Origin of the sequence: Pseudomonas sp. Au-Pse12, assembly GCF_021341665.1 — a bacterium.
GTDB lineage: Bacteria > Pseudomonadota > Gammaproteobacteria > Pseudomonadales > Pseudomonadaceae > Aquipseudomonas.
The window spans coordinates 282,340-392,786 of sequence record NZ_JAJTTH010000002.1; the positions used below are offsets into that span (position 1 = coordinate 282,340).

Annotated in this window: 115 protein-coding genes, 2 tRNA genes and 1 pseudogene (2 of these 118 only partly in view); 49 read left to right on the forward strand and 69 right to left on the reverse strand. The window is 62.2% G+C overall.

Features of this window, described 5'->3' with window-relative positions; all coding sequences use genetic code 11:
* On the forward strand, positions 1-1,121 hold the final stretch of the coding sequence (locus LXM55_RS05850) for a putative bifunctional diguanylate cyclase/phosphodiesterase (RefSeq protein WP_233319505.1). Its footprint begins 1,159 nt before the window's first position; only the last 1,121 of its 2,280 coding nucleotides appear in the window; the start codon falls outside the window, past its left edge; its stop codon occupies positions 1,119-1,121.
* Here LXM55_RS05850 and LXM55_RS05855 read toward each other — a convergent pair.
* Positions 1,012-1,908, reverse strand: coding sequence for an NAD(P)-dependent oxidoreductase (locus tag LXM55_RS05855; protein WP_233319506.1), 897 nt, complete (start codon positions 1,906-1,908; stop codon positions 1,012-1,014). The two genes, LXM55_RS05850 and LXM55_RS05855, sit on opposite strands and share 110 nt — an antisense overlap.
* Before the next feature lie 197 nt (positions 1,909-2,105).
* On the opposite strand from LXM55_RS05855, the gene LXM55_RS05860 reads away from it, so the two are divergent.
* Positions 2,106-4,286, forward strand: coding sequence for a hypothetical protein (locus tag LXM55_RS05860; protein ID WP_233319508.1), 2,181 nt, complete (start codon positions 2,106-2,108; stop codon positions 4,284-4,286).
* A gap of 254 nt (positions 4,287-4,540) precedes the next feature.
* Here the strand turns inward: LXM55_RS05860 and LXM55_RS05865 are convergent, their stop codons facing one another.
* Positions 4,541-4,846: a DUF2288 domain-containing protein gene (locus LXM55_RS05865; protein ID WP_233319511.1), complete on the reverse strand. Its 306-nt coding sequence runs from the start codon at positions 4,844-4,846 to the stop codon at positions 4,541-4,543.
* A 339-nt stretch (positions 4,847-5,185) separates the two neighbouring features.
* Between LXM55_RS05865 and LXM55_RS05870 the strand changes: the two genes are divergently transcribed.
* The 9 genes from LXM55_RS05870 (at position 5,186) to LXM55_RS05910 (ending at position 12,844) form a co-directional block, all read left to right on the forward strand.
* On the forward strand, positions 5,186-6,313 hold the full coding sequence (locus LXM55_RS05870) for a branched-chain amino acid ABC transporter substrate-binding protein (protein WP_233319513.1): 1,128 nt from the start codon (positions 5,186-5,188) through the stop codon (positions 6,311-6,313).
* Between the two features lie 230 nt (positions 6,314-6,543).
* The gene (livH, locus tag LXM55_RS05875) at positions 6,544-7,467 is read left to right on the forward strand and encodes a high-affinity branched-chain amino acid ABC transporter permease LivH (protein WP_025127777.1); all 924 of its coding nucleotides are present in this window, start codon (positions 6,544-6,546) and stop codon (positions 7,465-7,467) included.
* Positions 7,464-8,720 (forward strand): high-affinity branched-chain amino acid ABC transporter permease LivM, encoded by a 1,257-nt coding sequence (locus LXM55_RS05880; RefSeq protein WP_233319514.1) that lies wholly within the window; start codon positions 7,464-7,466, stop codon positions 8,718-8,720. The genes livH and LXM55_RS05880 overlap by 4 nt, the downstream gene beginning before the upstream one ends.
* Positions 8,717-9,484, forward strand: coding sequence for a high-affinity branched-chain amino acid ABC transporter ATP-binding protein LivG (gene livG, locus LXM55_RS05885; protein ID WP_060837861.1), 768 nt, complete (start codon positions 8,717-8,719; stop codon positions 9,482-9,484). The genes LXM55_RS05880 and livG overlap by 4 nt, the downstream gene beginning before the upstream one ends.
* A complete protein-coding gene (locus LXM55_RS05890) occupies positions 9,485-10,186 on the forward strand; it encodes an ABC transporter ATP-binding protein (protein WP_233319516.1) in 702 nt (233 codons plus the stop codon).
* A gap of 163 nt (positions 10,187-10,349) precedes the next feature.
* Entirely contained in the window at positions 10,350-10,652 is a 303-nt protein-coding gene (locus LXM55_RS05895; RefSeq protein ID WP_233319519.1) for a BufA1 family periplasmic bufferin-type metallophore, read from the forward strand.
* 22 nt (positions 10,653-10,674) lie between these two features.
* Entirely contained in the window at positions 10,675-11,568 is an 894-nt protein-coding gene (gene bufB, locus LXM55_RS05900; RefSeq protein WP_442799740.1) for an MNIO family bufferin maturase, read from the forward strand.
* Entirely contained in the window at positions 11,565-12,335 is a 771-nt protein-coding gene (locus LXM55_RS05905) for an HvfC/BufC N-terminal domain-containing protein (RefSeq protein WP_233319524.1), read from the forward strand. The genes bufB and LXM55_RS05905 overlap by 4 nt, the downstream gene beginning before the upstream one ends.
* A 2-nt stretch (positions 12,336-12,337) precedes the next feature.
* On the forward strand, positions 12,338-12,844 hold the full coding sequence (locus LXM55_RS05910) for a DoxX family protein (RefSeq protein ID WP_233319526.1): 507 nt from the start codon (positions 12,338-12,340) through the stop codon (positions 12,842-12,844).
* Between the two features lie 12 nt (positions 12,845-12,856).
* Here LXM55_RS05910 and LXM55_RS05915 read toward each other — a convergent pair whose 3' ends face one another.
* Positions 12,857-13,765, reverse strand: coding sequence for a LysR family transcriptional regulator (locus LXM55_RS05915; RefSeq protein WP_233319528.1), 909 nt, complete (start codon positions 13,763-13,765; stop codon positions 12,857-12,859).
* 104 nt (positions 13,766-13,869) lie between these two features.
* Here LXM55_RS05915 and LXM55_RS05920 point away from each other — a divergent pair, with 104 nt between their 5' ends.
* The 3 genes from LXM55_RS05920 to LXM55_RS05930 all read left to right on the forward strand — a co-directional run bounded on the left by LXM55_RS05920 (position 13,870) and on the right by LXM55_RS05930 (position 16,971).
* A complete protein-coding gene (locus LXM55_RS05920) occupies positions 13,870-14,469 on the forward strand; it encodes a short chain dehydrogenase (protein ID WP_233319530.1) in 600 nt (199 codons plus the stop codon).
* 97 nt (positions 14,470-14,566) lie between these two features.
* The gene (locus tag LXM55_RS05925) at positions 14,567-15,244 is read left to right on the forward strand and encodes a COG3650 family protein (protein WP_233319951.1); all 678 of its coding nucleotides are present in this window, start codon (positions 14,567-14,569) and stop codon (positions 15,242-15,244) included.
* A gap of 113 nt (positions 15,245-15,357) precedes the next feature.
* Positions 15,358-16,971 (forward strand): NAD(P)/FAD-dependent oxidoreductase, encoded by a 1,614-nt coding sequence (locus LXM55_RS05930; RefSeq protein WP_233319531.1) that lies wholly within the window; start codon positions 15,358-15,360, stop codon positions 16,969-16,971.
* Positions 16,972-17,041: 70 nt separating this feature from the next.
* Here LXM55_RS05930 and LXM55_RS05935 read toward each other — a convergent pair whose 3' ends face one another.
* Complete coding sequence (locus LXM55_RS05935) at positions 17,042-18,136, reverse strand: PLP-dependent cysteine synthase family protein (protein ID WP_233319534.1); 1,095 nt, start codon at positions 18,134-18,136, stop codon at positions 17,042-17,044.
* Between the two features lie 322 nt (positions 18,137-18,458).
* On the opposite strand from LXM55_RS05935, the gene nhaA reads away from it, so the two are divergent.
* A complete protein-coding gene (gene nhaA / locus LXM55_RS05940) occupies positions 18,459-19,646 on the forward strand; it encodes a Na+/H+ antiporter NhaA (RefSeq protein ID WP_233319536.1) in 1,188 nt (395 codons plus the stop codon).
* Between the two features lie 78 nt (positions 19,647-19,724).
* On the opposite strand, the gene LXM55_RS05945 is transcribed toward nhaA, so the two are convergent.
* Positions 19,725-20,189 (reverse strand): glycine zipper 2TM domain-containing protein, encoded by a 465-nt coding sequence (locus LXM55_RS05945; RefSeq protein WP_233319537.1) that lies wholly within the window; start codon positions 20,187-20,189, stop codon positions 19,725-19,727.
* Between the two features lie 174 nt (positions 20,190-20,363).
* Here LXM55_RS05945 and LXM55_RS05950 point away from each other — a divergent pair, with 174 nt between their 5' ends.
* Positions 20,364-20,600: a hypothetical protein gene (locus LXM55_RS05950; protein WP_233319539.1), complete on the forward strand. Its 237-nt coding sequence runs from the start codon at positions 20,364-20,366 to the stop codon at positions 20,598-20,600.
* Between the two features lie 12 nt (positions 20,601-20,612).
* Here the strand turns inward: LXM55_RS05950 and pdxH are convergent, their stop codons facing one another.
* The 5 genes from pdxH to dinG form a co-directional block, all read right to left on the reverse strand.
* A complete protein-coding gene (gene pdxH / locus LXM55_RS05955) occupies positions 20,613-21,260 on the reverse strand; it encodes a pyridoxamine 5'-phosphate oxidase (RefSeq protein ID WP_233319542.1) in 648 nt (215 codons plus the stop codon).
* Positions 21,261-21,283: 23 nt separating this feature from the next.
* A complete protein-coding gene (locus LXM55_RS05960) occupies positions 21,284-22,555 on the reverse strand; it encodes an OmpA family protein (RefSeq protein WP_233319544.1) in 1,272 nt (423 codons plus the stop codon).
* A 140-nt stretch (positions 22,556-22,695) separates the two neighbouring features.
* Positions 22,696-23,841 carry a serine hydrolase domain-containing protein gene (locus tag LXM55_RS05965; RefSeq protein ID WP_233319546.1) on the reverse strand — a complete coding sequence of 382 codons (1,146 nt, stop codon included), beginning with the start codon at positions 23,839-23,841 and terminating at the stop codon, positions 22,696-22,698.
* A gap of 162 nt (positions 23,842-24,003) precedes the next feature.
* The gene (locus LXM55_RS05970) at positions 24,004-26,394 is read right to left on the reverse strand and encodes a beta-galactosidase (RefSeq protein ID WP_233319548.1); all 2,391 of its coding nucleotides are present in this window, start codon (positions 26,392-26,394) and stop codon (positions 24,004-24,006) included.
* Positions 26,395-26,487: 93 nt separating this feature from the next.
* Positions 26,488-28,632 carry an ATP-dependent DNA helicase DinG gene (dinG, locus tag LXM55_RS05975; protein WP_015634399.1) on the reverse strand — a complete coding sequence of 715 codons (2,145 nt, stop codon included), beginning with the start codon at positions 28,630-28,632 and terminating at the stop codon, positions 26,488-26,490.
* A 99-nt stretch (positions 28,633-28,731) separates the two neighbouring features.
* Here dinG and LXM55_RS05980 point away from each other — a divergent pair, with 99 nt between their 5' ends.
* Complete coding sequence (locus LXM55_RS05980) at positions 28,732-29,196, forward strand: CopD family protein (RefSeq protein ID WP_233319550.1); 465 nt, start codon at positions 28,732-28,734, stop codon at positions 29,194-29,196.
* 57 nt (positions 29,197-29,253) lie between these two features.
* Here the strand turns inward: LXM55_RS05980 and LXM55_RS05985 are convergent, their stop codons facing one another.
* The 3 genes from LXM55_RS05985 to LXM55_RS05995 form a co-directional block, all read right to left on the reverse strand.
* Positions 29,254-30,012 (reverse strand): collagen-like protein, encoded by a 759-nt coding sequence (locus LXM55_RS05985; RefSeq protein WP_233319552.1) that lies wholly within the window; start codon positions 30,010-30,012, stop codon positions 29,254-29,256.
* The gene (locus LXM55_RS05990) at positions 30,005-30,286 is read right to left on the reverse strand and encodes a DUF1145 domain-containing protein (protein ID WP_233319554.1); all 282 of its coding nucleotides are present in this window, start codon (positions 30,284-30,286) and stop codon (positions 30,005-30,007) included. The genes LXM55_RS05985 and LXM55_RS05990 overlap by 8 nt, the downstream gene beginning before the upstream one ends.
* Positions 30,287-30,534: 248 nt before the next feature.
* Positions 30,535-31,224, reverse strand: a complete 690-nt coding sequence (locus LXM55_RS05995) for an OmpA family protein (protein ID WP_092320203.1) — start codon at positions 31,222-31,224, stop codon at positions 30,535-30,537.
* Positions 31,225-31,414: 190 nt separating this feature from the next.
* Here LXM55_RS05995 and LXM55_RS06000 point away from each other — a divergent pair, with 190 nt between their 5' ends.
* The 4 genes from LXM55_RS06000 to LXM55_RS06015 are packed head-to-tail and all read left to right on the forward strand — an operon-like array spanning position 31,415 to position 33,141.
* Entirely contained in the window at positions 31,415-31,912 is a 498-nt protein-coding gene (locus LXM55_RS06000; protein WP_233319556.1) for a DUF6231 family protein, read from the forward strand.
* A 4-nt stretch (positions 31,913-31,916) separates the two neighbouring features.
* Entirely contained in the window at positions 31,917-32,393 is a 477-nt protein-coding gene (locus LXM55_RS06005; protein ID WP_047335846.1) for a YchJ family protein, read from the forward strand.
* 55 nt (positions 32,394-32,448) lie between these two features.
* Positions 32,449-32,934, forward strand: a complete 486-nt coding sequence (locus LXM55_RS06010) for an LEA type 2 family protein (RefSeq protein ID WP_233319558.1) — start codon at positions 32,449-32,451, stop codon at positions 32,932-32,934.
* A gap of 6 nt (positions 32,935-32,940) precedes the next feature.
* On the forward strand, positions 32,941-33,141 hold the full coding sequence (locus LXM55_RS06015; RefSeq protein ID WP_007923047.1) for an SEC-C metal-binding domain-containing protein: 201 nt from the start codon (positions 32,941-32,943) through the stop codon (positions 33,139-33,141).
* 36 nt (positions 33,142-33,177) lie between these two features.
* On the opposite strand, the gene LXM55_RS06020 is transcribed toward LXM55_RS06015, so the two are convergent.
* Positions 33,178-33,753, reverse strand: coding sequence for a cysteine hydrolase family protein (locus LXM55_RS06020; RefSeq protein ID WP_233319560.1), 576 nt, complete (start codon positions 33,751-33,753; stop codon positions 33,178-33,180).
* A gap of 141 nt (positions 33,754-33,894) precedes the next feature.
* On the opposite strand from LXM55_RS06020, the gene LXM55_RS06025 reads away from it, so the two are divergent.
* The 7 genes from LXM55_RS06025 (at position 33,895) to LXM55_RS06055 (ending at position 41,654) form a co-directional block, all read left to right on the forward strand.
* The gene (locus LXM55_RS06025; RefSeq protein WP_233319562.1) at positions 33,895-34,536 is read left to right on the forward strand and encodes a glutathione binding-like protein; all 642 of its coding nucleotides are present in this window, start codon (positions 33,895-33,897) and stop codon (positions 34,534-34,536) included.
* A 157-nt stretch (positions 34,537-34,693) separates the two neighbouring features.
* On the forward strand, positions 34,694-37,123 hold the full coding sequence (locus LXM55_RS06030) for a penicillin acylase family protein (RefSeq protein WP_233319564.1): 2,430 nt from the start codon (positions 34,694-34,696) through the stop codon (positions 37,121-37,123).
* Positions 37,124-37,457: 334 nt separating this feature from the next.
* A complete protein-coding gene (locus tag LXM55_RS06035; RefSeq protein ID WP_233319566.1) occupies positions 37,458-38,240 on the forward strand; it encodes a transporter substrate-binding domain-containing protein in 783 nt (260 codons plus the stop codon).
* Between the two features lie 56 nt (positions 38,241-38,296).
* Positions 38,297-39,025 (forward strand): ABC transporter permease, encoded by a 729-nt coding sequence (locus LXM55_RS06040; protein WP_233319568.1) that lies wholly within the window; start codon positions 38,297-38,299, stop codon positions 39,023-39,025.
* Positions 39,022-39,732 carry an ABC transporter permease gene (locus tag LXM55_RS06045; RefSeq protein ID WP_233319569.1) on the forward strand — a complete coding sequence of 237 codons (711 nt, stop codon included), beginning with the start codon at positions 39,022-39,024 and terminating at the stop codon, positions 39,730-39,732. Before LXM55_RS06040 ends, LXM55_RS06045 begins: the two co-directional genes overlap by 4 nt.
* 24 nt (positions 39,733-39,756) lie before the next feature.
* Positions 39,757-40,875, forward strand: a complete 1,119-nt coding sequence (locus LXM55_RS06050) for a succinylglutamate desuccinylase/aspartoacylase family protein (protein ID WP_233319570.1) — start codon at positions 39,757-39,759, stop codon at positions 40,873-40,875.
* A 14-nt stretch (positions 40,876-40,889) separates the two neighbouring features.
* Entirely contained in the window at positions 40,890-41,654 is a 765-nt protein-coding gene (locus tag LXM55_RS06055) for an ABC transporter ATP-binding protein (protein ID WP_233319572.1), read from the forward strand.
* A gap of 54 nt (positions 41,655-41,708) precedes the next feature.
* Here the strand turns inward: LXM55_RS06055 and LXM55_RS06060 are convergent, their stop codons facing one another.
* Together LXM55_RS06060 and dcd are read right to left on the reverse strand one after the other, a co-directional pair.
* Positions 41,709-41,921, reverse strand: coding sequence for a hypothetical protein (locus LXM55_RS06060; protein ID WP_233319573.1), 213 nt, complete (start codon positions 41,919-41,921; stop codon positions 41,709-41,711).
* Positions 41,922-42,027: 106 nt separating this feature from the next.
* Positions 42,028-42,594, reverse strand: coding sequence for a dCTP deaminase (dcd, locus tag LXM55_RS06065; RefSeq protein ID WP_016965530.1), 567 nt, complete (start codon positions 42,592-42,594; stop codon positions 42,028-42,030).
* 351 nt (positions 42,595-42,945) lie between these two features.
* On the opposite strand from dcd, the gene LXM55_RS06070 reads away from it, so the two are divergent.
* A complete protein-coding gene (locus LXM55_RS06070) occupies positions 42,946-43,155 on the forward strand; it encodes a cold-shock protein (protein ID WP_002554837.1) in 210 nt (69 codons plus the stop codon).
* 97 nt (positions 43,156-43,252) lie between these two features.
* Here LXM55_RS06070 and LXM55_RS06075 read toward each other — a convergent pair whose 3' ends face one another.
* Entirely contained in the window at positions 43,253-44,260 is a 1,008-nt protein-coding gene (locus tag LXM55_RS06075; RefSeq protein ID WP_233319575.1) for a DUF481 domain-containing protein, read from the reverse strand.
* 161 nt (positions 44,261-44,421) lie between these two features.
* Here LXM55_RS06075 and LXM55_RS06080 point away from each other — a divergent pair, with 161 nt between their 5' ends.
* From LXM55_RS06080 to LXM55_RS06095, 4 genes are all read left to right on the forward strand, one after another.
* Entirely contained in the window at positions 44,422-44,775 is a 354-nt protein-coding gene (locus LXM55_RS06080) for an MGMT family protein (RefSeq protein WP_233319577.1), read from the forward strand.
* A 42-nt stretch (positions 44,776-44,817) separates the two neighbouring features.
* Complete coding sequence (locus LXM55_RS06085) at positions 44,818-46,383, forward strand: AmpG family muropeptide MFS transporter (protein WP_233319578.1); 1,566 nt, start codon at positions 44,818-44,820, stop codon at positions 46,381-46,383.
* Positions 46,384-46,512: 129 nt separating this feature from the next.
* The gene (locus LXM55_RS06090; protein WP_233319579.1) at positions 46,513-48,228 is read left to right on the forward strand and encodes a proline--tRNA ligase; all 1,716 of its coding nucleotides are present in this window, start codon (positions 46,513-46,515) and stop codon (positions 48,226-48,228) included.
* A 17-nt stretch (positions 48,229-48,245) separates the two neighbouring features.
* On the forward strand, positions 48,246-49,199 hold the full coding sequence (locus LXM55_RS06095; protein WP_233319580.1) for a hypothetical protein: 954 nt from the start codon (positions 48,246-48,248) through the stop codon (positions 49,197-49,199).
* A gap of 65 nt (positions 49,200-49,264) precedes the next feature.
* Here the strand turns inward: LXM55_RS06095 and dinB are convergent, their stop codons facing one another.
* Positions 49,265-50,332: a DNA polymerase IV gene (gene dinB, locus LXM55_RS06100; protein ID WP_233319581.1), complete on the reverse strand. Its 1,068-nt coding sequence runs from the start codon at positions 50,330-50,332 to the stop codon at positions 49,265-49,267.
* A gap of 296 nt (positions 50,333-50,628) precedes the next feature.
* Between dinB and LXM55_RS06105 the strand changes: the two genes are divergently transcribed.
* From LXM55_RS06105 to LXM55_RS06125, 5 genes are all read left to right on the forward strand, one after another.
* Positions 50,629-50,705, forward strand: a tRNA-Met gene (locus tag LXM55_RS06105).
* Between the two features lie 193 nt (positions 50,706-50,898).
* Positions 50,899-50,975, forward strand: a tRNA-Met gene (locus tag LXM55_RS06110).
* Between the two features lie 278 nt (positions 50,976-51,253).
* Positions 51,254-53,902 carry a bifunctional lysylphosphatidylglycerol flippase/synthetase MprF gene (gene mprF, locus LXM55_RS06115; protein ID WP_442799741.1) on the forward strand — a complete coding sequence of 883 codons (2,649 nt, stop codon included), beginning with the start codon at positions 51,254-51,256 and terminating at the stop codon, positions 53,900-53,902.
* A complete protein-coding gene (locus LXM55_RS06120; protein WP_233319583.1) occupies positions 53,902-55,200 on the forward strand; it encodes a virulence factor family protein in 1,299 nt (432 codons plus the stop codon). Before mprF ends, LXM55_RS06120 begins: the two co-directional genes overlap by 1 nt.
* A 438-nt stretch (positions 55,201-55,638) precedes the next feature.
* Complete coding sequence (locus tag LXM55_RS06125) at positions 55,639-55,914, forward strand: DUF3077 domain-containing protein (protein WP_233319584.1); 276 nt, start codon at positions 55,639-55,641, stop codon at positions 55,912-55,914.
* A 155-nt stretch (positions 55,915-56,069) separates the two neighbouring features.
* On the opposite strand, the gene LXM55_RS06130 is transcribed toward LXM55_RS06125, so the two are convergent.
* Positions 56,070-57,911: a potassium transporter Kup gene (locus LXM55_RS06130; protein WP_442799745.1), complete on the reverse strand. Its 1,842-nt coding sequence runs from the start codon at positions 57,909-57,911 to the stop codon at positions 56,070-56,072.
* Positions 57,912-58,291: 380 nt separating this feature from the next.
* Between LXM55_RS06130 and rimO the strand changes: the two genes are divergently transcribed.
* The 5 genes from rimO to tsaA all read left to right on the forward strand — a co-directional run bounded on the left by rimO (position 58,292) and on the right by tsaA (position 62,314).
* A complete protein-coding gene (gene rimO / locus LXM55_RS06135; RefSeq protein WP_233319586.1) occupies positions 58,292-59,629 on the forward strand; it encodes a 30S ribosomal protein S12 methylthiotransferase RimO in 1,338 nt (445 codons plus the stop codon).
* 117 nt (positions 59,630-59,746) lie between these two features.
* Entirely contained in the window at positions 59,747-60,220 is a 474-nt protein-coding gene (locus LXM55_RS06140) for a GNAT family N-acetyltransferase (RefSeq protein ID WP_233319587.1), read from the forward strand.
* Between the two features lie 82 nt (positions 60,221-60,302).
* The gene (locus LXM55_RS06145) at positions 60,303-61,013 is read left to right on the forward strand and encodes an rRNA pseudouridine synthase (protein WP_233319588.1); all 711 of its coding nucleotides are present in this window, start codon (positions 60,303-60,305) and stop codon (positions 61,011-61,013) included.
* Positions 61,014-61,080: 67 nt separating this feature from the next.
* The gene (locus LXM55_RS06150) at positions 61,081-61,542 is read left to right on the forward strand and encodes a DUF1456 family protein (protein WP_233319589.1); all 462 of its coding nucleotides are present in this window, start codon (positions 61,081-61,083) and stop codon (positions 61,540-61,542) included.
* Between the two features lie 76 nt (positions 61,543-61,618).
* Positions 61,619-62,314: a tRNA (N6-threonylcarbamoyladenosine(37)-N6)-methyltransferase TrmO gene (gene tsaA, locus LXM55_RS06155; protein WP_108544532.1), complete on the forward strand. Its 696-nt coding sequence runs from the start codon at positions 61,619-61,621 to the stop codon at positions 62,312-62,314.
* Between the two features lie 116 nt (positions 62,315-62,430).
* Here tsaA and fpr read toward each other — a convergent pair whose 3' ends face one another.
* Positions 62,431-63,210, reverse strand: a complete 780-nt coding sequence (gene fpr / locus LXM55_RS06160) for a ferredoxin-NADP reductase (protein WP_003198368.1) — start codon at positions 63,208-63,210, stop codon at positions 62,431-62,433.
* Positions 63,211-63,329: 119 nt separating this feature from the next.
* Between fpr and LXM55_RS06165 the strand changes: the two genes are divergently transcribed.
* The gene (locus tag LXM55_RS06165) at positions 63,330-64,256 is read left to right on the forward strand and encodes a LysR family transcriptional regulator (RefSeq protein WP_233319590.1); all 927 of its coding nucleotides are present in this window, start codon (positions 63,330-63,332) and stop codon (positions 64,254-64,256) included.
* Here LXM55_RS06165 and LXM55_RS06170 read toward each other — a convergent pair.
* On the reverse strand, positions 64,253-64,615 hold the full coding sequence (locus tag LXM55_RS06170; RefSeq protein ID WP_068580555.1) for a diacylglycerol kinase: 363 nt from the start codon (positions 64,613-64,615) through the stop codon (positions 64,253-64,255). The genes LXM55_RS06165 and LXM55_RS06170 overlap by 4 nt on opposite strands.
* Before the next feature lie 75 nt (positions 64,616-64,690).
* Positions 64,691-65,341, reverse strand: a complete 651-nt coding sequence (erdR, locus tag LXM55_RS06175; protein ID WP_011059586.1) for a response regulator transcription factor ErdR — start codon at positions 65,339-65,341, stop codon at positions 64,691-64,693.
* A 238-nt stretch (positions 65,342-65,579) separates the two neighbouring features.
* On the opposite strand from erdR, the gene LXM55_RS06180 reads away from it, so the two are divergent.
* On the forward strand, positions 65,580-66,485 hold the full coding sequence (locus LXM55_RS06180) for a DMT family transporter (protein ID WP_233319591.1): 906 nt from the start codon (positions 65,580-65,582) through the stop codon (positions 66,483-66,485).
* Here the strand turns inward: LXM55_RS06180 and LXM55_RS06185 are convergent.
* Entirely contained in the window at positions 66,469-67,179 is a 711-nt protein-coding gene (locus LXM55_RS06185) for a tRNA-uridine aminocarboxypropyltransferase (protein ID WP_233319592.1), read from the reverse strand. The two genes, LXM55_RS06180 and LXM55_RS06185, sit on opposite strands and share 17 nt — an antisense overlap.
* Before the next feature lie 191 nt (positions 67,180-67,370).
* Between LXM55_RS06185 and LXM55_RS06190 the strand changes: the two genes are divergently transcribed.
* Positions 67,371-67,796, forward strand: coding sequence for a quorum-sensing-regulated virulence factor family protein (locus tag LXM55_RS06190; RefSeq protein ID WP_233319593.1), 426 nt, complete (start codon positions 67,371-67,373; stop codon positions 67,794-67,796).
* Here LXM55_RS06190 and LXM55_RS06195 read toward each other — a convergent pair whose 3' ends face one another.
* A complete protein-coding gene (locus tag LXM55_RS06195; RefSeq protein WP_233319594.1) occupies positions 67,797-67,991 on the reverse strand; it encodes a hypothetical protein in 195 nt (64 codons plus the stop codon).
* Between the two features lie 446 nt (positions 67,992-68,437).
* Here LXM55_RS06195 and LXM55_RS06200 point away from each other — a divergent pair, with 446 nt between their 5' ends.
* Positions 68,438-69,556, forward strand: a complete 1,119-nt coding sequence (locus tag LXM55_RS06200; protein WP_233319595.1) for a TIGR00730 family Rossman fold protein — start codon at positions 68,438-68,440, stop codon at positions 69,554-69,556.
* A 40-nt stretch (positions 69,557-69,596) separates the two neighbouring features.
* Here the strand turns inward: LXM55_RS06200 and recX are convergent, their stop codons facing one another.
* From recX to LXM55_RS06405, 41 genes and pseudogenes are all read right to left on the reverse strand, one after another.
* Positions 69,597-70,064 (reverse strand): recombination regulator RecX, encoded by a 468-nt coding sequence (recX, locus tag LXM55_RS06205; protein ID WP_233319596.1) that lies wholly within the window; start codon positions 70,062-70,064, stop codon positions 69,597-69,599.
* An 8-nt stretch (positions 70,065-70,072) separates the two neighbouring features.
* Entirely contained in the window at positions 70,073-71,125 is a 1,053-nt protein-coding gene (recA, locus tag LXM55_RS06210; protein ID WP_092320155.1) for a recombinase RecA, read from the reverse strand.
* 83 nt (positions 71,126-71,208) lie between these two features.
* Positions 71,209-71,709, reverse strand: coding sequence for a CinA family protein (locus LXM55_RS06215; protein WP_233319597.1), 501 nt, complete (start codon positions 71,707-71,709; stop codon positions 71,209-71,211).
* 164 nt (positions 71,710-71,873) lie between these two features.
* Complete coding sequence (locus LXM55_RS06220) at positions 71,874-72,206, reverse strand: hypothetical protein (protein WP_020372545.1); 333 nt, start codon at positions 72,204-72,206, stop codon at positions 71,874-71,876.
* 5 nt (positions 72,207-72,211) lie between these two features.
* Entirely contained in the window at positions 72,212-72,400 is a 189-nt protein-coding gene (locus LXM55_RS06225; protein ID WP_233319952.1) for a Com family DNA-binding transcriptional regulator, read from the reverse strand.
* A gap of 71 nt (positions 72,401-72,471) precedes the next feature.
* Entirely contained in the window at positions 72,472-72,978 is a 507-nt protein-coding gene (locus tag LXM55_RS06230) for a hypothetical protein (protein WP_233319598.1), read from the reverse strand.
* Between the two features lie 156 nt (positions 72,979-73,134).
* Positions 73,135-73,698 carry a glycoside hydrolase family 19 protein gene (locus LXM55_RS06235; protein WP_233319599.1) on the reverse strand — a complete coding sequence of 188 codons (564 nt, stop codon included), beginning with the start codon at positions 73,696-73,698 and terminating at the stop codon, positions 73,135-73,137.
* 51 nt (positions 73,699-73,749) lie between these two features.
* Complete coding sequence (locus LXM55_RS06240; protein WP_233319600.1) at positions 73,750-74,130, reverse strand: phage tail assembly chaperone; 381 nt, start codon at positions 74,128-74,130, stop codon at positions 73,750-73,752.
* 278 nt (positions 74,131-74,408) lie between these two features.
* A pseudogene (locus LXM55_RS06245) lies at positions 74,409-75,269 on the reverse strand (phage tail protein); the annotation flags it as partial.
* A gap of 331 nt (positions 75,270-75,600) precedes the next feature.
* Positions 75,601-76,077 carry a DUF4376 domain-containing protein gene (locus tag LXM55_RS06250; RefSeq protein WP_233319602.1) on the reverse strand — a complete coding sequence of 159 codons (477 nt, stop codon included), beginning with the start codon at positions 76,075-76,077 and terminating at the stop codon, positions 75,601-75,603.
* On the reverse strand, positions 76,074-77,705 hold the full coding sequence (locus LXM55_RS06255; protein ID WP_233319603.1) for a phage tail protein: 1,632 nt from the start codon (positions 77,703-77,705) through the stop codon (positions 76,074-76,076). Before LXM55_RS06255 ends, LXM55_RS06250 begins: the two co-directional genes overlap by 4 nt.
* 15 nt (positions 77,706-77,720) lie before the next feature.
* On the reverse strand, positions 77,721-78,320 hold the full coding sequence (locus tag LXM55_RS06260; RefSeq protein WP_233319604.1) for a YmfQ family protein: 600 nt from the start codon (positions 78,318-78,320) through the stop codon (positions 77,721-77,723).
* Positions 78,308-79,348, reverse strand: a complete 1,041-nt coding sequence (locus tag LXM55_RS06265) for a baseplate J/gp47 family protein (RefSeq protein ID WP_233319605.1) — start codon at positions 79,346-79,348, stop codon at positions 78,308-78,310. Before LXM55_RS06265 ends, LXM55_RS06260 begins: the two co-directional genes overlap by 13 nt.
* Positions 79,338-79,736, reverse strand: coding sequence for a phage GP46 family protein (locus LXM55_RS06270; RefSeq protein ID WP_233319606.1), 399 nt, complete (start codon positions 79,734-79,736; stop codon positions 79,338-79,340). The genes LXM55_RS06265 and LXM55_RS06270 overlap by 11 nt, the downstream gene beginning before the upstream one ends.
* Before the next feature lie 2 nt (positions 79,737-79,738).
* Positions 79,739-80,245, reverse strand: coding sequence for a phage baseplate assembly protein V (locus tag LXM55_RS06275; protein WP_233319607.1), 507 nt, complete (start codon positions 80,243-80,245; stop codon positions 79,739-79,741).
* 57 nt (positions 80,246-80,302) lie between these two features.
* Positions 80,303-81,343 (reverse strand): phage baseplate assembly protein, encoded by a 1,041-nt coding sequence (locus LXM55_RS06280; protein ID WP_233319608.1) that lies wholly within the window; start codon positions 81,341-81,343, stop codon positions 80,303-80,305.
* A gap of 3 nt (positions 81,344-81,346) precedes the next feature.
* On the reverse strand, positions 81,347-82,591 hold the full coding sequence (locus LXM55_RS06285; RefSeq protein WP_233319609.1) for a DNA circularization protein: 1,245 nt from the start codon (positions 82,589-82,591) through the stop codon (positions 81,347-81,349).
* A complete protein-coding gene (locus tag LXM55_RS06290) occupies positions 82,581-84,116 on the reverse strand; it encodes a hypothetical protein (protein WP_233319610.1) in 1,536 nt (511 codons plus the stop codon). The genes LXM55_RS06285 and LXM55_RS06290 overlap by 11 nt, the downstream gene beginning before the upstream one ends.
* A gap of 130 nt (positions 84,117-84,246) precedes the next feature.
* Positions 84,247-84,543, reverse strand: a complete 297-nt coding sequence (locus tag LXM55_RS06295; protein WP_233319611.1) for a phage tail assembly protein — start codon at positions 84,541-84,543, stop codon at positions 84,247-84,249.
* The gene (locus tag LXM55_RS06300) at positions 84,540-84,887 is read right to left on the reverse strand and encodes a phage tail tube protein (protein WP_011059564.1); all 348 of its coding nucleotides are present in this window, start codon (positions 84,885-84,887) and stop codon (positions 84,540-84,542) included. Before LXM55_RS06300 ends, LXM55_RS06295 begins: the two co-directional genes overlap by 4 nt.
* 66 nt (positions 84,888-84,953) lie before the next feature.
* The gene (locus LXM55_RS06305; protein WP_233319612.1) at positions 84,954-86,450 is read right to left on the reverse strand and encodes a phage tail sheath subtilisin-like domain-containing protein; all 1,497 of its coding nucleotides are present in this window, start codon (positions 86,448-86,450) and stop codon (positions 84,954-84,956) included.
* Positions 86,450-86,632, reverse strand: coding sequence for a DUF2635 domain-containing protein (locus LXM55_RS06310; RefSeq protein ID WP_047302105.1), 183 nt, complete (start codon positions 86,630-86,632; stop codon positions 86,450-86,452). Before LXM55_RS06310 ends, LXM55_RS06305 begins: the two co-directional genes overlap by 1 nt.
* Positions 86,629-87,204 carry a phage tail terminator protein gene (locus LXM55_RS06315; protein WP_233319613.1) on the reverse strand — a complete coding sequence of 192 codons (576 nt, stop codon included), beginning with the start codon at positions 87,202-87,204 and terminating at the stop codon, positions 86,629-86,631. Before LXM55_RS06315 ends, LXM55_RS06310 begins: the two co-directional genes overlap by 4 nt.
* A gap of 162 nt (positions 87,205-87,366) precedes the next feature.
* Positions 87,367-88,503: a glycosyl hydrolase family 18 protein gene (locus tag LXM55_RS06320; RefSeq protein ID WP_233319614.1), complete on the reverse strand. Its 1,137-nt coding sequence runs from the start codon at positions 88,501-88,503 to the stop codon at positions 87,367-87,369.
* Positions 88,504-88,553: 50 nt separating this feature from the next.
* A complete protein-coding gene (locus tag LXM55_RS06325; RefSeq protein ID WP_233319615.1) occupies positions 88,554-89,597 on the reverse strand; it encodes a phage late control D family protein in 1,044 nt (347 codons plus the stop codon).
* A 61-nt stretch (positions 89,598-89,658) separates the two neighbouring features.
* Positions 89,659-89,865, reverse strand: a complete 207-nt coding sequence (locus tag LXM55_RS06330; RefSeq protein ID WP_233319616.1) for a tail protein X — start codon at positions 89,863-89,865, stop codon at positions 89,659-89,661.
* Positions 89,840-90,685: a phage tail protein gene (locus tag LXM55_RS06335; RefSeq protein ID WP_233319617.1), complete on the reverse strand. Its 846-nt coding sequence runs from the start codon at positions 90,683-90,685 to the stop codon at positions 89,840-89,842. The genes LXM55_RS06330 and LXM55_RS06335 overlap by 26 nt, the downstream gene beginning before the upstream one ends.
* Before the next feature lie 9 nt (positions 90,686-90,694).
* Entirely contained in the window at positions 90,695-93,241 is a 2,547-nt protein-coding gene (locus LXM55_RS06340) for a phage tail tape measure protein (RefSeq protein WP_233319618.1), read from the reverse strand.
* A gap of 141 nt (positions 93,242-93,382) precedes the next feature.
* The gene (locus tag LXM55_RS06345; RefSeq protein ID WP_233319619.1) at positions 93,383-93,688 is read right to left on the reverse strand and encodes a phage tail assembly protein; all 306 of its coding nucleotides are present in this window, start codon (positions 93,686-93,688) and stop codon (positions 93,383-93,385) included.
* Positions 93,689-93,701: 13 nt separating this feature from the next.
* The gene (locus LXM55_RS06350; RefSeq protein ID WP_015634355.1) at positions 93,702-94,211 is read right to left on the reverse strand and encodes a phage major tail tube protein; all 510 of its coding nucleotides are present in this window, start codon (positions 94,209-94,211) and stop codon (positions 93,702-93,704) included.
* A gap of 12 nt (positions 94,212-94,223) precedes the next feature.
* Positions 94,224-95,390, reverse strand: coding sequence for a phage tail sheath subtilisin-like domain-containing protein (locus tag LXM55_RS06355; protein ID WP_233319620.1), 1,167 nt, complete (start codon positions 95,388-95,390; stop codon positions 94,224-94,226).
* A 101-nt stretch (positions 95,391-95,491) separates the two neighbouring features.
* Complete coding sequence (locus tag LXM55_RS06360; protein WP_233319621.1) at positions 95,492-95,920, reverse strand: phage tail assembly chaperone; 429 nt, start codon at positions 95,918-95,920, stop codon at positions 95,492-95,494.
* A gap of 13 nt (positions 95,921-95,933) precedes the next feature.
* The gene (locus tag LXM55_RS06365; RefSeq protein WP_233319622.1) at positions 95,934-98,834 is read right to left on the reverse strand and encodes a phage tail protein; all 2,901 of its coding nucleotides are present in this window, start codon (positions 98,832-98,834) and stop codon (positions 95,934-95,936) included.
* The gene (locus tag LXM55_RS06370) at positions 98,831-99,436 is read right to left on the reverse strand and encodes a phage tail protein I (RefSeq protein ID WP_233319623.1); all 606 of its coding nucleotides are present in this window, start codon (positions 99,434-99,436) and stop codon (positions 98,831-98,833) included. The genes LXM55_RS06365 and LXM55_RS06370 overlap by 4 nt, the downstream gene beginning before the upstream one ends.
* Position 99,437: 1 nt before the next feature.
* A complete protein-coding gene (locus LXM55_RS06375; protein WP_233319624.1) occupies positions 99,438-100,319 on the reverse strand; it encodes a baseplate assembly protein in 882 nt (293 codons plus the stop codon).
* Positions 100,316-100,642, reverse strand: a complete 327-nt coding sequence (locus LXM55_RS06380; protein ID WP_233319625.1) for a GPW/gp25 family protein — start codon at positions 100,640-100,642, stop codon at positions 100,316-100,318. The genes LXM55_RS06375 and LXM55_RS06380 overlap by 4 nt, the downstream gene beginning before the upstream one ends.
* A gap of 4 nt (positions 100,643-100,646) precedes the next feature.
* The gene (locus LXM55_RS06385) at positions 100,647-100,850 is read right to left on the reverse strand and encodes a hypothetical protein (RefSeq protein WP_233319626.1); all 204 of its coding nucleotides are present in this window, start codon (positions 100,848-100,850) and stop codon (positions 100,647-100,649) included.
* Between the two features lie 91 nt (positions 100,851-100,941).
* Complete coding sequence (locus LXM55_RS06390; RefSeq protein ID WP_233319627.1) at positions 100,942-101,532, reverse strand: phage baseplate assembly protein V; 591 nt, start codon at positions 101,530-101,532, stop codon at positions 100,942-100,944.
* Positions 101,529-102,050 carry a hypothetical protein gene (locus tag LXM55_RS06395; RefSeq protein WP_233319628.1) on the reverse strand — a complete coding sequence of 174 codons (522 nt, stop codon included), beginning with the start codon at positions 102,048-102,050 and terminating at the stop codon, positions 101,529-101,531. Before LXM55_RS06395 ends, LXM55_RS06390 begins: the two co-directional genes overlap by 4 nt.
* 99 nt (positions 102,051-102,149) lie before the next feature.
* The gene (locus LXM55_RS06400) at positions 102,150-102,500 is read right to left on the reverse strand and encodes a phage holin family protein (protein ID WP_011059558.1); all 351 of its coding nucleotides are present in this window, start codon (positions 102,498-102,500) and stop codon (positions 102,150-102,152) included.
* A gap of 517 nt (positions 102,501-103,017) precedes the next feature.
* Entirely contained in the window at positions 103,018-103,764 is a 747-nt protein-coding gene (locus LXM55_RS06405; protein ID WP_233319629.1) for a LexA family transcriptional regulator, read from the reverse strand.
* A gap of 187 nt (positions 103,765-103,951) precedes the next feature.
* Here LXM55_RS06405 and mutS point away from each other — a divergent pair, with 187 nt between their 5' ends.
* Both mutS and fdxA read left to right on the forward strand, forming a co-directional pair.
* The gene (mutS, locus tag LXM55_RS06410) at positions 103,952-106,531 is read left to right on the forward strand and encodes a DNA mismatch repair protein MutS (protein WP_233319630.1); all 2,580 of its coding nucleotides are present in this window, start codon (positions 103,952-103,954) and stop codon (positions 106,529-106,531) included.
* A gap of 142 nt (positions 106,532-106,673) precedes the next feature.
* Positions 106,674-106,997, forward strand: a complete 324-nt coding sequence (fdxA, locus tag LXM55_RS06415) for a ferredoxin FdxA (RefSeq protein ID WP_007908827.1) — start codon at positions 106,674-106,676, stop codon at positions 106,995-106,997.
* 517 nt (positions 106,998-107,514) lie between these two features.
* On the opposite strand, the gene rpoS is transcribed toward fdxA, so the two are convergent.
* The 4 genes from rpoS to surE all read right to left on the reverse strand — a co-directional run.
* A complete protein-coding gene (gene rpoS / locus LXM55_RS06420; protein ID WP_233319631.1) occupies positions 107,515-108,522 on the reverse strand; it encodes an RNA polymerase sigma factor RpoS in 1,008 nt (335 codons plus the stop codon).
* A gap of 106 nt (positions 108,523-108,628) precedes the next feature.
* On the reverse strand, positions 108,629-109,489 hold the full coding sequence (locus LXM55_RS06425) for a peptidoglycan DD-metalloendopeptidase family protein (RefSeq protein WP_233319632.1): 861 nt from the start codon (positions 109,487-109,489) through the stop codon (positions 108,629-108,631).
* 214 nt (positions 109,490-109,703) lie between these two features.
* On the reverse strand, positions 109,704-110,339 hold the full coding sequence (locus LXM55_RS06430) for a protein-L-isoaspartate(D-aspartate) O-methyltransferase (RefSeq protein ID WP_169892832.1): 636 nt from the start codon (positions 110,337-110,339) through the stop codon (positions 109,704-109,706).
* A 41-nt stretch (positions 110,340-110,380) separates the two neighbouring features.
* Positions 110,381-110,447, reverse strand: partial view of a 5'/3'-nucleotidase SurE gene (gene surE, locus LXM55_RS06435; RefSeq protein ID WP_233319633.1) — the final stretch only. The gene runs 683 nt beyond the window's last position; the window shows 67 of its 750 coding nt (coding positions 684-750); the start codon falls outside the window, past its right edge; it ends in the stop codon at positions 110,381-110,383.

The following is a 110,447-nucleotide window of genomic DNA, read 5'->3' on the forward strand; positions in this document are numbered from 1 at the left end:
GGCAAATGGCCCAGCGCATCATGCTGAAGATGAAGGAACCGATCGAATTGGGGGGCCGGCGCATGGTGATGACCACCAGCATCGGCATCAGCGTGTTCCCCGATGACGGCAAGACCTGCGAGGAGCTGCTGAAGAACGCCGACCTGGCCCTGTATCAATCCAAGGACAGCGGGCGCAACAGCCTGCATTTCTTCAGTTCCAACCTCAAGACCCGGGCCACCCTGGAGCTGCAACTGGAAGAAGAGTTGCGCAACGCCCTGCGCGACGACCAGGGCCTGCTGCTGTATTACCAGCCGATCTACGACCTCAAGAGCGCCAGGGTCACCAAGCTGGAGGCGCTGATCCGCTGGCAGCATCCGCAACACGGCTTGCTGAGCCCGGAGCGCTTCATCTCCATCGCCGAAGCCAACGGCATGATCGCCGAGCTGGACAATTGGGTCCTGCGCAAGGCCTGCGCGGACCTCGCCTACCTGTCGCGCCATGGCTGTGGCGAACTGAAGATCGCGGTCAACTGTTCGGCACTGAACCTGACCCGTGAAGAGCTTGCCGGGGAAATCGAAAGTGCCCTGCGCGAGGCCCATGTGGCGCCGCAGCGGCTGGAACTGGAAGTCACGGAAAACGCCCTGATGGGCAATATCGCCAGCACCCTGGCGCTGCTCAAGCAGATCCGCGGGTTGGGCGTGTCGCTGTCGATCGACGACTTTGGCACCGGCTATTCATCCCTGGCTTACTTGAAGCGCCTGCCGCTGAACACCCTGAAGATCGATCGCTCGTTCATCCAGGACATTCCCAGGTCGACCCAGGACATGGAGATCGTCCAGGCGATCATCATCATGGCCCACACCCTGCACTTGCAGGTGGTTACCGAGGGCGTGGAAACCCTGGAACAGCAGCAGTGCTTCGAAGGCTTCGGCTGCGACTACCTGCAGGGCTACCTGTTGAGCCGCCCGGTGCCGTTGCTGGAGTTGCGCGGGGTGCTGGACGAACTCGACCAGCGCCACATCGCCCCCGTCAATCTGCGGACGCCGGGTCCCGATAGAGATGCACCAGGGTCGCCGGGTCCTGTTCCAGATAGCCCTGCCCACCATGCAGACGCATCAACTGCGCAGCTAACCCGCTGATCGGTGTCGCCGAACCCTGTTCACGGGAAAATTTCACCGCGCCATCCAGATCCTTGAGCAAGGTGCGCACGTGCCATTTCACCGGTTCGAAACGGCTTTCGGCCATTTGCGGAGCGAGAATCTGCAAGGGTTTGGAGTCGGCAAAGCCACCGGCCAGGGCCTCGGCGATCCGCTTGGCGTCCACGCCCGAACGTTCGGCCAGGGCCACCACTTCCGCGATCACCAGGGCGTTGCAGGCGACGATCATCTGGTTGCAGGCCTTGGTCACCTGGCCGGCGCCCACCGCCCCCATGTGCGTGACCCGCTGCCCCAATGCCAGCAACACCGGGCGCACCCGTTCAACGTCTGCCGGCGCACCCCCGACCATGATCGCCAGGCTACCGGCCTCGGCGCCCGGAGTACCGCCGGAAACCGGCGCATCGACCCAGGCCATGCCCTTGCTACGGGCCAGTTCGGCGGCCATTTCCCGGGTTGCGGTGGGTTCCAGGCTGGACAGGTCCAGCAGCAACTGCCCGGCCCGCGCGCCCTCGGCAATGCCTCCCGGGCCAAACACCACGTCGCACACCACCTCGGTATTGGCCAGGCACAACAGCACCAGGTCCGCGTGTTCGCAGAGCTGCGCCGGTGCGGCTACTTGTCGCGCCCCGGCGGCCACCAGGGGCGCGCATTTTTCCGGGTTGCGGTTCCACACCGCCAGCGGATAGCCCGCCGCCAGCAGCCGGCGGCACATCGGCAGCCCCATCAGGCCGATTCCGGCAAACCCGAGCGAAGGTAACGCTGACATCATATTGCCCTCATTTGATTAAAGATCACCGAATACTGGCCGATTCATCATGATTCAGGAAAGGATTCCCCCGAGCGTCGCTCAGAGAAAACCTGACGCCCAGGGCAAAATTCGCGCTCCATGCAGCGGCGAGGTCCCATTCCGTGATGGTTCGACGACACCTCGTCCGCGAGCCAACCTGACCAGGCATATGGCGCACAATGACTTCTAAAAATAATCCTGCCAACGCAGTCTCCGAGATGACGCTGACCTCCCCCACCACTAGCCCCTCAGACCCGAAGCCATTGTCCAGTTCACGCCCCCTGTCGACCCAGCAGTACCTGTATTTCACCGAAACCAACACCGACCGCATCCTCGACAACCTCGATGGCCTGCGCGATTCCGTGTTCCCGCGCCCGCCGCACCTGGAAGACGAGCAGGAAAACCGCCGCGACCAGGAATTCCCATCGGTGTGCCTGATCGGCCTGGGCCGCTGCGGCTCCAACATCGCCCTGGATGTGGCGGAGCTGGTGTACAACGCCCGCAAGTTCTACCTCAACGAATTCAATAACGAAGACAAGGTCTACGAAGGCGGCTACAGCCCCGCGCAGTGGATTCGCCAGAACCTGCGCCTGGGCCAGAGCAAGGCCAGCAAGCCGGTGTTCCTGGTGGAACCACTGGTGATGCTCGGCGACCTGGACAAGGACATCGCCGGGCGCATCCGCTTCTCGCGCAAGGGCGAAAAGAGCGGCTTCATCCGCGACTACAGCAAGATGAAGATCATGGACCTCTCGGAAGTCCACGCCGGTGGCGCCGGTAACGCGCCGATCCTCGGCCAGTACCTGGCCAAGATCATCCTCAACAAGGACACCCAGCGCTTCTCCAGCCCCGACTGGAAGATGATCCACTCCTACCTGATCGATTCCTGCGGGATCAAGGCCAACCAGTCGCGCCTGTACTTCTCGATCTTCAGCGCCGGCGGCGGTACCGGTTCGGGCATGGCCTCGGAGTTCGGCCTGGCCCAGCAGTACTCGTACATGAACAAAACCTTCGACACCAAGCCGATGGACGAGCACGACAGCAAGAGCGGGCACTCCTTCGTCTTCGAGCCGATCTTCACCAGCGGCATCTGCGTGTTGCCGAACATTTCGGACCACCGCAGCGAAATGTCCGAGGCGCTGCATATCAACGCCGGCCGCCTGCTGTGCAAATACCTTTCGGAAGAGTGGGACTTCTCCTACAACTTCGACAATGAAGACAGCAGCGAAGCCAGCGTCATGGGACGGATTCGCCCGTGGAACGCGATGATGCTGATCTCCAACGACATCATGCGTTACGCCGAAGAAAGCGATGACGGCAACATCCAGAACATCGACGTCAACGCCATGGAGAAGCACGCCAACCAGTACATCTCCCAGCAGATATTCAACATCCTCACCGCCCAGGCGGTGACCACCGACTACGACCAGAACTACTTCCGGCGCGCCGGCATCGACATCGGCGAGACCATCCGCCTGGACGCCAACGACCTGTTCATGAGCCTGGCCGGCCCGGTGGCGATCGCCTACGCCGAATCCGTGGTGCCGGAGCAACCGGTGCCCACCGGCGACAAGTTCAAGGTGTTCGAGAAAGAGCCGCAGCGCCTGAACATCGACGACCTGTTCTTCCGCTCCATCGACCTGCCGCACTTCAACAAGGTGACCCAGGCCATCGAGGGCATCAGCCTGCTGCCGATCGAATCCAAGCGCTATCGCGCGGCGTTGGAGCAGTACAAGGCTTCCGGCTATGACGCGGCGGCGCTGCATGACCTGCACTTCTTCAAGAACTGCTCGTCGGTGGTGTCGATCGTGTCCCTGCCCAAGGACTACAAGCTGTCGTACATGGACCTGAACCGGCTCAAGACCCACCTCAACAGCCTGTTCCCCAACACCACCCTCAAGCGCTATGCGCTGGTGATCGGCGCCTCGGCCAACCTCTCGCTGACCACCCTGATCGCCAAGAGCCCGTGCCTGTCGGACGACTTCCTGACCCTGATCGTGGCCTTTATCAAGCGTTGCTTTGCGCGCAACCCGTACCGTTTCGACGACACCCTGGACAACTCGGTACTGGATTTCATCGTCAGCGACCATTTCGATGAAGACCGCATCGACGATCTGCTCAACGAATTCGAGAACCCGGCGAAGATCCTCGACACCAACTGGTACGCGATCAAGCCGATGTACGAGAAGAAGTACCGCGAGCTGATCAACGACAAGGACAAGTTCGTCTCGATCAACGACATCCGCCTGTCCCGGGATTGCGTGAAGAAGGCCATCAAGTACCTGCGGGAAATCTACCGTCACCGCATCGGCAAGACCCGGGTCATCTCCCTCAATAGCCACACGGGCAAGACCGACCATTAAGAAGCGCTGCGCCGACGAGCCGGCTCCTGCAGAGTGTAGGAGTCGGCTCGTCGGCGAATGGGTTATTGGCTCACACCACGAAACAATTAAGCAGCTCGTCGGACCGACTTGAAACTGTGCCCCTTCCGTGAACGTCACCCTGGCTGAAACCCTTGTGGGGCCTTTCTCTACGGCAAGATGCCATCACGGGATTCACGGTTACTCGGCTACACACTTTTGTCCGACAAATTAGCGCACCAGATCGGCGCACGCCTTCAGCGCGGCGCCCTCTCCTGGGTCAGAATCCAGGGCGAGACCACCACTGCCCAGAGCTCGGGATCACGCTCGAACAGGTCCGATGCCCGCGTCGCAGACAGTTTTTCCAGCTTCCCTTCGGCCAGCCAGGCCGCCACTTTTTCCGCCTGATTCTCGGCCACGGCCTGGGCTGCCTCGATCAGATCCAGGTCGGCCTCGACCCACAATAGGGCACCCTTGGCAAAGAACGGCTCCAGTTCCTTCCAGCTGATAGATGCGGTCTCACCAAGCAGCTTGGCATAGAGGGTGCTAGGTTCTTGAGTCATGGGACTGTCCAGAAATGAAATCGGCGCAATCATAACGTCGGTGCCCTGGCAGAAAAACCCAGAAGCAAACGCGACACCGATCGAGAAGCTCAGAAGCGCCAGGGACTGACGCCGAACCGGGCGCAAGCCACGCCGCAAATCTGTCTTTTTCTTTCAATTAAGCGACACCCCGCGTTTTTGCCCCCAGCAGCCAGCTTTTCAAGCGAACAACCGGCGCTCTACACTGTACCGGTACAGTTGCCAGGGGCATTTCCGACGGGTATTCGAGAAATATCTGATTCGGTTCTGCGACCAAGGCCGCCGGAACTATAAAAATTACAACAGTAAGAGTGGAGCACTATGAATAAGGCTACTAAGCAGATTTCCAAACTGTTTGCCGCTATGGTCCTGGCCGGTGTTGCCAGCCATTCGTTCGCAGCTGACACCATCAAGATCGGCATCGCCGGCCCCAAGACCGGCCCGGTAGCCCAGTACGGCGACATGCAGTTCAGTGGCGCAAAAATGGCCATCGAACAGATCAACGCCAAGGGCGGCGTCAACGGCAAGAAGCTCGAAGCCGTTGAATACGATGACGCCTGCGACCCTAAACAAGCCGTGGCGGTGGCCAACAAAGTGGTCAACGATGGCGTCAAGTTCGTGGTCGGCCACCTCTGCTCCAGCTCCACTCAACCGGCTTCCGACATCTACGAAGACGAAGGCGTGGTGATGATCACCCCCGCCGCCACCAGCCCGGACATCACTGCCCGTGGTTACAAGATGGTGTTCCGCACCATCGGCCTGGACAGCGCCCAGGGCCCTGCCGCCGGTAACTACATCGCTGACCACGTGAAGCCGAAAATCGTCGCCGTGCTCCACGACAAACAGCAATACGGTGAAGGCATCGCCACCGCCGTGAAGCAGACCCTGGAGAAGAAAAACACCAAGGTCGCCGTGTTCGAAGGCATCAACGCCGGCGACAAGGACTTCTCTTCGCTGATCGCCAAGCTCAAGCAGGCCAATGTCGACTTCGTCTACTACGGCGGCTACCACCCAGAGCTGGGCCTGCTCCTGCGCCAATCCCAGGAAAAAGGCCTGAAGGCCAAGTTCATGGGTCCGGAAGGCGTGGGTAACGACTCCATTTCGCAGATCGCCAAGGACGCTTCCGAAGGCCTGCTGGTCACCCTGCCGAAATCCTTCGACCAGGACCCGGCCAACGTTGCCCTGGCTGACGCGTTCAAGGCCAAGAAAGAAGACCCGAGCGGTCCTTTCGTATTCCCTTCCTACTCCGCTGTTGAGGTTATCGCTGGCGCCATCACCAACGCCAAGAGCGAAGACGCGGCCAAGGTGGCTGAAGCCATCCACGCCGGCACCTTCAAGACCCCGACCGGCGACCTGAGCTTCGACGCCAAGGGCGACTTGAAAGACTTCAAATTCGTGGTCTACGAGTGGCACTTCGGCAAGCCTAAAACCGAAGTTTCTCCTCAGTAAGGCGCGGCCTGACTGACTGCCAATAAAGCCCACGGCTCGCCGTGGGCTTTGTTTTACGAATGTATGGGCCTGTATTCCGTGATCCGGAATCCCGCCCACCTGAAAATCTCAAAACCGTCATCAGCGGTTCGCTGGCAAAACCCAGCCCGAAGTGGGTGCAGATCCACGGGGCCTGGGCGGGAAAATGACTCCACCAGTGAAATGCGTATCAGGTTTTTAGGAGCGTTGTAATGCCTGACATCTATCACTTTTTCCAACAGCTGGTTAACGGTCTCACCGTTGGCAGCACGTATGCCCTGATCGCCATCGGCTATACGATGGTTTACGGCATCATTGGAATGATCAACTTCGCCCACGGCGAGGTGTACATGATCGGCTCCTACGTGGCGTTCATCGCCATCGCCGGGCTGGCCATGATGGGACTCGACAGTGTCCCGCTGTTGATGACCGCAGCCTTCATCGCGAGCATCGTCGTCACCAGTGCCTACGGCTACAGCATCGAACGGATCGCCTACCGCCCCTTGCGTGGCAGTAACCGCCTGATCCCGCTGATCTCGGCCATCGGCATGTCGATCTTCCTGCAGAACACCGTTCTGCTGGCGCAGGACTCCAAGGACAAATCCATTCCCAACCTGATCCCGGGCAACTTCTCCATCGGGCCAGGCGGCGCACATGAAGTGCTGATTTCCTACATGCAGATCGTGGTATTCGTGGTGACCCTGGTCGCCATGCTCGGCCTGACGCTGTTCATCTCCCGTTCTCGCCTGGGGCGTGCCTGCCGCGCCTGCGCCGAGGACATCAAGATGGCCAACCTCCTGGGGATCAATACCAACAACATCATCGCCCTGACCTTCGTGATCGGCGCCGCACTGGCCGCTATCGCCGCCGTGCTGCTGAGCATGCAATACGGTGTGATCAACCCCAACGCCGGTTTCCTGGTAGGCCTCAAGGCCTTCACCGCAGCGGTCTTGGGCGGCATCGGCAGTATCCCGGGCGCGATGCTCGGCGGGCTGGTGCTGGGGGTGGCCGAAGCCTTTGGCGCCGACGTGTTCGGCGACCAGTACAAGGACGTCGTGGCGTTCGGCCTGTTGGTTCTGGTGCTGTTGTTCCGTCCGACCGGCATTCTGGGCCGTCCGGAGGTTGAGAAAGTATGACTAGGAATCTTAAATCGGCGCTGTTCAGCGCCCTGTTGGTCTGGGCCGTCGCCTACCCGGTGCTGGGCCTGAAACTGACCATCGTCGGCATCAACCTGGAAGTCCACGACACCAGCCCGGCCATTCTCGCCACCATCGCGGTGTGCTCGGTGCTGATGTTCCTGCGGGTGCTGTTCCACAGCCAGATCAGCGCCGCCTGGAAGTCCTCTCCCAGCATGCCGCTGATCCCGGCCAAGGCCAGCAACTTCCTGACCCTGCCCGGCACTCAGCGCTGGATCATCCTGGCGTTGATCCTCGGCGCCCTGATCTGGCCGTTCTTCGGCTCCCGCGGCGCGGTGGACATTGCCACGCTGATCCTGATCTACGTGATGCTGGGCCTGGGCCTGAACATCGTGGTCGGTCTGGCCGGCCTGCTGGACCTGGGCTACGTGGGCTTCTACGCCGTCGGCGCCTACAGCTACGCGCTGCTGTCGCACTACTTCGGCCTGAGCTTCTGGATCTGCCTGCCGATCGCCGGGATGATGGCGGCCACCTTCGGCTTCCTGCTGGGGTTCCCGGTGCTGCGCCTGCGGGGCGACTACCTGGCCATCGTGACCCTGGGCTTCGGCGAGATCATCCGTCTGCTGCTGCGCAACATGACCGATCTCACCGGCGGCCCGAACGGCATCAGCAACATCGAGAAGCCGACGTTCTTCGGCCTGACCTTCGAACGCAAGGCGGCGGAAGGCCTGCAGACCTTCCACGAGTTCTTCGGTCTGGAATACAACTCGATCAACAAGGTGATCTTCCTCTACCTGGTGGCCCTGCTGCTGGCGCTGGGAGCGCTGTTCGTCATCAACCGCCTGCTGCGCATGCCGATTGGCCGCGCCTGGGAAGCCTTGCGTGAAGACGAGATCGCCTGCCGCGCCCTGGGCCTGAACCCCACGGTGATCAAGCTCTCGGCCTTTACCCTGGGCGCCGCGTTCGCCGGTTTTGCCGGCAGCTTCTTCGCCGCGCGCCAAGGCCTGGTGACCCCGGAGTCCTTCACCTTCATCGAGTCGGCGATCATTCTCGCCATCGTCGTGCTGGGTGGCATGGGCTCGCAGCTGGGGGTGATCCTGGCGGCGATCGTGATGATCCTCTTGCCTGAACTGATGCGTGAATTCAGCGAATACCGGATGTTGATGTTCGGCGCCTTGATGGTGCTGATGATGATCTGGCGTCCTCAAGGTCTGCTGCCCATGCAACGTCCTCACATGGAGCTGCGCAAATGAGCCGCGAGATCCTCAAAGTAACCGGCTTGTCGATGCGTTTCGGCGGCCTGCTGGCGGTCAATGGCGTGGCCCTGACCGTCAAGGAAAAACAAGTGGTGGCGCTGATCGGCCCGAACGGCGCCGGCAAGACCACGGTGTTCAACTGCCTGACCGGCTTCTACCAGCCCAGCGCCGGCAGCATTCTCCTGGACGGCGAGCCGATCGAAGGCCTGCCGGGCCACAAGATCGCCCGCAAGGGCGTGGTGCGCACCTTCCAGAACGTGCGGCTGTTCAAGGACATGACCGCGGTCGAGAACCTGTTGATCGCCCAGCATCGGCACCTGAACACCAACTTCCTGGCCGGTCTGTTCAAGACCCCGGCGTTCCGCAAGAGCGAGCGCGAGGCCATGGAGTACGCCGGCTACTGGCTGGACAAGGTCAACCTGCGGGAATTCGCCAACCGCCCCGCCGGCACCCTGGCCTACGGTCAGCAACGGCGCCTGGAAATCGCCCGCTGCATGATGACCCGTCCGCGGATCCTCATGCTCGACGAGCCGGCCGCCGGCCTCAACCCCAAGGAAACCGAGGACCTGAAAGCGCTGATCAGCGTGCTGCGCGAGGAGCACAACGTCACCGTGCTGTTGATCGAGCACGACATGAAGCTGGTCATGAGCATTTCCGACCATATCGTGGTGATCAACCAGGGCACGCCCCTGGCCGACGGCACGCCGGAACAGATCCGCGACAATCCCGAAGTGATCAAAGCCTACCTGGGGGAAGCGTAAATGCTGCAGTTCGAAAACGTTTCCACCTACTACGGCAAGATCCAGGCGTTGCACAGCGTCAACGTCGAGATCCGCCAGGGCGAAATCGTCACCCTGATCGGCGCCAACGGTGCCGGCAAATCCACCCTGCTGATGACCCTCTGCGGCTCGCCGCAGGCCCACAGCGGCAGCATCCGCTACCTGGGTGAAGAGCTGGTGGGACAAAGTTCGGCGCAGATCATGCGCAAGAGCATTGCCGTGGTGCCGGAGGGCCGCCGGGTGTTCGCCCGCCTGACCGTGGAGGAAAACCTCGCCATGGGCGGTTTCTTCACCGACAAGGGCGACTACCAGGAGCAGATGGACAAGGTCCTGGGGCTGTTCCCACGGCTCAAGGAGCGCTTCACCCAGCGCGGCGGCACCATGTCCGGCGGCGAGCAGCAGATGCTCGCCATCGGCCGGGCGCTGATGAGCAAACCCAAGCTGTTGCTGCTGGACGAGCCCTCCCTGGGCCTGGCGCCGATCATCATTCAGCAGATCTTCGACATCATCGAACAGCTGCGCCGCGACGGCGTGACGGTGTTCCTGGTGGAGCAGAACGCCAACCAGGCACTGAAGATCGCCGACCGCGCCTATGTGCTGGAAAACGGCCGGGTGGTGATGCAAGGCACCGGCGAGGCGCTGCTGACCGATCCGAAGGTGCGCGAAGCCTACCTGGGCGGCTAAGCACCGGCGTCACTGAAAACGGCCCTTCGGGGCCGTTTTTTTTCCTCGCCAATGAGCCTTGCAGAAAAAATCTGCCAACGGCTGTAACGAATCCCCCGGTGCATTCTCTAGAGGGGTAAGCAAGCACAGATGCTTCCTTACCCACCCACACTGGAGAAACACCATGAGCAGCACTCGCACCCTGTCCGCCACCGCCCTGGTCCTGGCCCTGGGTTCCGCCCTGAGTATCGCCGCCCTGCCCACCACCGCCCATGCCGCCGACGACATGGAAAAGTGCTTCGGCGTGGCCATGAAAGGCAAGAACGACTGCGCCGCCGGCGCCGGCACCACCTGCGCCGGGACCTCCAAGGTCAACGATCAGGCCAACGCCTGGAAACTGGTGCCCAAGGGCACCTGCGAGAAAACCGCCAGCAGCACCTCGCCGACCGGCTTCGGCCAGCTCGAAGCCTTCAAAGCCAAGTCCTGATCCTGCGCCAGCCTGAGTGTCGATGATGAACACCACCCTGCTCCAGCACTCCCGCCACGACATTCAGGCGAACGCCTGCAACCTGCCGCCCCGCGCCGGGCTGGGGCTCAAGACCGAGCACTTCAAGACAGTGCTCGAACAGCAGCCCGACATCGGTTTCTTCGAGGTGCACGCGGAGAACTACATGGTGGCGGGCGGCCCTTTCCACCATTACCTGGGCTTGATCCGCGAACGCTATCCGCTGTCGCTGCACGGCGTCGGCCTGTCCATCGGCGGTGAAGGCCCGCTGGATCCGGCCCACCTGAACCGCCTGGCAAGCTTGATCGAACGCTATCAGCCGCACGCCTTTTCCGAACACCTGGCCTGGTCCAGCCACGGCCCGGTGTTCCTCAACGACCTGCTGCCCCTGGCCTACGACGGGCCGACCCTGCGCCGGGTCTGCGAGCACATCGACCAACTACAGAACCACCTGGGCCGGAGCATGCTCCTGGAAAACCCGGCCACCTACCTGCAATTCCAGCGCTCGACCCTGGACGAGACCGACTTCATCCACGAGGTCATCCAGCGCAGCGGCTGCGGCCTGCTGCTGGACGTCAACAACCTCTATGTGTCGTGCATCAATCACCAGCGCGATCCGCTGGCCTACCTGCGTGCGCTGCCATTGCACGCCGTGGGGGAAATCCATCTGGCGGGCTTTGCCGAAGACCAGGACAGCCTCGGCGACCGGCTGTTGATCGACGACCACGGCGCCCCGGTGGACGCAGCAGTCTGGGCCCTGTACCAGCAGGTGCTGGAGCACATCGGGCCGATGGCGACCCTGATCGAACGCGACAATCACCTGCCGGCATTCGCCACCTTGCAAGCCGAAGCCAGCCAGGCAGAAGCGCTGTTGCTCAGCGCCCAGGTGCGGCCATGAGCGACCAGGGAGACTTTGCCAAGGCCCTGCTGAGCAGCGAAGCGGGCTGCCCGCCGGGGCTGTACAGCAGCAACGGCGCCGACCCGGCGAGCCGCTTCGCGGTCTATCGCAACAATGTGCAGGCCTCGTTGAGCAATGCCCTGGCCGAGTCGTACCCGGTCGTCAGGCAATTGGTCGGTCACGAGTTTTTCAACGCCATGGCCGCGCTCTACCTCCGCGACTTTGCTCCCGCCAGCCCTCTGCTCAACGACTATGGCCAGGACTTTGGCGACTTTATCCAGGGCTTCGGCCCGGCCGCCGGCCTGCCCTACCTGGCCGACATGGCGCGGCTTGAACGGCTGCGGGTCGAGGCCTATCACGCCGCCGACGCCCGCGCTCTGGAGCCGGCACGCTTGCTGGCAGCGATGAACCAGCCCGACGGCCTCGGCCAGTGTCGCCTGAGGCTGCATCCGTCGCTGCGCACCCTGCACTGCGCGCATGCCGTGGTCAGCCTATGGGCGGCCCACCAGAGCGACCGCCCGTGGCCGGCATTCGACCTGCACCAGGGCCAGTACGCCCTGGTGCTGCGCAACGCCCTGGAAGTCGAGGTGATTGCCGTGGAGCCCGGCGCCATGACCTTCATCGACGCTCTGCGCAACCACTGGCCGCTGGAAGTCGCGGCGGCCTATGCCCTGGATGCCCAGGCCGATTTCGACCTGGGCCAGTGCCTGGGCCTGCTGCTCGGCCACGGCGCCCTTATCGATCTGCAACTCCACAAGAAGGCTTGACCATGAACACCCAGACCAAAATGCCCATGAGCGGATTGCTGACTCAAATCATTCAAGGGTTCGAACGCATTCCCTACAGCCTGATCGCCTTCATCGCGCGGTTCTCCATTGCCGCTGTGTTCTGGAAATCCGGCCAGACCAAGGTCGAGGGGCTGGCCATCGACCTGATCGACGGCACCTTCCAGCTGGGCTGGCCGCGCCTGGCGGACTCGACCATTCCCCTGTTCAAGAGCGAGTACCACGTGCCGTTGCTGACGCCGGAAGTGGCGGCGCACCTGGCGGCCTTTGCCGAGCACTTTTTCCCGATGCTGATCCTGCTGGGCCTGGCCACGCGCTTTTCCGCCCTGGCGCTGCTGGGGATGACCCTGACCATCCAGTTGTTCGTCTACCCGGATGCCTACCCGACCCACGGCACCTGGGCGGCGATCCTTCTGCTGCTGATGGCCAAAGGCCCGGGCGTGTTCTCTCTCGATCAACTGCTCGCCCGTCGCTATCGCCGCGCGCTGTAACCACGAGCGGCTCTAGAGGCGATCCAGGGCCTCACCGCTGCGGCGGAACCAGTCCATCAGGTAATCGGCCAGCACCTGGGTGCGCCTGGGCAGGCCGCCCTGATAGGGGTGCACCAGGTACATCGGCATGCTGCGGGTCTGGTAGTCCCGCAACAGCCAGCGCAAGCGGCCATCGGCCAGCTCGCTGTGCAGCACATAGGACGGCAGCCGGGCGATTCCCGCCCCCACCAGGGCGGCCTTCTTCAGCAGGTTGTAGTGATTGCTGGCAAAGGGCCCGGAGACCCGCACCCGCAGCAGCTCGTGACGCTGGTGATAGAGCCACTCCTCCCGCCCGCTGTAGTGACTGTTGAGCAGGCAGCGATGCTCGGCCAGTTCCGCGGGGGTCTGCGGTTCGCCGTACTGCTCCAGATAAGCCGGGCTGGCGCAGGTCATTTCATGCCAGGCCAGCAGCGGCCGGGCCACCAGGCGCTGGTCGCTGGCCACCTCGGAACGCACGGCCAGGTCAAAGCCTTCCCGGGTCAGGTCGCGGTAGCTGTTGTTCAGGTCCAGCTCGATCTGCACCTGGGGATAGTGCCGGGAGAACTCCAGCAGCAGGCCGTCGAAAAAGGTTTCGCCCAAGGACACCGGCACGGTCAGGCGCACCGGCCCGGCCATGTCGTCCTTGAGCCGCGCCAGGGCCTGGTGGGCACGTTCGACTTGGGCAACCAGGGCCTGGGCCTGGGGCAGCAACGCCGCGCCGGCGGCGGTCAGGTCCAGGCGCCGGGTGGTGCGTTGCAACAGCACCACGGCGTAGCGTGCCTCCAGGGCACTGAGGCGCTTGGACAACTGGCCCTTGCTGCACCCCAGGCGCTGGGCCGCCAGGGTAAAGCTGCCCGCCTCCACCAACACGGCAAACGCTGCCAGGTCATCCATCTCGCTCATGGACTGTTTCCATTTGAAAACCAAAGGTTGCCTATTAGCGCGTTAATCCATGGAAAAAACCACTCTAGACTGCAAGCTCTTCCCCCCTTTTCGAGGAACAGCCCATGAAGATTCTCTTGATCGGTGCCAGCGGCACCATTGGTTCGGCGGTTGACCGGGAACTGTCCCAGCGTCACGAGGTGATCCGGATCGGCCGTAGCAGCGGTGACTTTCAGGTGGACATCAGTGATGCCCAGTCGATTCGCGCCTTGTTCGAGAAGACCGGACGCTTCGATGCGCTGGTCTGCGCCGCCGGGAACGTGACCTTCGCGCCGCTCGGGGAAATGACCGCCGAGCACTTCAGCCTGGGCCTGCAGGACAAGCTGATGGGCCAGGTCAACCTGCTGCTGATCGGCCGCGAGTACGCCAACGACGGCGCTTCCTTCACCTTCACCACCGGCATCTTGAGCCACGACCCGATCCGCAGCGGGGCCTCGGCGGCCCTGGTCAACGGTGCCCTCGACAGCTTCGTGCGGGCCGCCGCCATCGAGCTGCCACGGGGCCTGCGCGTCAACTCGATCAGCCCCAACGTGCTGCAGGAAGCCATGGGCAGCTACGCCCCGTACTTCCGTGGCTTCAAGCCGGTGCCAGCGGCCGACGTGGCCCTGGCCTACGCCAAGAGCGTGGAAGGCCTGCAGACCGGCCAGACCTACCACGTCGGCTAAGCCGGCCTGTGCAGGCCGATGCCGTCAGCGAGCAATCCGGGGTTGTGGTGGTCGGGCTGGCTGCGTAACGTGTCGGCTTCCGTTTGGAGGCCCGATGATGCGCACCGCCCGTTCACTGCTTTGTTTCGCCCTGTTGCCGCTGTTTGCCGGCTGCCAGATGCTGCCGATGTTCAACCAACAGCCCCAGGCGCCATCGATGGCCGGGCTGACCCGGATGCAGGGTGAACTCAGCGCCGCCGATGGCAAGCTGCTGTTCAAGCCCTGCACCGGCGAGGGCCGCTACCGGGTCAACGATGGCGGCAACACCAGCGTGCTGCAGGAAGCCGCGGCCCTGGCCGAGAAGCAGGGCAAGCTGTTCGCCGACCTGCGGGGCAAGTTCTCCACCGGTGGCAGCAGCGACGGCCAGCTGGACCTGCGCCAGCTGTACCGCGTCGAGCGCTCCGCCAGTGCCTGCGGCGACCCGAACTTCCAGCGCCTGATCCTGCGGGCCGGCAGCAAGAACCCGGCCTGGAACGTCGATGTCAGTGCCAAGGGCATGATGATCGAGCGCGCCGGCCAACCGACTCTGGCCCTGCCCTATCTGGAAGAACAGTTGGGCGACGACCGTTTCAACCTCACCAGCGAAGCCAATCACCAGCGCGTGGAGCTCTGGGTGGCGCCGCAGCGTTGCGTCGACCCGGTGACCGGCAGCGTCCAGCACCTCAGTGCCGAACTGCGGGTTGACGGCCAGGTGCAGCGCGGTTGCGGCTATTTCGGCGGCTCGCGCAACGACTGATTCGACGAGCAGCGGTTTTAGCCTCACGGCCAGGGAGGATTGCGGCTTATAATCGCCGGTTTGTGCAAAGCAAGCCGGCGCACTGTTGCGCACCGCCTACCCCGGATCCTGTCATGTTACGAATCACCGAACTCAAGTTGCCGATCGACCATCCCGATGAAGACCTGCGCACCGCCATCGTGCAGCGCCTGGGCATCGCCAGTGATGACCTGCTCGATTTCACCTTGTTCAAGCGCAGCTACGACGCACGCAAGAAATCTTCCGAGCTGTGCTTCATCTACACCATCGACCTCAATGTGCGCGACGAAGCGCCGCTGCTGCTCAAGTTCGCCGACGACCGTAACGTCAACCCGGCGCCGGATGTCAGCTACAAGGTGGTGGGCCAGGCTCCGGCAGGCCTGAGCGAGCGGCCGATCGTGGTGGGTTTCGGCCCCTGCGGGATCTTCGCCGGCCTGCTGCTGGCGCAGATGGGCTTCAAGCCGATCGTCCTCGAACGTGGCAAGGAAGTGCGCCAGCGCACCAAGGACACCTGGGGCCTGTGGCGCAAGAGCGTGCTCAACCCCGAGTCCAACGTGCAGTTCGGCGAAGGCGGCGCCGGGACCTTCTCCGACGGCAAGCTCTACAGCCAGATCAAGGACCCGCAGCACCACGGTCGCAAGGTGCTCCACGAGTTCGTCAAGGCCGGCGCGCCGGACGAGATCCTCTACGTCAGCAAGCCGCACATCGGCACCTTCCGCCTGACTGGCGTGGTGGAAAACATGCGCCAGCAGATCATCGCCCTGGGCGGTGAAGTGCGCTTCGAGCAGCGGGTTACCGACGTACTGATCGAAGACGGCCAATTGCAGGGCGTGGAGCTGGCCAGCGGCGAACAGCTGCATTCGCGACACGTGATCCTGGCCCTGGGCCACAGCGCCCGCGACACCTTCCGCATGCTCCACAGCCGCGGCGTGTACATGGAGGCCAAGCCGTTTTCGGTGGGTTTCCGTATCGAGCACCCGCAATCGCTGATCGACAGCGCGCGCCTGGGCAAGTACGCCGGCCACCCGAAACTCGGCGCCGCCGACTACAAACTGGTGCACCACGCCAAGAACGGCCGTTCGGTCTACAGCTTCTGCATGTGCCCGGGCGGCACCGTGGTCGCGGCCACCTCCGAGCCGAACCGGGTAGTGACCAACGGCATGAGCCAGTACTCGCGTAACGAGCGCAATGCCAACTCCGGCATCGTCGTGGGCATCACCCCGGAAGTGGATTACCCGGGCGGCCCGCTGGCGGGTATCGAGTTGCAGGAGCGCCTGGAATCCCACGCCTTCGTCCTGGGTGGCAGCAACTACCAGGCCCCGGCGCAACTGGTGGGCGATTTCATTGCTGGCAAGCCGACCACCGCCCTGGGCAGCGTCGAGCCGTCCTACAAGCCCGGTGTAAGCCTGGGTGACCTGGCGCTGGCGCTGCCGGACTTCGCCATCGAGGCCATTCGTGAGGCGCTGCCGGCTTTTGAGCGGCAGATCAAGGGCTACTCGCTGCACGACGCGGTGCTGACCGGCATCGAGACCCGCACCTCCTCGCCACTGCGCATTACCCGCGATGCCTCGATGCAGAGCCTGAATGTGAAGGGGCTGTACCCGGCCGGTGAAGGCGCCGGTTATGCCGGGGGGATTCTCTCCGCCGGGGTCGACGGGATTCGCATTGCCGAAGCCGTGGCCCGCGACATCCTCGGCATTCAGGCCTGACACCGGCCCTTTCGCCGGCAAGCCGGCTCCTGCAAATCTTCAGCGTCCGCAGGAGCTGGCTTGCCAGCGTTCAGATACCGGCGCGCAATACGCTGGCAGGCAAGGCCTGTCCCCGCTCGACACTGGCCGCTACCGCCTCGATCAACAGCGTCAGCTCATACCCCTGATCCGCCAGCCACTGCTCATCATAGTAAGTGGTCGCATAGCGCTCGCCACCGTCACAGAGAATCGCCACGATCGAACCGCTTTCACCGGCCGCGGCCATCTGCTGCGCGGCCATCAGAGCACCGATCAGGTTGGTGCCGCTGGAGCCGCCCACCCGCCGCCCCAGGCGCTGGGCCAGGTAGTGCATGGCTGCCAGGGACAGGGCATCCGGCACCTTGACCATCGCATCGATCACCTTGGGCAGGAACGAAGCCTCGACCCGCGGCCGACCGATGCCTTCGATCCGCGAGCCGCAATCCAGGCGCAGGCTGGCATCGCCACTCTGGTAGTAGTCGAAGAACACCGAACGCTCGGCATCGGCACACAGCACCCGGGTGCTGTGCTGGCGATAGCGCACGTAGCGCCCCAGGGTCGCGGTGGTGCCGCCGGTGCCCGGGCTGGAGATCAGCCAGCTGGGCTCGGGGAAACGCTCGAAACGCAACTGCTGGAAAATCGATTCGGCGATGTTGTTGTTGGCCCGCCAGTCAGTGGCGCGCTCGGCGTAGGTGAACTGGTCCATGAAATGGCCACCGCTCTCCCGGGCCAGGCGTTCGGATTCGGCGTAGATCTGCGTCGGGTCCTGCACCAGGTGGCTCTTGCCGCCATAGAAGGCGATCTGGGCGATTTTCTCCTGGGAGGTGGTCGATGGCATCACGGCAATGAACGGCAGCCCCAACAGACGGGCGAAATAGGCTTCGGAAATCGCCGTCGAGCCGCTGGATGCTTCGATCACCGGCGCCCCCGGCTTGAGCCAGCCATTACACAAGGCATAGAGAAACAGTGAACGGGCCAGGCGATGCTTGAGGCTGCCGGTGGGATGGCTGGATTCATCCTTGAAATACAGCTCGATGCCCGGCTGGCCCGGCAGCGGCAACGGGATCAGGTGGGTATCGGCGCTACGCTGGAAGTCGGCTTCGATGATACGGATGGCCTCGCGGGCCCACTGGCGGTTATCGCTCATGCTTTATTCTCGTTGGATCGAACGCCGTACCGGCGCAAGAAGATGAAATGCACCCAGCATAGGTGATCCAGGTCCGGGGTCGGCAGGTGCTTTCCCCTGAAGGAAATGCCCTGCAAGCCGCTGCGGACGGACATGTTAGGAAATATCTTTGCCCCCTTACAGGTACAGCTATGAAGCAATTGGAAACACAACTGCAAAGGGGGATTTTTCAGCAGCCCGCTTGCTCCCTACATATAACAAAAAAGAATATAACTTTTGTTTTAACAACTAACTGTACGGGTTAGGGTGTGCCACCTTTTTTAGATTTAGATGGAGAGCGACCTTGCCTCTGCGTAGCACTTTCACTCGTTTCTTTGCCATGGAAGCTGCCAGCGGTCTGTTATTGATCGCCGCCGCCATCCTGGCCCTCATCATCAACAACTCACCGCTGTCCTGGCTGTACAACGGCCTGCTGGAAACTCCGGTCGTGGCCCAGATCGGTGCCTTGAAGATCGCCAAGCCGCTGCTGCTGTGGATCAACGACGGCCTGATGGCGCTGTTCTTCCTGCTGATCGGCCTTGAGGTCAAGCGCGAGGTCCTGGAAGGCCAGCTGTCCAAGCCTTCGCAGATCGTCCTGCCTGGCATGGCGGCCATCGGCGGCATGCTGGTACCGGCGCTGATCTACTGGTTTCTCAACCGGGATAATCCGGCGGCACTCAATGGCTGGGCAATTCCGACGGCCACCGACATCGCCTTCGCCCTGGGGGTCCTGGCCCTGCTGGGCAAGCGGGTACCGACGTCGCTCAAGCTGTTCCTCATGACCCTGGCGATCATCGATGACCTGGGGGCCATCGTGATCATCGCGATCTTCTACTCCGGCGCGCTGTCGACCCTGTCGCTGATGCTGGCGGCCGCCTGTATCGCCGCGTTGGTGGCGATGAATCGCATGGGAGTGGTGAAGCTCGGGCCGTACATGATCATCGGCCTGATTCTCTGGGTCTGCGTGCTCAAGAGTGGCGTTCACGCCACCCTGGCCGGCGTGACCCTGGCGTTCTGTATTCCCCTGCGAACCCGCAATGCCGAGCCCTCGCCCGCACAGGCACTGGAGCATGCACTGCACCCCTGGGTGGCGTTCGGCATCCTGCCCCTGTTCGCCTTCGCCAACGCGGGCCTGTCGCTGAAGGGCGTAACGCTAGAGAGCTTCACTCACCACGTACCGATGGGGATCGCCATCGGCCTGTTGCTGGGCAAGACCATCGGCGTGTTCGGCCTCAGTTGGCTGACGGTCAAGAGTGGCATCACCGCCTTGCCTGCCGGAGCCAACTGGGGCCAGGTCCTCGGGGTGGCGATTCTCTGCGGTATCGGTTTCACCATGAGCCTGTTCGTCGGCTCCCTGGCCTTTGTGCCCGGCAGCAGCGACTACGCCGGCATGGACCGCATGGGGATCCTCACCGGCTCACTGCTGGCCGCACTGATCGGCTACACCGTGACCGCCGCCGCCAGTCGCAAGAACAAGGCTCTGGCCGCCTGATCCAGGTCGATCCCAGCGCCTGAAAACACAAAACCCCGACCAGTTGCCTGGCCGGGGTTTTGTTTTATAGCAGACGTATCAGCGGGTAACGCGGCTGGTACCGTTGACGGTCATGATGCGCACGCGATCGCCAATCCGGAACACTTCGTTTTCCTGCACCTGCTGCACATAGGCACGCATGCTGCCGTCGTCTTCACGCACGGTGATTTCAACGCCCTGGGTACGGGTCAGGCCTTCTTCAGTGGCCGAGCCCAGCAGGCCACCGGCTACCGCACCGATCACGGCGGTGACAATGCTGCCACGGCCACCGCCGATGGCGCTGCCGCCAACACCACCGATCACGGCACCAGCAGCGCCGCCGATCGGGGTCTTGGTGCCTTCGATTTTCACCGGACGCAGGGATTCGATGGTACCCATGCGCACGGTTTGCACACGGCGCGCTTCATCACGGGAATAGGAGTCACCGGTCAGGTTGGAGGCACAGCCACCGAGCAACATTGCCATCGTGGTGAAAGACGCAACCAGCAAAACAGACTTACGCATAGGATCAACTCCAAAGGACAGATAATCATTAGACTCCGCAGCTTGACGCCTGTCACGGCGTGGCCCGGATAAAATTGCTTTCATTCAGCCGAAGTACAGACTGCGCAAACGCCAGAACCTCTCATTACGGTAACGCCAACTTCCAGCCCAGCGCCACCGAACAAAGGACTTTTCATGGATTACTTCATCATCATCGCCACCACCGTCGCGGGTCTGTATTTCCACTGGTGGCTGTATGTGCGCATCAAGCGCTGGACCGATCGGGACCTGGCGCTGTCCATGGCCGGCAGCGATGAACAGAAGAAACAATTCATGCTGCAACAACTGGCCGAGGCCCAGCGCCAGAAAGTAAAACGCCGGGACCTGCCGCAATGGCTGGAAGCCGCTGCGGCCGGTTATCCCGGCGAGTGACCTGCCGCTTGATTATGGGGCCAGACGCTCGCGGACCCAGGCGTCGGCTTGCAGGCGATAGTTCAAACGGTCATGCAGCCGGCTAGGACGCCCCTGCCAGAACTCGATGCGTTCCGGTAGCAGGCGATACCCCCCCCAGTGCTCCGGGCAATCGGGCTGGCTATCGCTGAAGCGCGCCTCAGTGACCTTGAGCAACTCTTGCAGCTCGTCACGGTCCGCGATCACCCGGCTTTGCGGCGAGGCCCAGGCCCCCAGCCGGCTGCCCAGGGGGCGCACCTGGTAATAGGCGTCCGACTCCTCGGGGCTGACCTTGACCACCCGTCCTTCGATCCGCACCTGGCGCTCCAGGGTTGGCCAGAAGAACGTCATGGCAGCGAAAGGCCGTGCAGCCAGCTGCTGGCCCTTGTCGCTTTCATAGTTGGTGAAGAAGGTGAAGCCCTGCTCATCCAGGCCCTTGAGCAGCAGGATGCGGCAATGAGGGCGGCCGTCGGTATCGACGGTCGCCAGCGTCATGGCGTTGGCCTCCACCGGAGGCTGCTCGGTCTTCACCGCATCGGCAAACCACTGGTGAAACAGCGCAAAAGGTTCCGCCGGGGCCTGGGCCTCGGACAAGCCGTCACGAGTGTAGTCGCGGCGCATATCAGCCAGGGACTGGGTCATGCCTGCTTCCTTATCCTTGAGAATCAGTTTTTAACCTGGGCAGTCGCCGTAGCGGTCTTCGACGGTGCAGCGGCCTTCTTCGCCGGAGCCTTCTTGGCCGCTGGTTTCTTGGCCACGGTGGACTTCTTGGCAGGTGCGGCAGCCTTTTTACCGGCCTTGCTTGCGGCGGCCGGTACTGGCGGCTTGGCATCCTGCACGGCGACCATTTCAGACTCGGACGGGGTGGGCTGGTTGTACTTGCTCAGCAGGCCAAGCATGGTGCTGCGCGGGGTCAGCATGATTTCCACACGGCGGTTCAGCGAACGACCTTGAGGGCTGTCGTTGGCCGCGCGCGGCATCACCCCCCCCATGCCACGCAGCATCAGGCGATCCTGCTTCAGGCCGCTGAGGCTGAAAATGGCCGCTACGGACTGAGCACGATCACGGCTCAGCTTCTGGTTGGCCAGGCTCGGGCCGGTAGCATCGGCGTGGCCGAGAATCAGTACGGCAGTCTTCGGGTCGCCTTCAACCGCCTTGGCAACGCGGGTGAACGGGCCCAGGGTCACTGGCAGCAGCATGGCTGGACGGTCCGGGTTGAACGAAGCATCGACCAGCGCGGTGACGACCAACACGTTTTCACGACGCTCGAGCTGCAGCTTGCTGTCCTTCACCGCTTCGCGCAGGCGTGGCTCGTAGTCGTCCAGCCAGGCCTGGGTGATTTTCGGATCGGGCATCGGGATGTCCGCCACATTGACCTTGCTCAGAGGCTTGGGCTGGCTCTTGGGGAACGGCCACCACCAGTGAGTTTCGGAGTCGGCTGCCGCGGCTACTGCCGGAGCCGGTGCTGGCGCAGGCTCGGCCTTCTTGGCTTCAGCTACCGGCTTGTCCGCGGAATCCTTGGAGGAGAACGGCCACCACCAACTGCTGCTTTCGGCCTTGGCCGCAGGAGCAGCAGGCGCCGCAGCAGCTACTGGAGCGGGAGCTGGAGCGGGTTCAGCCGCCGCGACAGGTGCCGGCTTGGCGCCGGCCGCGGGCTTGGCAGCAGGTGCGGCTTGCTTGGCGGAAGCGCTGGTCTTGCCGGCAGCCGGCGCGGTGTTTTTTGCCGCTACAGCCGGTTTGCTCGCCGAAGCGGCGGGTGCGGCCGGTGCGGCTTGAGTGGTGGCCGGTTTTTCAGGCGCAGGCGCGGTTTCCTTGCTGCTGGCCTTATCGGAACCAAACGACCACCAATGGCCGCCATCCGCTTCATTTTGTGGGGTTTGCGCGCAACCAGTGACGGTCAGGCAGATGGCCAAGGCTAGAGACTTGTTCGACGACATGGGATATCCACAAAATGAGATAAAAAATTCGGTCTAAATAACCGTTACAAACAGACGCTTGGAAATTATAAAAGCCACAGGGTTCCGCCCTGCAGCTTTCCAAGCATGTTTAAGCAAAAAAGTTCTTAACAGCAACCTTTTTACAGACAATCCGACAAAACCCGCACCAGCTTCTGCACCCGAGGATCCATCAATACATAAGGCCCCAGGGTATTTGTCACAAAACCGAATGCCACATCATGCTCCGGGTCAGCAAAACCGATGGAGCCACCCGCCCCCGGATGCCCGAATGCCCGCGCGCCCAAGCCAAAAGTGGCATTGGCCACCTGAGGCTGGTCGAGCATGCAACCCAGGCCAAAGCGGGTCTGGGTCAGCAACGTCTTGTCCATGCCCAGGCTGTGCTCCCGGGTCAGCTCTTCGAGCATATCGGCCTCCAGCAAGCTGCCATCCAGCAGGCCGCTGTAGAACCCGGCGAGGCTGCGGGCATTGCCGTGGCCATTGGCCGCCGGCTGCTGCATGCGCCGCCACTCGGGTTTATTGGTGCTGGTCAGGATAGACGGCGGATTGGTAAACGCCCGGGTAGTCATCGCATCCGGTTCGCGCAGGGTGACTTGCAACAGGCGCTGCGCCGCGGCATCACCGACATTGCCCTTGCTACGGGCAATGTGGGCCACCCGGTGGAACTCTGCGTCAGCCAGGCCGACATGGAAGTCCAGCCCCAGGGGCTTGGCGACCCGGGCCACGATGGAATCTCCCGGCCCGCGCCCATCGGCACGCCGGATCAGCTCGCCAACCAGCCAGCCATAAGTGATGGCCGCGTAACCATGGCCCTCCCCCGGCGTCCACCAGGGCTGCTCGGCCGCCAGGGCATCGACCATGGTCTGCCATTCGTACAGGGCTTGTGCGGGCAACAGCTCGCGCAGCGCTGGCAGGCCGGCCTGATGGCAGAGCAACTGACGCAGGGTGATCGCCGCCTTGCCCGCCGCCGCGAACTCCGGCCAGTAATCAGCCACTGGCGCGTCGAGCTTGAGCTTGCCTTCGGCCACCAGTTGCAAGGCGGTGACCGCGGTAAAGGTCTTGGTGCAAGAGAACAGGTTGGCGATGGTGTCGCTGTGCCAGGCCTCGGCGCCGTCCTTGTCCGCGGTACCGGCCCAGAGGTCGATGACGGTTTCCCCGCCGATCTGGATGCACAGCGCCGCGCCGCGCTCCTGGGGATCTTCGAACAGCGCGGCGAAAGCCTCGCGCACCGCCTCGAATTTAAGCTCGTAATGACCTTGAATCTGCACCCCTGACTCCCCCCGCAACAATGCTCGACAACGTGGCGCGCATTGTTCCAGCCTCGAAGGCATTTGGGAACAGCCGCCGGGGCTGCCGCAACACCTCGTTTCAGAGGGCTGCCAGGCGTTCCCCGGCGCGCCGCGACCGCCGCTGATCAGCCCCTCTGAAACTCAATGACCGTTGCCCGAGTGGCCACCGGCATGCCCGCCTGGGCCCTTGCCACCGTGCGCCTTGTCGCCGCCCTCGCCATTGCGCTCGCCAGCCATGGCCTGCGCCGCCTCGACCCGGGCCTGCTCCGCGGCCTTGCCCAATTGGTCAATGGCCTGCAGGTTGCTCTTGCGCACGCTGTCGACAAAGCCCTGGAACGGCACGTCGGTGATGCCCACCAGGCCAAAGTGGCCGTTTTCACCGTCCAGCAGACGCCCGGTCACCGGCTGGTCCAGGTACTGGAACCAGTGCACGCCAACGATGGATGGCTCGCTGACCGCCTGCTTGAGGAAGTTGGCATAGGCTGGGCCACGGTCCTCTTCCCGGGCCAATTCGGTCACCCCGCCCCAGAATGGGCCGCGATCCCGGGAGCCGAAGTTGAACTCGGTCACCAGTACCGGTTTGTCGAGGCTGCGCAGATAGGCAAAGTCCTGACCGTCCTGGGGCTTGAGGGTGTACATATTGAAACTCAGCACATCGCAATACTGAGCACAGGACGCCACCGCCTCAGGATTGCTGACGGCAAACCGCCCGCCCAGCAGCAAGTGGTTGGGAGCGTGCCATTTCAGCGAGTCGGAGATGGTCTTGAAGTAGGTATCGGCGAAGACCTTCTGGAAATATTTGAAGTCGGCCTCGATCTCCGGGTGCTCCGGGCTTGGCAACGGCGGGACGAAACCCGGGTCCTCCATCAATTCCCAGGCCGGCAGGTCGATGCCCCAGGCCTTCGACAGCCCGGCCTGGTTGCGGTACTTGTCACGCAGCTGCTTGAGGAACGCGCGCTTGGCCGGGACATCCGTCGTCAGGCGCAAGGTGCCGTAGGCCAGGGCATAACGGGATTTCGCATCGTCCCCGGGGCCGGCCCAGGCCAACTCGTTGTCGGCAAAGTAGCCGATCAGCCACGGGTCATCCCGATGATCCCGGGCGGCAATGGCCACAGCGCGTTCGGTAGCCATGGCAAAGCGCGGGTCGAAAGGGTCCGGCATGCCGCCCCACCAATCGCTGCCGGTGCTGATGCTGGCGTAATCGCCGACGATCGACAGTGGCAAGGTGTAAGGCACCCGGTCGGCCAAGCCCAGGGCCGGCGCACTCCAGTTGCCGAGGGTGTTGAAACCCCAGGCTTGCAGGCGGTCCAGGGTATGGCCAACCCAGCGCTTCTGGTCGAAGGCCGGTGCTGCACAAGGAGCAGCCTCGGGCGCCGCCGGCGCGGCTGCGGCCGGCGCCTGCCCGGGGGTTGCGTCGCCCTCGGTGCAGGGCTTGCCGTAGGTGCGTTGCAGGTTGGCCTGGTAGAAGTCGAACCAACGACCGGAGCCATAGCCTCGGCCCTGGTCCGCGCCGTTGCCGCCACGGTTGTCGCCTTCGCCGTAATACGCCGCCAGCGGTTCGTCGTCCTTGGGCAAGGCGCCGAACATCCATTCGCGCCCCGCGACATAAGTCCGGTTGTTGTCCGGGGCCACGGTATTGACCCCCAGGGAATAGAACGGATGCCCGAGCGGCGTTACCAGGAACCAGCGGCCATCACGTTTTTCGGTGCGGAAGAAACCGCTGGCCTTGAAGCTCGGCCCCTTGTTCCAGCCGCCGTAGATGTCCAGGGAGGCTTTCTCGCGCTCACCAAGCCAGCCCTTGAGTTGTTGCTGCTCCTTGGCATCGGCCGCCTTGAGCTGGTCGTCACTGGCGACTTTTTCCGGCCAGCGGGCCCGGGTCGATTGGCCGTAGGCATCCACCAGCGAACCGTAGACCGCCTTGACCACGCCCTCGTCGTCCTGCACGCCGAAACGCTCAAGCAGGATGCTTTGCGCCACCTTGGGGTTGTCCATGGACAAGGTCACCGAGACCACCTGGCTGCGGTCCAGTTGCCCTTCGCTGCTGGCCAGCAGGATGCGCTGGTCATCCACGGTCATTGGCATCGGCGGCGCGGCCTTCATGCCCTGGCTCAGCGGGCTGCTGGCCACCAGTGGCACCAGCAGGGTCTGCGCCGGGCCGGCCGGCAGGTCGACGCGGCTGACCAGGGTCTTGCCGTCGTTGCTCTGAACGGTCACGTACAGGGTCAGGGCCCAGTTCATCGCGCTCTGGATACGCAGGCTCATCATCCCCGACTGCGACCAGTCCCAGGCGCCGCTTTGCGGCGTCAGGCTCAGGCTGGGCCGGTTCGTCGGGTTGAAGATGATGCGCCGCAGCACTTCGCCTTCGGCCGTTTGCTCTGCATTGGACTGCGGCAGGCTGGCATCTTGTGTCGCCACCTGCACCACCGCGGCAGGCCGGACAAAGTTGAACAGCGTCTGTTGTCCGGTAGGAACCGCCCATACGGGCGCGGCAAACAACAGGGCAAGTACTGCGGGCAACGAACGGCGAATCATATGAACCTGGCTCTCCCTAAAGACCGATGAACGGCCGGTGCTGAAGCGGTGACATGAAATAGACAGCACGGCGCGCAAAGGTGCGCGCCCAGCTCAAGATATTTCTCTACGAAATGGCGGCAAAGCATTGAGGATAGCCTTGCCGTAGCGCTGAGTGACCAGACGACGGTCCAGCAGGGTGATGGTGCCGCGGTCCTGCTCGGTACGCAGCAGGCGACCGCAGGCCTGGACCAGCTTGAGGGACGCATCCGGCACCGAGATTTCCATGAACGGATTGCCGCCGCGGGCCTCGATCCACTCCGCCAGCGCTGCCTCCACCGGATCATCCGGCACCGAGAACGGGATCTTGGCGATCACCACGTGTTCGCAGTAGGCCCCGGGCAAGTCCACCCCTTCGGCGAAACTCGCCAGGCCGAACAGCACGCTGGAGTCGCCACCGTCGACCCGCGCCTTGTGCTTGTTCAAGGTCTCCTGCTTGGACAGGTTGCCCTGGATGAAGACCTGCTTGCGCCAGTCGCGATCCAGGCCGTCGAACACGTCCTGCATCTGCTTGCGCGAAGAGAACAGCACCAGGGTGCCCCGCGAACCCTCCACCAACTCCGGCAAATCGCGGATGATTGCCGCGGTATGCGCCGGCGCATCGCGCGGGTCGGCACGCAGGTCGGGCACTCGCAACACCCCGGCATCAGCGTGATGGAAGGGGCTCGGCACCACGGCGGTCACGGCCTTTTTCGGCAGGCCGGCGCGCATGCGAAAGCGGTCGAAGGTGCCCAGGGCGGTCAGGGTCGCCGAGGTCACCAGGGCGCCGTAGGCGACGTTCCACAGATTGCGCCGGAGCATTTCCGCGGCAAGGATCGGGCTGGCGTTGACCTCGATGTCGAACAGCGAACCGCTCTCGGCCAGGGTCAGCCAGCGGGCCATGGGCGGATTGTCTTCCGGGTCCTCGATGGTGAACGCGGTCCACAGCTCCCAGTTGCCCGAAGCCCGGGCCAGCAGGCTGCCGAACAGCGGGTACCACTCCTCGGCCTGGTTGCTGGCGATGCCGATGTTGACCTCGCCATCCATGCCTTCCTTGAGCAGCTCGGTCAGCCGGGTAAACAGGTCGGTGAGACGGGAAAAGCCCTTTTTCAACTCCAGGCCCATCTCGCGCATGTGCTCGGGGATCAGCCCGCCAACAAACCGGTGGCGTGGCCGCTCGCGGCCTTCCATGTCCTCGCCGGTGCGGAAATCGGCGATCTGCTCGCAGGCGGTAAACATGAACTGCTGCTGGGTCTTGATTTCCCGCGCCAGCTCCGGCACCTGCTCGATCAGCCGCCCCAGGTCCCCGGGCAGCGGATGCTGGGCCAGCAGCTTGGTGAGGTTCTTGGCGGTCTGCTCCAGCCAGTCGGCGGTGGAGCGCAGCCGGGTGTAATGGGCGAAATGGCCAATGGCCTTGTCCGGCAGGTGGTGACCTTCGTCGAACACGTAGAGGGTGTCGCGCGGGTCCGGCAGCACGGCGCCGCCGCCCAGGGCCAGGTCGGCCAGGACCATGTCGTGGTTGGTGACGATCACGTCCACCTTGCCCATGCCTTCGCGGGCCTTGTAGAAGGCGCACTGGCCGAAGTTCGGGCAATGGCGGTTGGTGCACTGGCTGTGGTCGGTGGTCAGGCGCGCCCAGTCGGCGTCTTCCAGGGCCGTGGGCCAGCTGTCGCGGTCGCCGTCCCATTTATTCCCGGCGAGCTTCTCGATCATGCTGGTGAACAGCTTCTGGCTGGCTTCATCCACTTCGATCTTGAAGCCTTCTTCCTCGAACAGCTGGGCCGTGGCGGTCTGCGCGTGGCCTTCCTGGAGCAGCATGTCGAGCTTGGACAGGCACATGTAGCGCCCCCGGCCCTTGGCCAGGGAAAAGCTGAAATTCAGCCCGCTGTTGCGCATCAGGTCGGGCAGGTCCTTGTAGACGATCTGTTCCTGCAGGGCGACGGTGGCGGTGGCGATCACCAGGCGCTTGCCAGCGGCCTTGGCCGTGGGAATCGCCGCCAGGCTGTAGGCTACGGTCTTGCCGGTACCGGTGCCGGCCTCCACCGCGACCACCGCCGGATCACCGCTGCGCCGGCCTTCGTCGTCGGTGTCGATGTCACCCAGGACCTTGGCCACTTCGGCGATCATCAGGCGCTGGCCATAACGCGGCTTGAGGCTCTTGGCTTCGAGAAAACGCGAGTAGGCGCCCTGGATCGTGGTTTTGAGTTCGTTGCTGATCATGGTTTTTCGGGCGCACAAAACGCTGGATAAATTTTCAGTGGTTCGAATCGGCCGCTATCATACCCCGCTAATTCATCCCGCGCAGAACGGAGTACCCGAATGACCCCTTTCGCCCTTGCCTACACCCTGCATGTGCTGGCCGCCCTGGTCTGGGTCGGCGGCATGTTCTTCGCCTGGATGGTCCTGCGCCCCGCGGCCGTGGTCGCTCTGGAAGGGCCCGCGCGGCTGAAGTTGTGGGCCCAGGTGTTTCCGCGCTTTTTCGTCTGGGTATGGATCGCCGTGGTGCTGCTGCCGATCAGCGGTATCGGCCTGCTGCACTTGCGCTTCAGCGGTTTTGAAACCGCGCCGAAGTATGTGCAGATCATGATGGGGCTGTATCTGGTAATGACCGCCCTGTTCATTCGTATCCAGACCCTGCAACTGCCGGAGCTGCACAAGGCGCTGGCCGCCGAGGATTGGCCCGCTGGCGCTGCGGCGCTGGGCAAGATCCGCCGGCTGGTGGGCAGCAACCTGATCATCGGCCTGGTGCTGGTGGCCCTGGCCGCGGCCCGGCCGACCTTCTGAAAGCAAGCGCCCGCTACACGAGCGGGCGACTGGGGAAGCGCGGCCTCAAGGCCGCTGTTACAAACGCTGGACCGTCAGCGAGCCGGCTTCTCCCACGGGCCCTGGTTGGCCCTGGGCGCCGGGGCGACCGCTCTTGCCGCCGTCGGTGCGATACACCAGGCAGCCCTTGGACTTGCCCCCGGCCCCCGGTTTGCCTCCGGCACCGGCCAGGCCACCGGCACCGCCATCGACCAGCACCTTGATCCGCTCACCAGGGAAGTCACGGGGCAACTCGACCCGGACCTGGGCGCCCGCCGCCCCTGGCCGTCCGTCGCCGCCGTTGTCACCATCGGCGCCGCGCCCGGCCTGGCCCCAGGTGCACCCCGGTTCCTGGCCGTTGGCGCCGTCAAGGCCGACATAGCCGGGAACACCCGCGCCGCCTCGAGCGTCCACCGACAACGTCTCAGCCTTCAGGGATTCGAACCGCAGGTTCAGATTGCGCCCCGGCTTGGGCGCCTTCTCATAGGTACCCGGCGCACCGCGGGAGCTGATCTGGCTGCCGCTGTCCAACTGCGCACGCCGGACAATCAATTGCAGGCTTTGCCCAGTCGGCACGATGGCGATCCGCGACTCACGCCCCAGGTGCAGCTCATCGACCTTGAGCTCGGTGACATTGGCCGGAATCAGCAAGGTGCCGTAGTCGGCGACGTCGAGGCGCTCCAGCTGCAGGGTGCTGGTGGTGTTGGGCAGGCGCATGAAGGAGTTGCTTTCGACCTGCACCACCTGGGCCACGGCCAGGGGACTGCAGAACAGGGCCAGCAGGCATAGCTTACGCATGATCGGTCTCGACAGCAGGAACAGCAGCGGGAAGGGTTTGCAGGTGGAAGATGCCCACCAGCAGGATTTGCAAACGATCACGCCAGGGATGCGGACGGTCCTTGAGGCTGCCATTGAACAGCAGCAGTTCCAGCAAATGGGTCAACAGCAACAGGCTGCCCGCCAGATTGACCAGCAGGTGCAATGGATTGATCAATGGCTTGGCCAGATTGATCAGCACCACCAGCCAAAAAACCAAGGTCAGAAATTTACCCATCCCCCACAAGAACCTCATACGCTCCCCTCGTGAATTATTCTTTGCGCGCACAGTAACGACTTATCCCGGGGGGACGCCAGAGGAGGATGAAAATTCTTCCCGAAGCCTCTGTTTAGCCGCTCGATCGGCGAGGATCGCCCGCCACGGCCGACCTCGGCGGACGGATGAAGCACACCGGGAAGACCAGCGCCGGCCTGAACGCCAATCCCCGGAACCGGGAGCCGAAATGATCCTGCGCGGCAGTGACGCCGCGCAGGTCATGGATTTCAGCGGTTGATCTGAATCTCCGTGCGACGGTTCATCGCCCGGCCTTCGGCGGTCTTGTTGTCCGCCACCGGTTTGCTTTCACCGGCACCGGTCACCGAGACGAAGCTGTTGCGTGGAATGCCGTTGCTGATCAGGTACTCCACCACCGAGTGGGCACGTTTGTCCGAGAGTTTCTGGTTGTAGGCGTCGCTGCCGACGCTGTCGGTGTGGCCGGTCACTCGCAGTTGCGCGCTCGGCGCCTCCTGTTTCAGGCGGGTGACGATGGTGTTGAGCTTGGACTTGTCGGCGTCGGTCAGCTTGGCCGAGTCGAAATGGAAGTACACATCGCGAATGACGATGGTTTCTTCCTTGACCACTACCACTTCTTCCACCACGGGTGGCGGTGGTGGGCAGCCGTTGGCATCGACCTTCACGCCTCTTGGGGTATGCGGGCACTTGTCACGGCTGTCCGGCACACCGTCGCCGTCCTCGTCGCCATCACCTTTTACCCAGCAATAGGCGCCGGCCAGGCCACCGACCAGCAACGCGCCGCCGCCCGCCCACGAGGAGCTTTCGGTGGCGCCCAGCGCCGCGCCCGTGACACCGCCTACCGCGGCGCAGATCGGCCAGTCGGTTTTCTGCAAACCTGCACAACCAGTCAACACACTGGTTAACAGAACCAAGGGTACTGCCGTCCGAATGATGCTCATCTGATTTCTCCTGAGGGATCGGCTCTGGGCCGATTCACGGAGTAAAGACCGCGCCTTTCATCTGCGCCAGCACCCGGCTATCACGGCTTTCAGCCCCTAAACACGGGAAGTTCGCCGATTTAGTGGTGAACCGCTCTAGGCCCGTCGATGCGGGCGCGCTAGTCTTTAGCGTTCTGATCGAGGAGCTAAGATGAGCGTCGGCATTTCCACCCGTACCCCGCAGCAGGCCCTGGCGGCCTTGCTGGATCGCTACGCCCCCCAACAACTGCTGCTGATCGGTGCCAGCGACTTCCCCGCCCTGGCTGCATTCAAAGAGGCCCATCCTGCGACCCAGGTGGCCCAAGCGGCCCCCGGGCCCTTGCCGGCGGAGCTGGCAGCGCGGCGTTTCGACCTGGCCCTGGCCCTGGATTGCCTGGAGCATTTGCCCAAGCGCGATGGCTTGAACCTGCTGGGAGGCATTCGCAACCTCAATGCCAGCCGAATTGCGGTGCTGGCCGACCTGGACGCCTGCGGCTGGCAGGAAACCGACTTCTACTCGCTGGCCCTGCAGGCCAGCGAACGCTTCCAGCGCGACGAACAGGTCCTGACGCTGTTCACCTACGATCTGCTTGAATACAAACAAGTGCCCGATTGGCTCAACTCACGCTTCTGGGCGAACCCGGAAAATTTTGGAAAGTACTGGTGGTAACACAATGAGTGCCTCGATTTGTCCCTGCGGCAGCGGCAACCTGCTGGATGCCTGCTGCGGCCACTACCACGCCGGCCATCCCGCACCGTGCGCCGAAGCCCTGATGCGCTCGCGCTACAGCGCCTATGTGCTGGGGCAGGTGGATTACCTGCTGGCCACCACCCTGCCGGCGCAACAGGCCGGCCTGGATCGCCAGTCCATCAGTGACTGGAGCGCACAAAGCACCTGGCTTGGGCTGCAGGTTGAAAGCTCGGAAGTCTTCGGCGGCCAGCCCGAGCACGCCTTTGTCACCTTCACCGCCCGCTGGCACGACAGCCAGGGCGAACACAGCCACCGCGAGCGCTCGTCCTTCGTGCAGAACCAGGGCCGCTGGTACTTCATCGACCCCACGGTGCCCCTCAAGTCCGGTCGCAACGACGCCTGCCCCTGCGGCAGCGGGCACAAATTCAAGAAGTGCTGCGCCAGCTACTTCACCCGCTGAATCAGGAATGCCCCTAGCCCAGGACGGGCCCGGGGAGTTCAAAGGGAGTCTTGCAATGATCGGTGAACTGCGCGTCCTACGAAGCCTCTGCCTGATCGGACTGTTGAGCCTGTCGGGGTGCGTGTCCTGGTTCACCAATGAGGAGCTGGACCCGGCGGTGCACCTGGTCAAGGTCGAGGTGGTCAAGGCCAACCTGCTGGAGCAGCGCTTCACCCTGCACCTGCGGGTGGACAACCCCAACGACAGCGACCTGACCGTGCGCCGCCTGGCCTATCGGGTCTACCTGGAGCGCTTCCTGCTCAGCGAAGGCGAGCACGAACACTGGTTCACCGTCACGCCCCACAGCAGCCGCTTCTTCAAGGTGCCGGTGCGGACCAACCTGTGGCCGCAGATCCGCGACGTGGTGAAACTGTTGCGCAAGCCCCAACGGCCAATCCCCTATCGCCTCGAAGGGGAGCTGGAAATCGGATTATTCATCGGTCGGGACGTGCACCTGAAGCGCAATGGCGTGATAATTCCCGGCGATTTTATCCCGGAGTAACCCGCAATGACCCAGCAACCTCATGTCCATGGCCCTGACTGCAACCACGATCATGACCACCACGATCACGACCATGGCCATGTTCACGGCCCGCACTGCAACCACGCTCACCAGGAGCCGGTGCGCAACGCACTGAAGGACGTCGGCCGCAACGACCCTTGCCCATGCGGCAGCAGCAAGAAGTTCAAGAAGTGCCACGGCGCTTGATCTGAGCGCAGGCTGGGCTGCCAGGGCGCTACGCCGTCAGCGGCAACACTGCCCGGTCTCCCCGGCCAGGAGCTGCTCCTGGCTCAGGACCGTGGCGTACTCGCCCTGCAGATTGGCCAGCGACATGGCATGCACCTCCTCGGCACTACGGGCCCGACCGGCAAAGTCGGGCTTGTCGAAGGTGTAGCAGGCATCGGCCACCACCCACACGGCGAAGCCCAGGTTGCCAGCGGTGCGCGCCGTCGATTCCACCGAGTTGTTGGTGGCGACACCGACCATCACCAGCCCCGTAATCCCGTCCCGACGTAGATCCGCTTCCAGCGGGTTGGCACAAAACGCATCCGGCACCTGCTTCTGAACCAGCCACTCGCCGTCCTGGGGACGAAAGCGTGGCTGAAACTCCACCCCGGACTGCCCGGGCCAGAACACCGAATCCTGGGACCGCGACAGGTGCTGCACATGGATCACCGGCCAACCGCGGGCACGCCAGTGGGCCAGCAACTCAAGCATCCGCGCCTCCGCCTCGGGGTTGTTGCGCGGCCCGAGCCGGGGCTCGAGGATGCCTTGCTGCTGGTCGATGAGCATCAGTGCGGTGCTGGCCGAAAGGGGCATATTTTCTTCGCTGCGGTCATTGAATTTGACGCACTTGAGCATCACTTCCCTGTTCAGGCAAGCCATCGAGTGCAGACAGGACGACCTCATGCCGGCGTTTGCCGTCCCTGAAGTACGGATACATCCCAACTGGAGCGCTGCATGATCGACCTGTATTACTGGACCACCCCCAACGGCCACAAGATCACCCTGTTCCTCGAAGAAGCCGGCCTGCCCTACACCCTGCACCCGGTGAACATCGGGCTGGGTGAACAGTTCAAGCCCGAGTTCCTGAAGATCGCCCCCAACAATCGCATTCCGGCCATCGTCGACCAGCAACCCTCCGACGGCGGCCAGCCGCTGTCGCTGTTCGAGTCCGGTGCGATCCTCCTCTACCTTGCGGAAAAGACCGGCCAGTTCCTGCCCCAGGACCTGCGCGGGCGCCAGGAAACCCTGCAATGGCTGTTCTGGCAGATGGGCGGGCTGGGGCCGATGGCCGGGCAGAACCATCATTTCAGCCACGCCGCCCCGGAAAAAGTCCCCTACGCCATCAAGCGCTACGTGGACGAGACTGCGCGTCTGTACGGCGTGCTGGACCGGCGCCTGGCGGACCGCGAGTTCGTCGCTGGCAGTGCCTACAGCATTGCCGACATGGCGATCTACCCCTGGATCGCTTCGTACAAGAAGCAGAGCCAGAAACTCGAGGACTTCCCGCACCTGCATCGCTGGTTCAACAGCATCCAGGCCCGACCGGCCACTGAACGGGCCTATGCCCTGGTCGAGCAGGTCAATCCCGCCATCTGAACATCGCCGTGCAGGAGCCGGTTTGGCCGGTGCCGGTGTGCCGGTGCTGGCTATTTTCAGCGCCTTCAAGAAATACCTCCTGCCCCCGCTTGCGCGGCACTCGCCTGCTCACTAACGTAGCGCCTTTATCGACGTTACCCCCCGCAGGAGCTTGACCATGGCCTCGCCAGCCCTCTCACATTTTCTTCCCCGGTTCGGCGTTGCCGCGGCGGTGGCCGGTGCCCTGAGCCTGGCCGGTTGCCAGTCCTGGAACTCACAGAACAGCCTGCCCCCGACGTCTGGCGTGCAGCCCCTCAAGGGCCTGGCACAGAACGTCTCCGTACGCCGTAACGCCGTGGGCGTGCCGCTGATCGAAAGCAACAGTTTCCACGACGCGCTGTTCACCCTGGGCTACGTGCACGCCAGCGACCGCATCGGCGAAATGGTCACCCTGCGCCTGCTGGCCCAAGGCCGCCTGGCAGAGATGTCCGGCGCCGAGGTGCTGGATGTCGACCGCCTGATGCGCGCGGTGAACCTGAAAAAAAGCGCCGACGAGCTGTACAAGGCCTCGTCGCCACGGATCAAGCGCTTCTTCGAGGTCTACGCCCGGGGGGTCAACGCCTACCTGTTCCGCTATCGCGACAAGCTGCCGGCGGATCTCGCGGCAAAAGGCTACACCCCCGAGTACTGGAAGGCCGAGGACTCGGCACTGATCTTCTGCCTGTTGAATTTCGGCCAGTCCGCCAACCTGCTGGAAGAGATCAACGCTCTGGTCCTGGCACAAAAGGTCGGCAGCGACAAACTGCCGTGGCTGACACCGAGCTATCCCGATGAACCCCTGCCGCTGGCCGAGGCCGACAAACTCAAGGGGCTGAACCTCTCTATTCCCGGGCTGAACGAAGTCAGCCGAGCCGCCAACCGCATGGCCCAGCTCAACAGCCTGGGCGTGCGCGGCGGCAGCAACCTGGCCATCGCCCCACAGCGCAGCCGCACCGGCCGCAGCCTGCTAGCCACCGACAGCCACTTGCAAGCCTGGTACTACGCGCAGATCCGCGCACCGAAGTACCAGGCCGCCGGCGCCTCCATCGCGGGCTTGCCGGCGATTCTCCAGGGCTTCAACGGCAAGGTGGCCTGGAGCATGAGTTCGGTGGAGGGCGACACCCAGGACCTGTTCCTGGAGAAACTCAAGCGCCAGGGCAACGCCCTGTACTACCAGAACAACGGCAAATGGCAGCCGGTGGCCGTGCGCAACGAAACCTATTTCGTCAAAGGCCAGCGGCCGATTCGCGAAGCGGTGTACGAAACCCGCCACGGCCCGCTGCTCAACAGCGCCCTGGGCGCAGCGCTCGGCAACGGTTTCGGCCTGGCCCTGCAAACACCAGCGCTCAAGGACGACAAGACCCTGGACGCCTTCTTCGACCTGTCGCGGGCGCAGAATGTCGAGAAGGCTTCGGACGCCAGCCGGGAAATCCGCGCCATCGCCCTGAACATGGTGTTCGCCGATGCCAGCAACATTGGCTGGCAAGTCACCGGGCGCTTCCCCAACCGCCGCGAAGGCGAAGGCCTGTTGCCTTCCCCGGGCTGGGACGGCCGCTACGACTGGGACGGCTACGCCGACCCGATGCTCCACCCCTATGACCAGGACCCGCCCCAGGGCTGGATCGCCACCGCCAACCAGCGGGTGATATCCCGGGGCTACGGCATGCAGCTGTCCAACTCCTGGCAGGCCCCGGAACGGGCCGAGCGCATGGCCGAACTGGCCTCCAGCGGTAAGCAGGACAACCGCAGCCTGATCGCCCTGCAATACGACCAGAGCACGCTGTTCGCCGCCAAGCTGAAGAAGATGTTCGAGGCCCCGGGCATGGCCCAACCGCTGAAGAAGGCCATCGAGGCACTGCCCGATGCCGACCGCGCCAAGGCCCGGGAAGCCTACAGCCGCCTTATGGCGTTCGATGGCAAGGTCACTGCCGGTTCGGCCGATGCGGCGCTGTACGAATTGTTCCTGCAGGAAAGTGCCAAGCAGATCTTCCTCGACAAACTGGGCCCCGAGTCCGGCAGCGCCTGGCAGGCCTTCGTCGCCAACGGCAACCTGTCCTACTCGGCCCAGGCCGACCACCTGCTGGGGCAGGAAGACAGCCCCTTCTGGGATGATTCGCGCAGCGCACAAAAGGAAGACAAACCGGCGATCCTGGCCCGCAGCCTGGCAGCGGCCATCAATGCCGGCGAACAGCTGCTGGGCTCCGACCGCAAGGCCTGGCAATGGGGCAAGCTGCACAGCTACCAGTGGACCAACAGCAGTGGCCAGCAGATCCGGGGCCCACTGCAGGCCGGGGGCGACCACAACACCCTCAACAGCGCCGCGTACCGCTGGGGGCAGGACTTCACCATCAGCGATACGCCGGCCCTGCGCCTCATCGTTGATTTCGGCCTCAGCGAACCCTTGATGGGCCTCAACAGCAGTGGCCAGTCCGGCAACCCGGCAAGCCCGAACTACGCCAATGGCATCGACGGCTGGCTCAAGGCCCAGTACCTGAGCCTGCCGATGCAGCCGCAGAACTTCGAACGCAGTTATGGCAAGACCCGCCTGACCCTGGTTCCAGGCAAGTAAGCGCCTGGCGTCCCGCTCCCCCGCTTGCCCATCCGGTGCAAGCGGGCCTGCCCCAAAACGAGCAGCCTGCCCCCCGCCGACGCTGCTAAGCGCCAGCGGCATCCCCAAGCCAGCGCTTTCTCAGGTCAGCCCGCACCTTGCACCTTATTGGCGCCTGCCCAAAAACGCGCCCCACTTAAGCGCACGCCTGCCTTGATCGCAGTGCCTCCCAGCGGTTTTAAAACACCTGTTCGGGACTCTGGTTCGGAAATTGCTACTTTCAATATGTCTTATGCGTTCCAGTAACAGTACTCATGCGCCACAAGCGCTCATATTGGTTCTTAGGGATTGAATAATGAAAAAAGCATTGCTGACCCTTTCTGCACTGGCTCTCTGCATGGCCGCCGGCTCCGCGCTGGCCAAGGAATACAAGGAACTGCGCTTTGGCGTCGACCCGTCCTACGCGCCTTTCGAATCCAAGGCCGCCGACGGCAGTCTGGTGGGTTTCGACATCGACCTGGGCAATGCCATCTGCGCCGAACTGAAGGTCAAGTGCAAGTGGGTCGAAAGTGACTTCGACGGCATGATTCCCGGCCTCAAGGCCAATAAATTCGACGGTGTGATCTCCTCCATGACCGTCACCCCGGCCCGCGAGAAAGTCATCGACTTCTCCAGCGAGCTGTTCTCCGGCCCCACCTCCTTCGTCTTCAAGAAAGGCTCGGGGCTGAGCACAGACACCGCCTCGCTCAAGGGCAAAACCGTCGGCTACGAGCAGGGCACCATTCAGGAAGCCTATGCCAAGGCCGTGCTGGACAAGGCTGGGGTCAAGACCCAGGCCTATCAGAACCAGGACCAGGTCTACGCCGACCTGACTTCCGGGCGCCTCGACGCCTCGATCCAGGACATGCTGCAAGCCGAACTAGGCTTCCTCAAGTCGCCGCAAGGCGCTGACTATGAAGTCAGCAAGCCGGTGGACGATCCCCTGCTGCCGGCCAAGACCGCGGTCGGCATCTCGAAAGGTAACAAAGAGCTGAAGGCGCTCTTGGATAAAGGTATCAAAGCGTTACACGATGATGGCACCTACGCCACCATCCAGAAAAAACACTTCGGTGACCTGAACCTCTACAGCGGTAAATAACCTGTCGGCGCCCATCCTCGATGGGCGCCTTTTTTATCGCTACGGGTCACTGATCGATGCTCGAAGAACTTCTAAAAAACCTGGGGCTTTCCGCATTCAGCCTGAAGGGTTTCGGCCCCCTGCTGCTGGAAGGCACCTGGATGACCATCAAGCTGTCGGTGTTGTCACTTCTGGTCAGCGTCCTCCTGGGCCTGATCGGCGCCAGCGCCAAACTCTCCAGCGTTGCCTTGCTACGGGTTCCGGCCCAGCTCTACACCACCCTGATCCGCGGCGTGCCGGACCTGGTCCTGATGCTGCTGATTTTCTACAGCCTGCAAACCTGGCTGACCTCCTTCACCGACTTCATGGAGTGGGAATACATCGAGATCAACCCCTTCAGCGCCGGGGTGATCACCCTGGGCTTCATCTATGGCGCCTACTTCACCGAAACCTTTCGCGGGGCGATTCTTGCGGTGCCCCGGGGCCAGGTGGAAGCCGCCACCGCCTATGGCCTGAAACGCGGCCAGCGCTTTCGCTTCGTGGTCTTCCCGCAGATGATGCGCTTCGCCCTGCCGGGCATCGGCAACAACTGGATGGTGATGCTCAAGGCCACGGCCCTGGTGTCGATCATCGGCCTGGCCGACCTGGTCAAGGCGGCCCAGGATGCCGGCAAGAGCACCTACCAGCTGTTCTATTTCCTGGTGTTGGCAGCCTTGATCTACCTGCTGATCACCAGCGCCTCCAACTTTGTCCTGCGCCGGCTTGAACGGCGTTACGCCGCCGGTGCCCGGGAGGCCGTACGATGATCGAACTCCTGCAGGAATACTGGCGCCCCTTCCTTTATAGCGACGGCTACCACATGACCGGCCTGGCCATGACCATGTGGCTGCTCACGGCGTCGATCTGCATCGGTTTCCTGGTGTCGATCCCGCTGTCCATCGCCCGGGTCTCGCCCAAGCGCTACATCCGCTGGCCGGTGCAGTTCTACACCTACCTGTTTCGCGGTACGCCGCTCTATATCCAGTTGCTGATCTGCTACACCGGGATCTACAGCATCGCCGCGATCCGCGCGCAACCGGTGCTGGATGCGTTCTTTCGCGATGCCATGAACTGCACCATCCTCGCCTTCGCCCTGAACACCTGTGCCTACACCACGGAGATCTTCGCCGGGGCGATCCGCAGCATGGCCCACGGCGAAGTCGAAGCGGCCAAGGCCTATGGCCTGAGCGGCTGGAAGCTGTACGCCTACGTGATCATGCCCTCGGCCCTGCGCCGTTCGCTGCCTTACTACAGCAACGAAGTGATCCTGATGCTGCACTCCACCACGGTGGCCTTCACCGCGACCATTCCCGACATCCTGAAAATCGCCCGCGACGCCAACTCGGCGACCTTCCTGACGTTTCAGTCGTTCGGCATCGCCGCCCTCATCTACCTGTGCGTAACTTTCACTCTGGTGGGCCTGTTCCGCCTCGCTGAACGCCGCTGGCTGGCCTTCCTCGGGCCGACCCACTAGGACTTGCTGCAGGAAAAACCGTCAATGCGCCACGAGATCCACGACCTGCTCGCCCCCTTGCCGGGGACCGCGCGCCAGGTCCACAGCTTTCACTTCGGCCCGCCCCAGGTGGCGGGCAAGGTCTATATCCAGTCTTCCCTGCATGCCGACGAGTTACCCGGCATGCTGGTGGCCTGGCACCTCAAGCAACGCCTGGCGGAGCTGGAGGCCGCCGGCCGCCTGCGCCAGGAAATCGTCCTGGTGCCAGTGGCCAACCCGATAGGCCTGGAGCAGGTGCTGATGGATGTGCCCCTGGGCCGCTACCAGCTGGAAAGCGGGCAGAACTTCAACCGCGGTTTCGTCGACCTTGGCGAGCAGGTCGGCGATGCCATTGAAGGGCGGCTCAATGATGACCCTGAGCACAACCTCGAACTGATCCGCCGCCACCTGATCGATGCCCTCGCCCTTCAACAGCCGCAGACTCAATTGCAATCCCTGCAACTGACCCTGCAACGGCTGGCCTGCGATGCCGACGTGGTACTGGACCTGCATTGCGACTTCGAAGCCGTGGCGCACCTCTACACCACCCCGCAAGCCTGGCCCCGGGTCGAGCCATTGGCCCGCTACCTCGGTGCCGAAGCCTGCCTGCTGGCCACCGACTCCGCGGCCTGGTCGTTCGACGAGTGCTTCAGCCTGCTGTGGTGGCAGCTGCAACAGCGGTTCGGCGAACGCTTCGCCATCCCCACTGGCAGCATCGCGGTGACGGTCGAGCTGCGTGGCCAGGGCGACGTCAACCATGGCCTGGCCCGCCTCGACTGCCAGGCCCTGCTCGACTACCTGACCCACATTGGAGCCATTGACGGCGAAGCGCCGCCACTGCCTGAACTGCCCTTCCCGGCCACGCCCCTGGCCGGGGTCGAACCGCTGGCGACACCGGTGGGCGGGCTACTGGTGTTCAGCGTCCTGCCGGGGGAGTACCTGGAGGCCGGGCAACAGGTGGCCGAAATCATCGACCCGATCCACGACCGGGTCACTCCCATCCATTGCAACAACGCCGGGCTCATGTACGCCCGCTCGCTGCGGCGCACGGCCACCGCCGGCATGGTGATTGCCCATATCGCCGGCCGCGAGGCCTATCGCAGCGGCTACCTACTTTCGCCTTGAGGATGCAAGCCCCCATGTACAAATTGACCGTTGAAGGCCTGCATAAATGCTATGGCGACAATGAAGTGCTCAAAGGTGTTTCCCTCAAGGCCAGGACCGGCGACGTGATCAGCCTGATCGGCGCCAGTGGCTCGGGCAAAAGCACCTTCCTGCGTTGCATCAACTTTCTCGAAACCCCGGATGACGGCGCCATGAGCCTGGATGGCCAGCAGATCCGCATGGTCAGCGATCGCCACGGCATGCACGTGGCCGATCCGGCCGAGCTGCAGCGGATCCGCACGCGCCTGGCGATGGTCTTCCAGCATTTCAACCTGTGGAGCCACATGACCGTGCTGGAAAACATCACCATGGCCCCGCGCCGGGTGCTGGGGGTCAGCACCAAGGACGCCGAGGAACGCGCCCGGCGCTATCTGGACAAGGTCGGCCTGCCGGCCCGCGTCGCCGGCCAGTACCCGGCGTTCCTCTCCGGCGGCCAGCAACAGCGGGTGGCCATCGCTCGGGCATTGGCCATGGAACCGGAAGTCATGCTGTTCGACGAACCGACCTCGGCCCTGGACCCGGAACTGGTGGGCGAAGTGCTCAAGGTGATCCAGGGCCTGGCCGAAGAAGGCCGGACCATGATCATGGTCACCCACGAGATGAGCTTTGCACGCAAGGTGTCGAGCCAGGTGCTGTTTCTGCACAAGGGCCTGGTGGAAGAGGAAGGCGCCCCGGAGGACGTGCTGGGCAACCCGAAAAGCGAGCGCCTGAAGCAGTTTCTCAGTGGCAACCTGAAATAGTGAGCGCACCACACCCGCCCCGACACAGGGCTGGACGGGCGTAATGCAAAGGCTTCAGGCGACCGGCGCGGGAGGCGGCTCGTCGGGCAGGGTCGGTTCGCCCGGCTCGGTAGGCTCAGGGGGTTGCGGGGAGTCGGGATCCGGCTGGCCGGGAATGCCGCCGGCCATGCTGACGGGAGGATGCGCCAGCAGGGTCCAGGCCAGTACGCCAACTTGATTGGGTTCCAGCCGGGCCAAAGTGGCACTGATTCGCGGATCTATCTTCATGAGGGCACTCCTGAGCTGTGCCGGGTACGCCTTGCGCGTACCGGCAGTACCTCCAATAGAGTGCCTGCCGGCTCAGGAATTCCCGCTGTTCGTCAGACAGCCAGACTCAGGTACGCGGCAGGGTCACGCCACGCTGGCCCTGGTATTTGCCACCACGGTCCTTGTAGGACACTTCGCACTCTTCGTCCGACTCCAGGAACAACATCTGCGCCACGCCTTCGTTGGCGTAGATCTTCGCCGGCAGGGTGGTGGTGTTGGAGAACTCCAGGGTCACGTGGCCTTCCCACTCGGGTTCCAGCGGGGTCACGTTGACGATGATGCCGCACCGGGCATAAGTGCTCTTGCCCAGACAGATGGTCAGCACGTTGCGCGGAATGCGGAAGTACTCGACGGTACGCGCCAGGGCAAAGGAGTTCGGCGGGATGATGCAGACGTCGCTCTTGATGTCGACGAAGCTCTTTTCATCGAAGTTCTTCGGGTCGACGGTGGCCGAATTGATGTTGGTGAACACCTTGAATTCGTCGGCGCAGCGCACGTCGTAGCCATAGCTCGACACCCCGAAGGAGATCAGCCGATCCGGGCCTTCGCCACGCATCTGGCGCTCTACGAAGGGCTCGATCATGCCGTGCTCTTGCGCCATGCGGCGAATCCACTTGTCCGATTTGATGCTCATGGCGGGTGTCCTGAAATAGCGAGGTGAAAAAAACGGTCTGGCATCTTACCGGGGCGCGAGGTCGGGTTCAAAGTCTGGGACGTTTTTCTCGCCCCACACCACGATTTTCAAGGGCTCGGCGACGAACGACGGGCCGCCAGTCACGAAAACCGAGAAACCTTCGCACTGGCCATTGGCACGTTCAGGAAAAAGGGTTAAGGTGGCGCCACTGTGCTGCTTGTGTCACTGAGAATCTCTACACGATGTTGAATTTCGATCCAACCATCTCCAAGAATTTTTCCTGCTCTTTGCACTCAGTCTCGGCCAGGGCTTTTCCTGAGTCGCAGTTAACTTTGTCCAAGGAGATACACCATGTCTAATCGCCAAACCGGTACCGTTAAGTGGTTCAACGATGAAAAAGGCTTCGGCTTCATCACTCCACAATCCGGTGACGACCTGTTCGTACACTTCAAAGCTATCCAATCCGACGGCTTCAAAAGCCTGAAAGAAGGCCAACAGGTTTCTTTCATCGCTACCCGCGGTCAGAAAGGCATGCAAGCTGAAGAAGTTCAAGTTATCTAACTTGTACTGATCCAGTAAAAAGCCCCGCCCTCAACAGCGGGGCTTTTTTGTGCCCGGTGTTTTTTGTCGGCGCCTTCACTGAAAAAAGCGCCCGGACTTACCAGGTCACGCCAAAACCCACGGTATAACGGGTCTTGTCCAGGTCGCTGTTCTCGGTACCGCGGATCAGATCCTTCTCCGCTTTGAGGTTGAGCGACGCCCAGTCCGTGACCTTGTAACGCAGCCCCATCTCGGCATCCAGCGCGTAATCGGCGACCTTGGAAAACGGTCTGCCCACTTCACCATTGGTGAAGAACTCCACTCGCTTGCCGATCAAGTAGCGGTTGTAGTCCCACTTCACGGCCAAGGAATAGAAGTTGTCCTTGCCGCCATCGGCGTACTCGTAATCCGTACGGTTGAGCAGCGAACCCAGGGAGAACGCCCCCAGCTCATCGTCCCAGAACTGGTAACCGGGCCCCATACCCACCACCCGTTGCCGCGCTAGGTCCTCAACCTTGTCGCGCTTGTAGGTCAGGCGCCCTTCCCAGAACCACTTTTCAGTGATGAAACGGTCCAGAGCGTACTCGGCGCTCCAGTTGTCGGTGGTCACCATTTGATTCTGGAACTCACGGTTGTACTCGCCCTGCGCATTGTGGCGCCAAGCCCCATGGCGCGCCGACGTCCTGAAGTCGATGTCGTAGTGATCGGTATCCTTCTCGGCGCGCTTGTAATCCATCGCCACGTCGACATTGCCCTTCCAGACCATGTCCTCCACCAGCGGCTTGGGCTTCATGATCTGCTGGATACTCGCCAGCTCCACGGTCTTGGGCGCTTCACCATTGGCCAAGATCACCTTGCCATCATCCGCGGCCTGCAGCGATTTGGCCTTCTCCCCGGTGTAGGCGTCCTGCTTGACCAGCAGTTCCTGGTCGCTTTCCAGGGTCTTGACCTGTTTCCAGTCGATGCTGATGGCACCGCCATACTCGGTCTGGATCAACAGCTTGCCACCGTCGAACAGCTTGATCTTGCCGCTGAGACGATCACCGTTCTTCAACCACACGGTATCGGCCAGCACAGGCATGGAGGCGCTGAGCGCCGCTAAACACAGCAAAGTTCTAGGCAACATAAGCAATACAGGACTCGATCTTGCGAAAAAAAACGGCATTATTCCTGCTGAACAAGCCTTAGTCAGGACTGACCCGGGTATTGAGAGTGAGTTCAATACTCATCCGGCTTTCATCACCGCAAGCGATCAGCGTCCCGCCTTCATTATCTGGAACCGCGAATGTGACCGAACACAGCGAAGAGCCGCAAAGCCCCGCACAGATCCGACGCACGGCGCTGTACCTGACCCTGGCCCAGGTTCCCGAAGGCAAAGTGGTGAGCTATGGCCAACTGGCAGCCATGGCCGGCCTGGGACGAGCGGCGCGCTGGGTCGGGCGCACCCTCAGCCAGCTACCCGCCGACACCAGCCTGCCCTGGCACCGGGTACTCGGCGCCGGCGGTCGCCTCAGCCTGCCAGCCGGCAGCCCATCGGGCGACGAACAGCGCGCCAGACTGCGCAGCGAAGGTGTCACTATCCTGAACAATCGCGTGGATATTCAGCGCCATGGCTGGCGCCCGGTAGAGCACAGCGGTTAGAGTGCGCGCTTTGTTTCCGTAACCTGAGGCAGACTTCAGCCCATGCCCCGTAAAACCTGGCGCGCCGCACTTGCCGCCTATGCCAGCCCCTCGACGCTCGTGCTGTTGCTGCTTGGTTTCGCTGCCGGCATGCCTTACATGCTGGTGTTCTCGACTCTTTCGGTGTGGTTGCGCGAGGCCGGTGTCGCCCGTGAAACCATTGGCTACGCCAGCCTGATCGGTTTGGCCTATGCCTTCAAATGGGTATGGTCGCCCCTGCTTGACCAATGGCGCCTGCCCCTTCTGGGCAAGCTCGGCCGACGCCGCTCCTGGCTGGTGCTGGCCCAGACCCTGGTGATTCTCGGCCTGATCGGCATGGGTTTCTGCGACCCGCAGAAACACCTTTCCTGGCTGATCGCCATCGCCGTGATCGTGGCCTTTGCCTCAGCCACCCAGGACATCGCCATCGATGCGTACCGCCTGGAAATCGCCGATGACAGCCGCCAGGCTGCCCTGGCCGCCAGCTACATGTCCGGTTATCGGGTCGCGGTACTGCTGGCCACTGCCGGCGCGCTGTTCTTCGCCGAGGGCTTCGGCTCCACCGGCTTCAGCTACAAACATTCAGCCTGGACCGGCACCTACGTGCTGTTCGGGGTGCTGATGATCCCTGCGCTGATCACCACCCTGCTGATGCGCGAACCGGCCGTGCCACTGCGCACCCAACTGTCCGCCGGGCGCTACAGCTTTGCTCATCAACTGATCTCGGTGTTCGTGCTGATCGTGCTACTGGTTTCGGTGCCTGCCACCTTTACCCAGCTGTACAACACCGACTTCGCCAGCGTGATCTTCAACGGCGTCAGCCTGCTGGACCTGCTGCTGGAAGACCGCGCCTTCCTGCGGGCGATCCTCTATATCACCCTCAGCGCCCTGTGCCTGTCGGCCATGGGCCGCCGTGGCCTGGCGCCGGTGCTGACGCCGGTCAACGACTTCATCCTGCGCTATCGCTGGCAAGCCTTCCTGCTATTGGGGCTGATCGCCACCTATCGCATGTCGGACACGGTCATGGGCGTCATGGCCAACGTGTTCTATATCGACCAGGGCTTCACCAAGGACCAGATCGCCGGAGTCAGCAAGATCTTCGGCCTGATCATGACCCTGCTCGGCGCCGGCATGGGCGGCCTGCTGATCGTGCGCTTCGGCATCCTGCCGATCCTGTTCATCGGTGGCGCCGCGTCCGCCGCGACCAACCTGCTGTTCCTCATGCTCGCCGACATGGGCCCGAACCTGGAAATGCTGGTTGTCACCATTTCCCTGGACAACTTCAGTTCAGGCATGGCCACTTCGGCCTTCGTCGCCTACCTGTCGAGCCTGACCAACCTGAAATTCTCCGCCACCCAGTACGCCCTGCTCAGCTCGATCATGCTGTTGCTGCCACGCCTGATCGGCGGCTATTCCGGGGTCATGGTGGAGAAGTTCGGCTATCACGACTTCTTCCTCATCACGGCGATACTCGGGGTGCCGACACTGATCCTGATCGCCCTGCACTGGTTCCAGGAGAGCCGCCGGGCCGGGCCGAAACCCGAGCAAGAAAGCCCCGCCAACAGCACCGCAGTCGGCGAAGAATCGTAGAAAATCCCGGGGGTTGCGCACTTTTCGCAGTAGCCCCCGGCCCCTCCGAGCGCAATCCTGTACGCCAGCGGAACTCGCCCGTACAATGCTCCGTCACTTCCAGTCTTCAGCAACCGACAACGGCCTACCATGCGTACCAGTCAATATTTGCTCGCCACACAGAAAGAAACGCCTTCCGACGCGGTCGTGATCAGCCATCAGCTGATGCTGCGCGCCGGCATGATCCGTAAACTGGCTTCCGGCCTGTACACCTGGCTGCCGATGGGCTTGCGGGTAATGCGCAAGGTTGAAGCCATCGTTCGCGAAGAAATGAACGCCGCGGGCGCGCTTGAAGTGTTGATGCCGAGCACTCAGCCGGCTGAGCTGTGGCAGGAATCCGGTCGCTGGGAAGAGTACGGCCCTGAGCTGCTGCGCTTCAAAGACCGTCACGGTCGCGATTTCTGCGCCGGCCCGACCCACGAAGAAGTGATCACCGATCTGGCGCGCAATGAGCTGAGCAGCTACAAGCAGCTGCCGCTGAACCTGTACCAGATCCAGACCAAATTCCGCGATGAAATCCGCCCACGCTTCGGTCTGATGCGCGGTCGCGAGTTCATCATGAAGGACGCCTACTCCTTCCACGCCGACCAGGCATCGCTGCAGGTCACCTACGACCGCATGCACCAGGCTTATTGCAACGTCTTCACCCGCCTGGGCCTGAAGTTCCGCCCGGTTGAAGCAGACAACGGCTCCATCGGCGGCGCTGGCTCCCACGAATTTCATGTACTGGCCGAGTCCGGCGAAGACGACATCGTCTTCAGCAACGGCTCCGACTACGCGGCGAACATCGAGAAAGCCGAAGCCGTGCCTCGCGAAACTGCACGCCCGGCGCCGACCGAAGCGATGCGCCTGGTCGATACCCCCGACGCGAAAACCATCGCCCAACTGGTCGAAGGCTACAACCTGCCGATCGAGAAGACCGTCAAGACCCTGGTGGTGCATGCCGAGGAAGCCGGCAAGCTGATCGCCCTGATCATTCGCGGCGACCACGAACTGAACGAAATCAAGGCCGCCAACCAGCCTGGCGTCGCCAGCCCGCTGGTCATGGCCTCCGAAGCCGAACTGCGTGATGCGATTGGCGCCGGTGCCGGCTCCCTGGGCCCGGTGAACCTGCCATTGCCGATCATCATCGACCGCTCGGTGGCGCTGATGAGCGACTTCGGTGTTGGCGCCAACATCGACGACAAGCACTACTTCGGCGTCAACTGGGAACGTGACCTGCCCGTTCCGACCGTGGCCGACCTGCGTAACGTGGTCGCCGGCGACCCGAGCCCGGACGGCAAGGGCACGCTGGAAATCAAGCGCGGCATCGAAGTCGGGCACATCTTCCAGCTGGGCAACAAGTACAGCAAGGCGATGAAGTGCGAAGTGCTGGGCGAGAACGGCAAGCCCGTGACCCTGGAAATGGGCTGCTACGGCATTGGCGTATCCCGCGTGGTGGCGGCCGCCATCGAACAGAACAACGACGACAACGGCATCATCTGGAGCGACACCCTGGCGCCCTTCCAGATCGCCCTGGTACCGCTGCGCTACGAAACCGAGCAGGTTCGCGAAGCCACCGACAAACTCTACGCAGAACTGACTGCCGCTGGTTTCGAAGTGCTGCTGGACGACCGCGACAAGAAAACCAGCCCGGGCATCAAGTTCGCGGACATGGAGCTGATCGGCATTCCTCACCGCATTGTGGTCAGCGACCGCGGCCTCGCCGAAGGCAACCTGGAATACAAGAGCCGCACCGAAGCCGAGGCGCAAGCGCTGCCAGTGGCCGACGTCCTGTCCTTCCTCCAAGCCCGTATCCGTCGCTGAAACCAGATAGAGAAGTCATGTTCAAGCGAAACACCTTAAGCCTCGGGGGCGCCGCTTTGTGCGGCGCCCTGCTGGTCAGCGGCTGCGCCAACCAGATGTCGCAACGCAGCGAACACGAGGAACGCGTCGAGCGCAAATTGCTCGATCACAGCCTGCAGATCGATGTCGGTGAGCCTAAGGTGCTTGAGCTGCCGCAACGCCGGGTACGCATCCACGAACAGAAGACCTTCGAGGTCACCGAGTTCGAGGTTACCCGCCGCTACGATCGCTATACGCCCTACCAACCCTGGCGCGAGATCTACGAGATCCCGCTGGGCGCGGTAGCACTGGTGGCCGGCGCCGGGGCCAACGTGATCAACGTGTTCGCCCTCGGCAACCTGCCGGACAGCGTGACCAAGGACTGGATCAGCTACGGTGTTTCCGGGCTCAACCCGTTCATGAACATGCCGTCCCACGGTCGAGCCCAGCAAAACCTGGCAGCCATCGATGAAGTTCAGCGCGACAAACGCCTGGAGTATTCGAGCCTGCCGTGGAGCGAGCGTCCGGTACAGGTCAAGGCTGGCAAGCAGACCTACGACATGACCACCGATCGCAATGGCGTGCTGCGCTTGAACCTGCTGGACGCCCCGTTCTCCGAACAGGACCTGAACCACATCGGCAAGTTGCAGATCAGCGTCGAAGACGCCCAGGACGAAGTGCATTCCGACTCGTCCCTGAGCCTGAGCAGCAGCCTGCGCGGCAAGCTGGTGGAAGCCCACGCACTGATCTACGACGACCTGGAAGATGACGAAGTGAGCCAATGGGTGCACCGAGTCAAACGCCTGTCGGAACTGGGCCTGGAAGAAGAAGCCAGCGAACTGGAGCAGAGCCTGATCGAGCTGACCCGCAACGATCCGGAGCTGCAGAACGAGTTCCTCAAGTCCCTGACCAAGAACGCCGGCCGACTGGTGGCTGACCCGGGCAATAACTGACACCCCCTGTAGGAGCCGGCTTGCCGGCGAAAGCGATGCAGCCATGGATCGCAACCGGCCGGCCCCTACAACACTCCTCGGAACAGCTCCAGCTGCTCATGAGCGCCGCGCATGTCCTGCAAGCGCACGCCGATCCCCAGCAAACGCACCGGCTTGCCGCCACGCTTGAACGCCTGGGTCAGCAACTGTCGATAACTCTCCAGGTCCCGCCCCGCCCCCGCCTGCTCCAGGGTGGTCTGGGTAAAATCATGAAACTTCACTTTGACAAAGGGCTTGCCCGGTCGATAGCTGCTGTCGATGCGCGCCATGCGCCCTGCCAGCGTTTCCATCAGCTCCGGTAACCTTTGTAGGCAACTGTCCAGGTCCGGCAAATCCACGTCGTAGGTGTTTTCCACGCTGATGGACTGGCGTCGGCTGTCATTCTGCACCGGTCGCTCGTCGATGCCCCGGGCCAGGCTCCACAGGCGCTCGCCGAAACTGCCGAACTCGCGCACCAGCGCCAGCTTGCCCCAGTCCCGCAGTTGCAGGCAGTCGACAATCCCCAGGCGCCCCAGCTTGTCCGCAGTCACCTTGCCCACGCCGTGCAGCTTGCTTACCGGCAGCTCGGAGACAAAGTCCTCCACCTGGTCCGGGGTGATCACAAACAGACCATTGGGCTTTTTCCAGTCACTGGCGATCTTCGCCAGGAACTTGTTCGGCGCCACGCCAGCCGACACGGTGATGTGCAACTGATTGGAAACCCGGCGACGAATGTCCTGGGCAATACGCGTGGCACTGCCGGCGAAGCTTGGGCTATCGGAAACATCCAGATAGGCCTCATCCAGCGACAGCGGCTCGATCAGGTCGGTGTAGTCGCGAAAGATCGTATGGATCTCTTTCGACGCCTCGCGATAGGCATCCATGCGCGGCTTGACGATCACCAGGTCCGGGCACAGCGTCAATGCATGCCGGGACGACATGGCCGAGCGCACACCATAGGCCCGCGCTTCGTAATTGCAGGTAGCAATCACCCCTCGCCGATCCGCGGAGCCGCCCACCGCCAGCGGCTTGCTGGCCAACTGCGGAGCATCGCGCATTTCGATGGCGGCGTAGAAGCAATCACAATCAATGTGGATGATTTTGCGCTGCATCATATAAAGGCAGAGATCATGGAAGGCGGACATCGCAATGAAAGCAGAACGCAAGTATCTACCGACACCTGTATATAGCACCAGTACCTTGCATCTTCACAGTCCCCCTCAACGCACCCGGCTGAATTTATTTGCTCAATGGCAGCCCAACCGCCAATAGAGCTGCAAGCCCCGTTTTACCTAGGCCCAGGCCTTCTTCAAAGCCCGCCTCAGGACGCTAAGCGATTGAACCGGAAGCAATTTTCAAAATTTAATGATTGACAGAATCTGACCACCCTGTAGAATTCGGCCCTATCAGACGCGGGATGGAGCAGCCTGGTAGCTCGTCGGGCTCATAACCCGAAGGTCGTCGGTTCAAATCCGGCTCCCGCAACCAAACATCGAAGAAGGCCACTTGAGAAAGTGGCCTTTTTTGTGCGCGTGTGTTTTTTACCTTACCCGCGCCCTTGCAAAACTCCTTGCATGTCCATGACTTAAGCTGACCAGCTGGCATTTCGACGTTAATTTGACCAATTGGACCATTAACGGTTGACACTCAGTCGTTCGCCTGTAGAATGCCGCCACACAGACGCGGGATGGAGCAGTCTGGTAGCTCGTCGGGCTCATAACCCGAAGGTCGTCGGTTCAAATCCGGCTCCCGCAACCAAACATCAAAAAAGGCTACTCGAAAGAGTGGCCTTTTTTGTATCCGTTGAAAAAGTTCTTTCGCAACAATGACCTGGCAATGTGTTGCGAACCATTAGCAGCGCTTCGACCCTTCACTATGCAAGCTATGCTCTGTTTCGGAGCAACCACCTTGCGTTGATCGCGCAGGCTCGCCGGGCCACGGTGAGACGCGTTAATATTTGAAATTATTTTTTCTACAGGGATTGGTAACTTGGCTGGATACCCCCATCCTGTCGCGCACAATCCACGAGGTGATTGATGCGCGCCAATATGTCTGACTCACAAGACGCCGATACCGCTACCGTCACTCAACCGATAACAGTCACTCGCTTGCGCTGGCTGGACCTGTTGAGTAAATACCGCCAGCCACTGGGCCTGGCCGTGACCCTGTTGCTGTTCGCCATTGCCCTGATCGCCTGCCGTCACCTGCTCAGCGAACTGGACTTCTACGCGCTGCACGACTCGATCCTCGAAGTGCCCAAGCCGGCCCTGCTCGGCGCCCTGGGCGCAACCATCGTCGGCTTCATCATCCTGCTGGGTTACGAGTGGTCCGCCAGCCGCTACGCCGGGGTCAACCTGCCTGGCCGCGCCCTGGCCCTGGGTGGCTTCACGGCCTTCGCCATTGGCAACGCCATCGGCCTATCGCTGCTGTCCGGTGGCTCGGTGCGCTACCGGCTCTATGCACGCCACGGGTTGGGGGCCGCCGATGTTGCCCACATGACCCTGTTTGCCAGCCTGTCCCTGGGCTGCGCCCTGCCACCGCTGGCGGCACTGGCGACCCTGAGCAACCTGCCCGCTGCGTCGGTGGCCCTGCGCCTGCCTGAAAGCCTGCTGGCGGGCATTGCCCTGGCCGTCTTGCTGCTCGGAGCGGTACTGGCCATTGGCATCTATCGTCGGCGCCTGCCGGAACAGCCCCTGCGCGACAACCTGCTGGTGCGCGTCGGCCGCCGCACCCTGCGCCTGCCCGGGCGCCGCCTGACCTTCCTGCAACTGATCATCACCGCCCTGGACGTCGCCGCAGCGGCCACCGTGCTTTACCTGCTGCTGCCCGAGGCACCACCATTCGGCGCCTTCCTGCTGGTGTACCTGCTGGCCCTGGCGGCCGGGGTGCTCAGCCATGTGCCGGGCGGTGTCGGGGTGTTCGAAGCGATCCTGCTGGCGGCCTTCGCCGACAAACTCGGTGCCGCGCCCCTGGCGGCCGCGCTGCTGCTGTATCGCTTGATCTACGTGGTGCTGCCGATGCTGGCGGCCTGCGTCCTGTTGCTGATCAACGAAGCCCAGCGCCTGTTCCAGACCCGGCAATCGCTGCGGGTGGCTTCCGGCCTGGCGGCGCCAATTCTGGCGGTGCTGGTGTTCCTTTCGGGTGTGGTACTGCTGTTTTCCGGCGCCACTCCGGAAATCGATACCCGCCTGCAACACATCGGCTTCTTGATTCCCCATCGCCTGGTGGACGCCTCGCACTTCGGCGCCAGCCTGATCGGCGTGCTCTGCCTGCTGCTGGCCCAGGGCCTGCGTCGGCGCCTGTCCGCGGCCTGGATGCTCACCACCATCCTCTTGCTGGTGGGCGCCGTGCTTTCGCTGCTCAAGGGTTTCGACTGGGAAGAAGCCTGCCTGATGACCCTCACCGCCAGCCTGCTGGCCGTGTTCCGGCGCTCGTTCTATCGCCCCAGCCGCCTGACCGAATTGCCATTCTCGCCGCTGTATCTGGTGGCCAGTGTCTGCGTGCTCGGTGCTTCCATCTGGCTGCTGCTGTTCGCCTATCAGGACGTTCCCTACAGCCATCAGCTGTGGTGGCAGTTTACCCTCGACGCCGATGCACCCCGTGGCCTGCGCTCGCTGCTGGGCGCCGCGGTGCTGCTGCTGGTGGTGTCCCTGACCTGGCTGCTGCGCACCGCGCGCCCGGTGATCCACCTGCCCACCCGCGACGAGCTGGACAAGGCGGCGAAGATCCTCATGGCCTCGTCCCAGCCCGATGGCGGCCTGGCCCTGACCGGCGACAAGGCGCTGCTGTTCCACCCCAACGACGACGCCTTCCTCATGTACGCCCGCCGCGGCCGCAGCCTGGTGGCGTTGTACGACCCCATCGGCCCGACCCAGCAACGCGCGGAAATGATCTGGCAGTTCCGCGACCTGTGCGACGTGCACCACGCGCGCCCCGTGTTCTACCAGGTACGGGCGGAGAACCTGCCCTACTACATGGATATCGGCCTGACCGCGATCAAGCTCGGCGAAGAGGCCCGGGTCGACTTGCAGCGCTTTGACCTCGAAGCCAAGGGCAAGGAGATGAAGGACCTGCGCTACACCTGGAACCGCGGCACCCGCGACGGCCTGTCGCTGGAGATCCACGAGCCCGGGCAAGCGCCGATGGATGAGTTGCGGGTGATTTCCGACGCCTGGCTGACCGGCAAGAATGTCCGCGAGAAAGGCTTCTCCCTGGGCCGCTTCAGCGACGACTACCTCAAGCACTTCCGTATCGCGATCATCCGTTTTGAAGGGCGCCCGGTCGCCTTCGCCAACCTGCTCGAGACCTACAGCCACGACCTGGCCAGCCTCGACCTGATGCGCGCGCACCCGGACGCCCCGAAGCTGACCATGGAATTCATGATGGTTGGCCTGATCCAGCACTATAAGAGCCACGGATACGCCCGCTTCAGCCTGGGGATGGTGCCGCTGTCCGGCCTGCAACCACGGCGTGGCGCGCCGCTGACCCAACGCCTGGGCTCGATGGTGTTCCGCCGTGGCGAGCAGCTGTACAACTTCCAGGGCCTGCGCCGCTTCAAAGACAAATTCCAGCCTGACTGGGAACCTCGTTACATGGCCGTGCCGGCAGGTCTGGACCCGCTGGTCGCATTGGCCGACACTGCCGCCCTGATTGCAGGCGGCTTGACTGGATTGGTGAAACGCTAATGATTCGACGCTCTTGGCGGTACCTGCTGGCAACCCTGGTGGTGCTGGCTCTGATTGCAGGTGGCGGCTACTGGTGGTGGAACCGCCCAGCTCCCGAACCCACCCTGGAACAACTGACCCAGGCCGACGGTTCGACCCTGACGCGCGTGACCCCGGGCACTAAGACCAAGGCCCGGGTGGTGGTGGCAGTGCTGCCTGACGCGACCCTGACCGACAAGCAGCTGCTGGCCCTGAGCCGCAGCGGCGCGGCGCAGATCGTCCAGGTGGTCCTGCCCAAGGACGACTGCAAGCTGCAGGAACAAGCCCTGCAAGACGCCCTGCCCCAGCTCGCCGGCCCGGCGACCCTGGTCAGCGGCATCGGCCCGGGTGCGGCCCTGGCCTGGCGCTGGATCGCGACCCAGAACGACGACAAGGCCCAGGCCGTATCGGTAGGCTTCACCATCAACCCAGCGCCCGGCTGCACCGACCCATTGCCCAAGACCCTGGCCCACGGCCACTGGCTGGTGGCCTGGAACGACAACCCGGACGACGAAAGTGCCGGTTTCGTGCGTGACACCCCCAACGCCACCACCAGCATCAGCGACTACGACATCCACCTGCCCCAGGTGCTGAACAACGAGCTGCGCAAGTTGCTGGTGGGTTCGGAGAACGGCGGCCTGAGCATCCCCGTGGTGGAAGTCCCGGCTGGCCAGGCCAAGGACACCGTGACCCTGTTTCTTTCCGGTGACGGCGGCTGGCGCGACCTGGACCGCGACGTGGCCGGCGAGATGGCCAAGATCGGCTACCCAGTGGTGGGCATCGACACCCTGCGCTACTACTGGCAGCACAAGACCCCGGAACAGAGCGCCATCGACCTCACCGAGCTGATGCAGCACTACCGGCAGAAGTGGGGCACCAAGCGCTTCGTGCTGACCGGCTATTCCTTCGGCGCCGACGTGCTGCCGGCGATCTACAACCGCCTGCCGGAAGCCGAGCAGCAGCGCATCGACGCCATTATCCTGCTGGCCTTCGCCCGCACCGGCAGCTTCGAGATCGAAGTCGAAGGCTGGCTGGGCAACGCCGGCAAGGAAGCCGCCACCGGCCCGGAAATGGCCAAGCTGCCAGCCGCCAAGGTGGTGTGCATCTACGGCGTGGAAGAGGTCGATGAAAGCGGTTGCACCGACAAGACCGCGGTCGGTGAAGCCATGAAGCTGCCAGGGGGCCATCACTTCGATGAGAACTACCCGGCACTGGCCAAGCGCCTGGTGGATGCCATCGAGAAGCGCCAGGTCAAGGATCAGGCCACCGCTCAAGAGTGAGCTGAGCCTCGCCCCATCAAAGCCCCCGCAGCTTCTGGTTGCGGGGGCTTTTTTACATCAGCTGCCTCAGCTACCCCGCTGAAGACTGCTTAATTGCGGATGACTCCCGCGCAGGTTGTAGGCAAACTCCGAGAGTTGCGTAAGGGGTGCATTTTGGGCACTTTGCTGCCTTGTTGGCCTGCGCTTCGACGGGCTAGGCTCCGGGTGTCGCTGATCCTTCAGCGGCCGGGCTTGGAAACCCGAAGAGTCTGTGCAACTAGCACCCCATAGTGATTGCGGGCGAATTTAGCACCTGCAATTCATCAGTTATGGCGGCTGTGCGTGGGAGACCTTCGGGTCTGCCGGTTTCCTGAACTCCCGGTTTTCCAACCTGCGCACAGCTGCCACCCATTCGCTTGGAAACGAACGTGGTAGCTCCTCGAATTCAGGAGTTGGACCATGAACAATGCGAACCCGCCTCAACTGTCAGATCTGAAAACTGTCGGCTTAACCACTTTCCTCTACTGCTCAGAACGCCCGCTGTTCCAGGTCAGCCCCGGCCTGCCCATCGGCGATGCCCTGGCCCAAGCCTCCGACCTGCTGTCCCTGGCCAAGGCCTTTGCCGAGGACGCCGCCTACAGCAAGGACTGCGACCGTCACGCCTGGGCGGCGCACTACCTGACCGCCATGGGCAAGGCGGTGGTAGACGATGTGGTGCTGGCGCTGGCCGCGTAAATCTTGCGGCCAGCGGGCTCCGGGAGAAACCGTCCTGTCATCAGCATCGATGTTGATGGCCAGTCCGTCATCGCGAGCAAGCTCGCTCCTACAGGGCCGTGAAACGAAAAAGCCCCCGCTGCCGCAAGGCAACGGGGGCTTTTGTTGGCGCAGCTTTACATCTCGACCTGGGTGCCCAGTTCGATCACTCGGTTCACCGGCAGCTTGAAGAAGCGCAGGTTGCCGTTGGCGTTCTTCAACATGAAGGCGAACAGCGCTTCGCGCCAGCGTGCCATGCCTTCGAGCTTGGAGGCGATCACCGTCTCGCGGCTGAGGAAGTAGGTGGTGCGCATCGGGCTGAAGTCCAGTTCATCCAGGTGGCACAGCTTCAGGGCTTCCGGCACGTCCGGCTCGTCGGTGAAGCCGAAGTGCAGGATCACCCGGAAGAAACCTTCGCCGTAGGCATCCACCTCGAAGCGCCGCTGGGCGGGCACCCGGGGAATGTCTTCGTAGACCACGGTCAACAGCACCACTTGCTCATGCAGCACCTGGTTGTGCAGCAGGTTGTGCAACAGCGCGTGGGGCACGGCGTCCGGGCGGGCGGTGAGGAACACCGCGGTGCCCTGGACCCGATGCGGCGGCTGCACGCGGATGCTGCCGATGAAGATCGGCAGTGGCAGGCCGCCTTCGTCCAGGCGATCCACCAGCAGCTCCTTGCCGCGTTTCCAGGTGGTCATGAGGATGAACAGCACGATCCCCGCAAGAACCGGGAAAGCACCGCCCTGGACGATCTTCGGCACGTTGGCGGCGAAGAACAGCCCATCCACCAGCAGGAAGCCCACCAGCACTGGCACCGCCAGCACGGGCGGCCACTTCCACAGCAGCAGCATCACCGCGGCCACCAGGATGCTGGTGATCAGCATGGTGCCGGTCACCGCCACGCCGTAGGCCGAGGCCAGGGCGCCGGAGGACTCGAAGCCCAGCACCAGCAGGATCACGCCCACCATCAGCGACCAGTTCACCGCGCCAATGTAGATCTGCCCTTGCTCGGCACTGGAAGTGTGCTGAATGTGCATGCGCGGGATGTAACCCAGCTGGATCGCCTGGCGGGTCAGGGAGAAGGCCCCGGAAATCACCGCCTGGGAGGCAATCACCGTGGCCAGGGTCGCCAGGACCACCAGCGGGATCAGGGCCCAGCCCGGCGCCAGCAGGTAGAACGGGTTGCGCGCCGCCTCCGGGTTTTCCAGCAGTAACGCGCCCTGGCCGAAGTAGTTCAGCACCAGGGCCGGCAGTACCAGGGCAAACCAGGCTCGGGCAATGGGCTTGCGGCCGAAGTGTCCCATGTCGGCATACAACGCTTCAGCGCCGGTCAAGGCCAGCACCACGGCACCGAGAATCGCCACGCCCATGCCCGGATGGACAATGAAGAAGCGCACGCCCCACACCGGATTCAGTGCTTGCAGCACTTCCGGGTGCTGGAGAATGCCGTTGATCCCCAAGCCTCCCAGCACCAGGAACCAGGCCACCATCACCGGACCGAACAGCTTGCCGATACGGTCGGTGCCGTGCTTTTGGATCAGGAACAGCGCCACCAGCACCACCAGTGCCAGGGGCACCACCCAGTGCTCCAGGCCGCTGAACGCCAGCTCCAGCCCTTCCACCGCCGACAATACCGAGATCGCCGGGGTGATCATGCTGTCGCCATAGAACAACGCGGCGCCGATCAAGCCGAGAATCACCAGCACCGAACGCAAACGCGGATAGGAGCCGGACGCCCGTCGAGCCAAAGCGGTCAGGGCCATGATGCCGCCCTCGCCCTGGTTGTCGGCCCGCAGAATGAACAGCACGTACTTGATCGAAACGACCCAGACCAGCGACCAGAAAATCAGCGCCAGGATGCCAAACACCCCATCGTGATTGACCTGCACGCCATAACTGCCGGAAAACACCTCTTTAAGGGTATAGAGCGGGCTGGTGCCGATGTCGCCGTACACCACCCCGACCGCTGCCACCAGCATCCCCAGAGGCTTGACCCCGGAGTGCTCGCCACTCGCCGCCTGACTACTTGCCTGACCCATCAATGACTCCTACTACCAAGACCGGGGCTTCTTATATAGAAAGCGCAAGGTTATACAAGGGCTATTCTCTAAACTTGTGCAGTTTCCCATGTAACTTGCAGGTTTTTATTACCACTGGGTGCTTAACTAAAGCCGCATGAAAACCACCGGGCATAACGCGAAGTAGCATAGTCCAGCGCTCGTCGTATTTCCCCTGCATAAAGCTGGTCAAGCGCCTCGACCATCGCTAGAATTGCGCACTTTTTGATCAGAGGCGCAGCCAGCGCCCAAGCGTCGCACTTGCCCCCCAAGTGATTCGACACCCAATACCGAGGTTAGACATGTCCACCCCCTCCGCGCCGGCCAACCCGAAAGTCGGCTTCGTATCCCTGGGTTGCCCAAAAGCTCTGGTCGACTCCGAGCGCATCCTCACTCAACTGCGCATGGAAGGCTATGACGTGGTGTCCACCTACCAGGACGCCGATGTCGTGGTGGTCAACACCTGCGGTTTCATCGACTCGGCCAAGGCCGAATCCCTGGAAGTGATCGGCGAAGCCATCAAGGAAAACGGCAAGGTCATCGTCACCGGCTGCATGGGCGTGGAAGAAGGCAATATCCGTGACGTGCACCCTAGTGTGCTGGCGGTGACCGGCCCGCAGCAGTACGAGCAGGTGGTCAACGCCGTGCACGAAGTAGTGCCGCCGAAACAGGACCACAACCCGCTGATCGACTTGGTGCCGCCACAAGGCATCAAGCTGACCCCGCGGCACTACGCCTACCTGAAGATTTCCGAAGGCTGCAACCACAGCTGCAGCTTCTGCATCATCCCCTCGATGCGCGGCAAGCTGGTCAGCCGCCCGGTGGGCGATGTGCTCGACGAGGCCCAGCGCCTGGTCAAGTCCGGGGTGAAGGAGCTGCTGGTGATCTCCCAGGACACCAGCGCCTATGGCGTGGACGTCAAGTACCGCACCGGCTTCTGGAACGGCGCGCCGGTGAAAACCCGCATGACCGAACTCTGCGAAGCCCTGAGCACCCTGGGCGTATGGGTCCGTCTGCACTACGTGTACCCGTACCCGCACGTGGACGAGTTGATCCCGCTCATGGCCGCCGGCAAGATCCTGCCGTACCTGGACATCCCGTTCCAGCACGCCAGCCCGAAAGTGCTCAAGGCCATGAAACGCCCAGCTTTCGAAGACAAGACCCTGGCGCGGATCAAGGCCTGGCGCGAAATCTGCCCCGAGCTGATCATCCGCTCGACCTTCATCGTCGGCTTCCCCGGCGAAACCGAAGAAGACTTCCAGTACCTGCTGAACTGGCTGACCGAAGCCCAGCTGGACCGCGTCGGCTGCTTCCAGTACTCGCCGGTGGAAGGCGCTCCGGCCAACGACCTGGACCTGGAAGTGGTTCCGGACGAGGTCAAGCAGGACCGTTGGGAGCGCTTCATGGCGCACCAGCAGGCCATCAGCTCGGCGCGCCTGCAACAGCGCATCGGCAAGGAAATCGAAGTGCTGATCGACGAAGTCGACGAGCAAGGCGCGGTGGGCCGCTGCTTCTTCGATGCCCCGGAAATCGACGGTAATGTGTTCATCGATGGCGCCGGCGACCTGAAGCCGGGCGACAAGGTCTGGTGCCGGGTGACCGACGCCGACGAATACGACCTCTGGGCCGAAACCCTGTAAGGCGTAAAAAAACTGCCAAGCCCCGCTCTCGCCACGAGATGCGGGGCTTTTTTCGGTCTATCGTTGGCTCTGCCAGGCCAGCAATCACTGCGGCCGATCACCTCAGGGGCAGGCGGCATGCGCCACCACTCGGTCATCCATACACCCAAACTCAGCGACTACCCGGAACTGGCTCAGGTCTGGGAAGCCTCGGTGCGTGCCACCCACGACTTTCTCCCGGACAGCTATATAGAGCAGCTGCGCAACCTGGTGCTGACCCGCTACCTGGACGCGGTGATGCTGATCTGCACCCGCGACCCGCGCCAGCGCATCACCGGGTTTGCCGGGGTCGCGGCGGGCAAGATCGAGATGCTGTTCATCGACCCGGCCCATCGCGGCATGGGCCTGGGCCGGCAATTGCTGCACTACGCGGTGGAGCACTTGAACGCCTATCAGCTGGACGTCAATGAACAGAACCCCCAGGCCCTGGGGTTCTACTTCAAGCAAGGCTTCGAGGTGGTCGGCCGCTCGGAGCAGGACGGCCTGGGCCAGCCCTACCCACTGCTGCACATGCGCCTGAAACAGCTACAGCGGCAGGCCCTGCGCGGCTAAAAGCCACAGCCGGCAAATGGACCCGCGATTAACCGGCGCCAGGCAGGTACAATGGCTGCCCTCTTTTGTTACGGCCCCTGTCATGACTGACCCGATTCGTCTCTCCAAACGCCTCATCGAACTGGTCGGCTGCTCCCGCCGGGAGGCTGAGCTGTTCATCGAGGGCGGCTGGGTCACCGTAGACGGCGAAGTCATCGACGAACCGCAGTTCAAGGTGGGCGCGCAAACCGTCGTGCTCGACCCCGAAGCCAAGGCCACCGCGCCCGAGCCGGTGACCCTCCTGCTCAACGTGCCCGCCGGCCAGGACCTGGACAGCGCCCTGCAGTCCATCAGCGCCGACAGCCTGTCCGAGGAGCACCGCTACGGCAAACGTCCGCTGCGTGGGCATTTCCTGCGCCTGACCGCCAGTGAAGACCTGCAACCCAATGCCAGCGGCCTGCTGGTGTTTACCCAGGACTGGAAGGTGCTGCGCAAGCTCACGGCGGACGCGGCCAAGATTGAGCAGGAATACGTGGTCGAGGTCGAAGGCGAGATGATCGACCACGGCCTCAACCGCCTGAACCACGGCCTGACCTACAAGGGCCGCGAGCTGCCGCCGGTCAAGGCCAGTTGGCAGAACGAGAACCGCCTGCGCTTCGCCATGAAGAATCCGCAGCCGGGCGTGATTGCGCTGTTTTGCCAAGCCGTCGGCCTCAAGGTCGTCGCCATCCGCCGCATCCGTGTCGGCGGCGTGTCCATCGGCAAGGTGCCGCTGGGCCAGTGGCGCTACCTGTCGACCAAAGAGAAGTTCTAAAGCCGCCCCCCCTTCAGACGCCGTGCCCTGGCGCGGCGCTCCACGCGCATTGATCAGGACTGTAACCATGATTCATAACGATGTACTGCGCAGCGTGCGCTACATGCTCGACATCAGCGACAAGAAGGTCGTCGAGATCATCAAACTCACCGGCTTCAAGGTCAGCCTGGACGACATCGTCAGCTACCTGAAAAAAGATGAGGAAGAAGGCTTCGTGCACTGCCCGGACGACGTCATGGCGCACTTCCTCGACGGCCTGGTGATCTTCAAGCGCGGCAAGGATGAAAGCCGTCCGCCGCTGCCGATCGAGCTGCCGGTGACCAACAACATCATCCTGAAGAAACTGCGGGTGGCCTTCGAGCTCAAGGAAGACGACATGCACGCCGTGCTCAAGGCAGCCGATTTCCCGGTGTCCAAGCCTGAGCTGAGCGCGCTGTTCCGCAAGTTCGGCCACACCAACTACCGCCCGTGCGGCGACCAGTTGCTGCGCAACTTCCTCAAGGGCCTGACCCTGCGGGTTAGAGCTTAAGACAGCTGCAAGCTTCAAGCTGCAAGTTCAAAGCTTGTAGCTTGCGGCTTCTAGCTCAAAGCTTGAGGCTTGCCAAATGACCTACAGCGTTTCCCCCATCGGCTTCGTGCGCTCCTGTTTCAAGGAGAAGTTCGCCATACCGCGCCAGCCGCAACTGGCGCCGGCCGCTCGTGGCGTACTGGAACTGGTGGCGCCCTTCGATCAGGGCGACGCGGTGCAAGGGCTGGAGCAGGTCAGCCACGTCTGGCTGCTGTTCCTGTTTCACCAGGCCCTGGAGGACAAGCCACGGCTCAAGGTGCGCCCGCCGCGCCTGGGGGGCAACAAGTCCATGGGGGTCTTCGCCACCCGCGCGACCCACCGCCCCAACGGCATCGGCCAATCGGTGGTCAAGCTGGACAAGGTCGAGGCCAATCGCCTGTGGATCTCCGGCATCGACCTGCTGGATGGCACGCCGATCCTCGATATCAAGCCCTACGTGCCCTACGCCGACATCATTGCCACGGCGAGCAATGACATCGCCAGCGCCGCGCCACAGATTATTCCGGTGCAATGGCAGGACAATGCCCTGCAACAGGCTCAGATCCACGCTCAGCGGCTCCAGGAGCCTCTGGTGGAGCTGATCGAGCAATGCCTGGCCCAGGACCCGCGCCCGGCCTATCAGGTGCCCACCGCCGAGCGGGAATACGGTGCGCAGTTCTGGGACCTGGACGTGCGCTGGCATTACCCCGAGCCGGGGCTGATCCGAGTGCTGGAAGTGGTCCCGGCGGGCTGACCCCCGGAAACGAAAAAGCCCGCGTTGCCTTTCCAGGCAACGCGGGCTTTTCTGTGTCTGCTAGCCACCCGGTCAGCACCACTGCGGCGCCTGGGGATGGGCGAGCAAGCTCGTTTCTACTTTTCGACGAAGGCGCGTTCGATCAGGTAGTCGCCCGGTTCGCGCATGCGCGGCGAAACGGTCAGGCCGAAGCTGTTGAGCACTTCGCTGGTTTCGTCCAGCATGCTCGGGCTGCCGCACAGCATGGCGCGGTCGTCCTGCGGGTTGATCGGCGGCAGGCCGATGTCGCGGAACAGCTTGCCGCTGCGCATCAGGTCGGTCAGGCGGCCTTCGTTCTCGAACGGCTCACGGGTCACGGTGGGGTAGTAGATCAACTTCTCACGCAGCGCTTCGCCGAAGAATTCGTTCTGCGGCAGGTGCTCGGTGATGAACTCGCGGTAGGCGACTTCGTTGACGTAGCGTACGCCGTGGCACAGGATCACTTTTTCGAAACGCTCGTAGGTTTCCGGATCCTGGATCACGCTCATGAACGGCGCCAGGCCGGTGCCGGTGCTGAGCAGGTACAGGTGTTTGCCGGGCTTCAAGTCATCCAGTACCAGGGTGCCGGTTGGCTTCTTGCTGATGATGATCTCGTCGCCTTCCTTCAAATGCTGCAGCTGGGAAGTCAACGGACCGTCTGGAACCTTGATGCTGAAGAATTCGAGATGCTCTTCCCAGTTCGGGCTGGCAATGGAGTAGGCACGCATAAGCGGACGGCCATTGGGCTGTTGCAGGCCGATCATCACGAACTGACCGTTCTCGAAGCGCAGACCCGGGTCGCGGGTGCACTTGAAGCTGAACAGAGTGTCATTCCAGTGATGAACACTGAGGACACGCTCGTGGTTCATGTTGCTCATGTACGGGGGCTCCTAGAAATTGCCTGCGCTGACCATGAGCGCAATTGCACAGCATTCTAATGGCGGCGACAATATCTGTTAACTGGATTATTAAGATAAGGGTTATCGGTTATATCGATATGCGATTTACTCTCCGTCAACTGCAAGTCTTCGTCGCCGTCGCCCAGCAAGAGAGTGTTTCTCGTGCTGCGGGGCTGCTGTCCCTGTCGCAATCGGCCGCCAGCACCTCGATCACCGAGCTGGAGCGCCAATCCAGTTGCCAGCTCTTCGATCGCGCCGGCAAGCGCCTGAGCCTCAATGCCCTGGGCAAACAGTTGCTGCCGCAAGCGGTGGCGCTGCTGGACCAGGCCAAGGAAATCGAGGACCTGCTCAACGGCAAGTCCGGCTTCGGCTCGCTGTCGGTGGGTGCGACCCTGACCATCGGCAACTACCTGGCCACCCTGCTGATCGGCAGCTTCATGCAGGTACACCCGGAGAGCCAGGTGAAGCTCCATGTGCAAAACACTGCGCATATCGTGCAACAGGTCGCCCACTATGAAATTGATCTGGGTCTAATCGAGGGCGACTGCAGCCATCCGGATATCGAGGTACAGACCTGGGTCGAGGATGAGCTGGTGGTGTTCTGCGCGCCACAGCATCCACTGGCCAAACGCGGCCACGCCAGCATGGAAGAACTGACCCACGAAGCCTGGATCCTCCGCGAGCAGGGTTCCGGGACGCGCCTGACCTTCGACCAGGCCATGCGTCATCATCGCAGCGCGCTGAACATCCGTCTGGAGCTGGAACACACCGAAGCCATCAAGCGTGCGGTGGAGTCGGGGTTGGGCATTGGCTGCATTTCCCGTCTGGCGCTGCGCGACGCGTTTCGCCGCGGCAGCCTGGTGCCAGTGGAAACGCCAGAACTGGACCTGGCCCGGCAGTTCTACTTCATCTGGCACAAGCAGAAGTACCAGACCTCGGCCATGCGCGAGTTCCTCGATCTGTGCCGCTCCTTTACCGCCGGAGTACAGCGCAGCGACGAAATCGTCCTGCCGAGCATTCCTTAGATCAGGATCACGGCCCAGACGATGGTGATCATGCTCAGGGCGACAAACTGCGCCGCACTGCCCATGTCCTTGGCGTTCTTCGACAAGGGATGGCGATCCAGGGAAATGCGATCGATGGCCGCTTCCACCGCCGAGTTGAGCAACTCGACAATCAGCGCCAGCAGGCACACTGCAATCAGCAGCGCGCGCTCGACCCGGCTGACATTGAGCAGGAAGCTCAGAGGAACCAGGATCACATTGAGCAGCACCAATTGGCGAAATGCCGCCTCGCCTGTGAACGCCGCGCGCAAACCATCGAACGAATAGCCGGCGGCGTTAAGGATACGTTTAAGACCGGTTTGACCTTTGAAAGGCGACATAAGCTGGGCAACTGAAGAAAAAGGAGTGGGGAAACTAGTTCAACCAAAGTCAAAAAAGCGTGAACCAACAGCCGGTTAATGGCTGGAAATTGACTCAAGTTGTTGCAGGAGCAGCGCCGCCTGGGTTCGGGTACGCACCCCGAGCTTGCGGAAGATCGCCGTTACGTGGGCCTTGATCGTCGCCTCCGAGACACTCAGTTCATACGCGATCTGCTTGTTCAGCAAACCTTCGCAGACCATGGTCAAGACTCGGAACTGTTGGGGCGTCAGGCTGGCGAGGCCTTCGCTGGCCGCCTTGGCTTCCGCTGAAACACTGACTTCTTCAAACGCCTGGGGCGGCCACCAGACATCACCGTCGAGCACGCTGCGCACGGCCTGCTGAATGACTTCCAGGGAACTGGACTTGGGAATGAAACCGCTGGCCCCAAACTCTCGGGAACGCACCATGACGGAGGCTTCTTCCTGCGCGGAGACCATCACCACCGGAATCTGCGGGTACTGCCCGCGCAATAGCACCAGGCCGGAAAAACCGTAGGCACCGGGCATGTTCAGGTCCAGCAGGACCAGATCCCAGTCGGATTTTTCAGTGAGTCGGACTTCCAGCTCGGCAATGCTCGCCACTTCCACCAGACGCACATCGGGGCCCAGGCCCAAAGTGACAGCTTGATGCAGGGCGCTGCGAAAAAGCGGGTGGTCATCGGCAATCAGGATTTCGTATGTGGCCATTTTTCAAATGATCCTGTTTTTCATGGCAGGACTGATGCATTCAGCCCTCACCAAAGCAACACGGAGGCACGCCAGAAGGCAACACCCAAAGAGCACGAACGCCGCGAAAAGCCTGAGCAAAACAGTGGTTCAAACAGCGCCGGCGCCCTAATCGGCGCCAAGCATGCCCAGCGAAGCCGGGGTGGTCAAGCTTGAAGCTTTGCGGCATCTTAACCGGCTAACTAATAAGAGAGCGATCATGCGAAGCCAAGCCTTGCGTGCCGATGTCCTGATGCTGATTACCGCCGTGATCTGGGGCTCGGCGTTTGTCGCACAAACCTCCGGTATGGATCATATCGGCCCCTTCCTTTATTCCGGCCTGCGTTTCGCCCTGGGCTCTCTCTGCCTCTTACCGCTGGTGCTGCGTAGACCCACCTCTGCCAACCAGCCCGAGCCATTACTCAATCGTGGCCTGCTGCTGGGGGGCGTCCTCATGGGGCTGGCCCTTGCCCTGGGCATCAATCTGCAACAAGTAGGGTTGATGTTCACCACCGTGACCAATGCCGGTTTCATCACCGGGCTCTACGTCATTGTAGTGCCACTCCTGGGACTACTGATTGGCCACAAGACCGGCCTGGGCACCTGGCTCGGCGCCGTGCTGGCAGTGGTGGGCATGTTCCTGCTAAGTGTCAGCGACGGCTTTCACGTTGCCTCGGGAGACTGGCTGCAGTTGATCGGCGCCTTTGTCTGGGGCGGGCACGTGATTCTGGTGGGCGTGTTCGCCGGCCGCCATGATCCGATTCGCCTGGCGTTCCTGCAGTTCGCCACGTGTGCAGTGGTCAGCCTGATCCTGGCGCTGTGCCTGGAGCCGATTGCCTGGGCTGCCATCGTCGCCGCCGGCCCGGCGATTCTCTATGGCGGGATGGTAGCCGTCGGCATTGGCTACACCCTGCAGGTGATTGCCCAGAAGGATGCCATCGCCTCTCATGCAGCCATCATTCTGTCCCTGGAAGCCGTGTTTGCTGCCATCGCCGGAGCCTGGCTACTGGACGAGTCGCTACAGGCCCGCGGCTACTTCGGTTGCGCGCTGATGCTCAGCGGTATGCTGGTGGCCCAGCTTTGGCCGAAAAAACCCCAGGCAAGCGCGACTACACAAAGGGCTTGAGCCGGGCATGAACCTCGTCATCCGGATCGATAGCCTTCTGGAACTTCGCCGACAGGTAATGGGTGCTGAACAGGTCGAAATAGGCGTCCAGCACCTGACTGACTTGTTCGTCTCCGGCCAGCTCCAGACATAACGCCGCCACCTCAGCGGTGCAGAAGTGGTCATCGCGCTTGGAGCGGCGCAACTTGTAACGCGAGAGTTTTTCCGGTGACAGGCTCAGAACCGGCAAGTGCTCAAGGTAGGGGCTCTTGCGGAACATCTTGCGTGCTTCGCTCCAGGTTGCATCCAGCAGAATGAACAGCGGCCGCTTGCCCTCTTCCTGCCTGACCTCACTGACCACCCGCTCGGGCGCCACGAACTCTCCCGGAAACACGATGTAAGGCTGCCACTGCGGATCGGCGAGCAACGCCAGCAGTTGCGGATCAACCTCGGTGCGCGACCAGCTGAACGCCGTGGTGTCTTCGATCACATCGGCAATCAGCCATCCCGTGTTGCTCGGCTTGAGCGGCTCGACGTCATGCATCACCAGGCACATGGCTGATCGGGCCGTGACTTTCGGCCGCCAGGCGCACAGGCAATGGCTGGGAATTACCCGGCAGCGAGGGCAACGCTCGGCCCGTGAACCCCGGGCAAAAAAGGGCTTGGCCACGCGCGCCATCCGCAGATCACGTAGACGGGAAACCGCATGGCTCATTGCGGGGAGTACCGGCAAGGGACAGGAATCAACACGACAAACACTCAGGAGGGTAAAAAGGCGGACAAGTTTATCAGAGCTATCTGTTCAAACCTGTACCGCCCTGCGGCCTCTCCCCCTATAATTCGTCGCCACTGAACGCACAGTCGAGCGGCTGGTCGAAGCATCAGTCACTGCACCAGGAGAGTTTCATGTTGCGCTTTACCATCCCTACCGTTGCCCTTCTGCTGGCCTTGCCCCTGGGTGTCCAGGCTGCGTCTTTGCAAGAGTTCGAACTGAGCAAAATGCTGGAGAAGGTCGCTGCGGAAAGCAACGTCGGCACTCCCCGGGAAGTCAACGAGAACATTCTCGATCAGGGTTATACCGTTGAGGGCAAGGAGCTGATCAACCACCTCAGCGTCCAGGCCGGCCACGCCGAACAGATGCGCGCCAACCCCAAGGCGGTCTACTTGCAACTGGGCGCCAGCGTCTGCCGCAACCCCAACTACCGCAAGCTGATGGCCAAAGGCGCGATCATGCGCTACGAATTCACTGAAAACCGCACCAATCGCCCAGTTGCCTCGGCACGCTTCCAAGAGTCGGATTGCCCGGCACAGAGCGCTCCCAAGAAGAAATAATCATGAACGAGCCGCGCGCCGTTGTTGATCATCGGCGCGCAACTCCGCAACCAGGGCCTGTAGATATCGCGAAGGCCGCCCTTCTGCCGCCAGTCGGCGCCGGCATTCATCCTCCAGGCTTATTTGGTGGGCAGCGGCAGCGGCTTGCAGCAGCCGATACAACTGCGGATCAATCTCCAGCGTGACAATGCTCACACCCTGCCTCCCTGCTCCAGGCCTGCGCGGCCCGGAACCTGCTTGCCTCTCCCCGGCCCCAGCTCCTGCACCCAGTGCTGCACCTTAGTAAATCAGAGCTCAAAGCCATTGCCGCGCCTCCAGACCAGCGGTGCCACCAGCAGGTAGACCAGCAAGAAGCGGTTGCCAGCCAAGACTTTATGGGCACATGATCAAGCCATTCCCGTTGATTGCTGGCGAGCGGTTCAGGAGGCCGTCCTCAAGCGTCTTGCAGTGCAAATGTTCTCTCAAATAAAGGAAAGCAGAACCTCTGTGAATGACTCGAACACTGCCCAGCGACTATCCGCTGTGATCGGGTCCGGAAACGTGCTCATTCGCTGGGCTGAGCAGGCAGCGACACAGGCAGTGTCGTGGCACGTTCGAATATCTCGGTCGTGCGCAAGGTTCTGTGCAGAAGGAGAAGCTGAATGCCTTACCAATCGAATGACCTGTTAAACCGTCATTTTCAAAACAAGGGGGTCGACCTGGCGAACCAGGTCGAAGAGCAACTCAACCAGATAGCCCCCAACAGCCCGAACCTTCCTCTTTACCGCGACATGGTACTCACCGTCCTGCGCATGGCCGAGGATGACCTCAACCGCTGGAACGCCAAGATCACCCTGCAAGCGCTGCGTGAGCTGGAACACGCCTTCCGGGTACTGGAACAGTTCAAGGGCCGACGCAAAGTGACGGTCTTCGGCTCGGCACGTACCCCCAGTGAACACCCGCTGTACGCCATGGCCAGGGAGCTGGGCGCGGCCCTCGCCCGCTCGGACCTGATGGTCATTACCGGCGCCGGCGGTGGCATCATGGCCGCCGCTCACGATGGCGCAGGCCTGGAACACAGCCTGGGGTTCAATATCACCCTGCCTTTCGAACAACATGCCAACCCCACCGTCGGCGGCACAGAAAACCTGCTGTCGTTCCATTTCTTTTTCACGCGCAAGCTGTTCTTCGTCAAGGAGGCCGATGCCTTGGTGCTCTGCCCTGGCGGCTTTGGCACCCTGGATGAGGCGCTGGAAGTGCTGACGCTGATTCAGACCGGCAAAAGCCCGCTGGTACCAGTGGTACTGCTGGACGTGCCTGGCGGTCAGTTCTGGCAAGGCGCCCTGGAGTTCATCCATAACCAACTGGAAGCCAACCGCTACATTCTGCCCAGTGACATGAAGCTGGTACGCCTGGTGCACAGCACTGAAGAAGCAGTACAGGAAATCCAGCAGTTCTATGCCAACTTCCATTCCAGCCGCTGGCTCAAGCAGCAGTTCGTCATCCGCATGAACTACAACCTTAATGAACAGGCGCTGGGGCAGATGCAGACAGCCTTCGCCGACCTGTGCCTGAGTGGCCAGTTTCAACAGCATGCCTACAGTGGAGAGGAACACGACGATGTGCAGTTCAGCCATTTGGCTCGGCTGTCATTCGCCTTTAATGCGCGCGACAACGGTCGCTTGCGCGAGCTGATCGACTTCATCAACCTGCCGGAAAACTGGTCCCGACCTCAGCCCCAGGCAATGCAACGGGCCAGAGAAACCAGCAAAGCCAACTGACTCCAGCCATAGCCCGCTGCGTTACGCAGCGGGGACGGCGTCAATCATCCATGCCCCGGCCACTTAACAGACGGCTGATCATGTCCATGGAATATCCGCGATAAGCCAGGAAACGCCCTTGTTTGGCACGCTCCCGGGCATCGACAGGAAACTGCCCGGCAAACTTGCGCTGCCAGACGTCGCGCAATTGCTCCTGCCAATCGATTCCGCACTCTCGCAGAGCAAGGTCGATATCACTGCGCTGCAAGCCGCGCTGGCCAAGCTCTTCACGAATACGCATCGGCCCATAACCGGATCGGGCACGATAGGAAACAAAGCTTTCAAGGTAACGGGATTCGGACAGCAGCCCCTCTTCCGTCAAACGGTCAAGGGCAGCTTCGATCATTTCAGGAGGGGCGCCGCGCTGACGCAGTTTACGCGTCAGCTCGACTCGACCGTGCTCGCGTCTTGCGAGCAGGTCCATTGCGGTTCGCCGCACCGCGACGAGGGTATCGAGTACGGCGTTCATTGGATCAATCAGATATCAGCGTCGGCCATATCGTCTTCGGTCTCTTTGACCGGATTGGCTTTGACGTCTGGCGAACCCGTCAGCAGCTTGTCGCGGATCTGTTTCTCCAGCGCGTTACCAATTTCCGGGTTGTCCTGCAGGAACTTGGCCGAGTTGGCCTTGCCCTGACCGATCTTGTTGCCCTGGTAGCTGTACCAGGCACCGGACTTCTCCAGGAAACCGTGCAGCACGCCCAGATCGATGATCTCGCCGTTGAGGTAGATGCCCTTGCCGTAAAGAATCTGGAACTCGGCCTGACGGAACGGCGGAGCCACTTTGTTCTTGACGATCTTGACCCGGGTTTCACTACCCACCACTTCGTCGCCTTCCTTCACCGCGCCGGTACGGCGGATGTCCAGACGGACCGAAGCGTAGAACTTCAGCGCGTTACCACCGGTGGTGGTTTCCGGGCTGCCGAACATCACACCGATCTTCATGCGGATCTGGTTGATGAAGATCACCAGGCAGTTGGCGTTCTTGATGTTGCCAGTGATTTTACGCAGCGCCTGGGACATCAGGCGGGCTTGCAGGCCCACGTGCATGTCGCCCATTTCGCCTTCGATTTCAGCCTTGGGCACCAGGGCCGCCACGGAGTCGACGATAATCACGTCAACCGCGTTGGAACGCACCAGCATGTCGGTGATTTCCAGGGCCTGCTCGCCGGTGTCCGGCTGGGAAACCAGCAGGTCATCAACGTTCACACCCAACTTGCCGGCGTACTCCGGATCCAGCGCGTGCTCGGCATCGACGAAGGCACAAGTGGCACCGGCTTTCTGCGCCTGAGCGATGACCGACAGGGTCAGGGTAGTTTTACCGGACGATTCAGGACCGTAGATTTCAACGATACGGCCTTTTGGCAGACCGCCAATGCCCAGAGCGATGTCCAGACCCAGAGAGCCGGTGGAAATGGCCGGGATCGCCTGACGGTCATGATCGCCCATACGCATTACGGCACCCTTGCCGAATTGACGTTCGATCTGACCCAGGGCCGCAGCCAAGGCTTTCTTCTTGTTGTCGTCCATTAAAGTCCTCACGTAATCAATAAGGCCTGACGGCCAACACCTGTATAAGTAGCCAGTATTATTCCACAGCGTTCGAGGATCGCCTACCCCTGATTTGCGATTTCTGCCGCAGCATGTTGCAGCAACCCCTCTAGCGCGGCCTTCACCGTTTGTCGGCGGACGTCATCGCGATTACCGGAGAAGTGCCGGCACTCGGCAGTCAACGTCTCTCCCGCGCCCCAGGCCAGCCACACAGTGCCCACCGGCTTCTGCGCAGAACCGCCATCCGGCCCGGCGATACCACTGACCGCCACGGCGAAACGCGCGTGGCTCTTGGCTTGTGCCCCGCGGACCATCGCTTCGACGACTTCGCGACTGACCGCGCCGACCGAATTGAACAAATCGGCCGGCACATTCAATTGCAGGGTCTTCTGACGGTTGGAATAAGTGACATAACCGGCCTCGAACCAGGCCGAGCTGCCCGGAATCCTCGTGATCGCCTCGGCAATCCCACCGCCGGTGCAAGACTCCGCCGTGGTGACATGGGCATTCAGAACCTGCAAACGCCGGCCGAGTTCAGCGGCAAGCTGGGTAATTTCTTTCACAGTCCTCTCCTGATGGGGCTGGCGTGTGCTTACCGTACACCAGGAAAGGCGGCTTGCAAGTGACAAGCCGTCAGGAAACCGAACAGCTCTGGAACAATGCTTCAGACCAGGCCCCCGAGGCCCAGGAAAGCACTCGCACAAGATCACGGAGCTCGACAGACAGCTCAGGCCAGCAGGTCCCAAGTCAATGCGATTGCACCACCCGGTGTAGATGCGTATGCCCACAATGCCTGGCCTGCGGGGATACGGATCGGGTACGGCATGACAATCTCGGAGTCACTGCCGGAAATGCTAGAGCCATTGCCAGAGAAGATGATTGCCGCATTGGAGATGGAAGAGCCGGTCGGCCCCACATACAGATCGACGACACCGGTCGAGGTCTTGATCAACCCCGTCTGAATGATCAGGCCACCGGTGTTTTGGGCAGCCGAAACGATTTCCACGATGCCTTTAGGAAATACGGTGATGAAGTGTTTACCCATGGTTACTGCGTTCATATTTTTCACCTTTGAATGGAAGGGTCGGTCACGGAAAGTGCCGTTTTCATGTCGCTCAAAGGCGATTGCCCAAGGCTCGAGGCCTTCACATGATTCAAGGTTCCGCAGCGGGAACATTTGATCTGGAGCTCGGTAAACTCACCCACACGGGCGAGAAGTCGTTTGCAACGACCGCATCTGCACTCTTTTAACATCGACAAGTCCATTTGATTTCAACCACCCGAAACCGCGGCAGCGACCCACTTTCCTGCCAGCCTCGGGGCTGTCAGCGCATCGCCGGAGCACCTTGCAACAGCGCCTGCGACTCGCGCACCCACTGCTGCAACGCCCTCAATTGCTCAGCGTTGGCGTGGCATTGGTTGTAGTTGTCGACGACGCTGGCGGCGACGGTAGAAAGTGCAATGCCCGAGGCGGCGTCATCAGCGACGCCGGGGCCTGCGGCCACGGGCAGGTTGGCGGCGCCGGCGTCGTGCACCCGGACAAAACCACCAGGCACAACGCAGGCGTTATCAGCTGCTTTCGAAACATGGATAGGAACCTCCTTGGTGATAGTGGCGCCCGCCTGATAAACCTTGACGACACGATCGACGTACTCGACCACCACCTTCTCCTTGACCCGGCCCAACGCCTGGCCCTGCTCGAAGGATTGCTGCAGTCGGGCCTCGTCCAGGCGCTGCTGTTTACTGCGCTCGCTGCCAGCACCGCTGACGAAACCGAGGGCATAGAGCAACCCCGCTACGACGGCGAGGGCCAGCCAACTGCGGATATTCATCACGCCCTCCTTGGACCGATATGAAATGCATCAAACGGCCGGCAAAAATCCCTGTAGCCGCTGCCGCAGGCTGCGAAAAGGTCCGCAGGACCTTCCCTCCAGGTCCAATCGCAGCCTACGGCAGCGACTACAGAAGGTGCCCGTCTCCGCATGAACTCAGACCACCGGCAGGCACAGCACCGCCCGCGCCCGGGCCCAGAGTTGCAGGCGATCCTGCAAGCCGTTCAAACCGCCATTGATGCGGCGGGTGATGCTGTTGAACTCATCGCGATCGGCCAGGGCATTGAGCCCGCCGCGCTCCCAGAACCAGGCCGCCGACTCGGCGGCCCATTGCGGCTGCTCCAGCAGCTCCGGCAACTCCAGCAGGCGCTCATCGCCAAACAGCCCGAGGCTGCACTGGCGATAGTTGCTGCGCCCGGTGATCTGGATCAGCCCGCGCCCGCGATAGCGCTGACCGTCGCCATCGGCTTGCGGGGTGTTGCCCAGGCGCGCCGCGAGTGAGCCGGTGTCGTACTTGCTCAGGTATTGATCACTGCCCAGCTCGCGCACGTATTGCAATTGCCCGGATTCGTGACCGATCTGGGCCAGAAAGGCCGCCTGGCGCTTCGGTGTATCGATTTGCCGATGCGCCATGGCGGTGTTGAGTGGAGAAACAAAAACGCCCGCTTGGCGGCGGGCGTTAGGCATGATTTGTTGCAGTTGTTGTTCGGTGATTGGCATGGTCTATGTGAGTAAGTTGAATAAGAAAAACGCCCCGATGATGCGGGGCGTTTATTGAATCTGCCGGGCCAGCCAGGACGGTGCCTCCGGACGGAAATTAGCATCGGGGAAGCTCGCCGATTGCGGCCAATCACGCAGCGCCTGCATATACACCAGCAGTTCATTGAATTGCTCCCTATCAATGCTGGTGGAGGCTTGAATTTCAAGCTGATCGCGATGACGCTCTCGCAGCCACTTCAACGAAGTCAGTTCACTATCACGCCAGTTGCGTTCCATATCTTCTTTGGTAGGCAACGCAGATGTCGCACTGGCGATATAGGCTTGTATCTGCGTTTCGGACATCGGCAATAAACTGCTCGGGATGAAGTGCTCAGGGGCGTCATCATCGTAAGCATGGACTTCGTTTGTTTCGGGGTTATGGAAGTACTTCATGCGCGCAACTCCGACCAGCACAAATTAATAGGACTGACAAGTGTGACTGTATAAGTGGCTCCGGCAGGCACTACGAATGCTGCGTGATAGGCCGAGAAAGATAAGTCCATGGCACCAACCTTGGCATAAATGCTGCTGCTGTTGGACGAGATCGCCACATGTACCTGAATTGGCCGACCTGTTGTATTTGTGTAGACAGTTCCAGAAACGCGGCTCGTTGTAAGGTTTTGCCAGACTTGACCATCGCCCAGGCCACGAGGCCTCGCCTCTAGTGCAGCAACGTTTGCGGCCAGGCCTGCAATGTCAATATTTCCCTGATTGACTGGAGCGTTCCAGGCTTTGATGCACCACATGACGGCCAAATTGCGTGGGCGAGTCTCGGCCGCTGTACGAGCGACACGAGAAGCATCGAATGTAAAACGGGGCCGTGTTGATGAAAGGGAGTAACTCTCGCCCTGCCCTCCCCCATCCTCGACCGTAAAGGCACCTGTTGCCAAGTTGGACGGCCCAAACTGCGTATACACAGTCATAGTGCCGGTGATGTTCTGCAACGCATCCGTCTGGCTACTGCCAAGCGTTCGCCCCGCATCCACCCCCCGCCCATGATCCCACCCCCGCAGAAACTCCCCCCGAGACTCCGGCAAACGGAAGTTACCCGCGCCCTCGCCCCCAGTGTTGAAGGTCGTCCCCAAATAAGCCGCCAGGTCCGGATAAGTCGCAGCACTCTGCACACTGCCATCCACCTCCAGAAACCCCGCCGGCACCGTGCCTTTGGGAAACGGCACCATGGCCCCCACCGGCAAGGCTGACATGTTCTTCAACAACGCCTCGATCTCCGCCTTGGTGTAGGTCACCGACTTGGTATACGCATCGGTAATCCCATACTCGGCCAAGGTGCTGCGAATCTTCTCTGGCGGAATCGAATCCCGGACGATCGCCTTGATCGCCGCCAGTAGCTGATCATGCTCGGCCTCGGCCGGCTCCTTCCCACCCGCACGAATCACATTGAGCAATTCGTCGGTCACTGCATTTCCCCAGTCGGAAGAAATCAGTGAGCCCACTTGCCCCGTGACCGGGTTCTCGTCGACAAACTTCCCATTTACCAGCCCGACACTGGGCACACTCTTTGGATAATCCACTCGTCTGTCCTCTAGTTGAAATTGAAACCCACCAACGCAAGGTAGATGGGTAGCCAATAAGTCAGAGACTCCAGGCCTAGGCCTGGAACGATCTCAATGTGCTGTGTGCATCAACTTGCCCTGATGCCGAACTCTGGCCAAGCCGATAACGAACTGAATCGCATCGACAGTTGACCAGAGAGATCAACATCGGGATTTATCAAAGGGTAAGAAAGGTGAAATGCCCCATCGAAGGACGAGGAGTCGGAAACAATGCCTTTAGCATCGTCCCGGTAATCAGAGGGTTGAAACAGGTAGCTCTCAAACCACCAAAAACATCAATGAAGCGCTGTCACAACAATTCAGGCGCTGCGGAAAACTCAACAGCCGGCCAACCTGCAATGAGCATCGACGCCTCATACAAGCCAGCATCAACAGCAGCAACCAACTCGCTCTCACGCATAAAGCAGGCCTGTACGTAAGCATCAACGGCACTATCACAAACCTGTACCTGACGTGCATCGAGTTGCACGAAAGAACCACTTTCCAGCTTCCAGTAGATTACGTAGTTGGCATTTCGACTTGCCCTTACTGCGGCTCGAGTGAGCTTTGCCTGGCTTGCACGATCCGTTTGAATAGCCAGGCCTTGCACAACGATACCGGCTTCCTCACGCCTGAATCGTTCATCGGCAATCAATGCCAACATATCGGTAGCGTTAAGAGCGAGAGTCGGATATTCGAGAGAGAAAACCTCCCCTTCCAGCAAGTGCTCAACACCGTCCACTGCCCTGCAACCCCGGCCATCGGCTCGAACTGCAAAACCATTCATAGGTTGTCCTCCCATCCAATACATTGCAAAACACCTGTCGCCGCAAAAGAACCGAATCGAATCGTTGGTCCTTCCAGCAAAAACAGACCATTGGCAGTAGGTACCGGCGAAGAAGGGTTATATCCGCCGACGAAGGGCGCAGCGTTGAGCGTTGCGGTATTCAAATAAATAAGCGCTTGTGCGGTATAGGCGCTGCTGGGGGCAAAGCCGACGTAGCCGTTGTTGGTACCGGCAGTCAGTGAAATTTTTGCCGCCGTCGGCGGAACAAAAGCAGAGACGGAAACATCCGCAGCGGGGCTGACAACCCCAGAAGCCATGACCGGCAGATTTTGCACATTGGAACCCGGAACCACCTTGTACTGAACGCTGTTACCCGCCTGAATAAACGACAACAGAAACTTGTTTGCCGTGGGGTCGGTTCGCGTCCAGCTGACCCGGGCCTTGTGGGTGTATCCCACAGGTAGCACAGGAGCTTTCTCACTGAGCGACAGCAAACCCGCAACCCCCGCACCTCCCCAGATCACCCAGACGCTGTACCAGGTAGAACCGGTCAGCAATCCTGTATCCAGTCCATTGGCCCCCATTGCCGTAGCGTTGATCGTTAGATTCACATCACCAAGTGTCTTGAACGACAGATCGTTACCGACCACCAACTGGTCAGCCATCACATTAACGATTGAACTGAGCCCGGAAGCAGAAACCTTCAGAGCTTTACAAATCCCGACCACAGCATTTTTCTGTGCATTACGAACATCAACTGCCAGAGCAGCAACATCGATATTTCCCTGATTGGTCGGTGCGTTCCAGGCTTTGATGCACCACATGACCGCCAGGTTGCGTGGACGGACGTACATAGCCGAGTAAGCAATAACGTCGGATCCAGTAGTTCCTGCATAGATATCTGAAACACCAGTAATTGGCAGCGGAGGGGTGCCATCAGAGTTAAGTCTCGACTTATTCCCCTCCAAGCTCTCATCTGCGTTGTTGTAAAACGCGACTACTGCAGCAGATGTTCTTGTCCCGTCACCAGCACTGACAATTGTGGCAGCCTGTCGACTACCAATAACCCGCCCCGTATCGACACCCCGCCCATGATCCCAACCCCGCAGAAACTCCCCCCGCGACTCAGGCAGACGGAAATTCCCCACGCCCTCGCCCCCGGTGTTGAAGGTCGTCCCCAAATAAGCCGCCAGGTCCGGATAGGTCGCAGCGCTCTGCACACTGCCATCCACCTCCAGAAACCCTGGCGGCACCGTTCCCTTGGGAAACGGCACCATGGCCCCCACCGGCAGGGCCGACATGTTCTTCAGCAGCGCCTCGATCTCGGCCTTGGTGTAGGTCACCGACTTGGTATAAGCATCGGTGATGCCGTACTCGGCCAAGGTGCTGCGAATCTTCTCTGGTGGAATCGAATCCCGGACGATCGCCTTGATCGCCGCCAGCAACTGGTCATGCTCGGCCTCGGCCGGCACCTTCCCACCCGCACGAATCACATTGAGCAATTCGTCGGTAACCGCGTTTCCCCATTCCGAGGAAATCAGTGAGCCGACTTGCCCGGTCACCGGGTTCTCGTCGACAAACTTCCCGTTCACCAGCCCTACGCTGGGAACACTTTTCGGATAATCCACTTGTTCTTGTCTTCTCTAGTCATAGTTGATGTACACCTGTGTATGTGCCGGTGTACTGCGATGGATAAGGCACTCCAGGGCACTCCCCGGGTTCATGCCAAAACGTTCGCCCCAATAGCTCGCGCCGAAACGCCGGCCCAGTTGCAGGCGGCCGCCGGTATTGAGGGTCCACATGAAGTTCGCCCGCCAGGTACCAAAGTGCGCGCGGCCGAAACGCGAGCGCCCCATGCGTGGGGTACTCAGTTCAGTGACGCTGGCGTTGGGGTAGCCCTGGCTACGGGCGATTTCGACGAAGTAGGCAGCGCGCTGGCTGCCCACCGCCAACAGACGCCGGCGCACGGCCAGGCGTCGGTCTTCGAACAGCGGGGTCAGGCCCAGGCAGGGATCGGGCAGGTTCATGACCTTTTCCCAATCGGTCACCAGTTCGCTGACGCTGGCCGGGTCCATTTCGTTTTGCAGGTCGACGGCCCGAGCGTCGATGCGCGCCAGCTCCTCGGAGATGCCCTGCAACACTCGTTCAAGCTCCGGCATCCGCTCCGGGTCCCAGGCCGGGCCGCTGGGCAGCAGGCTGCGCAGTTGGCCCTGGTACTGGGCGGCGTTTCTTATTGCAGCCATTCACAACCTCCAAACACCAGCAGTTGGTTGTTGCTCGCCGGCACATCGGCCTGTGGCGCCTGCAAGCGGTGATCGTGCTCGCCCGTGGCACTGCTGATGGCTTCGCGAATGTGACTCAGCAGCAAGGTCTGCCCCAGGCCGGCTTCGCGGCTGTGCAGGTCGCGCAGCTGGTCCTCGACCGCGGCACGTACCGCGCTGGTGTCGGGGGTCAGGCGCACCTTGTAGATCACCGGCTGCATCACCGGCGCCAGCACATGCACTTCGGCGGTCACCGGACGCAAGGGCTCGATGTAGGCCTGGACCTGCGCCAACTGCTCGGCATTGGGAATCGGCTGCAGGTCGTCGTCACGCATGACGAACAGGCCCACCGTGCCCGGCCCCAGGTAGTTGCGCCGGCACCAGGCGCGGGTGATGCCCGGGCATTCCATGGCCCAGGTTTCGTAGTCGTCCGCCGAGCCACCGTGGGGAATGATCCGATAGGAACGGATCACCCGGGAGCGCAGGGATTCGAGGCTTTCCCGGGCCACGCCACCGCTCAGGCCCGGGGCCAGGACGGTGAACGGGTTGCTGATGCCTTGCACCGGCTGCACCGCGGTCAATGCCAGACCGGCATCGGCATTGCCCAGGGTGCCGCCATCGACCGCCTGGATCGTGGTGCTGTTGAGCCCGGCGCTGGTGGTGCGCGCGGCGGTCACTGTGTAGCTGCGACCGTCGCTGCTTTGCAGCAGGGTGCCAAGATCCAGCACGGCACCGGCCGCGGCCGTGAAGCTGACGCTGCCACTGGCGGCCTGAGCGGCCTTGCGTGGCTGGTTCAAGCGCAGCGCGGCGATGCGCTCCAGGGTCGACTCGTCGGCCTTGTCCGGAAGGATCTGCTCGGCGATCCAATCCAGGTAGCCATACAGGCCAAAGGCGGCACCGCTCAGGGTGCGGGCCAGTACTTGGGCATCGGACTGGCGCAGCGAGTCGCTGGCCAGGTCGCTTTGGGTGCGCTGAATCAGCACCGGCAGCGAAGGCGTTTCAAACGGCATAGGTCACCTGCCAACTGTGAATGGGGTTGATGTCCAGGCGCTCACCGTCGGCCAGGATCAGTACCGTGCGCAGGTTCAGGCGCTGGGCATCGAGGCGTTCGCTGAGGATCTCGACGGCGTTGCAATGACCATCGTCGATCAGCCATTGCAGGGCCTCGCGGGCATAGAACTCGGCGTCGAGCTGGGTCTGCCGGGTCAGCTTGACCCGGCGCAGCAGCCACAACCGCGAACCGATGCGGTCGTCGGCCACGCTGGGAAAACTGTCGCCCCACCAGCCGTAGCGCTGATCGTCGTCCAGGGCATCGTCATCGGCGGCGCGGCACCAGGTGAACAGGCTGATTTCCACAGCCCGGGTCAGGGCGTTCTTCAGGTCATAGGTGGCAAACATGCTTAACCTCCCACCGGTACGCCGGTCTGGCCCGGACCGGGTTGCACGCCGCTGTGGACGTGGTTGATCTGGCTGATGCCGGCGGCGATCTGGTCCCCTTGGGAGACGATCTTGCCGCTCTGGGTCAGGGTCGGTGTATCGATGTTGACGCCGCTGCTGGCGCGGATGTTCAGGGTCGCGGTGTCGATGTCGATGATGCGGCCGCGCTTGAAGTGGATCTTGTCGCCCTCGTCGGTGTAGATCGCCACTTCACCGGCGGCCAGGGCCTTGAGGCGATAGCGCCGGTCGGCCACCACCAGCACCACCGCGTGGGAACGGTCGCCGCCGAGGAAGGTGGCGATGCCCTCGGCGCCGGCCAGGGGATTGCTGGTGAAACCGTAAGGCTCGAAATGCTCCATGTCGTCGTTGACCTCGCCGGCGGTGAGGCGCATTTGCAGCGATTGCAGTTTGTTGGCCGAGTTGGCGAGCACCACGGTGCCCCGCGCCAACAGGCGTGTCAGTAGGCTCATGCTGAGTTCCTTGGGTTGTAGGAGCCGGCTGGCCGGCGAACAGGGGGCGCGCGGCTTTCAGGTTTTGGCGGGGGCCGGGTTGGCGTCGAAGGTCTGCGGCGGCGCCACCTGCAGGGTGGTGATCGAGCCCTGCTCGGACAGCGACCAGGTGACCTTGGAGATCAGCATGTCCTGGTCGAACCCCAGCACCGGGTCGATGACCCGCACCAGGGTGTTGTGGCGCCACAAATCGCCATTGCTCTGGCGCCAGCCCTGCACCTGGTAGGTGGTGGTCAGGGCCTTGCCGGTGCGGGTGCCACACTCCCAGTCAGCACGCTGCTGAGCCAGCTCGGCGCTCAGTTGCGCGGCTTCGTTGATCACCGTGACCCGCTTGCGCGAAACCCTTGCATCGCTGGCCCGGCCAGACACTTCGCTGACCGCCGCGCCGCTGCTCTGGTCGCTGCCCTTGTGCTGGCCGATCACCCGGTACTCGGAAAACACCGCGGAAAAATCCATCGGTGCATTGGCCGAAAGGATGTTCTTGCCCAGCTCCAGGGCATCGCTGGCGCGCCCACCGCTGCCCGGCGCCGCCAGCAGCAGGTAACCGTCGGCGTCGTCGGTGGAGAACACCCGGTACAGGGTCAGCAAACGGTCGATGGAGGCGAACACCGTCTCCCCCGGCACGATGCTGTGGGTGTGCAGCTTGCTGGTAGGGGCGATCTCGCTGCGCACCCCCACCCCGTAGGACGCGGCCAGGGCGCGAACGATGCTCAGCACGTCCTGCTGGCGCCACTGGCTCGGCCGGTTGATGGCCGCGCAATCCACCAGGTCCTGGGTCAAGGAACTGCCCTGGATGCTCAGGCTGATCTGCTTGCCGTCGTAGCTGATCGGCGCCTTGTAGACATGCCCGGTGAGCACCAGGTCGCAACCGATGCGCACCTGACAGCGAGCGCCCGGGCGGATCCGCACCTGCGAGTCCTGCCCCGGCCATTGCCAGGTGATGTTGAGGCTGAAGGTGCGGAACTGACGCTCCAGGTCGGCGCTGATCTCCACGCTCTTCCAGCCGCTGTAGTCCAGCCCGTCCACCGTCAGGGTGACGATATTTGCCAATTCGTCCATGGGTCACTCCCGAGCGATTTGCAGGTCGGCGGGCGGCAGGAAACCCGGGTGAGCCACCCGGTTGCGCTGCACCACTTCGCCGACCCGCGTCGCATCGGCAAACCGCTGATAGGCCAGCACCAGCGCCGGCATGCTGCTTTTGGGGCTGAGGCTGACCAGCCGCACCCCCGAGGAAGCCACAGCATTGAGGTGCCCCTGCAGTTGCTGGCGCAGGGTATTGAGCGCCTGGTAATGCATCGGGTCGGCCTTGAGCGCGGCTTGCCAGATCAGCTCATTGAGCTGGTCGCGCAGGGCCAGCACATCGTCGGCCACCGGCACCTCCAGGCGCTGCACCGGCTGGCTGGCCTGCTGCGCCAGGGGCGGTGTGTTCTTGAGCTTCACCACCGGCGAGGCCACCGGCAACGCCGACACCAGGCGGGCGATCTGCACCAGCAGCGCATCCTGCACCAGGTTGGCCACCGCCTCGGCCGCCGCCGTGGTGTCCTTGCCGGTGGTCAGCTTCGGCGCATCGATGCGCCGGGCCGCCTCCACCTGCTGGGAAATATCGGCGAGCATCTGCCGATAGCCGGTGCGGGCAAAATCCTTGAGCCCGCGCACATCCTCCAGCAACCCCTTGAACTCCGAGCTCAGCTCCTTGGGTATTTCCTTGACTGCCTTGACCAGGGTGTTGAGGTCGCCATAGAACTCGATCAGCGGCTTGAACTCGTGCTCGATGACCTGATACACGTCCGCCAGCCCCTGACGCAAAGACGCCACACCGATCCGCGCCTGCTTGATCAGGTTGGTGGCGAACTCGAAACGCAGCACCGCCGAGCCCAGCAAGGTATCGCTGGCCACCAGCACCTGCTGCTGGGTGTTGACCACCGCCGAGGGAAAGCGCAGCGGCTGGTCCGGGTAGAACTTCAGGCTGAAGGTCACCAGGCCGCCGTCCTGGCGGCTCTGGGTCATCTCGCACTCGCCGACCTTGACCTGCATCCGCCCAAGCCAAGGGTGCACCAGCTCGCCGCTGCCCTCCTCCAGGGCCTTGAGCAGCCTGTCGCGCTGCTCCAGGCAATCGGCGCCGACGATAAAGGCCGTCAGGTCATGGATCTTCGCCTGCTGGCCAAGGCCCTCGAAAAACGGCTGGTCGCGCTGTGGGTACTCGTGCAACTGGCCTTTCTGGCCCACCGGGGTTTTCGCCTGATCGACCCAGAACGGCACACCGCGAAAGGACGCGGGCAACAAACGTTCACGCCAGTTATCCGCCATTGGAACCTCCTAGGGAAAGTGAGCGATAGCCCAGGGTCGAAGCCACGTTCAGGCCTGGTTGATTGGTCTTGGCCTGTTCGGCACGCAGGCCGGGAGGAGCGTTCTCAAAGCGCAGCAGCAGCCCGCCTTCAAGCCGAGTGCGATTGTTGGCCGCCGCCTGTTGCAGCAGCGAACTGGAGCTTTGCGGCAAATTGCCCGGGGTCAGCAGCGGAGAAGGTGTATCAGTCAACGAGCCCTCGCCCCGATTTGCCGAGTCGTTGTGTTCCACCACACTCTCGGTCAGCGAATTGATGCTCCCGGTGACACTGACAAGCAAATTGCCAAAGGTCGCTCTGAGTTTCTCGCGGATCGGCTCCAGGATCTTTTCCAGCCGGTCACGAAACGAAGAGAACCACTCGATCAATCCATCGAGATCCTTTCTCATCCCTTCACCGGGAGTCCAACTGAACAGCTTTTCCACATTGGTCTTTGCCGTGATCGACAACGCCCAGATCAGATCCCAGATCGCTGCAAACAGCCCCACCACGGGTTGCCAGTTACTGCTTATCAAGCCAAGCGGGCTCCACTCGAAAACCTCTCGCAGGCTGCGAAAAAGCACCTGGACAGCCTCTCTGATCGGCTCCAGGTTTCTGATCAACACCCCAAACCCGCTCATGTTGAAGAGCAGATTCAACGCCTGATACACCCGCCCGGTACCGGCGCTGAAGTCTTGCCAGAGGGCGCTCAGATAAGCGCTGACCGGCCCCCAGTTGGCAATCAATTGCCCGATGGGCGTCCAGGCGAACACGTCCTTGAAAAGACCGACCATGGACATGACCGTGGGTGAAATCTTCCCCCACAGCTGGATGAAAAACCGTGAAACCGGCTTCCAATTGGCCACCACCACACCGGCTACCGCAGCAATCGCCAGCATCGCTAAACCTATAGGCGAAGACAGTGCGGCAAAGACCGTGGCCGCCGAAGCCGCCACCGTAAAGGCCACTGCAGCGGCCGCCAGCCCCTCCACCAACCCCGGGTTATCAGCGACAAATTGGCCGACCGACGTCAGTACGGGCTGCAGTCCCGTGACAATACTGTTGATAGCCGGCAACAGTGCCACCCCCACATTGAGGGTGATTTTTTCCACCGCCTCATCGAAAAGCTTGAGGTTCTGGGAGGTGTTACCCAGCTCGTTCTCCGGGCTGGCGTCCCCCCTGATGGCCGCAGCGGTTACCGCCCTGATGTTCTGCGCCTTGATCGCGGACTGAACACCCGCGACAAAGGGCGTAATAAGCCCCTTTCCAGAGAACAGCCCCGAAAGTTCGAGATCTCCGAGACCACTTTCCTCCAGGCTTTTTCTGAACTTGCCGACCATCTGACGAATGCCGGTGAGTTCCGGATCGACGGCCTTGCTTGCGCTCTCGGCCACAGCAGGCTTGACCACCTCAGTTTCGGCCTGGACCTGCTGCACAGGTGCTGCCGGTTTGGCCTGTCTTGTCTGCTTGGGCCGCCGGCCCTTGGTCTTGTTTCTTTTTCGATACGCCATCACTGCACCTGCTGCATCGCATTGATCCGTTGCGCGTGCTCCAGGGATTCCCGGAGCACATCCAGTGGCCTGGCCATCATCTGTTCGGGGTCAACCTTCCAGAACCAGGCCAGGTCATAGGCGACAGCGATCAGGTCGGCGATGGCTGCGATGCCGCACTCATGAAAAAACTCGCCACCGCCCAGCTCAGGGCGTTGAGGTCCACCAAGTCCAGCTGGTTCACCGAGGACGGTGGAATACCGGCGCAGACCGCGATGTATTTGGCCGCGACGTCCATGTCGAGGCTGACTTCTTCGCTCTTGTCGATCTTGTAAGGCAATGCCTTGATCGCCCGCACTTCCTGCACCGTTGGGCGGCGCAGGCTGAGTTCGCTCAGGGGCTCGCCGTGGGCCTCGATCGGCACCTGCAGCTTCACCAGGTTGCTCATTGCCAGGTCCCCTTCTGCCCTTCGAAGTTCAGCTCGATGCTGGCGTCGTCACCCTTGGCAATAGGCTCGTCCACCAGGTAGGCGCCGGCCAGCACGTAGACCTTGCCGTTGGCGAACTCGCAGGTGACGGTCATGTCGACGCCTTCGATCAGCTGCTTGAGCGGAAAGTCCGGGGTGTGCAGTGCAGTGACTTTGAACGACGGGGTGAGGTCGGTTTCCTTGTAGAAACCCGGAACCACGGTTTCCCGCTTGACGGCCATCAGCGGTGCTTCGCAGCCGCCGCTGATGGTCAGTTGAGCGCCGTCCACTTTGACGTAGCAGGTGCCCGCAATCAGTTGACCCATGATGTTTCTCCCAAAAAATAAGCCCGCTCAAGGCGGGCTGAAAAAGCGCAGTGATGCAGGTCCGGCTCAGGCCGCGGCGTCGTACTGCAGGCGGAATTGATTGAGCAGCGCGAACACCCGCAGGCCGTTGATGTAGTCCGGCGGGAACAGCACATTGACCCGGCTCGGGTCCTGCACGTCGCGCTCGACGATCAGGTGCTCGGCGAACAGGTCGGCGTTCTCCACATGGCCTTCCAGCTCCAGCTTGGCGTACTGGGCGATCAGCTCACCGCGGATGGTGCTCGGGGTGACGATCGGCTGGCCGGCGCCGAAACGGGTGCCGTCGGCGGCCAGCTTGTGGCGCCCGTACTTGCTGGTGATCACGCTTTGCAGGCGACGCACGATGAACGCCGACTGGTGCATGGTTTCGCTGTCCAGGTAGGAGTTGTCGGCCTGGCCGTAGGCGTTCTTCTGGTAGGTGGTGATCGCCCGCTGAATGCGCATGTAGCCGCCTTCGTAGTAGGCGGTGGCGATGCCGTAGCTGAGCAGCGACTGACGCTCGGTGAGGGTGAAGCGTTCGCTGGCAGGCGCCGGGTCGATCCCCGGCAGGCTGCCGCTCTGGGTCGGACGGCTGGCGTCGGCGGAGATGAACACCGAGGTCCGCGCCGCCAGGGCTGCGGCCTGGACCCACACGGGCTGAGGCACACCGGTTTCCAGGGCCTGGACAGTGATGTGCTGATCGTTGCGGACCTGACCGGCCGCCACCAGGGTGCCGACGGTGCCGCGCTTGGCACTGTAGACATGGCCGAACAGCTGCTTGGCCCAGGACCAGCGGCCGGTGTTGTCGTCCATCACCGCTTGCCAGGCATTGAGACTGGCAGTGTCGGTCCAGGGCATGCAAATGAACTCGAACGGTTCGTCGCCCAGGGCGGCCAGGGCCGCGACCTGATCCGGCACACCGGTGCCACCGGCCATCTTGCCCAGTACCAGGGTCAGGCCGGCCGGGGTTTCTTCGCCATTGCTCTTGCCCAGGCGATTGAGTTGCAGGCTGATGTCGTTGCCGCTCTCGCCGGTCCACTTGGCGCTCAGGGTCACCGTGCCGTCGACCGCCGCCGCGGTCACCGGCAGGTCCACCGCCGCGTTGACCTTCAGCGCCAGGGCGCTGGCCGCCTGGGCAGCGCTGGCGCCACTGACGATCGAGGCCTGCACCCGCACCCCGCCGACGTACAGATTGAGCAGGCCGGCGGTGCTGGCGCTACCGGTGAGCTTCAGCTCGGCCTTGGCCACGCTGCCCTCGGTGCTGTGCAGCGGCAGGCACCAGATCTCGCCCACCGGGTCGGTCTTGCGCCAGGTTTCATACATCGAGGCGAGCATCGAACCTTGCCCGCCGATGCTCTTGGCCAGGGCCACGCTGGACACCAGCACCAGCTTGCCGAGGTCGTCGCCGGTCTGGTTGTCATTGACTTGGGCGACGATCAGACGGCGCATGGCCGACGACGCGCTATTGGCCGCCGAGTTGTCCATCTCGGCGTAGAACAGCGGTACACGGATGTCCGCCGGGATATTGCTGAAACCGATCGCCATTATTTGGCTCCTTGAGATTTCGCCGCTTTCACGGCTTTGCTAGTGATATCGCCATCGGCCAGACGCCGGCGCCACCAGGCGTTGTCCGGCACTTCACGGCCGGAGGCGGGCAGCAGATCGCCTGCTTCCGGGTCCGGTACGGCACGGCCAGCGACCGGCAGCACGGTAATGCGTTTGCTCATTGCTTCAGCTCTCCTGAAAAAGTCAGCTCCAGGCGCCCGTCGGGCCCTGGACGTTGCAGATTGGGGTCCGCCGGATCGATGGCATCGACCCGCACCGTGACCCCGGTAAAGGACGGCAGGCCGTCGAGTTCACGCTCATGCCAGGTTTCCGCCGGCTGCCCGGGCGAGTTGCGCCCCAGCTGGAACTCGGCGAAAAAGCGCAGGCGATAGAGCAAGCGAGTGGCGTCGAGCGACACCAGCTCGCCGCCGTCGTACTGGATCGGGTTGTACTCGGCGCCGGGCTTGAAACCGACCAGGGCGCGCCAGACTTCGGCGCGCAGGTCGTGCAACGGATTCAGCGCTTTTGTAGGGTCGGTGGCGCCAAGTGCCAGAACCACTTCAAAACGATCGCGGATGGTCTGGCGAATGATGTTTTGCCCGACGCTGGCGCTGGCCAGATCATTGACTGGCGCCAGATAGGCGGCCGGTGTTGATGCGCCAGCGCCGGTTGCGGCATCGCTGCCAATAACGATGTGCCCCGCAAGGCTCGGGCACTGTGTTTGTAGCTGATCGAGAACAGCCGTGAGTTTCATCAGAAGACTCCTGGAACGGGATTCATCGAGGCAGCGGCGAGGCTGGTTTCTCGGGGGCATGAAAAAACCCGTCGCAACGGGTTTTGAAGAAACCGCCTGGAACCGCTGCCCCAGGTTGACGGCTGGATCTGTGGCCGACGGTTGCAGAGCCCATTCGCCCCCTCACTCCCGCCCCGCCGGCAACAGCTCAGCACCGGCCTTGAGCCCGGCCTGCAGCGCCGTCCAGAACTCGGCATTTTCATAGCCCATGGCCCAGACGCTGGTGCCGCCCAGGCCCAGTTTGGCGACCAGTGCGGTCTTGGTCTGGATGCTCGCGGCGTCGTCGTACCAGAGCACCGGTTGCGCGCGCTCCGGGGTCCATTCCACGCCGTCGGCAAAGGTCCGGACCGGGCCCCAGGTGGCGTAAGGAGTGGCCGAGGCTGCGTCCCGATGGGTGACGGCGCGGTGCTCGGCAATGATTTCCTGATAGGCCGACCAGTGCACCCGGTTGCCAATGCTGTAGTCCTGACCGTAGGCCGGCAGCCCGGCCAGGACCTTGCTCGCCGGAACTCGGGAAACGGCGTAACGGAGCAGCGCCTGCTGCCAGTCAGCACCGGACTCGGGGCCGGGCCAGACTTCGTGGTGGAAACCACCGCTGCTCCAGCCCGGCCCGACCTGGTCGTAGGTCATCACCTGGAGGTAATCCACCGCCGCGCCCAGGGCCTGGTAGTCATAGCCTTGCAGGTACTCGGGCTCGCGGTCGCTGAGCTTGGGCGGGATGCTGATGATCAGTTTCTTGCCACTGCCCCGCAGGGCGCTGCCCAGGGCTTTGACGTAGGCGGAAAACGCCGCGCGGTTCCTGGGCTCGACCTTTTCGAAATCCAGGTTGATGCCGGCGAACCCACCGTCCCTGGCCAGCTTGACCAGTTGCTCGACGGTGCCGGCACTCAAGCGACGGTCGTTGAGGATGGAGTGGGAAATCGCCGGGTCGAAGGCGCCGATGTCTTCGTTGTAGTCGGAGACGGTCGGGTACAGCGGCAGGGATTGGCTCTTGGCGAAACGGATGATGCCTTGGGTGGTGGGGTTCATGCCGTCCTGGTGCAACTGGCCGGTGACCGTCAGCCCGTAGGTGCTGCCCAGGCCGACCGCCGACAGGTTGCGGTGGAACGCCCGCAGGTTGCTGTAGGACGCCTCGACCTGGCCGTCGGTGTAAGCCAGGACAAACGGGGCCGCAGGGGCTGCGCTCACCAGCAGCACGCTGCAAGCGCCGATCAAGGCGCGGAAAAAATGCCGGATCGGCAAGGTGATAGCTGAATTCATGAGTACTCCTGCGGGCGGGTTGCCGCGTCAGTGGAAAATGCTGCCAAGGCTCAGAGCTGCTCCACCCTGAGCGGTTTGCCGGCCTTGGGCGGCTTGCCCTTGGCCTTGGCCTTGCCTTGCTTGCCGCCGTTGCACTCGACCGTGGTCGTCCACCCGGACGGGGTGAACAGCTGCTCGACCGAATCCACCAGGTAGTCACCGTCGAGCCCGGCCTTGAAGCCCTGGGCATTGATCATTCGCTCGGCGAACAGATCGGTACGCCCGGCAAGGTCCAGGCGCACGCTGGCGGTGCTGCGGTTGAAGGCCGCCAGGCGAGCCTTGGCGGCCTGCTCGGCGGCGGGCTTGTTCGGGTAGAGGTGGCGGTCGGTATGCACCGCGGGCGAGTCGCCCGGCGAGTGGTCGTTCCCCAGGTCGATGACCCGCAGCTTTCCGCTTTTCGGGTCCTGGTGCCGGGTCTGCACCGCCTTGTGGGTGCTGCCGTCGCTCAGGCGGAACTGATAGCGGCTGACGTCGCGACGAGTGAGGGTGACAACGCCCAGGGCTTTGCCACTGGCACTCTGTCCCGCCTGCCGGGGCAGCACCAGCAGCTTGCCTTCGGCAACCTTGGCGGTGCAGTCGTACTGCCTGGCCAGGCGGGTGATGAAGTGGAAATCGGATTCATTGAGCTGATCGATGCGCGGCACCTTGATGGCAAGCGGGCACACGGCCTGCCAGCCATTACGCGCCGCCAGGTCACGGACAATCAGTTGCAGCGGAACGTTCTCCCAACTGCCACTGCGGGTGGTCTTGCCACTGCCACGCATGTCACTGGCCTTGCCGCGAATCTCGATCGCGTCGGGCGGACCGTTCACCACCACCTCATCCACGGTGTAGCGCCCCAGGCGAGTCAACGCCTGGCCGGCATAACCGAGGAACACCTCGATGCTCGCGCCCCGCCGGGGCAGCGCCACGGCGCCGTCGCGATCATCGATGCGCAGCTCGAATTCATCCGACTCCATGCCGGGCTTGTCCGTAGTGCGCAGCGACAGCAGCCGGTCGTTGAGCTGCGCGCTGATGTCCCGGCCATCGGCAACAATGCGAAACGCTGGGGTCATGAAGCCTGCTCCAGAAAAAACAAACCCCGTGCTCGACGGGGCTTGTTGAGGGGGGTGTGGGTCAATCCCATAGCTGGACCATGGCCTCGGCCCGGGTCGCCAGCTCCGGCAGCCGGATCAGTACCCCGGCGCGAAACGGCTGGGGCTCGTCGGCCAGGCCCTGGTTGGCATCCAGCACCGCCTCGACACAACCGTTGAGATGGCCGTAGTGCTGGTAGCACAGGGTGTCGAGCAGATCACCGTCAGACGTTCTGCAAGTCGTCGCCATAGCTTACGAACTCCAATGAAAAACCTTGTTTGCGCGGGATGCCGCCGGCCAGCAGGTGGCTCTGGTCTTCCTCGATGCTGGTCAGGCACCAGGTGCCCAGCACCTCACCGTAGCCCGTGGTCAGGCTCAGCGGCTGCAAGCGCCGGCCGATGCTGCGCAGGGTCTGCAACTGCCCCAGACCGCCCTTGAACCCGGGAAACACCGCCCCCTTGAGGGATATCCGCTCTTCGCCCTGGCCCACCGCCTGCTGGGCAACACTGCGGCCCAGGCGTTCCTGCCCGGCCCAGCGGAACCCGGTCTGGCGCCGCAGTTCCTCGAAGGCCGCGGTGTCGACGTTGAAGTAGTAGGGCTGAGCGCCAGCACCTAGCGGTTGCAGGATCAGCAGGTGCGGGAAGGGTTTCACCGCCTCGGCCGCCGGCGTGGCCGGCTCGGCAAACGCGGCGCTCGGGAAGATGTTGCCCAGGGAAGGGCTGATCTGCCCGCCGATCCGATTGATCGCCGCGCCGGCCTTGGCCACCTGCTCCTGCAAGGCGCCAAGGCGCTGCTGCACCTGCCCCGCCACCGTCACCGCCTGGCTGTACTTGGCCGCCACTTCACCGACGACCGACTGCGCGGCGCTGATGCTGCGCATCGTGCGTTGCAACTTGGCGCCCAGCGCCGGCCCGACAAAGGGCAGGTTTTCCAGTTCCAGGGCCGCGCCGCCGATGTCGCTAATGGCGCCGTTCATGGGCCCGAGCATTTCATCGGCACTGCGCCGCCCCGCCTCTGCTGCCGCCACCAGGGAACCCAGCCCCGACTGCAGCTGTTCCATGTAAGCCATGCCCTCTCCTTAAACGTGTGCAGCGTCGAACAGCTGGCGAGCGGCAGCCTGACGGCTGAACTCGTCGAACTGCCAGCGCAGATGCGGTTCCAGTTCCCGGGCCAGTTGCGCGGGGTCGCGCACATCGCCCTGGACCGAGATCGACAGGTAGGGCGCGAAGCTGAACTGCTGCTCGATCACCGGTGGTACCTGCGGCTTGAACGACTCTGGCGCGGTGATCATGGCCGGCGCCGCGCTGGACGACGACGGACTGGTCATCGAACGCACGGCCTGCCCCATCAGCGGAGGTGTCTGGCCTTTCTGGAAGGATTTGGCGATATCGCCCATGACCGGCGGGATGTTCTGCCCGGCGTTGCGCATCATCAGCGGACCGGCTGCGGGCATCTGCTTGAGCGACTCGTCGGAGCCGAACAGCTTTTTACCCAAGGCACCACCGGCGGCCGAACCACCCCAGGCGCCCAGTGCGCCGCCCACCAACCCGCCAATGACAGTACCGATGACTGGCACCACGGAGCCGATGGCCGCGCCTGCTGCTGCACCGGCAGCGGCCCCGGCAAGATTGCCCGCCGCCTCGCCGTAGCCCTCGGCTTTTTCATCCTGGGTCTGGGCATTTTGGTAGGTGTCCGCTATCTGGATACCCGCACCGATCACCGAAAGGAGCCCACCGCGCTTGAGCAACGATGCCGCCCCTTTGGCCAGGGAGCCAACACCTTTAACTGCCGCTGCAGACGCGCCCGCCCCCTTGGCCACTTTTGCCAGCCCGCTGGGCGCCAACGGGCTCTTGCCCACTGGGCTGCCCACCCGCTTCGCACGTGGCCCGCGCCTGGGCGCATTACGCCCGCCACGGCCCCGTCGGCGTTGCTTGTCCAAGCCGCAGTCGATCATCGGCTCGCAACAGTCGACGCCTGGCGCATTACGGCCAGGCGCTCGTTTTGCCGCCGTGGGGTCGACTTTCAACCCACCCCGCAAGACATTCACCAGGCCCTTGCCCATGGTGTAGACCGCCATGAGTTTCTTCACCGCGACATAAGCGGCGCCCAAGGCGGCCACACCCTGCACCAACGATGGGTTCTGCTCCGCCAGCTCGGTCAGCTTGCCGACCAACAGGGTGATGCCCTTGGCCGCTAGGTCCGTGGCCGGTCGCAGGGCCTCCCCCACCACCCGCTGGCCTTCGTCAATAGCCTGATCGGCTTCAGCCCACAACTGCTTGGAGGCTTGTCGGCGCTCGGCGAGGTTCCTGGCAAGAACGCCAGAGGCGCTCAACGAATCCTTCTTCACCTGCTCATACTGCTGGCGGCCCTGGGTCTGGGCCAGCAAGGCCGCCTTGATCTGCATATCGGTGAACAGGTCGCCGGTGCGCAGCGACTCTTCCAGGGCCTCAAGGGTCGCCTTGGCCTTGGCCGGGTCGGTTTCCTGGCTGATCTGCGCCTGGGCCTCGGCCATCTTCGCGGCCTTGGCCGGGTCAATGGCCCTGACGTAACGCATGGCCAGGGCAAAGCTCGCCTCCAGGCTCGACATGCCCTTCTGGATACCGGTGTTGAGCGACGCCTGATAATCAATGCCGGCATCTTCATAAGCCTTGACCGCTTCACTGGAGCCGATTTTGTCGATCCAGTTCTGCAGTTGACCAGCGGCCTGATCAGCACCGCCCGCGGTGTTCATCTGCACTTGCAGCATCGAGCCCAGCTGACTCACCGCCTCCATACCGGTAAGCCCTTGCGCGCTTGCGCTCTTGAGCAGCGCCGGGAGCAAACGCGCCATGTCGGCGGCTTCAAAATTGCCCGACTGCCCCTGCTGGGCGATAGCCTCCAGGGCCTGCTCCATGACCTTGGGATCACTGATTCCGGCTTTCAGCTCCAAGGCCCGCATCAGGTTTGCGGTGTCGTCGACACTCGCGCCCTGCCCCACCGCAAACTGGGCGGCCAGCCCTGTGTAGCCTTGTGCCTTGTCCAACGACATGCCGCTGGCCATCATCTGGCTCACCAGCGCCGCCACGTCGTTACGGGCCATCCCCGTGTCACGCGAGGTCTGAATGACCGTGCGGCTCAACTGCGCTTCCTGAGGCTGGTTGACCACATTGGCCTTGATCGCCATGTCACGGATCAACGCCTGATAGTCGGCGCTGATCTTGACCGGGGCGCGCAGTTTATCGACCCCGAACTTTGCCCAGTCATAAGCCGCCTTGAAGTCGGCCTTGCCCCGGGCAACCTGCTGCAGCCCACGGGCCTGAAGCGCAGAACCCCGAGCCACCTTGCCCAGCGCTTGATATTCCTGGCGCAGCTTGTGCACCTGAATACCCTGCTTGCGCAGCCCATCCCGGTGCTCTTCCAATTGAAGTTTCAGCCCGGCTGCGGAGGCCGCGCCAGCGGCGTGAGCCTTTCTCCATTCCCTGCCCAGGCGTTGGGTTTCACCGATGGTGCTTTGCAACCCCTTGGCCTTGCTGCCCTGCTGCTCCAGTTGCTTGATCCGGTCTTCCACCGTCTTGAAGGCGGCGTCCCACGTCGAACTGAGGGCGGTACCCAGCAGCACCAGCCCCGATACCCGCTTGTTCGCCATCTGCTTCTCCTGATCCTTGGGTGACGGGCTCAATCCGTGAGCCACCAGACCATGTCGGAAAACCTCATGGTCATGATTTCCTCGGCGGCGAAATGCAGCTCGCTGGCGAGCCGCTTCGCCGCCATTTTCATCACCGCAGGATCAAAGCTCGTCGTCTTGCACCAGGCGAAAATAGCCGGCCTGCAGGCGCTGATAATCCTTGAGCGCCATGCCCTCCAGGTCCTTGGCGCTGATTTGCGCCAGGCTGGCAAACAGCATCAGCTCGCGCTGCTCATCATCGCCAACCGCCCCGGCATTGGCCGCGCGCACATCACGCACGGTGGGCGCGCGCAGGGTGACCTTGTCGCAGACCACGCCATTCATCTCCACCGGCTTGCTGAGGCTGATCACGACGTTATCCGCGCTCAGGGTCATCCAGGCCGGGATCGTGTTGATTGCTTGAGACATGCGGTTGGTTTCCTTACAGGCCCAGGGCCGAACGTTGGGCGGCGAGCTGGTCGACGCCGTTGATCACACGCTTCATGCCCAGGGCATCGATCTCGTAGATCAGGCGACCGTCGACTTCCAGCTTGTAGTAGGTCAGCGCCACGTTGTGCTTGACCTCGGCCTTGTCGCCGGACTTCCAGTCGCCCATGTCGACCTCCTTGAGCAGGCCGCGCAAGGTCACGATCACCGGGGTGACCTTGCCCTTGAGGCCCTTGAAGGCACCACGGAACACACCGTTGAAACCGCTGCCATCGGCCAAGCCGAACATCTTCAGCGACTCGCGGCGCACACCGGTGGTGGTGAAGCCGGCTTCCTGTTTCTCCATGCCCATGTCCAGTTCCACCGGCACATCCATGCCGCCGACACGATGCTCCTCGGTCTTGAGGGTCAACTTGGGCAGGGTCAGGCTCGGCACGTCGCCTTGAAAGCTGATGCCATCGACGAACAGGTTCATGTTCGCCAGGGTTTCGGGAATCATTGCCATTGCTGCTGCTCCTTAAGCGGTGTGTTCGAGGACTTCGGTCAGCCACTGGTTGGTGACCTCGACCCGGAAGTTGGGGTTTTCGGCCGGTGGCACGTCGGTGAAGCGGATGTTCCAGTACACCTTGCCCTGCTCCAGCTGGCTGGCGGTGTTGAGCTCAGTGTCGGCGTAGACCTCGAAATTGATGATCGCGCCCTGGTTCTTCAGGTCGCGCATGAACGCCTGCAGGCCCTCGGTCACGTCCTTGACGTAGGTCGCGGTGATCGAGCGGTCCACCGCCCACTTGTGGCCGTAGAGGATGGCGTCCATGACGATGTCCATGGTCCGCACCCGGGTGACAAAGGCCCACTTCGGATCGCTGGACAGCGTGCGGTTGCCCCACAGGCGGAAGCCTTCATCACGAATGATGGTGGTGATGTTGGCGTTGTTCAGCAGGTTGGCGCGGCAGGTGTCATCGCCGTCGAGGAACTCGATGGAACGCGAGGTGCCGGTGATGCCGACAAACTCCTTGTTCGATGGCGAGGCCCAGAAGCCGTACTCGTTGTCGGTCCAGGCGAACAGCCCGGCGACCCAGGCCGAAGCGGCTGCATCGACGGTGGCGCTGGCGCCGTTGTCCCAGTACCGGATGCCCGGATCGACCAGGTAGGCGCGCTTGGCGCCGAAGTTCTTGGCGTAGGCCAGGGCCGCCTCGTCGGTGCTGTTCGGGCCGTCGAGAATCGCCAGGCCGCGCAGCTTGTCGGCCAGGGCGACCAGGGCGGTACCGACCGCCAGGGTCGAGCTGTGCTTGGGCGCCACCAGCAAGCGCGGCTGGGCGTTGAAGCGGCTCTTGCCATCGAGCAAGGCTTGCAGACCGGTACGTTTACCGTCGGCCAGCACCCCGCCGATGATCGCCGAGGTCTGCTCGGCCGCATCCGCCACCTTGGCCACGCCGCAAGCGACGATCACCGCCTTGGCCCGTTGGTAAATGGCCTGGCAGGCCTTGGTAATGGCCGCATCCGGGCCCCAGGCGGCGATGGCCTCACGCTCGTTGGTGATCAGCACCAGGTCATTGCTCTTGGCACTGAAGGCCGGAGCCTCGGTGAAGGTGTCCACCAGGCCGATGATCGAAGATGTCGGCAACGAGATTGTGCGCGCGCCGGTGTCGACGTTGGTGACAGTAACGCCGTGGAAAAAACCACTCATGGATAAACTCCAGACATGAAAAAGCCCCGGGTGAAGGGGGCTCATAGGGATGATTGATTAGTGGGGAGCGGGAAAGAAAACACCCCGACGGTGCGGGGCGTTTATTGGGTTTGCTCGGCGATCCAGGATGGGGCCACTGGGCGGTGCTCGGTTTGTGGAAAGTCCGGGGATTGGGGCCAGTTGCGTAGGGTTTGTACGTAAACAAGCAGCTCCTTGAACTGCTCACCTGTCAGCGTCGTAGGGGCCTCAACTTCCAGTTGATCGCGGTGCCGCTCGCGCAGCCACATCACAGAGGCCAGCTCGATGTCGCGCCACTCGCGTTCCTGTGCCGCCAGGTCCGGAACAACTTCGGGCGCATCGACAAGATACGGCAAGCCCTGTTCATCATGAGCACGGACCTTTCCTGGCGGAGGGTCGCCGATCACTGCTAAATACAGGACATCCGAGATTTCGAGTGCATCGGCGGGAATTGTCGGGTGCATACCGATGAGATAAGTGGTTCCAGTGCTAGGGCTATAAAGTCGCTTCATTTTCATCTCCAGTTCAGTAGCCCAATGCCAACCAGTGATAACCAACTGTAGGCATACCTGTCCCATATCCGTTAAGACGGAAGCGACCAGGCGTATCTTTTTGTGCCCCTGCTCCAACAAATACACTCCCGCCCGACTGTACGCCATCAGCCGTAACTAATACGTTCATGCAAGAACTAGGGAAGGCCATCGGAAACTGAACCAGTGCCGACTGGTCGTCGAGCGAACCCGCGTAGTAACCCCACTGAATGACCAGCCCCCCAAGCCACGTTGGGAAAGCGATATAGCCATTTGTGGCAAGGCTCACCGCAAACCCGAAACGGAGTTTCTTGGGTGTCGCTATGACGGCGTCATCAGTGCCAGCGCTTAGCTGTGTCAGAGTCGCAATCTTTGCCGTGCCTTGGTTGTTTTCCGTGGCCTGAGCCGCCAGTGGGGCCAATGCAGCAATATCAATGTTTCCCTGGTTGACGGGCGCATTCCAGGCCTTGATGCACCACATCACCGCCAAGTTGCGCGGACGGGTTTCAGTACCGCCTGCAGCTCCCGTCGCCACTACCTGGCCTTGATTGCCTGCCGACCATGCGTTACCACCAGTTCCGACGGTCGAATTCAGCATAATTGCCGGTGAGTTCACATGCGTATGGCTCCTGAACTCGTCAGCCTGAGAGCTACCCATCAAGCGACCGACGTCAACCCCACGCCCGTGGTCCCAGCCCCGCAGGAACTCGCCCCGCGACTCTGGCAGACGGAAGTTGCCAGCACCCTCATCACCTTTGTTGAAGTTGGTCCCCAGATACACCGCGAGATCGGGATAAGCGGCAATGCTTTGCACGCTACCGTTGAGTTCAAGGTAGCCCGGTGGAACCTCAGCCTTGGGAAATGGAATGATGGCGCCGACAGGGTGCGCAGACTTGAGTGCTGCCAGCTCCTTTACCAACGCTGCTACGTCGATATTTCCCTGATTGACTGGTGCGTTCCAAGCCTTGATGCACCACATGACAGAGAGGTTGCGCGGACGGGTTTCAGCCCCCCCAGTCGGGCTAGTCGGCTGGGTCAGTTCTCCAACTTTCGCTCCGTTGTGCAACGGCCCAGAAGACCCGCCGCTGCCGTATGTATTTTGATTACCGATAGGATGGGTGTGCGACTTGAACTCATCAGCCTGCCAAGTGCCAAGAGCACGCCCAACATCCACACCGCGCCCATGGTCCCATCCCCGCAAGAACTCCCCCCGGGACTCAGGCAACCGGAAGTTCCCTGCGCCTTCATCGCCCTTGTTGAAGGTGGTCCCGAGATAGGCCGCGAGATCGGGATAAGCGGCAATACTTTGCACGCTACCGTTGAGTTCAAGGTAGCCCGCTGGAACCTCAGCCTTGGGAAATGGAAGGATGGCGCCGACAGGGTGCGCAGACTTGAGTGCTGCCAGCTCCTTTACCAGCGCTGCTACGTCGATATTTCCCTGATTAACCGGAGCACCCCAGGCCTTAATGCACCACATGACCGCAAGGCTGCGGGGGCGGGTTTCTGTCGAAGTTCGCACAACCCGGGACGCATCAAACGTCAAGAGACTGGTATTGCTGTCTATCGTGGGGCTAGAAACCTGAGGGCTTCCCGGCTGTGATCCAAACACCCCAATGGGAGAAGCATTTACACCATCCGTCGCAACCGATCCTGTAATGTTCTGCAGGGCATCGAGCTGGTAGCTGCCGACTCCCCGTCCCAGATCAACACCTCGCCCATGATCCCACCCCCGCAAGAACTCGCCCCGGGACTCGGGCAGGCGAAAGTTTCCAGCCCCCTCGTCGCCCTTGTTGAAAGTGCTCCCCAGATACGCTGCCAGATCTGGATAAGCCGCAATGCTCTGCACACTGCCATCAATTTCCAGAAACCCCGGCGGCACGCTGGCCCTGGGAAACGCCACCATCGAGCCCACCGGCAAGGATGACGACTGCGCCACTATCGACTCGATCTCAGCCTTGGTGTAGGTGTCGGTAATGCCATGCCCGGCCAGGGTGCTCGGGTTGGTCCCGGCGATCACGCGGCCGTACTTGTCGACCGTGACATTGGCATAGGAGCCCGCGCTGATACCGGTTCGCCCTATGGCCATCTCGAAGGCCAGCGGCGTGGTGCCGAGGGCAATCGGTCCGTCGGTGACTAACTGCCAGACGCTGTCGCCGTTGACCGTGCCCTTTTCGATGCTGACGAACAGCCCGGGGGTGACCTCCAGGCTGGTGTCAGCATCCTGGGCACGGGTCCAGACGCCCGTCGACGACACGACATACAGCCCATTGTCCTTGGCCTGGGCCTGGTTTTTCACCAGCACCCGGGCATCGGCCGGCAGCAGCACCCCGTCGATGGTCTGAATCCCGCTCAAGGCGATATTGGCGGTGGTGGCCACCACCGCCGAGTGCTTGAAGTCCAGCTTGGCCAGGGCCTCGATCACCGCACTGTCGACATACTCGCGAGTCGCCAGCACCACCGCCGGATCGATCTTCAACACGATCTGCGCGGTGTTGGCGACGATGAAGTTCATGCGAATGACTTGGGTCTTGCCGGTGCCCTGGGCCAGCAGGGGCTTGAAGCTCGGGGCGCAGTTGGCCACCGCCACCAGGTCGCCGTCGGCGTCGAACAGGCCAATCTCGCGGATCCAGCGCCCACCGACATCAGGCGGAATCACCTGCTCGGTGATGATGATGTTGGGGTTGGCCGGGTCGGTGCGCACCTGGTTGACCGGGGCGCGGCGCCATTCGTTGATCAGCTTGGTCTGGGTCCGGTTCGGAATGGGGTCGGTGCCGTTGGCATCCCCTACCGCCATGTCCTTGAAGGTCCAGGGCGTGCCCAGGGCGGTGGCGTTGGCCTGTTTCGCCTCGCCCACCGCAGTGAGGATGGCAAAGAACTGACTGTTGGAATCGATCATGAGTACACATCCAGGGTGTCTGTTTCATCAATGCACATGACCTGGCCATAACGGCCGGTCACTTCAATATCGCGGGGTGTCGGGGGGTAGACGTCGAGCACTTCGCCCTGGTCCACGTAGGCGCCGTAGCCGATCACCCCGGTGGTTTCCAGGCTGATGGCCAGGCCTGTCATGTGCCGGCTGACAGGCCGGGCGTCATCGATCAGCCGGGTCAGCTCCTGGTACATCTCCTCGGTGATACCGGTGTCCAGCACCCCGACTTTCAGGGCAAAGGTGGCAGGTTCACCCAATGGGAGCATTTGCCACCATTCGACCACTTCGATCAGGTAGCCCAGCGGTTCCACCACTCGCCGCAGCGCACCGAGGGTGCCTTTGCGGGCGTGGATGAAGTAGGAGGCGCGAATGGCGTTGCGCTTGACCGCCTCGCTCCAGCGCGGGTCCCAGCGATCCACCGACCAGGCCCAGGCCAGTTGCGGCAGCAGGTGCACCGGGCAAGTCGAGGGGTTGTACAGCGTGCGCAACATGGTGGCGGTGTCACCGGCGTGGGTCGCCTCCAGGGCGCGCTCCAGCGGTGTGCTGTTGTTCGGCAGCAGGCGGGTCATATCAGCTCCCCAAGGTGACGCTGTAGCCGGTGCAGTACGCCGCCTGGGCCTTGGTCGGGACGACGTCCTGCCAGCCCGGCAGATCGACCCGGGCCACGCCGGCCACATGCAGCTGGGCATCGATGGCTGAACGCGCCACTTCGATGCCCAGGCGCCGGCGTGGGTTGACCCAGGCGGCCAGCTTGCGCTCGGCCTCGGCCAGGGCGGCGTCGCTTTCAGGCCCCGGGCCTTTCATGTGCAGCACCGCGTCGATGCGATACGGCAGGACCTGGGCACTGTTCACCGTGACCCGATCCCCCAGCGGTCGCACGTCCTCATCGTTGAGCGCCGCGGCCACCGTCGCCAGCAGTTCAGCCGGGGCGGTACCATCACCTTCCAGGCTCAGCACGGTGACCGTGACACAGGCCGGCGAGGGGCTTTCGGCCTCGGCATCCGCGACCCGCGCCGAGGCATTGCGGGCATGCAGGATGTAGCTGTTGCGCGGCCCGGCGGTGGTCAGCCCTTCATAGGCCAACTGCACACGTTCGCGCAGCGCGTCATCGGCTTCCTTGATCTCCGCCAGCGGCGGCACCGCTTGCGGGTCAGCCGCCTGAATCACCAGGCGCTGCAGATTGACGTTGGCCGCCAGGTGATCCAGGTCCGTGCCCTTGGCATGGGCCAGCAGCAGCGCCTTCGCCGCATCGTTGACCCGGGCCCGCAACAGCATGTCCCCGTAGGCGGACAGTTCCAGCTGCTTGGTGACGGGGTCGCTTTCCAGGCGGACCGTCCAGTTGTCGCCCATGTAGCGGCGAAAGGTCGCCAGCTTGCCCTGATACAGTTCTTCAAAATCCAGGGCTTCCAGCACCTGCGGCGCCGGCAGTGCCGACAAATCCAGCATGCTCATGCCGTCACCTCCACAACCGTGTCGTTACCCAGGTAGCGGCCCGTCAGTTGAAAACTGACCTGGCCATTGACCACCGCTACCACCGTTACCCGCTCCAGCTTCAACCGCGGCTCCCAGCGCAACAGCGCCCGGGCCACTTCAGCCTGCACCGCGCTCTTCCACCCGCCGGTCACTGGCAGGTCGACATAACGGCGCAGGTTGCTGCCGTATTCCGGGCGCATCCGCCGGCTGCCCAGCGGCGTGGTCAGGATGTCCTCGATGGACTGCCGCAAATGCTCGATGCCGGACAGCGGCAAGCCGGTACGGCGATCCATTCCGATCATCGTGTTACTCCTGCATCTGAAAGTCCGGGTGCTGCTCCAGGTAGTCCCGGGCCAGGCTGTCGTCCACCGGTGCCGATACGGCCCCTGCGACCACCTGCAGCTCGCGACCGTCCGCCAGGATCAGCGTGCGTGAGGCATAGCGGGTATCGCGAAACACCAGCACAGCAGTGCCCGCCGAGCGGCCAGGCTTTTTTTTCGGGATTGCCATATTTCTCTCCGGGTATAAAAAATCCGCACTGGGCGGATTGATCGGGTTGATCTGCGTGAGGGGGGCGCTGCCGGCGCTGATGGCCAAGGCATCACTGAGGCGTTGCAGTGGATCCGGGGCCGGGCATCACCCCCAGGTGGGTATGGGTCGAACCGACATTCACCCCGTTGTGCTGCAAGCTCGCACCGTTGATTCGCACGTCGCCATTCAAGGTGATTGCCCCCGTCAGGGTGATGCTGTCGGCCTTGCCGGCAATGCTGCTGTCCGTGACCAACGCCGAGCTGGCGCCGACCTGAATCGCCACCGTGCCAGTGGGCAGGCTGATGCTGTAGCTCTTGGCCTGCCAGTCGTAGATCAGCGAGCCGCCATCATCGAAACGCCAGACCTCGACATGCTCGCGGTTGTCCGGTTGGGCACCGGCATCGCCATACAGGCCTGGTACGAAGGTGCCCTGCGCCGGCTCGCCACTGGGGCTGATCAGCACGCCCTGTTCGCCCAGGCTCGGCGCCCGCCAGTGACGGGCCTTGCCGGCGGCCTGGCTATGCCAGCGAAGCCAGGCGCTGGTCCAGCCAGCCCCATCGCAAACCCGCACTCGGCCAGCGGCAAGGTCGACGCCGACGACACTGCAAGGAAGGATCAGGCCGGCGATCATGCGGTCGTGGGTTGCGCTGACGTAACTCACGACAGGTGCTCCGGCGACTGGTAATCACCTTCGTGGCCAGGCCCCGTATCGGGACTGAAACCCAATACCAGCGTTCCCGGGGGTTGCTTGGCCCAGGGCCATTGCTCCTGGCCGAGGTAGATGGACTGCTGCCATTGCACGGTCCACTCGGTTTTCGCTGTCGGATCCACGGCCGTGCCGGCAGGTTTTGCCCACACCGCCGTGGCGCTGCCGACAGCGTCGAGGTTCCAGTACTGGCAACGCAGCAGGTCCATGAGCTGCGCCGCCAGAGTGACGGCCTGCAGCGAGGCCTGTAAAACGCTCGGATCCACCCGTACACGGGCTTCAAAGGTTGTCAGCAGGCAACTGCGACCGTCGCCAGGGTCTGCTCCCGGATCCATGCCGGTGATTGCCCAGTAAATCGCTGTCTGCGCGGAGCCATCAACCCGCGAGGGGAATGCTTCGACAGTCTGCAGATGCGGCATGGCCGTCTTGATCGTCGACGTGATGGCGTCAGGTAGCTGCGTGAGTACGCTCATGGTCTGCTTCCAAGTCTGCTTGCAGGATCAGGTCGAAACGGCCGAGGCAGCGTAGGCCCGGCCGTTTCGACCGTGTTGAGGGGGTCCTCGCCCAGAAACTCAAGGCTGATCCGAATGCGAATCCCGGGAAGGCGGTTCGCAGACCCCGATGCGCTTGGCCGCCCAGCGCTCGTAGAGGCCGATGGCGACGTCGGCGCCGGCCATGGCGGTCAGGCAACCGAAGGCGCAGGCGGTCCAGATCGAGACGCCGGCGGCATACAGCAGCATGATTGCCGAGACCCCGCAGACCACGCAGGCCCCAGAGCGCAGCGCCAGGCGCCGCAACAGCGACCAGCCACGGGCGCCCTCCTTGTCGGCACGCCACATTTCGCCGGAAACGCCACCGACCAGCGCCAGGACGATGACCAGCCAGATCGGCATGTCCAGCAACGCTTGTTGCTCGTTTGTCATTCACGTCTCCCGTGCGGATTGAGGCCAGCGAAATGGCCAGTTGATAGAAGTCTGATAACGATGTTTCAAAGGGTCCCTGTCTGTTGGCGGCCCACATTAGGCAGGCATTCCAAAAAGCCCGGTCGCCCGGGCTTTTCAGTAATGCAAACCTTGGTCTTTCGGCACTACTGGTGCGGTACGGACCCATTCAAATTGTTCCTCCGACCGCGACCCTGTCCGCCGGATAACTGCTTCTGGTGCTTTACGCTGCACACCCGGGTCAGTTGCCAACCCTCTGAACCGTCGAGGCCGGTTCATCGCTGCCTTTGCTTTGCCACTAAAGAGCGTCGTTGCAGCCGTTGCTGAACGGCTTGAGATGGATAATATGCATTCATGCATATGCAGTCAATGCGTAAATGCATTTATTTATGCGTAAGAATTGCGCGAATGCATGGATGCCGCATAAATGCAGGGGCGGGGGATTTTTCGAGGGCAAAAAAAAGCCCGCTCGGTGGCGGGCTTGTCTGACGCTGATGGCTTAGCGGGCGTACATGCCCCACCAGAAAACGTGACCGAGGATGCTGATCTGCTCCTCCTGGATCTCCTGGAAGCTGTAGTCCTCATCCGGATGTTCATCGCGGTTGAAGCTACGCAGGCGGATCCCGGTGGGCAGGCGATACAGCTGCTTCACCCGCAGCTGGCCATTGTGGTTGATCGCGTAGAGGTCGCCATCGACGATGTCGCCAATCGCGCATTTGCCGGCATTGACCCCAACCGTGGCCCCATCGCGCAGCACCGGCAACATGCTGTTGCCCCGCACCGTCACGCACTTGGCCTGATCGAACTGCACGCCGTTGTGACGCAGGCTGCGCTTGCCGAAGCGCAGGCTGGCGCGCTCGCTTTCCTCGATGACGAATCTTCCTGATCCAGCAGCCAATTCAACCTCACGCAGAAAGGGAACCGAGACCTCGTCGTCGTCGACAGGGGTATCGTCATCCCACAGGCTTATGTCCTTGAGTTCCGAATGAATCTCGTCACGGGGCGCCACCGCGCGGGCAGGCGCGATGTCCACGCGCCCGCGCAGTTGATCGGTGCTCACCTGGAAGTATTCGGCGATCCGCGAGATGTGCTTATCCGACGGATCGACGATCTTCCCGCTGAGAATCCGCGAGAGGGTGGATTGAGGCACACCGGTGCGGCGGTGAAGCTCCGTGGGGGAGATTCCGTCGCGATCCAGCAGCTCTCTTAAGACGGTAGAAACGTTGCGTATTTGCATAGAACGCATATTGCTTGATCTTTTTCTCAATGACAAATGCTGTTTTGCATATTTGCAATGCATTTACCGGACAAACACAGTAGTGCCTTGGTGCCTGCGAGGCCTGGGCACCCATGGTAACCTTGCCGCCATCTGCAAAAAGCCGAGCCCAGCGCTCCTTTGCGTCACCCATTCAACGAATCCGCCTGAATACCCAATGAGTAAAAATACCTCCGATCTGTCCTCTCATACGCCGATGATGCAGCAGTACTGGCGCCTCAAGAACCAGCACCCTGATCAGTTGATGTTCTACCGCATGGGCGACTTCTACGAGATCTTCTATGAAGACGCGAAGAAGGCCGCCAAGCTGCTGGACATCACCCTCACCGCGCGCGGACAGTCGGCGGGCCAGGCGATTCCCATGTGCGGCATTCCCTACCACGCGGCCGAAGGCTACCTGGCCAAGCTGGTGAAGCTCGGCGAGTCGGTGGTGATCTGCGAGCAGGTCGGCGACCCCGCGACCAGCAAAGGCCCGGTGGAGCGCCAGGTGGTGCGCATCATCACCCCAGGCACGGTGAGTGACGAGGCGCTGCTGGACGAGCGTCGCGACAACCTGATCGCCGCCGTGCTGGGCGACGAACGCCTGTTCGGCCTGGCGGTGCTGGACATCACCAGCGGCAACTTCAGCGTGCTGGAGATCAAGGGCTGGGAGAACTTGCTGGCCGAGCTGGAGCGGATCAATCCGGTCGAGCTGCTGATCCCCGATGACTGGCCACAGGGCCTGCCGGCGGAAAAGCGTCGTGGCGTGCGGCGCCGCGCGCCCTGGGATTTCGAGCGTGACTCGGCCCACAAGAGCCTCTGCCAGCAGTTCTCCACCCAAGACCTCAAGGGTTTTGGCTGCGAAACCCTGACCCTGGCCATCAGTGCTGCCGGATGCCTGCTCAGCTACGCCAAGGAAACCCAGCGCACCGCCCTGCCCCACCTGCGCAGCCTGCGTCATGAACGCCTGGACGACACCGTGGTACTGGACGGCGCCAGCCGCCGCAACCTGGAACTGGACACCAACCTGGCGGGCGGGCGCGACAACACCCTGCAATCGGTGGTCGACCGTTGCCAGACCGCGATGGGCAGCCGCCTGCTGACCCGCTGGCTGAACCGCCCGCTGCGCGACCTCAAGGTCCTGCAGGCGCGTCAGTCCTCCATCACCTGCCTGCTGGACGGTTACCGCTTCGAACGGCTGCAACCGCAGTTGAAGGAAATCGGCGATATCGAGCGGATTCTCGCGCGAATCGGCTTGCGCAACGCCCGCCCGCGCGACCTGGCTCGTCTGCGGGACGCCCTGGCCGCGCTGCCGGAACTGCAAGAAGCGATGACTGAACTGGAGGCTGATCACCTCAAGCAGTTGGCGCTCACCACCAGCACCTACCCGGAGCTGGCAGCGCTGCTGGCCAAGGCCATCATCGACAACCCGCCGGCCGTGATCCGCGACGGCGGCGTGCTCAAGACCGGCTACGACGCCGAGCTCGACGAATTGCAATCCTTGAGCGAGAACGCCGGGCAGTTCCTGATCGACCTGGAAGCCCGCGAGAAAGCCCGGACCGGCCTGGCCAACCTCAAGGTCGGCTACAACCGCATTCACGGCTACTTCATCGAGCTGCCCAGCAAGCAAGCCGAGCAGGCACCTGCGGACTACATTCGCCGTCAGACCCTGAAGGGCGCCGAGCGCTTCATCACCCCAGAGCTCAAGGAGTTCGAAGACAAGGCGCTGTCAGCCAAGAGCCGTGCCCTGGCTCGGGAAAAGATGCTCTACGATGCGCTGCTGGAAACCCTGATCAGCCATCTGCCGCCACTGCAGGATACCGCTGGGGCCCTGGCGGAACTGGACGTGCTGAGCAATCTGGCCGAGCGTGCATTGAACCTCGACCTCAATTGCCCGCGTTTTGTCAGCGAGCCTTGCATGCGCATCACCCAGGGGCGTCACCCGGTGGTGGAGCAAGTGCTGACCACACCGTTCGTGGCCAACGACCTGAGCCTGGACGACAACACGCGAATGCTGGTGATCACCGGTCCGAACATGGGCGGTAAATCCACCTATATGCGTCAGACCGCGCTGATCGTGCTGCTGGCCCATATCGGCAGCTTCGTCCCGGCGGCCAGCTGCGAGCTGTCCCTGGTGGACCGGATCTTCACCCGGATCGGTTCCAGCGACGACCTGGCCGGTGGCCGTTCGACCTTCATGGTGGAAATGAGCGAAACCGCGAACATCCTGCACAACGCCACAGAACGCAGCCTGGTGCTGATGGACGAAGTGGGTCGCGGCACCAGCACCTTCGACGGACTTTCCCTGGCCTGGGCTGCGGCAGAACGTCTCGCCCAATTGCGGGCCTACACCCTGTTCGCCACCCACTACTTCGAGCTGACGGTACTGCCGGAGAGCGAACCGCTGGTGGCCAACGTGCACCTCAATGCCACCGAGCACAATGAACGTATTGTGTTCCTGCACCACGTCCTGCCAGGCCCTGCCAGCCAGAGCTATGGCCTGGCGGTAGCCCAGCTGGCCGGGGTTCCCAGCGCAGTCATCAGCCGCGCCCGGGAACACTTGAGTCGCCTGGAAACCACCAGCTTGCCCCATGAGGTGGCGCCTCCAGCACCGGGTAAAACCTCGGTTCCCCAGCAAAGCGACATGTTCGCCAGCTTGCCGCACCCGGTACTCGACGACCTGGCCAAGCTGGATCTGGATGACATGACCCCGCGCCGAGCGCTGGAAATGCTCTATACATTGAAGACGCGCATCTAACGCGAACGCCTTCAAGCTGTTAGAATCTCGCGCGGTTTGGGATGCTGCGAACTATTAGCCTGGTTCGCAGACTATCGCTCCCAAACCTGGCGACCCCGTCATGTAGGGGCTCCGCTGCCGCCGCCTGAGGAGAGAATTAGAAATGACCTTCGTCGTCACCGACAACTGCATCAAGTGCAAGTACACCGACTGCGTAGAAGTCTGTCCGGTGGACTGCTTTTACGAAGGCCCGAACTTCCTGGTGATTCACCCGGATGAGTGCATTGACTGCGCGCTGTGCGAGCCTGAATGCCCCGCTGTAGCGATTTTCTCCGAGGACGAAGTCCCGGAAGAGATGCAAGAATTCATTCAGTTGAACGTCGAGCTGGCAGAGATCTGGCCGAACATCACTGAAAAGAAAGAATCGTTGCCAGATGCCGAAGAGTGGGATGGCGTCAAAGGCAAGATCAAAGACCTCGAACGCTGATTACAGCTGCGTTCCCAAAAAGGCCCCTTGCGGGCCTTTTTGCATTTCAGGGAACGGGCTTCCTGCTATCAGGACTTTTTGACAGGCAAAAAAAAGGGGCGGTATGACCCGCCCACATTTTTCCCTAGTCCCTGTGTTCCTTTTCATCGTCCTGATGAATCGCTTCCTGCGATGTCCTGACCATCATCCTTGATGGCTGTGTCTATCCGTCGACACAGGGCTGATATTAGAGAGTTCCCCGCCAAGAGCAACCGCACTATTTGTAGGCGATTCTGTCAAAGCCTGTCGCAAAATTTATAAAAAACCTTATAAATCAATCATATAAAAAACACCCCTGGCAAACCTGGACAACTCAGAAGCAGCAGCGAACCGAACACCTACAAGAAAGTAATCTTTGGCTTACACGAAGGCTGAGGGTTAACTCAATTTCCCTGATCACTGCGCATTCAAATCCAAAATCTGCGCGCAATAAAAAGCCCCGAATCGATCGGGGCTCTTGGCGGATCAAGTGCAATAGCTACTGAAACAGCGACTCACTGGACAGCCCGTTCTTTTCGAGGATCTCCCGCAGGCGCTTGAGGCCCTCAACCTGGATCTGCCGAACCCGCTCACGGGTCAGGCCAATCTCCAGGCCGACATCTTCAAGGGTACTGCTCTCGTGCCCTCGCAGACCAAAACGACGAACCACCACTTCGCGCTGCTTTTCGGTCAACTCGGAAAGCCACTGATCGATGCTTTGTGACAGATCGTCGTCCTGCAACAGTTCACAAGGGTCTGTCGGACGGTCATCGGTCAGGGTATCCAGCAGGGTCTTGTCCGAATCCGGGCCCAGAGAGACATCGACCGAAGAAACCCGCTCGTTCAGACCGAGCATGCGTTTGACTTCAGCCACCGGCTTCTCCAGCAGGTTGGCGATTTCTTCGGGGGAGGGTTCGTGATCGAGTTTTTGCGTCAACTCACGGGCGGCGCGCAAGTAGACATTGAGTTCTTTGACCACATGAATCGGCAACCGGATGGTCCGGGTCTGATTCATGATCGCCCGCTCGATGGTCTGACGGATCCACCAGGTGGCGTAGGTCGAGAAGCGGAAGCCGCGTTCCGGATCAAACTTCTCCACCGCTCGAATCAGCCCGAGGTTGCCCTCTTCGATCAGGTCCAGCAGCGACAAGCCACGATTGACATAACGACGGGCGATTTTCACCACCAGTCGCAAGTTGCTTTCAATCATGCGTTTGCGCCCGGCCGGATCACCACTCTGCGACAATCGCGCAAAGTGCACTTCCTCTTCGGGAGAGAGCAATGGAGAAAAACCGATTTCATTGAGATACAACTGCGTCGCATCGAGCGCGCGCGTGTAATCAATGTACTTATGTTGCTTTAGTGAAGCGGAGCTTTTGGATTTGGCGCGAACGGAAGGTGGAGTTACCCCCTCATTATTCGACATCGAATCCATATCGATGCTGCTCTCCATAAGGAGAACCTCATCGTCGATGTCAAACTCCGGCACTTCTTTACTGAGAGCCATTGTTATAGTCCTTTGGTGAGTTCGACCTCAGGCTCAAGCGGCGCCTTTATCCCTGGCAACGCTGGAGCCTGTTCCCTCTACGTGAGCGGAACAGGCTGGTAACGGATCAACGACGTGGCAGGAATTGCAGCGGATCTACAGGTTTACCTTGTCGGCGAATCTCAAAGTGCAGTTTCACCCGGTCTGTACCAGTTGATCCCATCTCGGCAATTGTCTGTCCGACTTTGACCTGCTGTCCCTCCCGAACCAATAGCTTGCGGTTGTGGCCGTAAGCACTGACGTAGGTTTCGTTGTGTTTGATGATGACTAATTCGCCGTAGCCCCTTAAGCCACTCCCGGCGTAAACCACCGTCCCATCAGACGCAGCTAAAACAGGCTGTCCCAAATCCCCGGCGATATCAATGCCTTTATTCAAACTACCGTTTGAAGAGAATTTTCCAATGAGAACGCCGTTCGAAGGCCAGCCCCAACCCGTCGGAGCGGGGCCTGCAGGCGCCACCGGAGCAGGCGCTGGCTTGCTCGCAGGGCTGGTAGTGGCAGCCGTCGCCGGAGCGGTTGTTGTCCCTACCGGGCGACGGATGACGGTGGTCTTGCTAGAGGAAGAGGCACTGGACTGGGTGCTGGTAACCACCGTGGCCGGTGCGGTGCCGGTGCGGCCATCAAAGCGAATGACTTGCCCGGGATGGATGGTGTAAGGCTCGGCAATGTTGTTACGCGCGGCGAGAGCCTTGTAGTCCCAGCCATAGCGGAAGGCAATGGAAAACAAGGTATCGCCGCGACGTACTGCATATTCCCCGGTGGTCACGGTTGGGCGCTGCGGCGCAACATTATGACTGCGCTCGACCACCCCCACGCTGCTGGATTTGGTGCTGGAGCAACCGACCAACAAGGAGCTCAAGGCAAGGCCAATCATCAGTCGCTGAAAGCTTGTTGTACCCATACGCTGCGCAATGACTGTGAGGCTCACCCGCCGCTCCCTTTGTGGTGGTTGACGATATAGATTGCCTGACTCAGGCGTGGAATGACGCAAGTATAACTGCACGCCAATGCTTTACCGCTGGCAAAGCGCAAGGGACGACTGCAAGAACTTGCCGTTGACCGTCGCATCACTCATTGACGATCGCTACGGCACTAAGACACAGCCTGCCAGACAGAATTCACCTCTGACCTGATAAATGCCTTCAGGCCAGGGGACCGTTGAGCAACGGCACAAAACGCACCGCTCCCAGCACATGTCGGGCAAAGCCCTGTTCTTCACGGATGATCAGCATCAGTTGCTGCACCTCCCCCGCGCCTACCGGAATCACCAAGCGCCCGCCAGGCGCCAATTGATCGAGCAGAGCCTGAGGAATATCGGTGGCCACGGCAGTGACGATAATGCCGTTATAGGGGGCCAATGCCGGCCAGCCTTCCCAGCCGTCGCCCCAGCGAAACACCACGTTGCGCAGGTTCAGCTCCTGCAACCGTTCCTTGGCCCGGTCCTGCAGGACCTTGATCCGCTCCACCGAAAACACCCGTTCCACCAGTTGCGACAGCACGGCCGTCTGATAACCCGAGCCAGTGCCGATCTCCAGCACCTTGTCCAGCGGGCCAGCCGCCAGCAGCAGCTCGCTCATGCGCGCCACCATATAAGGCTGGGAGATCGTCTGGTTGTGGCCGATAGGCAGCGCTGTATCTTCATAGGCACGATGAGCCAAGGCTTCATCGACAAACAGATGCCGTGGTGTACGCCGAATCACTTCCAATACCTGAGGATTGGACAGCCCCTCGTCATAAAGACGCTGAATCAGGCGTTCGCGGGTTCGCTGGGAGGTCATGCCGATCCCCCGCCGCAGCAGATCATCTTGCTCACGAGCCATCAGCGAAGCCCCTCCAACCAGCCATCCAGGCTCTTGAACGCATCATTGAAGGTGCGATCCAGTTGC

Bases quoted from the DNA above. Each gene is read 5' to 3' on its own strand.
- LXM55_RS06285 (WP_233319609.1), bottom strand. From the start codon at position 82,591: ATGGCGGATAACTGGCGTGAACGTTTGTTGCCCGCGTCCTTTCGCGGT.
- LXM55_RS05935 (WP_233319534.1), bottom strand. From the start codon at position 18,136: ATGAGCGATAACCGCCAGTGGGCCCGCGAGGCCATCCGTATCATCGAA.
- dcd (WP_016965530.1), bottom strand. From the start codon at position 42,594: ATGAGCATCAAATCGGACAAGTGGATTCGCCGCATGGCGCAAGAGCAC.
- LXM55_RS06200 (WP_233319595.1), top strand. From the start codon at position 68,438: ATGCCTTACCAATCGAATGACCTGTTAAACCGTCATTTTCAAAACAAG.
- LXM55_RS06075 (WP_233319575.1), bottom strand. From the start codon at position 44,260: ATGTTGCCTAGAACTTTGCTGTGTTTAGCGGCGCTCAGCGCCTCCATG.
- LXM55_RS06120 (WP_233319583.1), top strand. From the start codon at position 53,902: ATGATTCGACGCTCTTGGCGGTACCTGCTGGCAACCCTGGTGGTGCTG.
- LXM55_RS06375 (WP_233319624.1), bottom strand. From the start codon at position 100,319: ATGAGCATGCTGGATTTGTCGGCACTGCCGGCGCCGCAGGTGCTGGAA.
- LXM55_RS05860 (WP_233319508.1), top strand. From the start codon at position 2,106: ATGACTTCTAAAAATAATCCTGCCAACGCAGTCTCCGAGATGACGCTG.
- LXM55_RS06140 (WP_233319587.1), top strand. From the start codon at position 59,747: ATGCGCCACCACTCGGTCATCCATACACCCAAACTCAGCGACTACCCG.
- LXM55_RS06380 (WP_233319625.1), bottom strand. From the start codon at position 100,642: ATGATCGGAATGGATCGCCGTACCGGCTTGCCGCTGTCCGGCATCGAG.
- LXM55_RS05980 (WP_233319550.1), top strand. From the start codon at position 28,732: ATGACCCCTTTCGCCCTTGCCTACACCCTGCATGTGCTGGCCGCCCTG.
- LXM55_RS06225 (WP_233319952.1), bottom strand. From the start codon at position 72,400: ATGTTAAAAGAGTGCAGATGCGGTCGTTGCAAACGACTTCTCGCCCGT.
- tsaA (WP_108544532.1), top strand. From the start codon at position 61,619: ATGACCTACAGCGTTTCCCCCATCGGCTTCGTGCGCTCCTGTTTCAAG.
- LXM55_RS06055 (WP_233319572.1), top strand. From the start codon at position 40,890: ATGTACAAATTGACCGTTGAAGGCCTGCATAAATGCTATGGCGACAAT.
- LXM55_RS06000 (WP_233319556.1), top strand. From the start codon at position 31,415: ATGAGCGTCGGCATTTCCACCCGTACCCCGCAGCAGGCCCTGGCGGCC.
- LXM55_RS06185 (WP_233319592.1), bottom strand. From the start codon at position 67,179: ATGAGCCATGCGGTTTCCCGTCTACGTGATCTGCGGATGGCGCGCGTG.
- LXM55_RS05960 (WP_233319544.1), bottom strand. From the start codon at position 22,555: ATGTCGTCGAACAAGTCTCTAGCCTTGGCCATCTGCCTGACCGTCACT.
- pdxH (WP_233319542.1), bottom strand. From the start codon at position 21,260: ATGACCCAGTCCCTGGCTGATATGCGCCGCGACTACACTCGTGACGGC.
- LXM55_RS06295 (WP_233319611.1), bottom strand. From the start codon at position 84,543: ATGAGCAACCTGGTGAAGCTGCAGGTGCCGATCGAGGCCCACGGCGAG.
- LXM55_RS06230 (WP_233319598.1), bottom strand. From the start codon at position 72,978: ATGAATATCCGCAGTTGGCTGGCCCTCGCCGTCGTAGCGGGGTTGCTC.
- LXM55_RS06325 (WP_233319615.1), bottom strand. From the start codon at position 89,597: ATGACCCCAGCGTTTCGCATTGTTGCCGATGGCCGGGACATCAGCGCG.
- LXM55_RS06270 (WP_233319606.1), bottom strand. From the start codon at position 79,736: ATGTTTGCCACCTATGACCTGAAGAACGCCCTGACCCGGGCTGTGGAA.
- LXM55_RS06165 (WP_233319590.1), top strand. From the start codon at position 63,330: ATGCGATTTACTCTCCGTCAACTGCAAGTCTTCGTCGCCGTCGCCCAG.
- LXM55_RS06085 (WP_233319578.1), top strand. From the start codon at position 44,818: ATGCCCCGTAAAACCTGGCGCGCCGCACTTGCCGCCTATGCCAGCCCC.
- LXM55_RS05865 (WP_233319511.1), bottom strand. From the start codon at position 4,846: ATGACTCAAGAACCTAGCACCCTCTATGCCAAGCTGCTTGGTGAGACC.
- LXM55_RS05920 (WP_233319530.1), top strand. From the start codon at position 13,870: ATGAAGATTCTCTTGATCGGTGCCAGCGGCACCATTGGTTCGGCGGTT.
- LXM55_RS06385 (WP_233319626.1), bottom strand. From the start codon at position 100,850: ATGGCAATCCCGAAAAAAAAGCCTGGCCGCTCGGCGGGCACTGCTGTG.
- LXM55_RS06235 (WP_233319599.1), bottom strand. From the start codon at position 73,698: ATGCCAATCACCGAACAACAACTGCAACAAATCATGCCTAACGCCCGC.
- LXM55_RS06025 (WP_233319562.1), top strand. From the start codon at position 33,895: ATGATCGACCTGTATTACTGGACCACCCCCAACGGCCACAAGATCACC.
- LXM55_RS06150 (WP_233319589.1), top strand. From the start codon at position 61,081: ATGATTCATAACGATGTACTGCGCAGCGTGCGCTACATGCTCGACATC.
- LXM55_RS05855 (WP_233319506.1), bottom strand. From the start codon at position 1,908: ATGATGTCAGCGTTACCTTCGCTCGGGTTTGCCGGAATCGGCCTGATG.
- mprF (WP_442799741.1), top strand. From the start codon at position 51,254: ATGCGCGCCAATATGTCTGACTCACAAGACGCCGATACCGCTACCGTC.
- LXM55_RS06260 (WP_233319604.1), bottom strand. From the start codon at position 78,320: ATGGCTGCAATAAGAAACGCCGCCCAGTACCAGGGCCAACTGCGCAGC.
- bufB (WP_442799740.1), top strand. From the start codon at position 10,675: ATGATGAACACCACCCTGCTCCAGCACTCCCGCCACGACATTCAGGCG.
- dinG (WP_015634399.1), bottom strand. From the start codon at position 28,632: ATGATCAGCAACGAACTCAAAACCACGATCCAGGGCGCCTACTCGCGT.
- LXM55_RS06365 (WP_233319622.1), bottom strand. From the start codon at position 98,834: ATGATCGATTCCAACAGTCAGTTCTTTGCCATCCTCACTGCGGTGGGC.
- LXM55_RS06060 (WP_233319573.1), bottom strand. From the start codon at position 41,921: ATGAAGATAGATCCGCGAATCAGTGCCACTTTGGCCCGGCTGGAACCC.
- LXM55_RS06350 (WP_015634355.1), bottom strand. From the start codon at position 94,211: ATGGCAATGATTCCCGAAACCCTGGCGAACATGAACCTGTTCGTCGAT.
- LXM55_RS06265 (WP_233319605.1), bottom strand. From the start codon at position 79,348: ATGCCGTTTGAAACGCCTTCGCTGCCGGTGCTGATTCAGCGCACCCAA.
- fdxA (WP_007908827.1), top strand. From the start codon at position 106,674: ATGACCTTCGTCGTCACCGACAACTGCATCAAGTGCAAGTACACCGAC.
- LXM55_RS06395 (WP_233319628.1), bottom strand. From the start codon at position 102,050: ATGAGCGTACTCACGCAGCTACCTGACGCCATCACGTCGACGATCAAG.
- LXM55_RS06400 (WP_011059558.1), bottom strand. From the start codon at position 102,500: ATGACAAACGAGCAACAAGCGTTGCTGGACATGCCGATCTGGCTGGTC.
- LXM55_RS05870 (WP_233319513.1), top strand. From the start codon at position 5,186: ATGAATAAGGCTACTAAGCAGATTTCCAAACTGTTTGCCGCTATGGTC.
- livH (WP_025127777.1), top strand. From the start codon at position 6,544: ATGCCTGACATCTATCACTTTTTCCAACAGCTGGTTAACGGTCTCACC.
- recX (WP_233319596.1), bottom strand. From the start codon at position 70,064: ATGAACGCCGTACTCGATACCCTCGTCGCGGTGCGGCGAACCGCAATG.
- LXM55_RS06310 (WP_047302105.1), bottom strand. From the start codon at position 86,632: ATGAGCAAACGCATTACCGTGCTGCCGGTCGCTGGCCGTGCCGTACCG.
- LXM55_RS05925 (WP_233319951.1), top strand. From the start codon at position 14,567: ATGCGCACCGCCCGTTCACTGCTTTGTTTCGCCCTGTTGCCGCTGTTT.
- recA (WP_092320155.1), bottom strand. From the start codon at position 71,125: ATGGACGACAACAAGAAGAAAGCCTTGGCTGCGGCCCTGGGTCAGATC.
- LXM55_RS06290 (WP_233319610.1), bottom strand. From the start codon at position 84,116: ATGGCGTATCGAAAAAGAAACAAGACCAAGGGCCGGCGGCCCAAGCAG.
- LXM55_RS06370 (WP_233319623.1), bottom strand. From the start codon at position 99,436: ATGACCCGCCTGCTGCCGAACAACAGCACACCGCTGGAGCGCGCCCTG.
- LXM55_RS06220 (WP_020372545.1), bottom strand. From the start codon at position 72,206: ATGAACGCAGTAACCATGGGTAAACACTTCATCACCGTATTTCCTAAA.
- LXM55_RS06190 (WP_233319593.1), top strand. From the start codon at position 67,371: ATGTTGCGCTTTACCATCCCTACCGTTGCCCTTCTGCTGGCCTTGCCC.
- LXM55_RS06050 (WP_233319570.1), top strand. From the start codon at position 39,757: ATGCGCCACGAGATCCACGACCTGCTCGCCCCCTTGCCGGGGACCGCG.
- LXM55_RS06070 (WP_002554837.1), top strand. From the start codon at position 42,946: ATGTCTAATCGCCAAACCGGTACCGTTAAGTGGTTCAACGATGAAAAA.
- LXM55_RS05985 (WP_233319552.1), bottom strand. From the start codon at position 30,012: ATGCGTAAGCTATGCCTGCTGGCCCTGTTCTGCAGTCCCCTGGCCGTG.
- LXM55_RS06095 (WP_233319580.1), top strand. From the start codon at position 48,246: ATGTTCAAGCGAAACACCTTAAGCCTCGGGGGCGCCGCTTTGTGCGGC.
- livG (WP_060837861.1), top strand. From the start codon at position 8,717: ATGAGCCGCGAGATCCTCAAAGTAACCGGCTTGTCGATGCGTTTCGGC.
- LXM55_RS06040 (WP_233319568.1), top strand. From the start codon at position 38,297: ATGCTCGAAGAACTTCTAAAAAACCTGGGGCTTTCCGCATTCAGCCTG.
- LXM55_RS05995 (WP_092320203.1), bottom strand. From the start codon at position 31,224: ATGAGCATCATTCGGACGGCAGTACCCTTGGTTCTGTTAACCAGTGTG.
- erdR (WP_011059586.1), bottom strand. From the start codon at position 65,341: ATGGCCACATACGAAATCCTGATTGCCGATGACCACCCGCTTTTTCGC.
- LXM55_RS06340 (WP_233319618.1), bottom strand. From the start codon at position 93,241: ATGGCGAACAAGCGGGTATCGGGGCTGGTGCTGCTGGGTACCGCCCTC.
- LXM55_RS06330 (WP_233319616.1), bottom strand. From the start codon at position 89,865: ATGGCGACGACTTGCAGAACGTCTGACGGTGATCTGCTCGACACCCTG.
- mutS (WP_233319630.1), top strand. From the start codon at position 103,952: ATGAGTAAAAATACCTCCGATCTGTCCTCTCATACGCCGATGATGCAG.
- LXM55_RS06280 (WP_233319608.1), bottom strand. From the start codon at position 81,343: ATGGACGAATTGGCAAATATCGTCACCCTGACGGTGGACGGGCTGGAC.
- LXM55_RS06170 (WP_068580555.1), bottom strand. From the start codon at position 64,615: ATGTCGCCTTTCAAAGGTCAAACCGGTCTTAAACGTATCCTTAACGCC.
- LXM55_RS06360 (WP_233319621.1), bottom strand. From the start codon at position 95,920: ATGAAGCGACTTTATAGCCCTAGCACTGGAACCACTTATCTCATCGGT.
- LXM55_RS06005 (WP_047335846.1), top strand. From the start codon at position 31,917: ATGAGTGCCTCGATTTGTCCCTGCGGCAGCGGCAACCTGCTGGATGCC.
- LXM55_RS05895 (WP_233319519.1), top strand. From the start codon at position 10,350: ATGAGCAGCACTCGCACCCTGTCCGCCACCGCCCTGGTCCTGGCCCTG.
- LXM55_RS05880 (WP_233319514.1), top strand. From the start codon at position 7,464: ATGACTAGGAATCTTAAATCGGCGCTGTTCAGCGCCCTGTTGGTCTGG.
- LXM55_RS06035 (WP_233319566.1), top strand. From the start codon at position 37,458: ATGAAAAAAGCATTGCTGACCCTTTCTGCACTGGCTCTCTGCATGGCC.
- LXM55_RS06045 (WP_233319569.1), top strand. From the start codon at position 39,022: ATGATCGAACTCCTGCAGGAATACTGGCGCCCCTTCCTTTATAGCGAC.
- LXM55_RS06345 (WP_233319619.1), bottom strand. From the start codon at position 93,688: ATGTCTCAAGCAATCAACACGATCCCGGCCTGGATGACCCTGAGCGCG.
- LXM55_RS06145 (WP_233319588.1), top strand. From the start codon at position 60,303: ATGACTGACCCGATTCGTCTCTCCAAACGCCTCATCGAACTGGTCGGC.
- LXM55_RS06430 (WP_169892832.1), bottom strand. From the start codon at position 110,339: ATGACCTCCCAGCGAACCCGCGAACGCCTGATTCAGCGTCTTTATGAC.
- LXM55_RS06275 (WP_233319607.1), bottom strand. From the start codon at position 80,245: ATGAGCCTACTGACACGCCTGTTGGCGCGGGGCACCGTGGTGCTCGCC.
- LXM55_RS06010 (WP_233319558.1), top strand. From the start codon at position 32,449: ATGATCGGTGAACTGCGCGTCCTACGAAGCCTCTGCCTGATCGGACTG.
- LXM55_RS06405 (WP_233319629.1), bottom strand. From the start codon at position 103,764: ATGCGTTCTATGCAAATACGCAACGTTTCTACCGTCTTAAGAGAGCTG.
- LXM55_RS05890 (WP_233319516.1), top strand. From the start codon at position 9,485: ATGCTGCAGTTCGAAAACGTTTCCACCTACTACGGCAAGATCCAGGCG.
- LXM55_RS06130 (WP_442799745.1), bottom strand. From the start codon at position 57,911: ATGCTGGTGGCAGCGGTCGGGGTGGTGTACGGCGACATCGGCACCAGC.
- LXM55_RS05910 (WP_233319526.1), top strand. From the start codon at position 12,338: ATGAACACCCAGACCAAAATGCCCATGAGCGGATTGCTGACTCAAATC.
- LXM55_RS06315 (WP_233319613.1), bottom strand. From the start codon at position 87,204: ATGAAACTCACGGCTGTTCTCGATCAGCTACAAACACAGTGCCCGAGC.
- LXM55_RS06125 (WP_233319584.1), top strand. From the start codon at position 55,639: ATGAACAATGCGAACCCGCCTCAACTGTCAGATCTGAAAACTGTCGGC.
- LXM55_RS06355 (WP_233319620.1), bottom strand. From the start codon at position 95,390: ATGAGTGGTTTTTTCCACGGCGTTACTGTCACCAACGTCGACACCGGC.
- LXM55_RS06180 (WP_233319591.1), top strand. From the start codon at position 65,580: ATGCGAAGCCAAGCCTTGCGTGCCGATGTCCTGATGCTGATTACCGCC.
- LXM55_RS06015 (WP_007923047.1), top strand. From the start codon at position 32,941: ATGACCCAGCAACCTCATGTCCATGGCCCTGACTGCAACCACGATCAT.
- LXM55_RS06335 (WP_233319617.1), bottom strand. From the start codon at position 90,685: ATGGCTTACATGGAACAGCTGCAGTCGGGGCTGGGTTCCCTGGTGGCG.
- LXM55_RS06300 (WP_011059564.1), bottom strand. From the start codon at position 84,887: ATGGGTCAACTGATTGCGGGCACCTGCTACGTCAAAGTGGACGGCGCT.
- LXM55_RS05945 (WP_233319537.1), bottom strand. From the start codon at position 20,189: ATGCGTAAGTCTGTTTTGCTGGTTGCGTCTTTCACCACGATGGCAATG.
- LXM55_RS05905 (WP_233319524.1), top strand. From the start codon at position 11,565: ATGAGCGACCAGGGAGACTTTGCCAAGGCCCTGCTGAGCAGCGAAGCG.
- LXM55_RS06030 (WP_233319564.1), top strand. From the start codon at position 34,694: ATGGCCTCGCCAGCCCTCTCACATTTTCTTCCCCGGTTCGGCGTTGCC.
- LXM55_RS05930 (WP_233319531.1), top strand. From the start codon at position 15,358: ATGTTACGAATCACCGAACTCAAGTTGCCGATCGACCATCCCGATGAA.
- LXM55_RS06250 (WP_233319602.1), bottom strand. From the start codon at position 76,077: ATGAATGGTTTTGCAGTTCGAGCCGATGGCCGGGGTTGCAGGGCAGTG.
- rpoS (WP_233319631.1), bottom strand. From the start codon at position 108,522: ATGGCTCTCAGTAAAGAAGTGCCGGAGTTTGACATCGACGATGAGGTT.
- LXM55_RS06320 (WP_233319614.1), bottom strand. From the start codon at position 88,503: ATGAATTCAGCTATCACCTTGCCGATCCGGCATTTTTTCCGCGCCTTG.
- LXM55_RS05970 (WP_233319548.1), bottom strand. From the start codon at position 26,394: ATGATTCGCCGTTCGTTGCCCGCAGTACTTGCCCTGTTGTTTGCCGCG.
- LXM55_RS06090 (WP_233319579.1), top strand. From the start codon at position 46,513: ATGCGTACCAGTCAATATTTGCTCGCCACACAGAAAGAAACGCCTTCC.
- LXM55_RS06240 (WP_233319600.1), bottom strand. From the start codon at position 74,130: ATGAAGTACTTCCATAACCCCGAAACAAACGAAGTCCATGCTTACGAT.
- LXM55_RS05950 (WP_233319539.1), top strand. From the start codon at position 20,364: ATGGATTACTTCATCATCATCGCCACCACCGTCGCGGGTCTGTATTTC.
- fpr (WP_003198368.1), bottom strand. From the start codon at position 63,210: ATGAGCAACATGAACCACGAGCGTGTCCTCAGTGTTCATCACTGGAAT.
- LXM55_RS06305 (WP_233319612.1), bottom strand. From the start codon at position 86,450: ATGGCGATCGGTTTCAGCAATATCCCGGCGGACATCCGTGTACCGCTG.
- dinB (WP_233319581.1), bottom strand. From the start codon at position 50,332: ATGATGCAGCGCAAAATCATCCACATTGATTGTGATTGCTTCTACGCC.
- rimO (WP_233319586.1), top strand. From the start codon at position 58,292: ATGTCCACCCCCTCCGCGCCGGCCAACCCGAAAGTCGGCTTCGTATCC.
- LXM55_RS05915 (WP_233319528.1), bottom strand. From the start codon at position 13,765: ATGAGCGAGATGGATGACCTGGCAGCGTTTGCCGTGTTGGTGGAGGCG.
- LXM55_RS06020 (WP_233319560.1), bottom strand. From the start codon at position 33,753: ATGCCCCTTTCGGCCAGCACCGCACTGATGCTCATCGACCAGCAGCAA.
- LXM55_RS05990 (WP_233319554.1), bottom strand. From the start codon at position 30,286: ATGAGGTTCTTGTGGGGGATGGGTAAATTTCTGACCTTGGTTTTTTGG.